This is a genomic window from Pseudoclavibacter sp. VKM Ac-2888, assembly GCF_015351285.1.
Classification (GTDB): Bacteria; Actinomycetota; Actinomycetes; order Actinomycetales; family Microbacteriaceae; genus Pseudoclavibacter.
Genome location: NZ_JADKSM010000003.1, coordinates 56368 through 170191 on the forward strand (window position 1 = coordinate 56368; position 113824 = coordinate 170191).

Below are 113824 nucleotides of genomic sequence, written 5' to 3' on the forward strand. Positions count from 1 at the left end.
GCGTGACGACCACCGCACCCGCTTCGGCGCCCGCATCCATCGAAACGGATGTGGGCGCCTCGGCGCGCTCAGCGGGGTCGGCAGCGTCGGCAGCGTCGGCAGCATCGGCAGATCTCGACACTCGCCGGGGCCCTGGGCGGCCTCGCACGGAGGAGCTCGACGGGCAGATCCTCGCCGCCACGCTTGCCATCATCGACGCCGACGAGGCCGTCACCGTGTCGAGGGTCGTGGAGCGGAGCGGCGTGAGCCGGGCCGCCCTCTACCGACGGTGGCCGTCGATGACGCTCCTGATCGCGGCTGCGCTCGACGTCGGGCGCACGATTCCCCCGACGCTGGGCAAGCCCGGCGACCTGCGGGCCGGCATCGTCGACTTCCTCATGGGCGCATCCGCCGACCTCGACGAGACCAGCTACCCCGACCAGCGGTTCCGGCAGCGCATCCGGCTCGTCATGAGCGACCGGGAGCTGCAGCAGGCGTACTGGGAGTCGCACGTCTCCGTGCGCCGCCGACCCATCGAAAATGCCCTCCGCGCCGGCATCGCCGAGGGGTCGCTGCGCGCAGACCTCGACGTCGAGGCGTGCTTCGACCTCATCGCCGGCATCTTCTACTATCAGCTCGTCGTCCGCGGCTGCCGCTTCGACGACCCCGCCGCGCGAGCGCGCTGCCGGGCCGGCCTCGAGGTGGCGTGGCGCGGGATGGAGGCGTAGCAAGCCTCCCCACTTGACCCCGCCCCAACGTCATAGTTTCTGCTTGACCGCATGAACCTTCTGCCGGTCACGTACCTCGCGTCGCATGTCCTCTCCCTGCTCGGCAACTCGATCGCCGGCATCGCCCTCCCGCTCATCGTGCTCTCGACGACGGGCAGCGCCCTCGGGGCCGGCACGGTCGCGGCGGCCACCGCCATCCCGGCGGTGCTCGCGGGCCTCTTCATGGGCGTCGTCATCGACCGCATCAACCGGCGCACCTCGTCCGTCGTCACCGATCTCATCTCGGCCGCCTCGATCGCCGCGCTCCCGATCATCGACCTCGTCTCCGGGCTCAACCTCGGCTGGTTCGTGCTCTTCGGCATCATCGGATCCCTCGGCGACGTGCCGGGCATGACCGCCCGCGAAGCGCTCCTCCCCGCCATCGTCCGCCACGGCGGCATCAGCACCGAACGCCTCATGGGCGTGCGCGAGAGCCTCAGCGCCGTCGCCATCTTCATCGGCCCAGCTGCGGCCGGCACCCTCATGGTGCTGTTCGACGGCTCCACCGTGCTGTGGATCACCGCCGCCACCTCCCTCCTCGCCGCCCTCATCACCCTGCTCATCCCGCGGGCGGTCGGCGTGATCGTCGCCGACGACGGATCGCGCGCATCCACCCCGACGGGCACCGGATGGACGCAGCTGCGCGACGGCTGGCGGGCCCTGTTCCGCAGCCCGTTCCTCGTCGCCACCACGGCGCTCAGCCTCGTGTCGGTGTTCGTGCTCGCCGGGCTGCAGGGACTCGTGCTGCCCGTCTACTTCACGCTGGTCGAGCAGCCGGGACTGCTCGGGTTCGTGCTCAGCGCGCTCGCCCTCGGCATGCTCGTCGGCGGCGGCACGTATGCGGTCGCCGGCACGCGCGGCCCACGCCGCGCCTGGTTCGTGGTCGGCATGATGGGCACGACCATAGGCATCGGCCTCATCAGCCTCCTCACCTCGGTCTGGGTCGTGTTCGCAGGCGCTTTCGTCATGGGCGCCGCGAGCGGCCTCTTCGGCAGCCTCATGGGCGCGCTCATGATCGAGCGCATCCCCGAGCAGCTGCGCGGCCGCATCATGGGCACCCAGAACGCCCTCACCACGGCGGCCCCGTCGCTCGGCATCATGCTCGCGGCCGTGCTCACCGAGTACACCAACGTCAACATCGCCGCACTGGCGCTGCTCGGGGCGTGGGGATGCGCGTTCCTCTACGGCCTCGTCGCCCGCCCGCTTCGTACACTGGAACCCCAGTCAACGAGCGCGAGCGCGGGTGGTGTGCGGTGAACAGCAGCGAGCTCGCCCGTCGCGCCGGGGTCACGGTGCGCGCCCTGCGGCACTACCACCAGGTCGGGGTCCTGGATGAGCCGCCTCGCTCCTCCAACGGGTACCGACAGTACGGGGTGCACCACCTGATCAGGGTGCTGCGCATCCGCCGCCTCTCCGCGCTCGGGATCGCGCTCGAGGATATGCCGCGTCTCCTCGACGAGCACGGCGCCGAGGCGCCAGCGGTGCTCGACCGTCTCGACGCCGAGCTCGCGGCCCAGATCGACCGCCTCACCGCGCAGCGCGCGCTCATCGCGCAGCTGCGACACCTTCCGACCACACCGGACCTGCCGCCGGAGCTCGCCGCGTACATGGGCACGCTCGCAGGCCACCTCTCCCCCGAGCTCGAGCAGATGGACCGCGACCAGACGGTGCTGCTCGCCCACCTCGTCGGCGAGGAGGGCATGCCGCACCTGGTCGGGTACTACGAGCAGCTCAGCGACCCCGCGCTGGTGCCGCAGATCGTGGCCATCACGGCTGACTTCCACGGGCTCGGTGAAGAGACGAGCGAGGCGGCATTCGACGACTTCGTCGAGCGATTCGTGGCGACCTTCGCGCAGGTCGTCGACTCGCTACGGACGGATGCGCCAGACCTCGACCTGTCGGACGCGGCCGGCCTCTTCGACGAGTACTCCGAGTCGGTGCTCAACGCGACGCAGCAGCGCGCGCTCGCGCTCGTCGGGGAGCGGCTGGACGGGTCAGATGCCGATGCCGAAGCCCGGGACCCCGCTTAGAACGCCTCACAGCTTCCCGTACGCCTTCATCGCGTCGGTCAGACCCCGCGCGAGGATGTCCTTGCCGAAGGCGTCGGAGTTCTCGTCGAACTCGCCCTCCAGCTCGAGGTCGGCGTTGAGCGTCAGCGTGAGGTCATCGAACCTGGCGACGTAGCGCCCCGATGCGCCGGCCTGGAAGAACACCTCGACCTCGACGCCGCTCACCTCGATGAGTTCCGAGAGCTCGTCGGCCTCGGTCGGCCCATCCACCCACAGCAGCAGCGTCGGCGCCGACTTCATGCCGTCGCGCCACTCGCAGTCAGGGTCGGGCGAGAGCGTCTGCCCTGACGACGGCGACACGAACCCCGCCGCCTCCAACGTCTCGTCGGAAATCGCCGTGCACGGGTCGATGTCCGCGTAGCCCGACTCGACGAGCGCCTCATCCGGGGTCACCTCGACGCCGTTGCGCGTATAGGTCACGTCGCTCACGCATCCCACGAACCCGCCGAGCGACACGGCGGATGCACTCAGCACGGCCAGCAGACGCGTCGCTCTCATGAACCCGAGCCTAGAGAACAGCCCTGCTGGCCACAATCATTCGATGCGCCCTGCAAGCAGCGTCACCCAGGTGCGCAGGCAAGGATGCCCCGGCAGCCGCGACGACCGGATGTGCCCCGAACGGGGGTCACCGCCAGTCGGCCATGGCGATCGCGAGGGCCTTGCGGGCCCGGGCGATCAAACCGCGGACGGTGCTCACGGGCAGCTCGAGCTCCTCGCCGATGTCCTGGTAGCTCATCGACTCCAGCTCGCGCATCACCCAGCACCGCCGCTGCTGCTCGGGAAGCCGCGACAGCGCGATGTGCAGGGCGGCGGAGAGCAGCGCAAGCTGAGCGTTGGTCGTCGGCGACTGCGTGTCCGACGCGGCATAGTCGCCGTCTTCGACGCTGTCGTGCTCGCGTCGGCGCCTGAGCACGTCGACACTTCGGGATGCGACGATGCGCAGCATCCAGGACCGCACTGCGGCCAGATCCTTGAGCGTCGAGATCTTGGTCCACGCGTCAGCGAGCGACTCCTGCACCACGTCGTCGGCTTCGGCGTCGGAGCCGAGGCGACGCCGCGCGCAGACGTACATGAGGGTCCGGTACCGCTGCACGAGCAGGTCGAAGGCGCGCGCGTCACCGAGCGAGGCGAGGCCAGCGAGGAACTCATCGCTGTCGTCGGCGTCCGCCACACTCCGGAACTGTGCGAGGGCCTGCGAGCGACCGCGGGTCTTCGTTCGGGATGCAGCGGATAGCTCCCGTGGAGAGTCAAGGGCAAGCATGGACACGGACCTCACCTCCGGCTGCCCGACGTGAGGTCAGACGCGCCACTCTTGGAGGGCTCCCCACTCCTTCGAGTGGCCCGCGGAACCCGGGCGCATCGCCGCGCCTGCCATCCATTCGGAGCGGACGAGAGATGGGATTGCGAGCCTTCGAGTGCTGATGCGTGACCGTGACCTCCGGTTGCGCTGGCCCAACTCAGATCGTCGTTTGGCTTGCTCCTCGGGATTAGTTAGTTAGACTAGCTATATGTCCGATACGAGCGTCGACCACGAAGTCGAGAACCGACAGGTAACCCCCGCCGACGGCTTCTGGGACGCCTACCAGCGCAGCACGATGCCACGAGAGGCCATCGCCATCTGCGGCGTGGTGGTCATCATCAGCACCGGAATCGCCACGGCGATCTCCACCTTCTTCTAGGCGCGACGGGACTCGCCGGAGCGACTGGCCAGAGGCGGAGCCTGAGCAAACGGCCGCCCCTCAGCGACGAGCCAGAGACGGATCTTGAGCAACCGGCCGAGCGGCGAGAGCCGAAACCTGAGACGGGGGTTAGACCGCCGTCGCGAACACGACGACGTTCTTGTCGTAGTGGCCCACGTCGCGGTCGAAGTAGCCGCCGCATGTGATGAGGCGTAGCTCGTCGCCCGGCACCGCGCCGAAGACGCGCGCCGTTGGGAACTCGGCCTTCTCGACCGTGACGACCTCGGTGACCTGATAGCTGGTGACGCCGCCTTCGACATCACTCACGCTCACCACATCGCCAGCGGCGAGCTCGTCGAGCCGGAAGAACGCGGCGGGGCCGGCGAGACCGTCGACGTGGGCCGCGATGACCGTCGGCCCCCGACCGCCAGGCTTGCCGCCACCCGTGAACCAGCCGATCTCGTCGAAGTCCACGGGCACCTCCATCTTGCCGTCGGCGGCGATGCCGAGGTCGATGAGCGTGTCCTCGACACCGATCGCCGGGATCGACACCGCCGTAGGGGCGACGCCTTCCTGGAGCACCTCGACGCCACCCGCTGGGGGCGCCGCCGGAGACTCGACCTGCGCCGGCGCGGTCGCCTCCGGAGCGGATTCGGGAGCGGACTCCGGAGCGGACTCGACCGCAGTCGTCGAAGGCTGGACGCCCTCGGGAGGCGAAGCGTCCCCGCTCGGGGCGGCCGCGCATCCGCTCACGAGGAGCGCGGCCGCAACGACGAGCACCGGGACGCGCAACGCGCGCCCCGGCGCCCGAGAAGAGTTCCTGGTCACTGACCCGCTGCGCGAGCCTTGCGCGCAACCGCGAGCCCGGCGACGCCGGCAACGGCGAGGCCACCGAGACCGAGGAAGCTGAGCGTCATCGCGTCGAGGCCACCAGCGGCTGCGGCTCCGCCGGCACCCGTGTCGACGCCGCCGACCGGAACCTGCACGAGCTGGCCGCGGACGACGCCGGCCTTGAAGTCAGCCGTGTGCGAGTCGCCCGTGAAGCCGGCCGGGTTCGCCTCGATCTGCTTGAGCGTGAAGCCCTCACCCGTGTCCGTGCCGGCGTCCGAGTTGAGGCCCGTCGTGAACGGGCCCTCGAGGCATCCGCTGCTCGTGCGCGTGCCATCACCGTTGTCGGTGGGGTTCGGGAAGGCGATGCGCGGCGGGCCGGCCTGGCCTTCGGCAGCCTCGTGGATGTGCGTGGCGGTCTTCGCGGGGCTCTCGTACTCGCCCGTCACTCCCGTGAGGGTGATGTCGTAGCAGATGATGTTCAGGTCCGAGTTGATGCGGAAATCGAACTGGCCCATCGCCCCCGGCTCACCCGGGGTCACAACACCGTCGTTGTTGATGACCGCATCCGGAGTCGCCATGACCGTGTAGGCGCTCGTGAACGAGTCCGGCTCGGCGACCTCCGTCTCAGCGGTGGCGGGAGCTGCGGCGACAAGGGCGATGGCGGCGGCAGCTGTGGCGCCGAGGGCGAGCGACTTCGCGAACGTGTGCTTGGGCATGAGGGGTGCCTTCCTGCTTCGCAGCTCCCCGATGGAGCCGTCGTACAAGGGCATACGGCGGCGACCCGTCCCGCGTTCATCGGACTTCGAACTTTTTCTGACGAAGATTTCGGGAAGCCCCTGAACGCTGGACCCGATCCGGCGGTACTCCCCTGTACCAACCCGAGTTGGGGTATACCAACCCGAGTTGAGTCACCGGAGGGAGCAGCCGTGAGCACTGCCGTTATCGTTGACCGCGCACGGTGGTCGACGACGAGAGGACACGCCCGTATGGCGGATGCGCCCCACTCGTTCGACCTGCACTCGGCGTTCCGCGACCACGGCAGCGTGCTCCTCGGCTTCACCGTCAACGCCCTCCGCGACCGGCCGCTCGCCGAGGACTGCGTGCAGGAGACCTTCCTCCGAGCCTGGCGCGCCCGAGACAGCTTCGACCCCACCAAGGGCGGCGAGCGGACCTGGCTCTTCGCGATCGCCCGCAACGTCATCTCCGACGCGCTGCGAGCCCGCGACCGGCTGCCGCGCAGCGCAGCCTCCGAAGCATCCACCGCTTCCGCGGACCTCCCCGCCGAGATCCCGGACCCGCTGACCGGGCTCGGCCTCACGGAAGCGCTCGCCCGCCTGCCGGACGAGCAGCGGGAGGCGATCGTCGCCATCCACCTGACCGGGTACAGCTACGCTGAGTTCTCCGCCCGCTGCGGGGTGCCCGTCGCCACTCTCCGCACCCGCGTCTTCTACGGCCTCCGCGCCGTCCGCGGCCACCTCGACGAACCTGGAGGAGCTCGTGACTGACCACAACGCAGACCGCCGCGGCGAGCTCATCGCCGCCGCCCTCGTCGGCGAACTCAGCGCAGTCGAAGCCGCCGAGTTCGAGCGGATGCGCGCTTCCGACCCCACCATCGACGCCGAGCTGGCCGAGCTGCGCGCCCTGACGGGACAGCTCTCCGACCATCCCGAGTGGCTGGATGCGACGCCCAGCGATGAGCTTCGTGACGCCGTGCTGGCCTTCGGGACTGTCGACGGCGGTGCCGATGGTCCTCAATCGGGTGACCGTGACCGTGACCGTGGCAGTGGCAGTGACCGTGACGCAGAAGCGCAGGCCGCGCCGGTCACGCCACTGCGTCGCCGGCGCTTCGGCGGCGCCCTGCTCGCCGGAGTCGCCGCCGTCGGCCTCCTGGTCGGCATCGTCGGCGGCTTCTTCCTCCCCCGCCCCGAGACGCCGCCGCCCGTCGGCGACCCAGGAACGCTCGGCGCCGTCGAACCCGTCGACTTCCAAGGCGAACCCGCCGGCGTCGAGATCGACGGCAGCGTCGTCGCGCACACCTGGGGCACCGAGACCCTCCTCACCGTCACCGGCCTGCCGAGCGGCGAGTTCTACTCGGTGGTCGTCGTGGATGCGACCGGAGACGACGTCGGATCAGGGACCTTCCTCGGCTCCGAGGTCGAGATCAACTGCGCCGTCAACGCTGCAGCGCTGCGCGAAGAGGTCACGAGCGTCGAGATCCGCGGGGAAAGCGGCGACGTCGTCGCCGCTGCCGCGCTCCCGCGAGTCGAGGGGTAGCTTCCGGGGCTGGCAATGCCGGGGCGAGCGCTTTCGGGGGCGAGCACTGCCGGAGCAGGTGCCTTCGGAGCTGGCACTTTCGGGGGTGGGCACTGCCGGGGCAGGCACCTTCGGGGCAGGCGCTGCCGGGGCAGGCACCTTCGGGGCAGGCGCTGCCGGGGCAGGCACCTTCGGGGCAGGCGCTGCCAGGGCAGACACCTTCGGGGCAGACACTTTCGGGGACGGGCACTGCCAGGGCAGACACCTTCGAGGGCAGGCGCTTTCGGGACGGGCATGTCCGGGACCGGAGGGGTCCGGCGCGAGTCGGGAGGAATCCAGGCCGGCTGTCTATCGCCAGACGTGCCTGGGATAAAGCTCGGGCCCACTGTCGGTGGCACGTGGTCTGCTGAGCCGAGAGGCGGGCCCGCGTGGCAGCCCGGGCGCTCCCTCCGGCGACGTGAGATGGAGCGCGTGCCGGTGGCACCGGGGCGTACCTGGTTAGAACCTCCACTTGTGCATTCGAAACTAAGGACTAATTTCTTGGGAAAAGTCCTGTTCAAATGTTGATTGAACCGGGCCAATTTGCTACACTCGAATCAATCTTGGGGGAGGTTATCGTGGCATCGCAGGCGGAGCAAGAATCGGGTCGACAGTCGTCGGCGCAGCCAGGACAGTCATCGGCGCGGTCGTCAATGGAGACGGCTGTCGTGGACGCGCTCCTCGAGGCGCGGTGCCAGCTGACAAGCCTTCCGGACGCGGAGATCGTCGTCGTGCTCCGCGAGCTCGCTGCTCGCCGACGCGTCCTGGACGCCGCGCTCGTTGAGGTAGCCGGTGAACTCTTGCGCCGCGAAGACGAGTCTCCGCGAGCGGAGACGGTCGCTCGGAAGTCCGGGTTCCGGAACCTCCCAGCCATGGTCGAGCAGGTGCTCGCGGTGAAGCCCTTCGAGGCGAAGACCCTCGTGCAGCTCGCAGAGGCGACGAGGGAGCGGATGAGCGCCACAGGCGAGCCGATCCTCCCGAGGTACGCGGAGGTGTCGAAGGCGGTGGGCTCCGGGGTTATGTCGGTGGCGCAGGCAGCCGCGATCACGAAGGGCCTCGACCGCACCGGCAACCGGGTGGACGTCGACGAGCTCGCCCGCGCCGAGGGTGAGCTGGTCGCGTCCGCGTGCGGCCTGAATCCAGAAGATGAACAGCCCGCGGTGCCGAAGGTGCTCGAGGTGCAGGCCGCGACCTGGGTTTCCTACCTCGATCCCGACGGCGACGAGCCGCGCGCCGACAAGATCGCCGAGCAGCGCGGCCTGTGGTTTACGCGGCGTACGGACGGTGCCGTCACCGGCAAGTTCGTCGCGACGCCCGCGCAAGGCGAGCAGCTGATCTCAGTCTTCGACGCCCTCCTCTCCCCGCGCCGAACCGTGGAGTTCCCGGCCGCGTCCGAGTGCGGGGAGCCACTCGCGCCAGCACTCGGTGCCGACGAGCTCCCATTGTCCGACGAACCTGATGACAGTCGAGACAGTGGTGACGCCGAGGTTCCGCTGATGGACCCGCGCTCGATCGAGCAGCAGCGCATCGACGCGCTCACGATGATCCTCCGCGCCTACGCCGAGTCACCCGACGCGCCCCGCACCGGCGGCGAGGCACCAACGGTCATCATCGTCACCACCACCGCCGGACAAGACGGCACAGCCACCCGACCCGAAGACCTGCCCCACCTCGAGCGCACCGGAGAGCCAATCCCACCGTCAGTCGCAGCCCAGATCATCTGCGACGGGCTCATCCGCATCGCGAGCACCGACACCAACGGCGAGATCCTCGACCTCGGCCGCAAACAACGCCTCTTCACCACCGCCCAACGCCGGGCGATCGCAACCCGCGACCGACACTGCCGCGCACCCGGATGCAGCGCACCAGTCCGCTGGTGCGAAGTGCACCACGCCCTCCCCTGGAGTCAGGGCGGACCAACCGACACGAAAGACGGCATCCTGCTGTGCTCCTTCCACCACCACGAAGTCCACCGCGAGAGACTCACCCTCACTCGCAGCAGCAACGGACGCTGGCACGTCGTACCCGCCATCGGACACCACATGCCACGCAGAACAGTCAGACGCCGCGGATACGCACCCAGCAACACCCAGGCCGCCCGCCCACAGGTCAACCGAAGACCTTGAAGCTCTTCAACCTTGAAGACCTGCGCCCCTGCAAGCACACAACCCCTCGGTGCCGCAGACCGCGGCCCAACGGGTCAACGAACCCACAAACTCACAAACCCTTCACGGGCTCACGGCCGACCTACCTCCGCACCCCTGGCCGCGGCAAGCACAACCTTGATCGTGGCCGCATCATCGGGAACCGTCGGGTCAAGACCTGCCACCGAGGCGAACTTCGCCAGCCGGTTCATGATCGTATTCCGGTGGCAGAACAGCACACCCGCGGCCTTCGACGCCGAACCGGAGGCCATGTACACCTCGACGGCTTCCACCAGAAGGTCCCGTTCCGATGAAGGCAGGAGCGCGAAATCGCGGAGCGCATCCGCAGCCAGGCTCGACGCCACCGGTCCAAGCCTCCGGACGACAAGACTCGGCCAGTGCTGCGCGAGCACGGCAGCACGCCCCGGAACAGCGAACTCAGCCAGCTCGGACGCCAGCTGCCACATCTCGCTCAGCGACGACAGCGTCGCCGCCGACTGGGAAACACCCACCTGCAGATCCGCGAGCGCCAGCTGCACCAACACACCCGACGAACCTGACCGACCTGACGAAGACGAACCGAACGGACCGGACGAACCGGACGAACCCGACGGACCCGACGGACCGGACGAACCGACCACACCGGCCACATCCGACGTCCCTGCGATCACCGCGAACTCGACACCATCCAGGCGCAGGCACACCGCCGCAGGGAAGACGTCCTGCACATCCGCGGCGAACCCGGCCGCCGCATCCTGATGCGCGACGGCGACCCAGTAAGGTCCAGTGAGCGGAATCTCGAGCGCCTCCGCCGCCTGCACGTGCAGCTGCGAGTCATCGACCCCACCCCGCAGCAGACGACGCAGCAGGAACGCCTGCTCCTGCTCAAGCTCCGCCTTCACCTGCCCAAGCTCGAGCATGTACCCCGACTGCACGCTCGTCGTGTGCGCCTCCACAACCTCCCAGATCGCGACCACGTCGTCGGACAGGCGGTCCGCCTCCCCAGGCAGACGGTCGTTGAGCGCCTGCCAGATGAACCGGAAATCCATGCGCACCGCCCGCAGCAACGACTCGAGCGGCACCCCCTGCCGGACCCGCTTCCGGCCGATGGCCCGCGAGTGCGCCCGCAGCTCATCCTCGAGCCGCTCCCCGCCCAGCTGGCGGAACATGAGGCCCAGCGTCGTGAATGCCGTGCTGTGCACGTCGCGCTCCGCGATGACCGACTCCACGTAGCCGGTCAGCGTGCGCACCTGGCTCACGTAGAGCGTCGTGATCTCATCGAGGTCGGCGAGGCACGACCGGATACCGCGCCGCAACGCTGGCGAAACAGTCACGTCATCCATTCGCCAAAACCCCGCTCAGATTGTGCATTCGCACATCTTAGCCGCGCATTCGAGTGGGCCTGGCGATTGCCCAACCCCGCCGATCCGGGGTTGCATAGGAACACCGACGTCACCGCAGACGTGCACGTTCACATGCAGGCCTTTCCCCAACATCGGAGCCACCATGTCCCACAACACCCAGACCCCCGCCTCGGGCGCAGCCTCGGGCCCACCCTCGGGCGCACCCGCCAGCGCGCCGAAGGTCAGCCTCAAAGACGCGCGGCGCATCGCCTTCGCCGCCTTCGTCGGCACCGCACTCGAGTGGTACGACTACTTCCTCTTCGGCACCGCCGCGGCCCTCGTCTTCAACCGCCTCTTCTTCACCGACCTCGACCCGGCCGGCGCCACCCTCGCCGCCTTCGCGACCTTCGGCGTCGGCTTCGCGGCCCGCCCGATCGGCGCCGTCGTCTTCGGCTGGATCGGCGACCGCTACGGCCGCCGCCCCGCCCTCCTCACCACCATCGTCATGATCGGATGCGCGACAGGACTCATCGGCGTCCTCCCCGACTACCTGGCAGTCGGCATCGCAGCCCCCATCATGCTCGCCGTCCTCCGCCTCGTTCAGGGCTTCGCCGTCGGCGGCGAATGGGGCGGCGCGACCACCATCGCCATCGAGCACTCCCCCGAGAAGATGCGCGGACGCTTCGCCGCCCTCGTGCAGATCGGCTCCCCCGTCGGCACCCTCGTCTCCTCCGGCGCCTTCGCCCTCGTGCTCATGATGCCGCCCGAGACCTTCGACGCGTGGGGTTGGCGCCTCCCCTTCCTCCTCGCGTTCCCGCTCCTCGGCATCGCCCTCTACATCCGCCTCAAGGTGGAGGAGTCCCCCGTCTTCAAGGAGCTCGCCGCGGCCGGCGAACAGGTCAAGGTCCCCGTCCTCGAGCTCTTCCGCAAGTCCGGGCTGCGCCTCCTCGTCGCCGTCGCAGCAGCCATGCTCGGCGTCGGAGGGTTCTACATGATGACCACCTTCGTCGTCTCCTACGGCACAAACGTGCTCGAAGTCGACCGGCAGGTGATGGTCAACGCGACCCTCATCGCCGCCGTCCTCCAGATCGGCGTCACCATCTTCGCCGGCCGCCTCGCCGAACGCTTCGGCCCAGGCCGCATGACCGTCGTCGGCGGGCTCACCACCGGCATCGCCGCCTTCCCGCTCTTCTGGCTCATCGACACCGAGAGCCCCATCGCTATCACGGCAGCCGTGAGCATCGGCATCGCCCTCATCACCCTGTCGTACGCCGTCACCGGGGCCCTCCTCGCGGAGCTCTTCCCGCCCCGACTCCGCTACAGCGGCGTCTCCCTCGGCTACAACCTCGCCGGCGCCATCAGCGGATTCCTGCCCCTCATCGCGACCGCACTCATCACCGTCGGCGACGGCTCATCCTGGCCCGCCGTGCTCGTCCTCATCGGCATCTGCCTCGTCACCGTCATCGGCGGCGCCTTCGGCGAGCGGATGCGCCTCCGCGACGACATCGTCGAGATCGACCACAACGCGTAACCGACACCGCCAGCTCACGGACCGCGTGCGCCCCACCGCGAGCGCCCCACACAACGACGAGCGCCCCCGCCCGACCGCGAGCGCCCCCAAACGAAAGCAGGACCAGAGCATGACCACACCGACCAGCAGCGACATCGACTCCAGCGCCACCCCCACCCCCGCCCCCACCACGACCACGACCCACGCCACCGCGACGGCCAGCCCCCTCAGCGACGAGCAGCGCCAGCGCATCCTCGACGCCGTCGACGCCGCCTTCGACCAGCAGGTCGCCTTCACGCAGGAGCTCGTCCGGCACCCGTCGCTTCGAGCCAACGAGTCGTCGGCGCAGGACCTCCTCTACGGCGCCATGGCCGGCCGCGGCCTCACCATGGACCGCTGGGAGCTCGACCCCGTCGAGCTCGCCGCCCACCCGGGAGCCGGAGCAGTCGAGATCTCCTACGAAGGCCTCGAGAACGTCGTCGGCACCTTCACCCCACCCCAGGAACGCGGAAGCTCGCTCATCCTGAACGGACACATCGACGTCGTCCCTGAAGGCCCCGAGAGCCAGTGGGCGCGGTCCCCGTGGGACGCGACCGTGCGAGACGGCTGGCTGTACGGCCGCGGCAGCGGCGACATGAAGGCAGGCCTCGTCGCCAACCTGTACGCCTTCGACGCCGTCCGGGCGGCGGGCCTCGCGCCGACGGGTCGCATCCACTTCGAGTCCGTCGTCGAGGAGGAATGCACCGGCAACGGCTCCCTCTCCGCGCACCTGCGCGGCTACACGGCCGACGCCGTCCTCATCCCAGAGCCCGAGGAGGACATGCTCGTGCGCGCCAACACGGGCGTCATCTGGCTGCGCCTCCGCGTCGACGGCAAGCCCACCCACCCCCGTGAGATGCAGACCGGCTTCAATGCCATCGACGCCGCCTACTACGTCATCGGCGAGCTCCGGAAGCTCGAGGCAGACTGGAACGCCAAGCAGGGCGAGCACCGCTACTTCGAGGACCTCGACCACCCCATCAACTTCAACGTCGGCAAGATCCAGGGCGGGGACTGGGGCTCCAGCGTGCCGGCCTGGTGCGAGGTCGACGTGCGTGTCGCCCTCTACCCCGGCATCACCGCAGACGCGGCCTGGGCCGAGATCACCGACGCCCTCGACGGCGTCACCGCAGACGGCAACGGCAACCCCATCGTCACGACCGCGACGAAGACCGGCTTCTACGCCGAGGGGTACGTCCTCGAGGAGGGCGGCGCCGCCGAGCGGGCGCTCGAACGCAGCCACAGCGCAGCGTTCGGGGGCGCCGAGCTCGAGTCGTTCGTCACCCCCGGCTACCTCGACGGGCGAGTCTTCGTGCAGTACGCCGACACCCCCGCGCTCGTCTACGGCCCCGTCTCCGAAGCCATCCACGGCTACGACGAGCGGGTGAACCTCGAATCGGTGCGCCGCATCACGAAGTCGATCGCGCTCTTCATCGCCGAATGGTGCGGGGTGGAGTAGCCAGCAGCGAGTAGCCAGCAGCCAACACGCGCCGCGCGCGGCCTCCACCTCGGGACCCACCGAGCAGTCGAGGTCGTGCGCGGTTTGTCACACCCCGAGGCGACGCGTCAGCTGAGCCTCGCCCCCTCGGCGATCGCGAACCCACCCTCGCCGTCCGATTCGACGAAGAGCAGCTCGTGAGAAGCGACGTGCCCAGCGAGCATCGGCACACCGGTCGCCGCGCACTCCTCGAGCAGAGCACGCCTCGTGGACTCCGCGACCTCCTTCATGGAGCAGAAGCTCGACGACAGACCGGGCTCAGCGACCTGCAGGACGTGGTGCAGCGCATCCCCGGAGATGATCGCGACCGTCGAACCCGACGCCGGGTCGAGCACCCGAACCACCATGTGCCCCGGAGTATCGCCGGGCGCGTGCTCCAGCACAACGGACGGCGACGCCCGATACGGAAGCTCGACCACGTCCGCCTGCCCCGCCAGGAAGACCGGCTCGATCGAGTCGGCCCAGAAGTCACCGTTGCGCTCGAACATGCCCCTGGCGCTCGGCCCCGTGATGAAGGCGCGATCGAGCTCGTTGAACAGGTAGCGCGCGTTGGGGAACGTCGGCGACCACCCGCCCGCCGCATCCGCCGCCGTGTTCCATCCGACGTGGTCGCAATGCAGGTGCGTGTTGACGACGACGTCGACCTCGGCAGGGTCGACGATCGTGGCGAGCTCCTCGAGCCACGTCGTGGCGAGCCCGTTCCACATGTCCCGGATGCGCGGCTTGCCGTTCCCGACCCCCGTGTCGACCACCGCGACGAAGCCGCGTGAGCGCACGACGTAGCTGCTCGACGCCATCACGAGGCGGTCGGTGCTCGCTTCGTAGTCGTCCGGCCCGAGGGCGGCGATCTGCGGACGGAGCGGGTCGGTATCGACGAACATCTCCTCGACGGGGAGCATCGCCGAACGCGACTCCTCGATGCGGTAGATCTGCGTGTCGCCTGCTGTCAGCAGCGGTCGCATGGTGCCCTCCTCGACGTGTTCGAGTCCCCGAGCGCCACTTCTGGCGCACGTGAGACCCCGGGCCAGGTGGCCTGCATCCACCCTGAGTGCACCATGTTGCCTGGAGGTTTCATTGCATGCAATGAGTGTTACCAGCGCGTAAAAAGCCGCCTATCTGGTCAAGATTGCATGCAGTTTGCGGCTAGCGTCCATCTCACCGGCTCAGAACATAGCCGAACCACCACCGCTTCACCGCCTCACCGCACCCTGCTTCTCACCGCACCCCAGCTCCTCCTCCCAGCTCCGCTCACCTCGTCGCTCCCGGAAAGGACGCGCATGCGTTCCCACAGACTTCGCGTCGGCACCGCCGTCGCCATGCTCGGCATCACCACCCTCGCCGTCACCGCCTGCTCCACCGGATCATCCTCGGCCTCGGAAGACGCCACCTTCGCGGTCAACATCGCCGCGCTCGAGGGCGCCCCCACCTTCGACCCCGCCGCCAACATGCGCGGCTCCGCCTTCAACTACGCTGCCGCCGCCTACGAGAGCCTCGTCACGAGCGACGCCGAAGGCGCCCTCCAGCCGGGCGTCGCCACGGCCTGGGAGTACACGAGCCCCACCGAGCTCACCATGGACTTCCGCCTCGACAGCGTCTTCGAAGACGGCTCCCCGATGACCGTCGAGCTCATCAAGGCCAACCTCGAGCGCTACCAGGAGACTCCGGGCACCTACCAGGCGCGCCTCAACTCGATCGACGCGATCGAGGTCGTCGACGAGGACACCCTGAAGTTCAGCCTCAACACCCCGGACCAGTCGCTGCCGGAGGCCTTCTCCCTCACCGTCGGCATGATGGTCAGCCAGGCCGCCCTCGACGACCCGACGCTGCTGCTCACCGACACCTACGGCTCCGGGCCGTGGATCCTCGACTCCTACACGGAGGACAGCGAGTACAGCTACATCCGCAACCCCGAGTACGCGGGCCCCATGGACGTGCAGGTCGACGAGCTCAACATGTTCGTCATCACCGACCTGACCGCCCAGCTCAATGCGCTCCTCGCCGGCGACGTCGACATCATCTCCGCCCAGTGGAGCCAACGCGACCAGGCGGAATCCCAGGGCTTCGCAGCCGCCTCCAACGAGTCCAACGTCGGCGGCCTCATGCTCTTCGACCGCGGCGGCGACGTCATCCCCGAGCTCGGCGACGTGCGCGTCCGACAGGCCATCAACTACGCCCTCGACCGCGACGCCATCGGCACCGCCCTCTGGAGCGACTACCAGCGAGGCACCTCCTCCGTCTTCGGCAAGTTCACCTCCGCCTACGACGAGTCGCTCGACGACTACTACGAGTACAACCCGGAGAAGGCGAAGCAGCTCCTCGCCGAGGCCGGCTACGCCGACGGGTTCGAGCTCCCCATCCTCAGCCGCACCATGTTCGGCGAGAACAAGCGCCTCGAGGCGACCATCCCCTACCTCGAAGCCGTCGGCATCACCGCCACCCTCTCCGACCGCACGAACGACTACTTCGACGCCATCACCAACAAGGAGTTCGGCGCATCCCAGGGACAGCAGAACGGCGGCATCGACTCCTACGTCAACAGCATGAACATGCTCGCCCCCAACGCGCAGCTCAACCCGTTCGGCACCGACGACCCCGAGCTGACGGCCCTCATCGCCGACGCCTCCAGCGAGCTCGACGCCGACGCGGCAGCCACGAAGTGGCAGGCGGTCAACAAGTGGGTCGTCGAGAACGCCTGGTTCGCACCGGTCGCCTTCTACCACACGCACACGGTGTGGGATGCGGAGAAGCTCGGCGGCGTCGAGCTCGCCGCCGGCCAGGTCTTCCCGCTCCCCTTCAGCTGGACCCCCGCCGAATAGGCACCCGGGCTCCCGCAGCAGCCGCAGCAGCCGCAGCACCGCGATACCCAGCACGCATCACGCATCACCGGATGCGCGGGGAGGCGCCCCTCCCCGCGCATCCGCCCAGCACCATCACCAAACTGAAAGGAGCACACGTGGCCCTCTACATCCTCCGGCGAGTCGGTATCACCGTGCTCATGGTCTTCCTCGTCGTCTCGGCCGCCTTCTTCCTCGTGGCCCTCATGCCGAACGACGTGACCCAGACCATCCTGGGCCCCGACGCCACCCCGGAGGCCCGCGCCCAGCTGCGTGACGAGATGGGCTTCAACGACCCGATCCTCGTGCGCTACCTCACCTTCCTCGGTGGCCTCCTGACCGGCGACCTCGGCGTCTCCTACCTCAGCCAGCAGTCGGTGACGATGCAGGTGCTCGAGCGGCTCCCCGTCACCCTCACCCTCTCGATGGGCGGCATCCTCCTCACGACCGTGCTCGGCATCGTGCTCGGCATCCTCGCCGCGAGCCGCGGCGGCTGGCTCGACACCATCATCCGCGGAGCCGCCGGCGTCATGCAGGCCATCCCGAGCTTCTGGCTCGCCGTGCTGCTGGTGCTCGTGTTCGCCGTGAACCTCAAGATGTTCCCCGCGTCCGGCTGGGAGCCCTTCACGGAGGACCCCGCCGAGTTCCTCCGCCGCATCACGCTGCCCCTCATCTCCATCGGCATCGCGGGCACCGCGGCGGTCGCCCGCCAGGCGAGGGTCGCGATGCTCGACGTGCAGGGCCGAGACTTCATGCAGACCCTGCGAGCGACGGGGCTCCCCGAGTGGCGCATCGTCTGGCTGCACGGGCTCCGCAACGCCGCCATCCCCGTCCTCACCGTCATCGGCCTCCAGTTCGTGGCCCTCTTCGGCAGCGCCGTGCTCATCGAGCAGGTCTTCGCGCTCCCCGGCGTCGGCAAGCTCGTCGTCGACTCCGTCAACCTCGGCGACATGCCCATCGTGCTCGGTGTCGTCGTCGCCCTCAGCGTCGTGATCCTCGTCATGAACCTCGTCATCGACATCCTCTACGGCATCATCAACCCGAAGGCGAGGCTCGCATGACCCGCGTCCGACGCACCGACACCGCCCTCTCCAGACTGCTCAGCAAGCCGGGAGCCGTCGTCGCCCTCGCCTTCCTCGTCCTCCTCGGCCTGTCGGTGATCTTCGCCGACCTCGTCGCCCCGCTCGACCCGCTCGCCCAGGACCTCGCTCTCGCGCGTCAGCTGCCGAGCACCGAGCACCTCCTCGGCACCGACGACCTCGGGCGCGACGTCTTCTCCCGCCTCATCCACGGCGGCGCAGCGACCCTCGGCGGAGCCGTCCTCGCGGCGGTCGTCGCGATGGGCATCGGCATCCCCCTCGGCATGATCGGCGGCTACTTCCGCGGCTTCACCGACACCCTCGTGTCGCGCTTCGCGGACTTCTTCCAGGCCCTGCCCACGATCGTCATCCTCATGGCCGTGATCGGCGCCTTCGGCAACAACACGACCGTCGCGATGGTGACCCTCGGCATCGCGATGAGCGACGGCTTCGTCCGCCTCGCCAGGGCCACGACGCTGCAGGTGCGGCGAGAGCTGTACGTGGATGCCGCGAACGTCGCCGGCATCGCACCCGGCCTCATCCTGTTCCGCCACGTGCTCCCCAACATCCGCGGACCGCTGCTCGTGCAGCTCTCCATCACGATGGGCGCCGCCCTCCTCATCCAGGCTGGCCTCGGCTTCCTCGGGCTCGGGACCCCACCCCCGGCGCCCAGCTGGGGCGGCATGATCAGCGAGGCCAGCGAGCTCATCTACCTGCACCCGTGGCTGCTCGTGCCGAGCGGCGTCATCATGATCCTCTCCATCCTCTCCTTCAACGTCGTCGGCGATGCGCTCGCCGGCAACCGCCCCGGGACCACCCTCGCCCGCTCCTTCTTCCGCAAGAAGCCAGCAGCCCAGGTCGCCACCAAGCCCGTTGCCGTCGACGACCCGCAGCCGGACGTGGACGACGCCATCGTCTCCGTGCGCGACCTCAGCGTCTCGTTCACCGACAGCACCGGCGAGTTCGCGGTCGTGCAGGGCGTCTCCTTCGACGTGCGCCGCGGCGAGGCCCTCGGCATGGTCGGCGAATCGGGATGCGGCAAGTCGGTGACCGCGAAGAGCCTGCTCGGCCTCGTCGCCCCAGGCGGCCGCGTCTCGAAGGGCGAGATCGTCATCGACGGCACCAACATCGTCGGGCAGAGCAACAAGCAGCTGCGCGCCGTGCGCGGCTCGAAGATCGCCCTCGTCTCGCAGGAGCCCATGACGGCCCTCGACCCGACGTTCACGATCGGAGCCCAGCTGCGCGAGGCCATCGCCCACCACACGGGCCGCAAGGCAGGCGAAGTGCAGGAGCGGGCGCTCGAGCTGCTCCGCCTCGTCGGCATGCCCGACCCGCAGCAGGCCGCCGCCAGCTACACGTTCCAGGTCTCCGGCGGCATGGCGCAGCGCGCCGCCATCGCCATGGCGCTGACGGGCGAACCCGAGGTGCTCGTCGCCGACGAGCCCACGACCGCCCTCGATGTGACCGTGCAGGCCGAGATCCTCGACCTGCTGCGGCGCCTCCGCGAAGAGCTCGGCCTCGCGGTCATCATCGTCACGCACGACCTCGGAGTCGTCGCGGACACGTGCGACCGCGCCGTCGTCATGTACGCCGGCCAGGTCATCGAGGAGGCCGACGTCGACACGCTCCTCACGGCCCCATCGCATCCCTACACCAGGGCCCTGCTCGCGGCGATGCCGGCCAACGCCGTCGCCGGAGTGCCGATGGATGCCATCAGCGGCGCCGTGCCAGCACCTCGCGACTGGCCGACCGGGTGCCGCTTCGCCGAGCGCTGCGCCTTCGCGACCGAGCGCTGCCGCACCTCCCCCGTCGCCCTCACCCTGCAGCGCCGCGGAAACGCAAACGCAAACGCAAACGCAAGCGGACTCGCAGATCAGCGCCCAGCCGTCGGCCAGCAGCGCTCCGGCATGGCCCGCTGCGTGCGGGTCGAGGAGGTCGCGAAGGCGGCCCGCACCGGCTCGGCCACCAAGAACTCCAGCGTGAAAGAGAGGAGCATCGCATGAGCGAAGAGCTGCTGAGCGTCGACCACCTCCAGATGCGGTTCAAGAACCCCCACAACCGCGCGCAGACCGTGCACGCCGTCGACGACGTGAGCTTCACCGTCGCCCCCGGCGAGATCCTCGGCGTCGTCGGGGAGTCCGGCTCGGGCAAGTCGACCATCGGGCGCTGCATCCTGGGCCTCGAGAAGCCGAGCGACGGCAGCATCCACTTCGGCGGTCGCGACCTCACGAAGCACTCGCTGCTCCGCAACCGTCGCGACATCGCCAAGCAGCTGCAGGTCGTCTTCCAGGACCCGTACAGCTCGCTCAACCCCTTCCGCACGATCGGACAGACCCTCGCGGAGCCGCTCCAGGCGGCCCTTCGCCTCTCCGACAAGCAGGCGGATGCGCGGGCTCGCGACATGCTCGAGACGGTCGGCCTCCCCCGAGCCGCGGCAGACCGCTTCCCCGGCCAGTTCTCCGGCGGTCAGCGGCAGCGCATCGGCATCGCGAGGGCCCTCATCATGCAGCCGCAGCTCGTCGTGCTCGACGAGGCGGTGAGCGCCCTCGACCTGTCGACGCAGGCGCAGATCCTCAACCTCCTCGCGCAGCTCGCGAAGGAACGCGGCCTCGCCTACATCTTCATCGCCCACGACCTCGACGTCGTCCGCTACATCTCGCACCGCACGCTTGTGCTCTACCGCGGACGCATCATGGAGCAGGGCCCGGCCGGTGACGTCCACAGCGCACCCCTGCACCCGTACACGGCGGCGCTCAACGCGGCAGCCCCCGTGACCGACCCGGTCGAGCAGCGCAGGCGGCGCACGGCGAGAGCGGCGGCGGCAACTGCAGCAACTGCGGCTGCAGCCGCGTCAGCCACCCCGCCCTCCCCTGCTTCCCCAGCCACCGGACAGCTCGGCTGCCCGTTCGCGGCCCGCTGCGCCTTCGCGCAGGAGGTGTGCCGCACGAAGCGACCGGCCGACACCCTCGTCGGCGAGCGAACCGTGGCATGCCACATGTACGACGCGACGAGCGGCCACACGCGCCTCGGCGCCGGCATGCCAGCGGCCGAGCTCATCGCGAGCTGAGCACCCCACCCCACCAGCTTCCACAATCCAGCCGCGGTGCCCCCGCACCGCGGCCACCCGAACACGAAGGAGCACGTCAATGCCAGACGTCACCGGATACCGCGCGAAGATCGGCGTCATCGTCCCATCGACCAACACGGTCGTCGAGCACGATGTCAACAAGCTCGCGCCCCACGGCATCACGTTCCACTGCGGTCGCATGTACGTCGAGCAGCAGGCCATGGGCGACCACACGAGCTTCATGGAGCTGCAGACGCAGATCCGAGGCTCCATGTCGGTGGCCCTGCGCGACGTCATGACGGCCCAGCCCGACCTCATGATGATGGGGATGTCGGCGCCCACCTTCAGCGGCGGCGTCGCCGGCAACGAGGCCTTCCAGACCGAGGTGAGCGAGCAGATCGGCGGCATGCCCGTCACCACCGGCGCATCCGCCTGCCGTGCCGCCCTCGAGACCCTCGGCGTGACGAAGATCTCCGTCTTCTCGCCATACCAGCCGGTCGCCGACAAATGGGTCGACCAGTACTTCACCGAGGCTGGCTTCGACGTCGTCAAGGTCACCGGCCTCCGCTGCCCCACCGCGACGTCGATCGCGAGCGTCACACCACGCGACCTCGTCACGGTGCTCGAGGAGATCGACACCCCCGAGACCGAGGCGATCGTGCAGGTCGGCACGAACCTGTCGTTCATCCGCATGGCCGACGAAGCCGAGACCTGGCTCGGGAAGCCCGTCGTCGCCATCAACACCGCCACCGTCTGGCACACCCTCAGGCAGGCCGGCTTCACCGACACCGTCGGTGGCTACGGCACCATCATCCGCGAATTCTGACCGCCACAGCGCACACAAAGGACCACACCATGACTGCTTCCCCCCAGTTCGATGTCATCGTCGTCGGCGGCGGCCCCGTCGGCACCACCACCGCCCTCAAGCTCGCGAAGCGCGGCATGACGGTCGCACTCTTCGAGAAGCGCGAGGCGAGCACGCTCGAGCACCGCGCATCCACCTTCCACCCGCCGACGCTCGAGATGCTCGAGGAGCTCGGGCTCACCCAGCCGCTCATCGACGCCGGCATCATCGCGCGCTCGTACCAGTTCCGGGATGCGACGATCGGCAAGATCGTCGAGCTCGACTTCGCGGTGCTCGACGACGACACGGCCTACCCGTACCGCGTCCAGGTCGAGCAGAGCCGCCTCACCGCGGCCGCCCAGCAGGTCATCTCCGGCGAGCCCAACGTCACGTCCACCCTCGGCGCCGAGGTCATCGCGATCCGTGAGAGCGACGACGGCTTCGAGGTGGACGTGCGCGGCGAGGACGGCGCCGTGAGCACCAGTACGAGCACCTACCTCGTCGCGGCGGACGGCTCGCGGTCCCTCGTGCGCGAGCACTACGACATCGACTTCTCGGGCCACACCTACCCGGAGCGCTACCTCGTCATCACGACGAGCCTGCCCCTGCACGAGATCCACGAGGACCTCGCCGTCGTCAACTACGTCGCCGACCCGGAGAACTGGCACGTCCTGCTGCGCAACCCCAGCGGCTGGCGCGTGCTCTTCCCCTGCGATCCCGCCCTCACGTCCGAGCAGCAGACCGACCCCGCCTACGTCGTGAGTCAGCTGCGGCGTGTGGTGCCCGAACTCGACGGCTACCCTGTTGTGCACGTCACCGTCTACGAAGTGCACCGCAAGGTCGCGCGGACGTTCCGCAAGGGCAACGTCTTCCTCGTGGGCGACGCGGCACACGTCAACAACCCGCTGGGAGGCATGGGCATGAACAGTGGAATCCACGACGGGCTCCTGCTCGCCGAGCTGCTGCCCGGCTACGCCAACGGCGAGGTCTCGAGCGAGGAGCTCGACGACTGGGCCGAGAAGCGCCGCGCCGTCGCCCGCCACTACGTCGGCGAGGAGACGGAGGGCAACTGGAACGCCCTCCGCGACACGAGCGAAGAGCGCCGCGCCGCGAAGCGCGCCGAGTGGGAAGCCCTCGGCCGCGACGAGACCGCCCGCCGACAGTTCCTCCTCACGTCCTCGATGCTCGCGAGCGTTCGATGATCGAGACCCCGACGCACGTGCTGCTGCCCGAGAGCCTCACGGGAGGCGACCTCGCCTACGCGGAGCTGCGCTCGCGCATCATGAGCGGCGAGTACGCGCCGCACACGGTGCTGCGCGCGCAGGCGCTCGCCGCCGAGTTCGGGCTCAGCAGGACCCCCATCCGCGAGGCGCTCCAGCGCCTCGCGGAGGCGGGGCTCGTGGCGTACATCCCCAACAAGGGCGCCACCGTCATCGGCTACACGACCGAGCAGATGGCCGAGACCTACTTCGTCCGCGCCTCGCTCGAGAGCCGCGCCGCCGGCCTCGCCGCCGACCGCATGACCGACGCCGACGCCGAGCTCCTCATCGACCGCATCGAGCGGATGGACCCCCTCGTCCACGCCAGCGACCAGGACGAGATCGTCGAGCTCGGCCGCCTCAACCGCGAATTCCACGAGCACATCGTGAAGGTCTCCGGCAGCCTGCAGCTGCAGACGCTCCTGCGCAGCGTCAGCCAGGTGCCCATGATGATCCGCAACTACCAGGCGTACGGCGACACGTTCCGCATCCGCTCGAACCACCATCACCGCGACATCCTGACCGCCCTGCAGACGGGCGACTCACTGTGGGCCGAGGTCGCGATGCGCTCGCACATCCTCGCTGCCCGCAACGCCGTGCTCCAGGGACCGGGCACCTCCACGACCGCTGGCGCTGCTCCCAACGAAGGCTGAGCCGTGTCGCGCACCACCGGGCCCACCACGGGGCCCGAGCAGCAGCATGCCCGGAATCCCCCGCTGGAAGGCGTTCGCGAGCCCAGTTCCGCGGCCCCCTCCACCCCCGCGGCCGACGCACCCACGCACGTCTGGCGAACCCGCCGCCCGGGCCGGACCGCAACCATCGCAGGCATCGGCACGACCGTCGTCACCGCGCTCCCCGTCTTCCTCGTCGGCGGCCTGTCCATGCAGCTGCGCGCCAGCACGGGGCTCACCGAATCGATGCTCGGCATCGTCGTCGCCGCCTACTGGGGTGCGTCGGCCCTCCTCTCCCCGCTGGCCGGCAGCCTCTCGACGAGGCACGGCTTCCGCTGGGGCATGGTCATGGCCTCCTCGATCGGCGGCCTCGCCCTCATCGGCATCGCCGCCTACACGCCGACGTGGCAGTGGCTGCTCGTCTGGCTCATCGTCGCCGGAGCGGGGAACTCGCTCGGGCATCCACCCTCGAACGCCCTCATGGGGGTCGGCGTCTCGACCCGACGGCGCGCCCTCGCGTTCGGCCTCAAGCAGGGAGCGGTCCCCCTCGCCACCTTCAGCGCCGGCCTCGCCGTCCCCGCCCTGGGACTCACGGTCGGCTGGCAGTGGACCTTCGCGATCGCAGGAGCGCTCGCCGCCGTCGCCGTCGCGTTCCTCGCCTGGCGGGTGCCGCGAACGCCGCGAACGCCACGCGCCACGCGCCGCACTCGAGAGCGGCTCCCCCGCGACCTGCGCGTCTTCCTCATCCTCGCCTCAGCCGCGAGCGGGCTCGGCGCCGCCCAATCGAGCGTCATCGGCGCCTTCACCGTCACGACCGCCATCGGCGTCGGCTACACGGCCGCCGTCGCGGGCCTCCTCCTCAGCCTCGGCTCGCTCGCGAACATCATCGCGAGACCCCTCGCGGGCTGGCTCGCCGACCGCGGCATCGGAGGGACCCTCACCACGGTCTCGCTCATGATGCTCTCCGGCGCCATCGGCCTCGGCGGCATGGCGCTCGCCCTCCCCTGGAGCTTCGCCACCGGCGTCGTCCTCGCCTTCGGACTCGGCTGGGGGTGGAGCGGACTGCTCCACTACGCCGTCTCCAACGCCGTGCCCCGCTTCGCAGCCCAAGCCACGGGGCTCGTGCAGTCGGGCGCCTATATCGGCAGCGCGGCCGGCCCCTTCGCGATGGGGTTCGTCTTCGAGTACTTCGGCCCGACCACCGGATGGCTCGCCGCCGCCGGCATCGCACTCATCGCCGCCACCACGGCCGCCATCGCCGCGCAGTTCCACCCCACGCGGCGCCGCGCGCGCGCCGAAGCCCGGGCGGGATCCCGCGAGGGATCCCGCAGCGAGGCCCGTATCGATGATCAGGCCGGGGCAGCCACGTGAACCCGCTGGCCTTCCGCTTCCAACTCCCGCACCCCCGCAACCACACGAAGGGCACCACCATGACCCCCACGACCACCGCGTCCACAACTGCACCTGCACCTGCATCCGCTGGCGTGTCCTCTGCCGACGCCACCGCCAACCTGGCCACCGACCTCTCCGCCGACAACGACTACGCGGCCGCGGGCTTCGGACAGCGCCTCGGCTTCGGACGGAGGCCCGCGCTCATCGTCATCGACTTCGTCGACGCCTACCTCGTCGAGTCGTCTCCCCTGTACGCGGGCGTCGAGGACGAGCTCGCCTCGGCCGCACGCGTGCTGCACTCGGCGCGGGCAGCCAGCATCCCGGTGCTCTACACGGTTGTCGAGCAGGACACGGGCCCCACGGGCGGCGGGGTCTTCGCCCGCAAGGCCGCCGGTCTCGCGACCCTCGCCACGGGGTCTCCCCTCGGCGCCATCGCGGCGCCCCTCACCCCGCAGCAGGGCGAGCCGATCCTCTCCAAGAAGTACGCGAGCTCGTTCTTCGGCACCTCCCTCGCCACCGACCTGACGGTGCTCGGGTGCGACAGTGTCATCCTCGTCGGGCTCTCGACGTCCGGATGCGTGCGGGCCACCGCCGTCGACGCCTGCCAGCACGGCTTCATCCCGCTTGTGGTGCGCGACGCAGTCGGCGACCGCCGCTCGGAGCCCCACGAGGCGGCCCTCTTCGACCTCGACGCCAAGTACGCCGACGTCGTCAGCGAGCAGGATGTCGTCACCTACCTGGCGGGCCTCGCAGCCAGCTTGGCGTAGGGCCACCCCCGGGCCCCGGCCGCACCACCACCGCGCCCGCCGCTGCTGCTGCCCCCGCTCCTGCCCCTGCCCCTGCCCCTGCCCCTGCCGAAAGTTGTGGCGAAGTGCCGCCGGGATCCCTCCCAACCGCACTTCGCCACAACTCTCAGCCCCGGGCACGATGCTCTGGATGCGAACGCCGGGGCGCGGGGCCCCGGCGCGGGCCCGAGGCTCCGCCGCACATCTCGCCACCAGCCAGCCCCAGAGACGCCGCCCACCACACTGCAACCCCTGCCCCTTCGCACGCGCCCCTGCAGCCCCAGCCCCTGCCCCTGCCCAAGGTTGTGGCAAAGTGCCGTCGGGATCCCTCCCGACCGCACTTCGCCACAACTCTCGGCGCCGGACACAGCCCCGGACGCAAGCCGCACGTCGCCCGCACCGGTCCGCGCACAACTAGCGCAGGGCCGACACTGGCCCCACCGTCACCGTCCGTCACCGGCACCTCTTCACAAGGTTGTGGCGAACTGCCGTCGGAATCCCTCCCGACCGCACTTCGCCACAACTCTCAGTACGGGGCGCGAGCCTCTGGAAGCGGAAGCGGAAGCGGAAGCGGAAGCCGGGGCGCGGGGCCCCGGCGCGAGCCCGGATCTCCGCCGCACATCTCGCCACCAGCCAGCCCCAAAGACGCCGCCCACGACACCGCTGCCCCTCCGCACGCGCCGCTGCTGCCCCTGCCCCTGCCCCTGCCCCTGCCCAAGGTTGTGGCGAAGTGCCGTCGGAATCCCTCCCGACCGCACTTTGCCACAACTCTCAGCGCCGGACGGGGGCGGGTGGCGCGGGCGCGGCTCAGCCTGCGACGACGTGCGGGGCGCTCGCTGCGGTGAACGCCTCCGCGTCCGGAAGCGCCGGATCCCACAGCTTCGCGATGACACGCGCCCCGGAGACGAGCGCGCTGTCGGGCGAGCACAGCCAGACGGCCGGCGCCGCCATGACGTCGGGGTCCAGCAGGTTGCCATCCGCCCCCTTCTTGTCGGGGCCCGAGGGCAGCAGCTCCGTGTCGGCGGCGCCACCCGGCAGCAGCAGGTTGACGGTCACCCCGCTGCCAGCCAGGTCGGTGGCCCACGAGCGTGTCATCGCCTCGAGCGCCGCCTTCGACGGGCCGTACGGTGCGTACCCGGGCCTGATCATGGTCTGCGCGCTCGTCGAGACGTTGACGATCCGCCCTTCCCGCTGCGCGAGGAAGAGCGGCATCACGGCCTGCGACATGACGAACGGACCGTTGACGTTGGTGTCGATGATCTGCGACCACGTCGCGGCAGGCACATCCCAGAAGTGCACCGGGTCGGTCGTGAAGGTTTCGCTGACGAGGCGCATGCCGCGTCCCGCGTTGTTGACGAGGGCGTGCACACCCCCGAATCGCTGGACGGTGGCGTCGACGACCTCCTGCGCTCGCTTCGGGTCGCTCACGTCCGCGACCATCGGCAGCAGCAGTTCAGCACCGCCCGGGAGCTCGGCGGCCTCCGCGACGACCTCGTCGAGGGCGGCGGATGCCCTGCTCGCGGTGATCGTGACGGCGTGGCCCGCCGCTCGCAGAGCGAGGGCCATGACGCGGCCGAGACCGCGGGACCCTCCAGTGACGATGGCGACTCTCGGAGAGGTGGTGTGTGCATCCATGCAGCTAGATTGCGTGCAATCATGACGCATTGGGTGCGATTAGCGGAATTTTTCACACGATTGCAACATGGATTGCATGCGATCTTCGCATCGGGCGTCGATCATGGACATCATGCATCTCGACTCCTTCATCAACGGCCGCCGAGTGGCCTCGCCCGCGTCGCTCGCAGTGGTCAGCCCCATCGACGGGCACACCGTCGTCGGTTCCGTCGCGAACGCGAGCCCCGAGCAGGTGCGGGATGCGCTTGCCGCAGCCCGGACCGCAGCTCCGCTCTGGGCGGCGGTCCCGGCAGCCGACCGCGCGCGACAGCTCTCGGACGCGATCGAGGACGCCGCGGCGAACCCCGACCACTCCGGGCACCTCATCGCGAGCGAGATGGGCAAGCCCGCACAGGACGCGCACGGCGAGTTCCAGTTCGCCCGGCGCCTCGCGAAGTTCTGCGCCGAGCACCTCGACGCGGTCTGCGCCGAGCAGCTCATCGACGATGCCGAGGGAACCCTGCTGCGCGTCGTCGAACCCATGGGCGTCGTCGCCGCCATCACCCCGTGGAACGCGCCCGTCATCCTCGCCGCGCTCAAGGTCATCCCGGCGCTCATGACCGGCAACACCATGGTGCTCAAGCCCTCACCGCTCGCGCCCCTCGCCGTCACCGCGTTCTACTCGGCGATCGCCGCCAGACTGCCCGCCGGTGTCCTGAACCTCGTCAACGGCGAAGGCGAGACGGGAAGCGCACTCGTCGAGAGCCCCGACGTCGACCTCATCTCCTTCACGGGCGGCCCCGCCGCGGCCCGAGCCATCGGAGCAGCCGCCGCCCGCACCATCCGCCCCACCGTCATGGAGCTCGGCGGCAACGACGCGGCGATCCTCCTCGACGACGCCGACTGGGGCCCGGAGCTCGCCGAGCGGGTCGTGTTCGGTGCCATGCTGACGAGCGGGCAGGTGTGCATGGCCATCAAGCGCGTCTACGTTCCCCGCGAGCGCCACGACGCCTTCGTCGCCGACCTCGTGGCCGCCGCCGAGCGAGTCCTTCGGGTCGGGGACCCAAGGGTCGAGGGCGTGACGATGGGCCCCGTCATCAGCGGCGACGCGCGCGCACGCCTCGAGGCCCTCCGCGAGCGGTCAGCGGATGCGGGCGGGACCGTCACCGAGATCGGCACGCTCGACGAGTCCATCACCCCCGGCGGCCATTGGGTTCGGCCCGCGCTCGTCACAGGCCTGCGCGACACGGACGAGCTCGTCCGCGAGGAGCAGTTCGGGCCGCTCCTCCCGATCCTCGCCTACGACACCGTCGACGAGGCCATCGAGCGAGCGAACGGGGTCGAGCACGGGCTTGCCTCGTCGGTGTGGAGCGTCGACATTCCGCGAGCGCAGGCCGTCGCGCGCCGACTCCGAGCGGGGTTCACGTTCATCAACTGCGCCAACCGTGCCGGAGTCTCCCTTCGAGCCCCGATGGGTGGGCGCGGGGTCAGCGGCCACGGGCGAGAGTTCGGGGAGCTCGGCCTCTCCGAGTACGTGCAGAGCCACAGCATCAACTATCCGGCGACGGCACGGGTCGGAGCGGCGATGGCCGCGAACCGGTACCCGGGGTCCTGAACGGCACGGGCCCGCGGGGAACGGCGCGTCCTCCTCGAGCGCGGCGCCGCCCTGCCGAGCACGATGCGGGTTCGCCGAGCACAGCGAGGAGGGGCCCCCGAAGCGTGCGGGGCGGTCGGTGCCGGTTAATCGGTGCCGCTCAGCGCGTGCCGGTCCCGCGCATCCAGTCGTCGCCGTTGCCGCTGAGCGACTCCTGCACCGCGGCCTCGGCGTCGCTGAGCGCACGCTCGGCGGCGTCGAGCTCGAGCTTCGTCGCGCGCTCCGCGTCGAGGCGCTCACGGTCGGCGGCCTGCCGCTCTGCGCGCTCCGAGAGCGACAAGGACAGGGAGTCGGGCAGCTGCAGGTCCTCGCTGCGGAGGGCTGCGAGCCGCGACCTCAACTCTCGCGTGCGGAGGTATGCCTCGCGGACACGAAGCATGCGCTCCGACTGCTGGCCTGCTTCGTTCGCGCTCGCATTCACAGCACCGAGCCTAGAGCGTCCCGCGGGGTCACACCGCCAGCGACGTCGCCCTGGCGGGTGCCGGCTCCTGGCAGATGCGCATCCCGGTCGGCGAGTTGGCGGAGGCGATGATGGCGCGCACCCAGTCATCGTTGATCGCGGGGAGGCGTCCGCCGATGAAACGGAACCGAAGGTCGGTCGTTGGGCTTATCCAGAGCGTCTCCCGACCGCTGCCCTGATTCGCGGGGCGCGACATGGAGAAGGCGACGCTGTGGCCCGCCCGGAGCATGCTGAGGAGTGCGACTTTGAGATGCAGGAGCGGGCGGTCGTCGATCTCCAGCTCGTGCCCTTGACTGCCGTAGTACATGAATCCCATGGGGTCACCTCTGGGTTGTGAGAAACCAAGGCGACGGATCCGTCTCGACCGCTCGGTGTGCGCCCCGAACAAGCGAAGGAGGGGCAGGGAGTACCGATTGTTCTTTGAGTGTTGCACGCGAGCGGCGCATTGCCTATGTGATCACCTGATCTCACAGCCTGCCGTTATCGGATGGGGGCACGGCCTGTCAATGCGGTTGCCCGGGGATCGCATCGGGAGTTGGGTGAGGGCCCACCCATTCCCGCATCAGCTCGTTCACCAAGAGGAGCCCATGGACTATCTCGTGCACATCAACGGCCGCGACTTCGTCGTCGGCGAGAACGCGATCGAGGGTCTGCGCTCGAGTCTGCTCGGCGCTGCCAGCGCCGGTGGCGGCTTCGTCGAGCTTCCCCACCCGACGGCGGCGGGCACGGCAGCGCTTGTGCTGCCCGAGTCGGCGGTGTGGATCGAGCCCGTCCCCGGGGAGGTCGTGGCTGACGAGGCCGGCTTCGTGCCGGACATTGCCTTCGTCGACGTGGAGGCGGCGCAGCGATAGCGGACGCATGCCGCGCTCCTCGTGGCCCGCACCTCGTACCGTGGGTGCATGAGCATCGCAGGAGAGCCCCGAGTCGCCCTCGTCACCGGCGTCGGCCGCCGCCGCTCCATCGGCGCCGCACTGGCGGTCGGCCTGGCTCGAGACGGCTGGCACCTCGCGCTCAACCACTGGCGGGCATACGACGACCGGATCGGTCTCGAGCGGTCCGGTGACGACCCGCGAGCCGTGGCGGAGGAATGCCGCGAGCTGGGCGCATCCGTGGAACTCGTCGAGGGCGACCTGAGCGACCCGGCGGTTCCGGCCATGCTCATCGGCAGGGCGCAGACCCTCGGCACGGTCTCGGGGCTCGTCATGTCGCACGCCGAATCCGTCGACAGCTCCATCCTCACGACGAGCCTCGACAGCTGGGATCGCCACTTCGCCGTCAACGCTCGAGCGACGTGGCTGCTCATCAAGTCCTTCGCCGAGCAGCTGCCCGCGACAGCCCCAACGGGCGATGCTCGTGCCAGCATCGTGGCCCTCACGAGCGACCACACCGTCGGGAACCTGCCGTACGGCGCCAGCAAGGGCGCCCTCGACCGCATCGTCACGGCGGCGGCCGCGGAGCTCGCCGACAGGGGTGTTCGCGCGAACGTCATCAACCCCGGACCGATCGACACGGGGTGGATGGACGACGCGACCCGCGCCTGGTGCCGGGAGGCGACGCCCGCCGGTCGCCTCGGGACGGCGGAGGACACCGCGAACATCGTGCGGTTCCTGCTCTCACCGCAGGGAGCCTGGATCAACGGGCAGGTGCTGTCCAGCAACGGCGGGTTCACGGTCGGATAGGTGCGGGCGGCTCGATCCGGTAGACATGACGCATGACTGCCGACCAGCGACGCCGACCGGTTCGCTTCTGGACGCTCCTGACCGTCATCATCCTGCTCGGAGTGGGGCTGGCGACGTGGCTGTTCCTCCCGGTCGCGCTGGAGGAGCACTGCGCCCAGCTCGTCGGCGCGCCGGAGACCTGCCTCGACCTGCGGCACTCGCCCGCCGGAATCCCCACCGCCTTCTCGCTCTGGTTCAACGCGCTCGGTGCGACTATCGGGGTGCCCATCATCGTCACCGTCGTCCTGCGCTTCGTTCGAGCGCAGCGTGCGACGCCACCGCCACCGCAACCCGGCTCAGCGATCGCACCCGAGGGGCGGGCCTCGTGACGCCGCCTTTCCTGCGCCCACCCTCCACGACCCGGATCTGGCTGTGGACGGCCGTGACCGCGATCCTCATCTCGCTCGCGCTGGCACCCGTGTACACGTCGACGACCTGCCTCGACGCCCTCGACCCGGCGCACACCTCCTGCGAGGTCTCGCAGCTCGGCTTCGCGGGCAACCAGACCAACGGATGGCTGTGGCTCGCCGCCGTGATCGCGACCATCGCCGTCGGGTGGATTCTCGCGCGACGCCGCAGATCTCAGCCACGTCGCTGAAGCACCGCCCGTGCCCCCAGATCTGCCCCCAGACCGGTCGCGCCCTCCCCTGCTAGCTTGAGCGCGTGGCCCCGCAGATCCCCCCGCAGCTCGCCGACCGGCACGCGCGTCACCTGCGCCGCCCTGCCACGGACACCACGCCCGAGTTCGACCTGGCCTACGCGCGAGGTGGACCGCGGGGGTCGACCCCGGTCGTCGTGATCCCGGGCGGGCCCGGCCTCGGCTCGCTGCTCCCATACCTCGGCTTCCGGAGGCGCGCCGCGCAGGGCGGCCTCGACGTCATCATGGTCGAGCACCGAGGCATCGGCTTCTCCCGCACCGACCTGGGCGGGCGCGACCTGCCGAGCTCCGCGATGAACATCATCGAGGTGATCGACGACATCGCGGCCGTGCTCGATCGGGAGGGCATCGCGCGGGCGCACATCGTCGGCGCCTCCTACGGCACATACCTCGCGTCGGCGTTCGGTGCCAGGCACCCGGACCGCGTCGCCGGCATGCTGCTCGACTCCGCCCTGCAGTCCGCCGAGTCCCTGAACCTGGAGCGGCACACGGTGCGCGAACTGTTCTGGCACGCCGACACCGCAGCCGCAGAGGCGACGCACGCGCTCATCGACAAGGGCGTCGACTCGCGCATCCTGCTCGACGTGGCCCGCGCCGCCTACGAGCTGGGCGGCGACGAGCTCCTCCTCCCCGTGCTCCGGCAGCGCGCGAACCACGCGCACACCGCAGCCTGGAGCGCCCTGCAGCTGTACGCGACCCGCGACCGGTCCATCGCCCGCTTCCCCGGCATCTACGAGTTCGACCTGTCCGGCGTCATCGGCTTCCGGGAGCTCGGCTACGGCGGCCACCCCGACGGGCTGCCGCTTGATCCCGCGCTCACCTACTCGGAGATCGCCGACCTCTTCCCCGCCTTCGCGGGCGAACCCTTCGACCTCGCCCAGGAGACGCCGAAGTTCCCCTGGCCGCTCGTGCTGCTCGTCGGCACGCGCGACCTGCGCACCCCGCCACCCATCGCGCGGGCGGTCGCCGCCACGGCTCAGGATGCGGTGCTCGTGCACATCGAGAACGGCCACTCGGCCCTCGAGTCCCACCCGCTGGTCCTGCTCAACGCCATCCGAGCACTCGTCCGCGGTCGCGAGCACTCGCTGCCCGCGGCATCCGCCGCGCTCGACCGACTCCCGCGCCGGGGGCTCGCCTCGCGCATCCCGGAGCTGCTCGGCGCCGCGACCCTCATCGAGAGCACCGTGAGGCCCTAGGACCCTGGGTTCCTAGGCCCTGGCACGTGCTGGTGCGCGGGGCCGGACTCGGCCCCGCGCAGGCAGCAGCTACTCGCTGATGATCGCGTCGACCTCGACCTCGAGCAGGAGGTCCTTCGCGACGAGGCCAGCGGTGCCGATGAACGCGCACGCCGGGCGGATCTCGCCGAAGACCTCGCCGTGCACGGCACCGACGGACTCGAAGTCGCGCTCGATATCGACGAGGAACACTCGAGTGCGCACGACGTCCGCCAGGCTGGCGCCGGCCTGCTCGAGCGCGGCGCCGATGCGCTCGAAGATCTCCCTCGCCTGCTCCTCAGCGTCGACACCCGGCGCCGTCGTGCCCGCCACGAAGACGTGGCTGCCGACCTTCACGGCCCGTGAGTAGCCGACCGTCGCCTCGTAGGGCGAACCGGAGGAGATGTTCGTGCGTTCGGTCATGAGAGGGCTCCTTCGTGAGGCAGGCGCTGAGTCCTGGCAGGGAATGTCAGCTCAGAGCATGCCACGACGGCGGAGACCTCGGAGGCCGTCGCGTCAGACGCCGACACGGTCCCGGTCGCCGTCGGCGCCGTGGCCCCCGGCGTGTGGCTCGGCGCCGCCCGACTCGAGCGCCTCGCGGGAAGCCGGCGCCTCGATCCGCGCCTGCTCCCCCGACTCGGCCTGCTCCCCCGACTCGGGGGACACCGTCGACGTCTCGCCGTCCGTCGACGCCTCCTCGCCCTTCACGACGTCGAGCATGCCCGTCGTCGCGTCCGTGTACCACTCGGTGAGCGCCGGGTCCTCGGAATCCAGCCAGGCGCCAGCCCCATGCTCCGCCTCGACGACGCTCGCCCCGAACACGAAGTCGTCCCCGTGCTCGGCGATACCGGCGCGCACACCCTCGTCGATCGCCTCCCTCGCGTAGCGGCGGCGCATCATGTACGGGTCCATGCGCAGGTCCTTCGCCCACGCCCACATGATGCCCATGACGACGAACGCGAACGGCAGCGCCGTGACGACCATGATCGCCTGCAGCCCGGAGAGCGCATCCCGTCCGCCGGCGAGCAGCAGCGACGCCGCGATGAGGCCGAGCATGAGGCCCCAGAAGATCGTGACCCACCGCGACGGGACCGGCTTGCCCTGCTGGCTCATCGACCCCATCACCATCGACGCCGAATCGGCCGACGTGACGAAGAAGATCACGATGGAGACGAGCGCGACGAGACTCGTGATGAGTCCGAACGGCAGCTCCTGCAAGAGCGCGAACAGCATGAGCTCCGGGGCGCCAGCCTCGCTGATCGGCACCCCCTGCGACTCCATCCACATGCTCGTGCCACCCACGACGCCGAACCACAGCATGCAGATGATCGACGGCACCACGATGACGACCGTCACGTACTGGCGGAGGGTGCGGCCGCGGGAGATCTTCGCGATGAACAGCCCCACGAACGGCGTCCACGACACCCACCAGGCCCAGTAGTAGGTCGTCCAGGCCTGCATGAACGCCTCGGTGTCCCCGTCCATCTCCGTGTTGCGCATGAGCATCGTGCCGAGCTCACCGAAGAACGCGACACCGGAGGCCGGGATGAGGTTCAGGAGCAGCAGCGTGGGTCCGGCGATGAAGATGAACACGCCGAGGAGGCCCGCGACCACCATGTTCACGTGCGACAACATGCGGATGCCTCGCTTGACGCCCGAGACGGCGGACAGGATGAAGAGGGCCGTGAGCACCGCGATCGTCGCGATGAGGAAGCCGTTGCCGAGCTCGCCGATGCCGGTGACGACTTGCACGCCCGACGCGATCTGCAGCGCCCCGATGCCCAGCGAGACGGCCGTGCCGAAGAGGGTCACGAGGATCGCGAACACGTCGATGATGGGCCCGAACCAGCCCTGCGTGCGCTGCGAGAACACCGACTCGAACAGCGCCGAGATGAGCGGCGCGCGGCCACGGCGGTAGGAGGCGTACGCGATGGCCCCGCCGACGAGCGCGTAGTACGCCCACGCCATGGGCCCCCAGTGCAGCACCGTCTGCGCGAGCGCCGTGTGCATCGCATCCACGGTACCCGACTCCGCGTCGAAGCCGTGCGGTGGTGCGAGGAAGTAGGTGAGCGGCTCCATGGGTCCGTAGAAGAGGAGGCCGATGCCGATGCCCGCCGAGAAGAGCATCGCGATCCACGACACCATCGAGAACTCGGGTTTCTCGTCGTCCGCGCCGAGCCTCACACCGCCCGTTCGCCCGTAGCCGACGACGAGCATGAAGACGGCGACGGCGATCGTGAGCACCGAGAACAGCCAGCCGAAGCTGCCCGTCACCCAGTCGAGCGAGGCCGTGCCGACCGCCGCGAGGCTGTCGGGCGAGACGAGCGCCCAGGCGATGACCGCGACGACGCCAGCGCCGGCGATGCCGAACACCGACCAGTTCGTGCGGAACGAGCGGCCGGTCTGCTCGACGCCGATGCCGGGAACGAGGGCCGGATGCACCGGATCCGGGTCGATCACCTCCCGGATGATGCGCGTCACCGGCTTGCGCTGCGGTCCGATCAAGGAGGGTGGTGTGTCCTGTGAGCTCATGGCGTTGGGATCATCCGTTTCTCTTGGGGGAAGGCAAACGGGGTGCAACGTTACCCGAACGGGGCGTCGGACCCACTTCCGCGAGGGGCCAGCGCAGCCGGAAGCGGCCCCGTTCGCCGAGGAATCTCGGAGACTGCTCGGACACACTTGGAGGCTGGTGCGCATCCGCCATCGCCCCCGAACGCGAAGGAATCTCCATGTCGCTCAACATCGCCGACCTCAAGATCACCAGCCCCGACTTCGAGGCTGGCACTCGCCTCGCCGACCAGTTCGCGGCCGATGGAGGCAATGCCGCCCCGCGCCTCGAGATCACCGGAGTGCCCGCGGAAGCCGTCGAGCTCGCCCTCATCGTCCACGACCCGGATGCACCGCTCCCCCTCGGCTTCACCCACTGGGTCGTCTACGGGCTCCCCGCCCAGGACGGCGTGATCGACGCGGGCGCCGACCATGCACGCGTCGCCGAGAACACCGCAGGGAAGGCCGAGTACATGGGGCCGAAGCCGCCAGCTGGCCACGGCGACCACCACTACTTCTTCACCGTCTACGCGCTCGACCACCACGTCGAGGGAACCCCCTCACGAGAGGAGTTCCTCGACGGCTACGCGCACGCCATCCTCGAGCAGAACCGAGTCGTGGGCCTCTACTCGAACTAGGGCACGGTCACGCGATCGGAGGGCGGGGCACATCGCTTCGCCCTCCAGCGCTTGGGCGCGGGCAGAGCATGTCGTCGCTACCAGTGAACTCGACTGCCCACGAAGAGCGTGATGTACTCAGCTCCGACCGAGTACTGAGCCGTGTACTCGCTCGATGACAGGATGACGTCCGGCAGCCCAGGCCGAGAACGGCTCTCAGAGCCCTCGGCCGTCCAGCCTTCCGCAGCCAACGCCGTCATCCAAGCCTGCACCTGCACCTGCCCAGCGACGGGGACTCGCATCGTCCACGAGCTGGTGGACGTCCCGACGCTGGAGTCGCTCGATTCGCCGAGCTCCTCCCGGAGGATGCAGTCCTCGAACTGCACATCGCTCGGGAATGGGAAGCCAACCCAGGTCTCGGACGGTGTTGTCCGTGTCGCCGTGACGGTACCGGGGCTCGTCTCCTCTTGGAGCATGAGTCGGTACCCGCCGGGCTCGAGAGGCTCCCAGCTCACGATCTTCGTCGCGTCGGCCGCGCTCGGGGCGTTCTGCATGCGCCCGTCTTCCGCGAACTCCCCATCCGCGTCCCAGATCGGCCCGTCACCGCCATTCGACTGCGCGTCCCCGGCTACGGCGAACTCAGCGAGGACGCTTTCGAGGTAGTCGGCAACGGTCTCGTCGGTGGCCGTGGGACTCCACGCGAGCACGTGCAGAAGCCGTCCATCGCAGGCGAACGCATTCTCGGCCCGGTCGAAGCGCAGGCCGTCTGGTACGGGAAGCGTCATCCCCGATGGCCAGTCGAACCCTGCCACGAAGCCGCCGAGTGACGAGGCCTCGGGCGTCGGCGGGGCTGACGGCAGTCCGCTCGCTCCCGTGGGCGTCGCCGATGTCGATGCTGCAGCCTCCGGTGCGGGTTCCTCCGCGACCGCACAGGCGGAGATGCCGATCACGAGGAGCAGGGCGACGGCCAGAGCGGCGCGGCGGGAGGCATGGCGGGACATGTCTCAGAAGCTACCGACGCGACTCCGAGTGCCGGTCCGATTCGCCGTTCAGAACTGTTCGAAAACGGGGCTCGAGGGGCGGCCGTCGCGTCGCCGAGGGGGCGGTGCCGCCGGACTCCAGCGGGTGTGAGCGCTCTCAGAGCTTGGTGACGAGGGGAAGATGCTCGCCAGAGAGACCGAACCGGCCGCGGAGGACCGCGAAGACACCGAGGGCAACGCACCCCGTGAGCAGCTTGTCCATGACCGAGGTGACGATGTTCGCCGAGAAGACCGCCGCCATGAAGGGAACGCTCATGGCTTCCAGCGAGAGCACGGACACCTTCGACGCGTGCCCACCCTCTGCGTCGAAGAGCGTCGCGACGACCGGGGCGGCGACGAGCGCGCAGGCAAGAGCCGCGATGAGGTTGAGGACAAGGAAGCGGACCAGCCCGGAGCCCATCCCGAATCGGCGAACCCCGTAGCCCCAGACGAGCGCCCCCACGATGTTCACCGGGAGGAACGAGAGCGTCTCAGGATCTCCGACCACGAACCCGAGCGAGCTGGAGGCAACCGCGACGATGACGCCGTGCCACGGCCCGAGGGCCAGGGCCGCCACGGCGGTGCCCACCATGTCGAGGTACGCGGAGAGCCTGAAGACGTTGGCAGTGATGAGGCCGAGCAGGTTGATCCCCACGCACACCAGGAGCAGCAGCACGACGGCCCACGTGGCCGGTGTGGAGCTCCCGACAGGGGCCATCGGCTCCCCAGCAGCTGGCGCAGGTCGCGCAGCGGGCGTGACTTCCCTCGACTGCTCCCGAAGGGCTTGGTCCTGTGCTGTCCGTCGCGCGTCACGGCATCGCCGCACCCACGAATCCGCCTCACGCTCGTCTGCGCCGAGCGCGGTCACGATGTCTCGGAGCAGCTCGGTGTCCAGCCTCGTTCGACCCGCCCGGAAAGCGTTGTAGACCGTCGATCGCGCAGGAATCGCCGCCGCCGCATGCACGCCTCTGCCCAACCGGAGGTCGGTGATTCGACGCACGAGCTCGGCATAGGAGACCGCCCCGGAGGCTTCCCGCAGCTCGCGAAGATCGAACGCGATCCTGTCGAAGGAATCGGGACCGAGCGAAGTCGGAGAGTTCGGCACCACCGCTCCTTCGTCTCCCCAGAGCTCAGCCCGCGCATTCAGGAGGAAGGGCTCTCTCACGTATCTCGCCGGTGCAAACCTACACGGAAGCCCGTTCGACTGTTCAGCCTTGTGCGAAAACGCCAGACCACGGCAGAACCGGTGAAGACGGCTCCTACCGTGAGAGGGAACGACACGCGCCGTCGCGCCTGTCTGCACCTCATCGGAAGGCGGAGGATCTCTTGGGCAAGCGCAATCGAATGGACACGGCGAGGGCGTTCGTGCTGGGGATGAGCGGGCTGCTCGTGCTCACCGGATGCGCGAGCACGAGCACGCCTGGCGGTCCGAGCTCCGCGCCGTCCGAGACCACGCAGGACCCGCCGGCGACATCGATGCCGATCACCACTCCGGCGCCCATCAGTCTCCCGACCTGCGACGACATGAACGCGACTGCCCTGCAGCAGTACCTCGACTACGGCCCCGAGGTCTTCAGCGTGCCAGCCGGTGAAACCGACCGCGCGACCTTCGACGAACTCGCTGGCACGAATGCGCAGGCGGCGATGGACGCGGCGGCGCAGACGCGGGGCTGCCAGTGGCCCGTGCACATGGAGGGCATGGTGACGCAGTACGTCTCAGAACTCGACGCCGCCCAGCAGGGTCCCCTCATCGACGCGCTCCGCGACGACCCGGACGCAACGGAGGCGTCCGTCGGCGACGCGGCCACGTTCACGTACGTCATCCAGGCGCCAAGCCTCGCGATGGCGAACACGCAGGCCACCCACATCTTCCTCGGGGACACCTGGACGGTGATCTTCGACCGCGCGGGCCAGCGAGACTACGTGCAGGCCGCCATCGACGGGCTCCTCCGAGCAAACCCGGCGCTCGCCGACAGCGCCCCGGAAGACGGCGATGCCGAAGCGTCCGATGCCGGTCAGTGCTCGGGACTGACGGGCAGCGCGGCTCTCGCCAAATGGGCGCCGGAGGCCGAAGGAAGCATGCCGTGGGACCTCACGGGGCAGTTCAGTGACACGAGTGGCTACGACGACTGCGCGGCCCTCTCCTGGGTGCAGTTGCGGCCGGAGTCCTGCTGCACGCGGTTCTCGGTGACACCACTGCTGCTCTTCCACGACGGCGTGTTCGTGCCGCCGACGACCGGTGACTACGCGGTCGAGTCCGTGCAGCGCATCTCCGACGGCGAGATCTCCGTGACCTACATGTGGCAGGGCGAGGACATCGCCGGGCCAGCGAAGACGGCAACCTCCGTGTACGCCTGGGACGAGGCGAGCGCGTCGATCACGCGGACCGGCGAGCTTCCGCCCATGTGACCGACCGGCCCTGCTCAGCTTCAGCCGCCCCGCCTAGAGTTGGTGCGGTGACCCACCCCCACGATGACGCCCAGGGAGTCAGAGGCGAGCTCGCCCAGGACACCACCATCGACAATCGCACCCCGAGGCCACCCCGGTCGAAGGCTGGACGCGCCGTCGAGCAGAGCGTTCGGGTCGTCGGCGACAAGGTCGGGCCCAACAGCGCACTCATCCTGCTGCTCGTGATCGGACTCGCGATCGTGGTCGGGCTCAGCGCCCTCGCGGCCGAGATCTACGAGAACGTGACCGACAGCGACGGCGTGGCTGGCCTCGATCAGCCCCTCCTCGACTACGCCATCACCCTGCGAGCGCCGCTCGCCGACATGCTCATCACGGCGTACACCGACATCGCCGGGCAGATCGGCATGCCCATCATCGCCGTCGCCGCGCTCCTCATCCTCTCCATCCGGCGCCGCTCCTGGACGCCCGTGATCCTCATCGTCGCCGCGGGCGGCGGGTCGCTGCTCATGACGGTCGCGGGGAAGAACCTCATCGGCCGGGTCCGCCCGGACCAAGCGGAAGCCGTGCCGCCGTACGAGCACTCGGCGTCGTTCCCCAGCGGGCACACCCTCAACGCGGTGGCAGTCGTCGGGGTCATCGCGTACCTGCTCATCCTGCGCAGACAGACCAAGCGCGCACGGGTGCTGATCGCGCTCGGCGCCGTGGTCTTCGCGATCACGGTCGGGATCTCGCGGGTGTATCTCGGGCACCACTGGTTCACGGATGTGCTCGCCGGCTGGGTGCTCGGCGCGGCCTGGCTCGCGTTCGTGATCTTCGCGCACCGCGTGTACCTGTCGATCCGCGAGCATCGTCACGAGCGGCGCGCGGCGCTCGACTCGGCGAACAACCCACAGTGACGACGTCTCCGCAACCCCTTCGCACGGGTGTCCCAGGATGACGGAGGCACCACTCAAGCCCCGTGCCTAGGGTCGGGACATGGTTCAATTCAAGAAGCGAGTGTCCACTGTCATCGCCGGTGCCGTCGTCGCGGGCGGCCTCATGTTCGGCGGGGCGACCGCCGCGCAGGCAGCCACCGCCAACATGAGCGTCGGGCCGTTCTCGACGGTGAGCGAGTGCGAGGCGGCCAAGATCACGTACATCTCCTCCTGGACGAAGATCAGCCAGGGATGCACGTACTACCCGCAGCAGGGTGGCTTCACCGACAACGGGTACTACTTCCACTACCGCGCGATCGCCTGAGCTGCGACTCCAGCAGATCTCGAACGACTCCGCCCCGCATCCACGATGGATGCGGGGCGGAGTCTCGTTCAACGGGGCTCAGCTGTGCTCAGCCGGGCTCGGCGGGGTTGAGCAGGGGTCCGGCGGTGCTCAGACGCGCTGCTCGTGCACGGCCTCGAGCGCGACGAGATCCTCGGGGAGCATCCCGTCGATCGGCTCCCCATTCCAGACGATGTCGTCGCCGAGCGCGGCGAGCAGCTCCTTGCGCTCACCGTGGGTGAGCTGCGCACCGTGCACGATCGTCGCGGGGCTCCACAGCATCGCGAGCTCGTCGTGCCAGCCCGCACCGATGTCGCGCACGTGCAGCAGGTCGTGGAGCGACTTCGGGAGGTGCTTGATGGGCTCGGCGAACGCATCCGCCAGCACCGCCAGCTTCACCTGACGTTCGACGCCAGGCGCCACGACGAACGGCTCGGAGTTCGTGCCCTGGAAGGCGGCCGAGACCTCGTCGGCTTCGAGCAGGATGACACCGCTGGTGGGGCGCGGGTTGCATTCGATCGCGAAGAGCCCGCCATCGTTGTCGACGAAGTCGAACGACAGCTGGCCCGTGTAGTTCGGGTCGAGGGTGTCGACGAGCCGCTGCGTGTAGTCGAGCGTCTCCGTGCTGTCAATCGCGAGGAACGAGATGCCCGTGCTGTGCGCCCACTGCTCGGGTGCGCGGTACGTGCAGTGCGCCGTGACACGGCCGTCGACGACGATGCTGTAGGTGCAGATCATGGGGCCGTCCACGAAGGGCTGCACGAGCCACGGCTGGTCGGGCGTCGGCGCGGCCTCGTCGACCGACATCTTGCCCGCGAGCGGACCCGTGTTGGTGAGGAGCCCGACGCCGCCACGCGAGAACGCGGCGCGAGCGAAGAACTTCGGGTACGCGTCGATGGCCGCGAGCAGCTCCTCGTGGCTCGTCGCGACGATCGTCTCGGGCACCGGCACGCCTGCCTCCTGCGCGAGCCGCTTGAAGCTGGCCTTGTCGTGCAGGCGCGCGAGCTGCTCGAATCCGCCCGTGAACACGCTCGTGCCGTCCGGGAGCTCGTGGCCGCGGGCTGCGAGGTAGAAGGCTTCCTCGAACGTCGGGATGACGACCTCGATGTGCTGCTCTGCCGCGATCTTCGCGACGTCGGCGATGAACTCGTCCGTCTTGGCGCGCGGCGAGTTCGTCACGAAATGCCCCGCGAGGTACCTCGAGTGGCTGCCGATGGCCCCCTCGTACGTGTCGCTCGCGAACACCGTGTGGCCCGTGCTGCCGAGCTTGCGGATGATGTCGAGCGCAAACGTGTTCCGGGAACTGGTGACAAGTACTCGCACGGTGGATCCTCTCGAAGGGGGAGATCGGGGTCACGCCAGCCTAGTGAAGTGCTCCTCGCCGCCTCGCCCCGGGGATTCGCGGGCAAACTCCCCGTCGAACTCCCCGTTTCGGCATCGCGGGCCGACGTGCCGGTCGCCACTCCCGGCGATGTCGGTGGCCGGTGCTGTACTGGGCGGATGGAGATTCAGGGGTGGGTTGCGCTGAGCTTTGTGCTCGGGGCGACGGTTGCAGTCATCATCGCGCTCGTGGTTCGGATGCGCGCGAACAGGCGCTGGCGGGCGACGCTCGACGAGCGGCAGAACGCCGCCGAGGTCGAGCGGCAGGCGCTCACCGCCGAGGCCGAGCGCGCCCACGCGGAGCTCCGGCAGCAGAAGCAGGAGCTGCAGGAAGATGCTGAGGCGCGCCTTGAGCGCCTCGCACTCCAGCACGAGGCCGCGTTCCAAGACCGGCGGATGCTCGTCGACTTCCTCAAGGAACGCGCCAGGCGTTCGATCGAGACAGAACTCGTGTCCCGGGAGGCGATCCTGCGGGCCAGCGAGACACTCGGGCTGAACGGCGTGCTCGCGACCCGCACGTTCATCCTCATCCAGGAGGGCATGAGCACCAACCGCCATGTCATCCAGCTCGACCACGTGCTGCTCACCGACGCGGGCGCCCTCCTCATCGACCACAGGACCTGGGACGGCGTCATCTTCGACGGGGTCCGGCCCAGCGAGGCGCAGCCGGCCTTCGGCAACCTCGTCGACGATGTGGCGCTGCGTCCACCGTTCGCCCTGCAGATCACGAGCGGCGCCGCCACCACCCCAGACAGCACCGCCCCGCACGGCGGCGCCGCGGAGAGCTCCCTCCGGGTGCTGACGCACCTCGGGCAGTCAGCACCGCGCAGCCAGGCGCTCGCCCATGCGACGCACCTCGCGGGTCTGAGCGAGCAGACCCTCGGCGAGTCCATCGCCGTCGACACCTGCGTCTTCTACTCGAACGCCACCGCGACCGTCTACACCGATGCCGCCACGCTCACGCCATCAGCCGACCGCACGGCCGTCGTCGCCGACGAGGCCCAGTTCCTCGACCTCCTCACGCGGCGCGAGCGCGCCAGGCGCCGCCCGCTCGAGGTCGAGCAGATCGAGCGGCTCACGGCGCTCCTCCACGAACAGGGCGCGAAGATCGACGCATTCGGCGACTACGCGCGCCTGATGCCCGCGGCCGAGCCGCTGGACGAGGCGGACGCGGATGCGCAAACAGGTGCGGGCGCAGGAGCAGGGGCAGGCGCGAGTGCGAGTGCCGATGCGGGCGCCGAGGCATTGGTGCCGGCCGGCAGCGTCTCGGGGTAGCGTCCGGGCGGCCGTGCTGCGCTGGGCTGGGCTGGGCTGCGCTTGCCGGCTGGGCTCTACCGCGTGGCTGAAGAGCTGCAGCGCGTGGCCGAAGACATACAGCGCGTGCCGAGGAGATACACGAAAGGCCCCGCTCAGCGGGGCCTTTTCGTCATGTTCACATCTGTGGTGTTCACATTTGCTGGGGTACCTGGACTCGAACCAAGAACAAAGGTACCAGAAACCTCCGTGTTGCCAATTACACCATACCCCACTGGCACCGAAGCGCCTCAGAGAGCATAGCGCACTCCCGGAGGCTGGACAAATCAGCGCGTCGAACGACCGGGTCGCGCCCGTCGCGCCCTCGACTCAGAGGCCCAGCAGGTCCCGGTCGACCGCCATGCCGGTCTGTGCCCCGTTGCCCGCGGCGACGATGAGCATCTGCGGCCCCGGGCCCGTCAGCTCGCCCGTCGCGTAGATGCCGGGCACGCTCGTGCGGCCCTGCGCATCCGCCGCCACGAGGCCGGAGCCGTCGAACTCGATGCCGAGCTCGCTCGCGAAGTCGAGCTTCGCGACGTAATCGGGCCGCACGAACACGGCCTCGGCCGTCACGACGTCGCCGTCGGCGAGCGCAACGCCCGTCACGCCACCCGGTCCGCCCTCGACGTCGACGACGTCACGCGTCTCGACGACCACGCCGCGTTCGACGAGGTCGAGCTCCTGCAGCTCGGCGAGCTGCCCCTCGGCCGCGAAGACCGTGAGCGCTCCGGTGAAGCGTGTGAGCTGCACCGCCCGCTCGTACAGGTCGGTGACGCCGGGTGCCGCGATGACCGAGACTCGGCGGTCGCGCTGCGTCCATCCGTCGCACTCGACGCAGCTGTGGATGCTCGTACCGTAGAACGCGCGCAGCATGGGCAGGGCGGGCAGCACCTCGGTGAGGCCCGTCGCGAAGACGACCGAGCGTGCGAACACGGCTCGTGCGGGCGTGCCGCGCACGCCCTTCGCCTCGACCGCGAAGCGGTACGGAACCCGCACGCCGTCGCGGCGACGCGACGCGATCTCACGTGGGTCGGCGGTCGTCGGCTGACCCCCAGCGCCCGCCACCCCACCGGCGACGAAGCCGAACGAGCCCTCGAATGCCGGCCCCTGCGACACCTCCGCGCCGACGACCTCCTCCTCGGTGAGCGCGCGGACGCGCGTGACCTGGGCGAACTGGATCTCGGCATCCTCGTAGGCCTCCACGTCTTCGCGGCCGAGCCTGCGCAGCTCGTTCGGAGGAGTGTGGTCGCGGGTCAGGAACCCGTGGGCTTCCAGCGTCGCCGAGTGGCGGGGTCGGTTGCCGTCGAGCACCAGGGTCGAGTAGCGGTGCCGCGCGAGGATCAGCGCGGCCTGCAGCCCGGCAGGGCCACCCCCGATGACGACGACGTCATAGTGCGTGCCCAACGCCTCGGTCATGCGGTCCTCCCGGAGTCTCGCGCCCACCAGCTCAGGACGGCGGGCATCCTCTTAGGTTAGCCTCACCCGTCGCGACGTGCGAGGGCGGCGCGAGTCGCCGAGCATCCCCGCGAGCGCCGCGTGCGTGCCAACTCCCCCGCGAGCGAGCCCACTCCCCCACAAACGAGTCTCGGGATGGGGAACGCGCTTCCGGATGGGAAAGAACCCATCCGGAAGCGCGCTCCCCATCCCGAGACGAAGCGCGGAGGCGCGGCCAGCGGTACGCGGGGGCGGAGCGGAGCCGCAACGCGGGCTACGCCACCAAGCGCGGCTCGACGCGGAGCCGTGCGTGCAAGCCCACTCCCCCACAAACGAGTCTCGGGATGGGTAACGCGCCTCGAGATGGGAAAGAACCCACCCGGAAGCGCGCTACCCATCCCGAAACGAGAGGCGGATGCTCGAGGCAGAGCCGAACGCACGGCGTGAGGCGAAAGACAGCCTGAACCGCTGCGTGGCCTACGCGAGCCCACTCCCCCCACAAACGAGTCTCGGGATGGGTAACGCGCTTCCGGATGGGAAAGAACCCATCCGGAAGCGCGTTACCCATCCCGAAACGAATAGCGGAGCCGAGGCAGAGCGCGGAGCGCCGAGCCGAGGCAGAGAGCCGAGCCGAGCGGCCGAGCGGCGGCGGCGCGGCGCGGACGCGGCGCGGCGCGGCTACGCGGCGAGGCGCGAGACGAGCGAGCGCATGCGGGCGAGCGACTGCTCGCGGCCCAGCAGCTCCAGCGACTCGAAGAGCGGCGGGGAGACCTTGCGGCCGGAGACGGCCACGCGGATCGGGCCGAACGCGACGCGCGGCTTGAGGCCGAGCCCCTCGATGAGGGCTCCACGGAGGGCGGCCTCGATGTTCTCGGTGGTCCATGCCTCTGGCGCCTCGAGCGCGTCGAGAGCAGCGATGGAGGCGTCGAGCACACCCGTCACGTCACCCTTGAGGGAGCCGACGGCCGTGTCCTCGACCACGAGGTCGGCGGCATCCACGAAGAGGAAACCGAGCATCTCGGGAGCCTCGCCGAGGAGCTGCATGCGCTCCTGGACGTGCGGCGCCGCACGCCCGAGGAGCGCGAGCTGCGCATCCGTCGGCTCGAGCGGGAGCACGCCGGCGAGCTGCAGCGGCGCGACGAGGCGGTGCGCGAAGTCGTCGGCACCCAGGAGCCGCATGTGCTCGCCGTTGATGGCCTCGGCCTTGGTGAGGTCGAAGCGCGCGGGGTTCGGGTTGACGTCCTCGACGTCGAACGCGACGACCATCTCGTCCATCGTGAACACGTCGCGGTCCGCGGCGATCGACCAGCCGAGCAGGGACAGGTAGTTGAGGAGCCCCTCCGGCAGGAATCCGCGGTCGCGGTGGTGGAAGAGGTTCGACTCAGGGTCGCGCTTGGAGAGCTTCTTGTTGCCCTCGCCCATGACGTACGGCAGGTGCCCGAAGCGCGGGATGAACTCGGCGACTCCCACGTCGATGAGCGCGTGGTAGAGCGCGATCTGGCGGGGCGTCGAGGAGAGCAGGTCCTCGCCGCGGAGCACGTGCGTGATGCCCATGAGGGCGTCGTCGACGGGGTTCACGAGCGTGTAGAGCGGCTTGCCGTTGGGTCGCACGAGCACGAAGTCGGGGAACGACCCGGCCTTGAAGGTGATCTCGCCGCGCACGAGGTCGTCGAACGAGAGGTCGGTGTCCGGCACTCGAAGGCGCAGCGCCGGCTCGCGGCCCTCAGCCTTGAGGCGAGCGATCTCGTCGGCCGACAGGTCGCGTTCGTAGTTGTCGTACCCCATCTTCGGGTCGCGACCGGCGGCCACGTTGCGCGCCTCGATCTCCTCACCCGTCGCGAACGACTCGTACAGGTGGCCGCCGTCGCGGAGCTTCTGGATGACGTCGAGGTAGATGTCGGTGCGCTGCGACTGACGGTACGGCTCGTGCGGCCCGCCGACGTTCACGCCCTCGTCCCAGCCGAGCCCGAGCCAGCCGAGCCCGTCGATGATCTGCTGGTAGCTCTCCTCGGAGTCGCGCTCAGCATCCGTGTCCTCGATGCGGAACACGAACGTGCCCCCGGTGTGCTTCGCGTAGGCCCAGTTGAAGAGGGCGGTGCGGATGAGCCCGACGTGCGGGGTCCCCGTCGGCGAAGGGCAGAAGCGGACACGGACATCGCTGCCCGTAGCGGTGGTCACAAGCGAAGAAGAGGATGCAGTCATGAGACCCCCAGCCTACCGGGGCGGCGCGGGTCACCGAGTGGGCGCGGCTCGACTCAGACGAGCACCTTCCGCCAGGCGCCCTCGCTGACGAAGGGCCGGAAGCCGAGCGCCTCGTTGACGTTCAGCATCGGGCGGTTCTCCTCGGCGTTGTACGTATAGACCCGCTCGACGTCGGGGTGCATCGCCCTCCAGGCGAGCAGGTTCTCCGCCTTCACGAGCATCCCGAGCCGGTTGCCGCGATGCTCGCGCAGCACGAGCGTGTCCTCCTGGTCGGCTCGCCTCGTGCCGTCGTCCATCCGCTGCAGCTCGCTGAAGGCCACCAGTTCCCCGGTCGGAATATGCTGGACGGCCCCCACGAGCACGCTATCGCGGCGGGCGATCGCCGTCGCCTCGAGCTCCTCGCGCACACGCCTCGCGTCCCACTCCTGCTCGTCTTCGACGAGGTCGCCCTGCGGGGCGTCCGTGCTCATGCGCGCCTTCAGCGCCGCGTAGCCGTCGATGAACTCGTCCGGCGTCGGGTACGACCACGACACGCAGCGATAGTCGGCGCCCGCGGCCTCCCTGGCGCCATCGCGCAGCGCGCGCAGGCCGGCGTCGTGCTCGGCGCCCAGCCCGAGCACGCTCATGCGCTCGACCTGACCGAGCTCGAACCCTCGTCGCAGCAGCATCTGCGCGGCCGGATCCAGCGCCGGGATGTCCCCGACACCGCTCGGCGATGGGATGCGCGGCCCAGCCACCTCCCGGTGCACCACCCACGTGCGGATCTCCGAGCGACCCGCATCTCGCACCGCCAGCTCCCCGACCTGGTACGCGGCCGCCCCGAGGCCGCGGCCCCGCGCATCCGGGTGGATCTCGAGCATCATCTTCGCCATCTCGACGTCTTCGGTGAGCGGGAAGTCGAAGAGCACACGCCCCACGAGCCGACCGTGCTCGCGGATGAGGCGCCCGTCCCGACGCTCGTACTCGCTCGGCTCGTACCCCGGCAGCAGCACCTCCGCGGGCAGCACGAAGTCGTCGTTGCGGTACGTGTCCCTCGTGACGGCGTTGCGCAGGGCCGTCATCTCGTGGAACGCCGCTGCCGCGACATCGTCGAGCGAAGACGGGATGCGCAGGGGCTCCGCGCTGAAGCCAGCCGGGGCGGCGGGGGTCGGCTTGGCGGAATCCGAGGCGGCGACATCTTGGGCAGCCGCAGCTTCGGGGCCGGCGGAGTCGGGAACGGTGGTGTCGGGCGACATCGAAGTGCTTCCTGTTGGTGCGATGAAGCTGCGGCGTCGCAGCCGACCAGGATATCGAGCGCGCCGCCGCCGCCTCAAGCCCCCGGCGTGGCGGCGGATGCGCGCGGCGGGTGCGGCAGATGAGCGTGCGCTACGCCTCGGCCAGGAACTCCCGCAGCTGCTCGACGACAAACGCATGGTCCTCGACCTGCGGCAGCCCCGAGATGCCGACCGCGCCGACGACACCGATCCCGTCGATGCGAACGGGGAACACGCCGCCGTTCGCGGCGACCTCGTCGGGGTCGAGTCGCGACTCCTGCTCGTAGACGCGTCCCAGCGAGCGGAACAGCGCACCGACGCCGAGCGATGACTGCTCGAAGTGCAGCACCGCGCGTGTCTTCCGCTCGAGCCACGCGTCGTTGTCCGGCACAGCGCCGTCGAGTGCGGCGTGGAAGACCCGCTGCTGTCCGACGACGATGCCGATGACCACGGGCAGCGAACGAGCCGCCGCCGCCTCGCGCATCCGGGAGCCGAGCCGCCACGCATCATCGCGCGAGAACCTGGTGAAGACGAGCTCGGCCTCTTCGGCACGGATGCGCGCGAGATCCGCGACCGCGGGGGCGACGGCGACGGCGACGGCCGCGGTGTCGCCCGCCTGCTCTTGCAACCGCTCCTGCGCTGGCGCGTCAGGCATCCGACGACGCCGTCCAGATGTTGATGCCGCCGTCGACGGCGTACGTGTCGATCTCTGCGAGCTCGGCGTCGGTGAACGGCGCCGCGTCGAGGCACCTGACGAGGTCGTCGAGCTGCGAGGTGCGGGACGCCCCGATGAGGGCGGACGTGATCCGCTCGTCGCGCAGCACCCAGGCGATCGCGAGCTGCGCGAGCGTCTGCCCGCGACGCTCCGCGATCGCGTTGAGGGCGCGCACCCGCTCGAGGTTCTCGTCGCTGAGCATCCCGTCGCGCAGCGTCTTGCCCTGCGTCGCCCGCGACCCCTCCGGCACTCCCCCGAGGTACTTGTTCGTCAGCAGCCCCTGGGCGAGGCCGGAGAACGCGATGACGCCAGCCCCGGCCGTCGCGTTGGCTTCGAGCACCGACGGCTCGCCGTCCTCGATCCAGCGGTTCAGGAGGGAGTACGACGGCTGCGAGATGAGCAGCGGCGTGCCGAGCTCGCGCAGGAGGCCGGCGACCTCCTCGGTGCGCTCCGCGGAGTAGGAGGAGACGCCGACGTAGCGGGCCTTCCCGCTGCGCACGATCGCATCGAGCGCGGCCGCCGTCTCCTCGAGGGGCGTCTCGGGGTCGAACCGGTGGCTGTAGAAGATGTCGACGTAGTCGGTGCCGAGCAGGCGAAGGCTGTTCTCGAGGCTCCCGAGCAGGTGCTTGCGGCCGCCGCCCGAGCCGTTCGGGCCTGGGAAAACGGGGTATCCGGCCTTCGTCGACAGCACGAGCTCGTCGCGCAGGCCCGCGAAGTCCTCGCGCAGGATCCGGCCGACGTTCGCCTCGGTCGAGCCGAAGGGCGGGCCGTAGCCGTTCGCGATGTCGAAGTGCATGATGCCGAGGTCGAATGCGTGCCGCAGCAGCTCACGCTGCTTCGCGAGGGGGGTGTCGTCGCCGAAGCCGTGCCAGGTGCCGAACGAGATCGCGGGCAGCTGCAGTCCGCTGCGGCCGACACGGCGATACTGCATCCGCTCGTAGCGGTCGGCTGCTGGGCTGTAGCGGGGGGTGAGCTGGGCGGTCATGGGAGCCCTTTCTGTCAGAGGAGGTTGTGGATGCGCGGCAGCGTCAGCGCGCGGGAGCGGATGCGCGGAGCGCGGAGAGGAGGGGCAGCTGCGCTTCGTCCTCGAGCGCACTGCCGACGGCGACGACGTCGGCTCCTGCCGAGAGGTACTCCCCCGCATTGGAAGCGTTGATGCCGCCCGTAGCGACAAGACGCATCTCGGGGAACGGCCCTCGCATGGCCGAGAACCAGTCGGCGCCGAGCACGCTGGCGGGGAACGCCTTGACCCAGGTCAGGCCGAGCGCCTTCGCGAGCTGGATGTCGGTCCCGCTGGCCACACCGGGCAGCGGGGCGAGGCCCGCGGCCTGGGCCGCCTCGATGACGGCGGGGTCGAGGCCGGGTGCGACGGTGAACGTGGCTCCGGCCTGCTTGGCCTGGTCGACGTGGTCGAGCGAGACGACGGTGCCGGCGCCGACCGCGTGTCCGCCGGGCTCGGCGGCGCGGACGACGGCGCGGAGCGCGTCGAGCGCCGCATCGTTCTGGATGGGCACCTCGACGCTCGAGATGCCGAGCGACCAGGCGAGGTTCGCGAGCTCGACGCTGCGCTCCGGGGTGTAGCCGCGCAGGATCGCCATGACGGGCGATCCGGCGAACATGGTGTCGAAGGTGTCAGTCATGTGGTCTCCAGCCGAGGTCGTGGGAGATGGCGAGGACGACGTCGTCGAGTCGCGGCTGCCATTCGGCGAGCGCGTCGAGGTCGGCACTCGCCTTGAGTGCGGTGATGGACACGGCCGCGACGACCGTGTCGCTCGAATCGCGGATGGGCATGGCGATGCAGTTGATGAAGTTCTCGTACTCGGCATCGTCGACGGCCCAGCCGCGTTCGCGGGTGCGTTCGAGCTCGGCGTCGAGGGCGGCGCGCGAGACGATCGTGTTGTCGGTGTATGGCGTGTACTCGTAGCCCTCGAGCATCCGGTCGGTCTTCTCAACGTCCTGCTGGGCGAGGATGGCCTTGCTGACGCCCGCCGTGTGCAGGAGCACCGGCTGCCCGATCTGGGAGTAGAGCCTGACCATCCCAGGCTGCTCGATCTTGTCGGCGTAGACGATGCGGTCACCCTCGAGGACGGCGAGGTGCACGGTGTGCGTGCAGTCCCTGCCGAGCTCCTGCAGCACGGGGCGGGCGATGTTGCGCAGGTCGAACTGGTCGCTGGCCGCCCGGGCGAGACCGCTCAGCCGGTATCCGACCCCATACCTGCTGTCCGCGTGACGGCGGGTGAGCCCGGTCTCGGTGAGCGTCTGCAGCATCCGCAGTGCCGTCGATCGGTGCACGCCGAGCTTGGCGGCGATCTCCGACTGGGTGCGCGGCGCGAGGCTCACGTACTCGAGGATCTCTGCTGCGCGGTGGATGCTCTGGGACATGGTGGGACTCCGATCAGGCCGGGACGAAGTCGTGTGTGCTGCCGAGGGTTCGGGCGGCGAGCCCGTGCCCTCGGTTCAAGCACGCATCGACGGGCTCGCCGCCAAGCATCGCACCGAGGTAGCCGGCGGTGAAGGCATCGCCCGCCCCGACGGCTTCGACGACGTCGACGGGATGCGCTGGCACGAACGCCGAGGACACGCTGCCGTCGACGACAGTGACCTCGGTTGCGCCGACGCTGCCGTCCTTCACGACGAGGCTGCCGGGCAGCCCGAGCCGCGAGTGGAGCGTCGCCGGGTGGCCCTCGCCCCACAGCGTCTCTGCCTCGTCACGGCCCACGAACACGAGGTCCGCGAGCGCTGCGAGCGCCGCGAGTCGCGGCCCCGCGGCTTCGATGCTCCAGAGCCCGGGCCGGTAGTTCACGTCGAACGACACGGTGATGGCGCGCCGCCGCGCCTCGAGCATGACGGCTTCGAGCATCGCCGAGCAGCTTGCCGAGAGGCCGGCGGTGATGCCCGTCACATGGAGGGCGGCGACGCCCTCCCAGTCGAGCTGGGCGAGCACGGTCGCATCCATCCGCGAAGCGGCCGAACCGGACCGGTAGTAGTAGACGGTGGTCTCCCCGTCGCCAGGATCCTTGAAGTAGACGCCGGTGGGCGCCCCCGGCACGAGCTGGACGCCTGCGACGTCGACGCCGCTCGCGCGCACCTCGTCGAGGAGGCGCCACCCGAGTGGGTCGTCGCCGAGCCAGCTCACCCAGCTGGAGGGGACGCCGGAGTCGGCGAGGTACATGGCGACCGTCGACTCCGCGCCCCCGGCCTTGACGGCGAAGCTCACGGCTTCCCTGAGCGGGGCGACGTGGGTCGGCGTGACCATGGCCATGGTCTCGCCCAGGCACAGCACGCGACCGGCGCGCGGGCCGTTCGCGAGCACGGCGCTACTTGAGAATGGGCTCTTCGGTGCGCTCACGCGTCGACCGTCCTTTCAGCAGGGCGCGGATGCGCGGGGCGAGAACGGCGAGGATGCTCAGGATGATGAGCGTCAGCGCGATGGGGCTCGTGAAGACCGCTCCGTAGCCGTCGATGAGGAGTGCACGCCGGAGGTTGCCTTCCGCGAGCGGCCCGAGGATGAGGCCGAGCACGAGGGGCCCCGGCGGGAAGCCGAAGCGTCGCATCGCGAGCCCGAGGAGCCCGAAGGCGAACATGAGCACGACGTCGAACACCGAGTTGGAGACGGCGAAGGTGCCGACCATGCAGAAGGTGACGATGACAACCGAGAGGTAGCGCTTCGGCATGGCGAGCAGCTTGACGACGCCGCGCATGCGCACGAGCGCGAGGGCCAGCGCCAGCACGGTGGCGATGAGCATGATCGCGGAGAGGCTGAAGACGAGATCGGGGCGGTTCGCGAACAGGCTCGGCCCCGGCTGGAGCCCCCACACGATCATGGAGCCGAGCATGACGGCCATGACCGAGTCGCCTGGCACGCCGAGCGACAGGGTCGTCGTGACCGATCCGCCCATCGTCGCGGTGCTCGAGCTGTCGGCGGCCGCGACTCCCTCGAGTGCGCCCTTCCCGAACTTCTCCGGGGTCTTGGAGGCGCGACGCGCCTGGTCCCAAGCGATGACGCCGGCGATGTCGCCGCCAGCCGCGGGGATGACGCCGACGACGGCGCCGATTCCCGTGCCGATGGCCGTCGGCTTGCGCAGCAGCTTGCGTTCCGCCTTGTTCGGCCACCATTTGCCGAGCTGCGTGATCGGCTGCGGCTCGGGCCCCCTCTTGGCGGAGATGACCTGGTTGAAGACCTCGGCGATGCCGAAGAGGCCGATGATGGCGGCGATGAACGGCACGCCGCTCGAGAGCTCCGGGATGCCGAACGTGAAGCGCTGGTCGCCCGAGATGGGGTCGTTGCCGATCGTCCCGAGCCACAGGCCGAACGCTCCGGCCGCGAGGCCCTTCATGACGCGGTCGCCGGAGACGCCGATCATCATGGTGAGCCCGAACACGACGAGCGCGAACATCTCGATCGGCCCGAAGCTCAGCGCGAAGCCCGAGATGGGCTGCGCGAGGAACAGCAGGATGAGGATCCCGGCGAAGGAGCCGACGGCAGAGACGAGCGCGGAGCTCGTCAGCGCGATGCCGGCCTTGCCCTGCTTCGCGAGGGGGTACCCGTCGAAGGTCGTCGCGATCGAGGCGGGGGTGCCAGGCGTGTTGATGAGGATCGACGGCACCCGATCGCCGAACTGCGCGGCGATGTAGATGGAGAGCAGCACCGCGAGACCCTGGAGGGGCTCGAGGGTGAGGGTGAAGCCGGCCGCGAGCGCGACGGCCATCGTGGCCGTGACGCCGGGGATGGCGCCCACGAGCGTGCCGAGGAGCACCCCGATGATGAGGCACAGCGCGATCGTGGGGTCGAGGAGCGCGCCGAGCCCTTCCGTGATGCCGTTCACAGCGGCACCCCCAGGAGGAGCCCGAAGACCCCGTAGAGCACAACCGTCACGATGACCGGGAACAGCAAGAGGTCACGCCAGCCGCGGCCGCCGAGCACGAACGTGAGTCCGGCGGCGAGGAGCAGCGTGACGATCACGAAGTGGAGGAAGTACCAGGCGACACCGTAGGCGGCGATGGCCGCGAGCATGAGGAGCACCCGCGAGATGCCGCGCTTCGTGGGGGCGTCCTCGCTCGGCGCATCCGGCTTGCGGATGGCGACCCCGATGAGCAGCGCCCCGAGGAGCACGATGGCCCCGCCGAGCACGGTCGGCCACCAGCGCGGGCCGAACGGGTCGCCGCCCGTCGCCGGGACGACGGCGACGGCCAGGGCGATGGATGCTCCGCCGACGGCGATCACACCCGCCGCGATGAGCATGTCCCGCCGCCGGCTGACGGGCCGGGACTCGGAGGTCTCCTCGTCGACGCCGAGCGCCACGTCGAGAGGGTTCGCCTCGACTGATCTGTCCATGACGGTCACGCCTCTACTCGCCGAACAGCTCTGCGAAGCGCTCGTTCTCGGCCTTCACGAAGTCGGTCGCCTCGTCGCCGGGGATGAACACGGGGATGTTGCCGCCCGATTCGATGAGCTCGACGTACTCGGAGCTGCCGGCCGCGGTCTCGAGCGCCGCCTGCAGCGACTCCTTGACCGCGGGGTCGAGCCCGGTCGGCGCGCCCACGGCGGCCCAGCTGCCGATGACGACGTCGTAGCCCTGCTCGCCCGCCGTCGGCACGTCCGGCAGCGCGGGGGCGCGTTCCTCGGTGAAGACGGCGAGCACGCGGAGTCGCCCGTCCTCGTCGGCGGGAGCGGTCTCGCCGATGCCGGCGACGACTGCGTCGACCTGGCCGCCGACAGCTGCCGTGACCGCGGGGGCGCCGCCGTCGAAGGGCACGCCCTGGAACTCGACACCGGCGACGTTGCCGAGCTCGGTCGCCCCGGCCTCCCAGATCGAGCCGGGGCCGGCGTTGGAGATCGTGACGCTGCCCGGGCTCGCCGCCGCGGCGGCGACGAGCTCCTCGAGCGTCTGGTAGGGGCTGTCCGCGGGGACCGCGATCGTGCCCGGCTGCTCGTTGACGATGCCGAGGAAGTCGTAGCTGGCCGGGTCGATGTCGTACCCCTGGTGGCCGAGCATGCTCACCTCGACGGGGAAGACCATGATCGAGTAGCCGTCAGCCGCGAGGCCGGCGACGTGCTGCATGCCGACGGAGCCAGCACCGCCGGGCCGGTTGTCGACGACGATCGACTGCCCCAGCTCGGACTCGAGCTGCGTCGCGAGGGTGCGGGCGGTGAGGTCGGTCGCACCTCCGGCCTGCGTCGGCGTGTAGAACGTGATGGCTTGCGAGGGAAACTCCTCGCCACCTGCGGTTCCGCCCGCGCGGTTCGCGCAGCCGGAGAGGGAGAGCACGGTCGCCGCGGCGGCGAGCAGCGCGAGGGGCGCCAGTTTCGAAGGACGTCGCTTCATCGGGGTTCCATCCACTTCGTTGGGAATGTGTTGCATATGTTGCAACGCAGTTGCACTAACTGCACACATCGTATGAAACCCGAAAGCAGCACGCAAGTGGGAGCCGAAGATCGTCTCCAGAACTGGACTCAGGGGTAAGGCAAGGCTTATCTTTGCTCAGTGAGTGCTTCCACTGCCGTTCAGACCCGCCCCGCCTACCGGCCATACTGCGCCGAGGTCAGAGCAGTGCAGCGCCTCGCTCCCGCTTTCACTCGGGTGACCTTCACATGCGACGACTTCGAGTACTTCGGCACGACCGGACTCGACCAGCGCATCAAGCTCATCCTCCCCATGGCGGACGGCACGACCAGCGACTTCGGGCAGCGCGACGAGGAGGTGCTCGACGCCGGCCTCTGGTACGAACGCTGGCGGACGACCCCCACGGAACGCCGCAGCCCCCTGCGCACCTACACGGTGCGCCGCGTCGACCCGGAAGCTCGCGAGATCGACGTCGACTTCGTCGTGCACCACGGCGCGGGTCCGGCGGGCGCATGGGCCGAGAACGCGAAGCCGGGCGACGACCTCGTCATCGTCGGCCCCGACCAGCGCAGCGAGCAGTCGCACCTCGGCGCTGACTGGCATCCCGGCACCGCCAAGCGCCTCCTGCTCGCGGGCGACGAGACAGCGGTTCCCGCGATCGGCTCGATCCTCGAATCGCTCAGCGACCGGTGCGAGGTGGATGCGCTCCTCGAGGTGCCCACGAGCGCCGACATCATCCACATCGACGTGCCCGCCAGCTTCCGCATCACCTGGCTGCCCCGCGACGGCGCCGCCCACGGCACCCGGCTGACGCAAGCCCTGCAGCAGTGGTGCCTCGACTCCCCCGAGGCGCTCGCACAGGCCGCGGCCCCCCGCCCGCAGCAGATCGCCGACATCGACGTGGACGTCGACCTCCTCTGGGACAGCCCAGAGGACGGCGAAGGCGAGTTCTACGCGTGGATGGCCGGCGAGGCCGCCACCATAAAGACCCTCCGCCGCCACCTGGTGACCACCAACGGCGTCGACCGCAAGCGCGTCGCCTTCATGGGGTACTGGCGACTCGGCCAGTCCGAGCACCAGGAATGATCGCGGGCGCACGCGCGCGCCGCGTCCGCCTCGTCGCCGTCGGGGCGGTCGCCCTGCTCCTGGTCGCCGTGATCGTGAGCCTCCTCGTGGGGGCCCGCACCGTCGCGCCATCCGTGGTCGTGGATGCCCTGCTCGCGCCGAACCCGGACCTGGCCGACCACACCGTGGTCAGGGACCAGCGCATCCCCCGCACCCTCATCGGCGTCCTGGCCGGCGCGGCGCTCGCCGTCGCCGGCACCCTCATGCAGGGGATCACGCGCAACCCCCTCGCCGACCCGGGGCTCCTCGGCATCAACGCGGGAGCCTCCGTCGCAGTGCTCGTCGCCATCACGTTCTTCAGCATCTCCGCACCCACCGGGTTCGTGTGGTTCGCCTTCGCTGGGGCTGCCGTCGCCGCAGTCGTCGTCGCCGTCATCGGCACACGCGGCCCCGACGGCGACAATCCGGCGAAGCTCGCGCTCACGGGTGCCGCCGTCACCGCCGGCCTCACCGCCGTGACGACCCTCATCCTCACCACCTCCATCGTGGCGCTCGACGTCTTCCGCTACTGGCAGGTCGGAGGCCTCACCTCGCGCGGCCTCGACACCGTCGCCGTCGTCGCGATCCCCCTGCTCATCGGCGGCATCATCGCCATCGCGAGCGCGCGCGGCCTCGACCTCATCGCCCTCGGCGCCGACACCGCGGCAGGCCTCGGCCAGAACGTCCCGCGCACGCGCGCGCTCGGCATCCTCGCGACCGTGCTGCTCTGCGGCGGGGCCACCTCGATCGCCGGGCCCATCGTCTTCATCGGGCTCCTCGTGCCGCACGCGCTGCGCGCGATGGTCGGCGACGACTACCGGCGCCTCCTCCTCATCGGGGCGCCCCTCGGCGGCGCGGTGCTGCTCATCGCCGACATCGTCGGCCGCGTCATCGCGCCGCCCGGGGAAGTCCAGGCCGGTGTCGTGGTCGCCTTCGTCGGGGCCCCGGTGCTCATCGCGCTGGTCCTCCGCCGCAAGCAGGTGGCCCTGTGACCGCCCGCGATGTCCTCCCGAAGAACACGGCAGCGCCCCTCCGCGGCTCCGAGTCGCCGCTCGAGGCGGTGCGAGCCCGCGTCCGACGGCGCCGCGGGTTCGTCGTCGGCGGCGTCACGGTGGCCCTGATCGCCGTCGTCCTCCTCGGCGTCACGACCGGCGACTACCCGCTCACCCTCGAGCAGCTCGCGCGCACCCTGCTCGGGGGAGGCGACCGCCTCGAGTCCTACGTGCTCTTCCAGGTTCGGCTCCCGCGCGTGCTCATGGGCGTCCTGGTCGGCGCCTGCCTCGGCGTCGCCGGCGCCCTCCTGCAGGGCGTGCTCCGGAACCCGCTCGCGAGCCCCGACCTCCTCGGCATCAGCGGCGGCAGCAGCGTCGCAGCCGTGTTCCTGCTCCTCGTCTTCGGCGTCACCGGGCCGATCCTCGCGGTCGCCGCCTTCGCCGGGGGGCTCGCGGTCGCCGCCATCCTGCTCCTCGCGGCAGGCAGGCGAGGCGAGGCCGGCTTCCGGCTCATCCTCGCCGGCATCGGCATCTCGTTCCTCACCGTCGCCATCATGAACTACCTCATGGTCCGCAGCCAGGTCGAGCTCGCTCAGGCCGCCCTGCTCTGGGTCACGGGCTCGCTCGCGTCCACCGCGTGGTGGCACCTCCTCGTGGTCGCCGCCGTCGCCGTCGCCGTCCTCCCCGCCGTGCTCATCTCCGCGCGCTGGCTGCCGATCACCCAGCTCGGCGCATCCACGGCCGCCGGGCTCGGCGTCACCACCAGCCGGGTGCGGATGATCGCCGTCGTCTCCGCCGTGCTGCTCACCGCCGTCACGTGCGCCTTCGCGGGGCCCATCTCGTTCATCGCGCTCTGCGCACCCGCCATCGCCAGGTCCCTGCTCGGCCACGGCTCCATCGGAGTCGGGACGAGCGCGATCACGGGCGCCGCCCTCCTCACGGGCGCCGACCTCGTCGCGCAGTTCGCGATCCCGGACACCTCACTGCCCGTCGGAGTCGTCACGGGGGCCGTCGGCGCCGTGTTCCTGCTCTGGCTCCTCGCCTCGACGAAAGGACGCCAGCTGTGACCGGCGACCACCAAGCACCCGCAGCCTGGGTCGACCCCACCGCCGCAACGCCAGCGGGGCCGCGCCTCTCCGCGCGCGGACTCTCGGCCGGCTACCCCGGCCGCACCGTCATCGAAGGACTCGACCTCGACATCACCCCGGGCCGCATCACGATGATCATCGGCGCCAACGCCTGCGGCAAGTCCACCCTCCTCGGCGTGCTCGCGCGCCTCACCTCGCCCCTCGCGGGCAGCGTGCAGCTCGACGACGTCGACGCCGCCAGCATCCCCAGGCGCCGGTTCGCGCAGACCGTCGGGATGCTCCCCCAGCATCCGACCGCCCCCGACGGACTCACGGTCGCCGAGCTCGTCTCGAGAGGCCGGCACCCGCACCGCGGACTCTTCGACCGCTGGGGAACCGCCGACACGACGCACGTCGACGAGGCCATGCGCCGCACCGGCGTCGCGGAGCTCGCCGATCGACCGGTCGGCGACCTGTCCGGCGGGCAGCGGCAGCGCGTCTGGATCGCCATGTCCCTGGCGCAGAACCCCAAGGTGCTCCTCCTCGACGAGCCCACGACGTTCCTCGACCTCAGCCACCAGCTCGAGGTCCTCGACCTGCTCGTGAGCCTCAACCGGCGCGAGGGCACCACCATCGTCGTCGTCCTGCACGAGCTGAACCTCGCGGCCCGCTACGCCGACGAGCTCATCGTGATGCGCGACGGTCGCATCGTCGCCAACGGCTCCCCCACCGAGGTGCTCACGAAGGAGGTCGTCGCCGACGCCTTCGCCCTCGACGCGCTTGTCATGCCGGACCCCCTCACCAGAACACCCCTCATCGTCCCCGTCCCGGGAGGCGCCCACACGGGCAGCGAGCCCGAGTAGCCCCTCTCCACCCCCAGCTCTTCACGCATCCGCACGAAAGGAACCACCCCATGAACCGCACCCTCCGACCGATCGCCGCCGCCGCGGTGGCGGTCACGGCGCTCGCACTCAGCGCCTGCGCCCCCGCCGCCACCGACACGAGCGACGCGGCCGCCGCACCGGGCGACGCCGCGAGCTTCCCCGTCACCTTCGAGCACATGTACGGCACCACCACGATCGAAGAGGCGCCGACGCGCGTCGCGACGTGGGGCTGGGGCGTCACCGACGCGGTCCTCGCGCTCGACATCGTCCCCGTCGCCATGGCATCGATGGACTACGGCGGAGGCGAGGACCGCATCGCGCCGTGGGTCTCCGACAAGATCGAGGAGCTCGGCGGCGAAGCCCCCGTCATCCTCGACAACGCCACCTACGAGCTCTCCGTGGAGGCGCTGCTCGCCACCGACCCCGACGTGTTCATCGCGTCCTACTCCGGGCTCACGCAGGAGGAGTACGACGCCGTCACCGCGGCCGGCGTGCCCGTCGTCGCCCCCGAGGAAGCGATCTGGTCGACGCCGTGGCGTGACGTCATCACCGACACCGGCAAGGCCCTCGGCCTCGAGGCGGACGCCAACGAGATCCTCGCCGACCTCGACCAGCAGGTCGCCGATCAGGCCGCCGAGCATCCCGAGTTCGAAGGCACGACGATCGCCTACGCGTCCGAGGATGTGGACACCTTCTACCTCCTCCTCGAGAACGACCCGCGCGTCGAGCTGCTCACCGACCTCGGCTTCACGAGCGCACCATCCGTCGCGGAACTCGCAACCGGGGAGTCGACGTTCTCGACGACCGTCTCCAGCGAGAACCTCGACAAGATCGACGCGGACGTCGTCTTCACCCAGACCGAGACCGAGGAGCAGCTGCAGACGTTCCTGACCTCGGACCGCACGAAGCTCATCCCCGCCGTCTCCAAGGGCGCCGTCGCAGCGCTCGTGGGCGAGGAGAACGGCGCGGCCATCTCGCCGACCGCCCTCTCCATCCCGTTCTTCCTCCCGATGCTCGTCGAGCAGCTCGCCACGGCGACCGCGGTCGCGAAGAGCTAGCGACGGGGGCCCACCCCCACGCAGAACGCTGCCAGTCCCCCACGCAGAACGCTGCCAGTCAGATGCGCCCTCTCGGAAGCCGAGGGGGCGCATCTGACTGGCAGCGGTGGTTCTGCCCGACCGAGCGCTTAGCGCGCGGTGACGGGGTTGGAGAGCGAGCCGATGCCCTCGATCGTGCAGGTCACCGTGTCGCCCTTCGCGAGCGGACCGACCCCCGCGGGCGTGCCCGTGAGGATGATGTCGCCCGGCAGCAGCGTGAACACGCTCGACGCGTACTCGACGAGCTTGGCGACCGACGTGATCATCTGCGAGAGGTCGCCCTCCTGGCGCAGCTCGCCGTTGACCTCAGCGGTGATGCGGCCCTTCGAGGGGTCGAAGTCGGTCTCGATGATCGGGCCGAGCGGGCAGAACGAGTCGAAGCCCTTCGCGCGAGCCCACTGGCCGTCGCTCTTCTGCAGGTCACGGGCCGTGACGTCGTTCGCGATCGTGTAGCCGAAGATGACCTGAGCCGCGTCGGCGGCCGGCACGTTGCGGGCGACCTGGCCGATGACGACGGCGAGCTCCGCCTCGTGGTCGACGCGCTCCGACTGGGGCGGCAGCACGATGGGGTGGCGAGGGCCGATGACCGAGGTGTTCGGCTTGAGGAACATCATGGGCACCTCGGCGGCCTCGTTGCCGAGCTCGTTCGCGTGCTCCGCGTAGTTGCGTCCGAAGCCGATCACCTTCGAGCGCGGCAGCACGGGCGACTGCAGCTGCACCTGGTCGATCGGGATGCGTTCGTCGAGCGTCTCGTAGCCGAGGTAGAGGGGGTCACCCGCCAGCTTGACGTAGACCTTCTCCTCCTCGTCGAGGATGCCGAAAGTGAGCTGACCCTGGTATTCGAAGCGCGCGATCTTCACCGTGCCAGCCTACAGCGGCGCGGCCGAGGCCGCGCCGAGCCGCGCTACTGCAGTGCCGGGGCAGGCTCCGCGTCGCCATCCGCGCCCGTCTTGATCGTCTCGCCGCGGAAGAACCCCGGGCTGCGGAGGTACTGCACCACCATGAGCACGACACCGAGCAGGAGCACGCCGACCCCGAGCACGAACACGAGACCGATGCCGTCCTGCGCGATGCCGTCGGCGTCGTAGCTCGTCGCGAAGACCGCGGAGCCCGAGCCGAACGACGGCGACAGCGACGCCCTGGCGGTCTCGAAGAAGAAGTAGAGCAGCGCGAGCCCGCCGAGCAGCGGGAAGAGGAACCGGAAGAACAGGTTCCGCGTCGAGGAGAACAGCGAGCGGCGGAAGTACCAGACGCACGCGAGCCCCGTGACGCCGTAGTAGAAGCACACCATGAGGCCGAGCGCCGCGATCGTGTCCCAGAGGGCGTTCTCGGAGAGCAGCCGCAGCACGATGTAGAAGACGATCGCGGCCGCCGCCGAGGCGATGGTCGCCACCGATGGCGACTTGAAGCGGGGACTCACGCTGGCATACGACTTGGGCAGCGCCCCGTAATGGCCCATGGCGAGGAGCGTGCGAGAGGGTGACACCATCGTCGACTGCAGCGAGGCCGCAGAGCTGAACATGACGGCGACCGTCATGAGCAGCGCGAACGGGCCCATGATCGGCTCCGCGAGGGAGGCGAGGATGCTCTCCTGGTTGTCCGGGTTGCCGGCGCCAAGGCCCTCCTCGCCGATGCCCGCGTAGGCGAGGACCGCGAGCGTCATCAGCACGTAGATCGCGACCATGACGAAGATCGTGAGCATGGAGGCACGGCCAGGGGTCTTCTCCGGGTCCTTCGCCTCCTCGTTCATCGTGATGACCGTGTCCCAGCCCCAGAACAGGAAGATCGACAGCGAGACGCCGGCGGAGATCGCGGCGAGCGAGCCCACCTCGAACGGGTTGAACCACGACAGCTCGATGGGGGTCGCGTCGAACGCGGTGCCGTTCCCGACGTGCACGAACGCCGCGATGATGAACCAGACGATGGCGATGAGCTGCACGACCACGAGGACGTACTGCACCTTCTTCGTCGACTCGACGCCGCGGTAGGAGATCCACGCGGCGAGGGCAGTGAAGATGACGGTCATCGGGATGTTGATCCAGAGCACGCGCGTCAGGTCCGCGAGCTCTGGGTTCTGGAAGATCTGCGCCAGCATGATGAAGAAGAAGTCGACGGCGACGGCCGCGAGGTTCGAGAGCACGAGGACGGTCGCGGCGATGAGCCCCCATCCGCCCATCCACCCGATCCACGGCCCGAACGCGCGGGTCGCCCACGTGAACGAGGTGCCGGAGTCCGGCATCGCCGTGTTGAGCTCCCGGTAGCCGAACACGACGAGCAGCATCGGGATGAACCCGACGAGCATGATGGCGGGCGTGTAGACGCCGACCTGCGCGATGGTGGGGCCGAGGCCGGACGTGACGGCGTAGGCGGGCGCGATGCAGGAGACGCCGATGACGGCCGCCCCGAGCACCCCGACCTTGCCGGCGGAGAGGCCCTTCGCGCTCAGTCCCCCACCATGCAGCTCCTCGTTGAGCTTCGCCGCCGCTGCGGTTTCCGATGTTGTCATTTGGTGATGATGGCCCATCCCCGGAGAACCGTCAATGGGCCGAAACGGCCCGGAAATATTGCGTGAATCGACAGAACGGCCGGGGCCTCCGGGGCGGCGCTCGGTTTGCATTGCGCCGCGCCTCGCGAGACATTGGCAGTTGTCAGATATCGCCCCTCCCTTGACCGACGGCGGGCATCGACCTCGAGCGAGAGGGACCATGAAGAGGCCCACAGATCCGCATCCCGTGATCGAGACCCTGCTCAACGGCGGCGGCGACGACGAGCCGCAGCCCAGAACCCGGTCCTCCAGGCGGACACCGGCGGTTGGACCTCGCCGCCCGATCACCGGCAGCGGGCGCCACGTCTCGCGGCACAGGCGCACGAGCTCGAAGTTCGTGCGACGCCGCCTCATGGTCGCCGCCGCGGCGGCCGTCTGCGTGACCATGGTCGCCGGCATCGGCTTCATCTCGGCGACCTACTTCCAGGTCGTGGGCAACCTCGCCGACAACGCCGTGGGTCGAGCGGACGGAACGGGCACCGAGATCTCCGGATGGGATGGCGCCGTTAACATCCTCATCATGGGCTCCGACTCCAGGGACGGGCAGTCGAGCGCCGACTACGGGGAGGCAGGCGGGGCGCGGTCCGACGTCATGATGCTGCTGCACGTGTCGGCCGATCGCGAGGACGCGACCCTCATCAGCATTCCCCGAGACACGATGCTGCCGACCCCGGAATGCACGACCCCGGACGGTGCCGTGGTGCCAGCGCAGGAGGCCGCGCAGATCAACGGGGCGCTCGAGAACGGGCCGTTCTGCTCGCTCGACACGATCCGCGATTTCACCGGCCTGGACATCGACCACTTCATCGTCGTCGGCTTCGACGGCGTCATCGGCATCACGGAGGCCATCGGCGGCGTCGACGTGTGCGTCGAGAACGACATCGCCGACGACTACTCGGGGCTGTACATGACCGCGGGCACCCACAGCCTCCAGGGCGAGGCGGCCCTCGCGTTCCTGCGCACGCGGCACGGCTTCGCCGACGGGAGCGACCTGGGGCGCATCCAGGCCCAGCAGGCGTTCCTCGCCTCCCTCGCTCGGAAGGTCGCGAGCGCCGGCACGCTCACCAACCCGGGGGCCCTCTACGGGCTCGCCGACTCCGCGTCGAAGGCCATGACCGTCGACGAGGCGCTCGCGCAGCCGAGCAGCCTCGTCGCGCTCGCGCAGACGCTCGCGAACGTCGACCTCGACCGCATCGTCATGCTGCAGCTGCCCGTCGCGCCCTATTGGGCGGACCCGAACCGAGTCGAGCCGATCACGGCGGAGACCGACGCCATCTTCGCGACCCTCCGCGCCGACCAGCCGCTGTCATTCCAGGATGACCAGGCAGCGGATGCACCCGCCGGGGATGCCCCCGATGGCGACGGCGAGCAGGAAGGCCCGGAACCGCCCGACGACGCGACGCAACCGGACGACGCGGCTGCCGCGCCCGGCGAGCCGCTGACCCTCTCCGACGACATCGTGGGCCGGACGGCAGAGGACACCACCTGCGCGAGCTGACCTCGCCCCGCGACCCCGAGCTGCAACGCCCCCTCCGCCGCATCCGCCGCAGATGGGACACTTTCACCCCGTATCAGCGCTCGATACGGGGTGAAAGTGCCCCATCTGCGGCGGATGCGGCGGGGCGGGTTGGGATGCGGGATACCGCGGGACAGCTAGTCCTTCAGCACCTCGATCGACTGCGTGTCGCGGTCGTTGCCGATCTGGATCGTCTCGCCGCGGAAGAACCCGGGGCTGCGGAAGTACTGCACGACCATGATGACCACGCCGAGCAGCAGCACTCCGATGCCGAGCACGAACACGAGACCGATGCCGTCCTGGGCGATGCCGTCCGCGTCGTAGCTCGTCGCGAAGACCGCCGAGCCTGATCCGAACGACGGCGACAGCGACGCGACGGCCGTCTCGTAGAAGAAGTACAGCAGCACGATGCCGCCGAGCAGCGGGAACAGGAACCGGAAGAAGAAGTTCCTGGCCGAGCTGAACAAGCTGTGCCTGAAGTACCAGACGCACGCGAGCCCCGTGACGCCGTAGTAGAAGCAGATCATGAGGCCGAGGGCCGCGATCGTGTCCCACAGCGCGTTCTCGGAGAGCAGCCGCATGACGACGTAGAACACGACAGCGGCGATGGCCGAGGCCAGGGTCGCGACCGACGGCGACTTGAAGCGCGGGCTGACGTCCGCGAAGCGCTTCGGCAGGGCGCCGTAGTGCCCCATGGCGAGGATCGTGCGCGATGGGGAGACCATCGTCGACTGCAGCGAGGCCGCCGACGACGACAGGATGGCGATCGACATCAGCAGCGCGAACGGCCCCATGACCGGCCCCGCGAGCGCCGCGAAGATGCTCTCCTGGTTGTCCGGGTTGCCGGCTCCGAGGCCCTCGGTGCCGATGCCCGCGAAGACGAGCACGGCGAGGGTCGTGAGCAGGTAGATCACCATGATGATGATGATCGTGAGCATGGCGGCGCGGCCCGGTGTCTTCTTCGGGTCCTTCGCCTCCTCGTTCATCGTGATGACCGTGTCCCAGCCCCAGAAGAGGAAGATCGACAGCGAGACGCCGGCGGCGACGACGGCCATGTCGCCCAGCTCGAACGGGTTGAACCAGGACAGCTCGATGGGGGTCGGGTCGAAGGCCGTGTTGTTGCTCAGGTGCATGAAGGCGGCGACGATGAACCAGGCCAGCGCGATGAGCTGGAACGCGACGAGCCCGACCTGGATCTTCTCGGTCGCCTCGACGCCCCGGTACGAGATCCACGCGGCGAGCGCCGTGAAGAGGATCGTGACGGGGATGTTGATCCACAGCACCGTCGTGAGGTCGGCGAGCTCCGGATTCTGGAACACCTGCGCGAGCAGGATGAACAGGAAGTCCACGGCAACGGCCGCGAGATTCGAGAGGACGAGGACGGTCGCGGCGATGAGCCCCCATCCGCCCATCCAGCCGATCCAGGGCCCGAACGCGCGGGACGCCCAGGTGAAGGTGGTGCCGGAGTCCGGCATCGCCGAGTTCAGCTCGCGGTAGCCGAAGACGACGAGCACCATCGGGATGAAGCCGATGAAGAGGATCGCCGGCGTCTGCAGGCCGACCTGCGAGATGGTCGGGCCGAGACCCGAGGTCAGCGTGTACGCCGGGGCGATGCACGAGATGCCGATGATGGTCGCGCCGATGACGCCGACCTTGCCTGCGGAGAGCCCCTTGGAGCTGAGTCCGCCCCGCTCCGTGCTGTCTTCTGTCCTGGTCATTGCCCTGTTCCTGTCGCTGGGGATTCGGGAGCGGACTTGGGCGCCTCGGCAGGCTGCGCGGCGCGCGGCACGACGATGATCGGCACGGTCAGCACGCGCAGCAGGCGCTGCGCGCGGGCGCCGAGGAAGATGCGCCCTCCCTGGGCGAGGCGGCTGGAGCCGACGAAGGCGACATCGCCCGGCTTCCAGTCGGCCCGCTCGAGTGCGGCCTCGAGGCTCTCGCCCTCGACCGTCTCGACGGTGGCCTTGCCCGACTCCAGCAGGGCCTCCGCACGGCCGGCGAGCACTGCCCCGCCGAACTCGCGCACGAACTCGTCGACCTCCTGCACCTGGCTGGGCGGGACCCGGTCGAGCTGCACGAGCGAGAGCAGGCGCAGCTGCACGTCGCGCTGCAGCGCGCTCTCGACGGAGGTGCCGATGAGCGCGGCGGCCCCCGAGCGGGTGCCGAACAGCGTGGTGATGCGGGTGACGGGCCCCTCTTCGGCGAACCCAGCCGGAGCGAGCGCGACGGGCAGCGGCGAGGCGTGCAGCAGTGTGGATGCGACCGTCCCGATGGTGAACTGCCGCAGCAGTGCGGTGGTGGCGGCGCCGATGACCAGCGCGGCAGCGCCGAATTCAGCGGCGATGTCCATGAGCCCCTGGGCCTCGCCCGTGGCGCTGCGGACCACGCCGCGCGCCGCGATGCCCTCCGGCACCTGGGCGAGCGCTTCGCTCATCCACGTGTCGATCTGCTTGCCGATGATGCTGTCGGCATCGTCGAGCGGCAGCGGATGCGTGCCGCTGTACGGCGACGTCTCCGGCGTGATCATCGCGACGATGATCTCCGTGTCGGTGCCCTTCGCGAGGAAGGAGGCGAGGGCGAGGGCGTCATGCCCTCGATCGCTCGCGATGTAGCCCACTACGAAACGCTGCGCCATGCTGCCTCTCCAATTCTTGGGGTGTCGTCCGATTTCGGGATGCCGTGGGCGCTCAGGACTGGAGGATGCGCTTCGCCGTAGCTTCGCCCATCCGCACCGCGCCGTCAACGTGCTGGTAGCCCTCTGCCGCGAGGTCGGAGCTCGACCAGAAGATCGGGCCGACCGGGTCGTGCTGGATGGCGCCCCAGCGGTGGAGTCCGCCGAGGTCGTAGCTCGTGGCGTAGGCGCCGCGAGTCCACTCCTCTGCGCCGAAGTCGGAGAGGTAGAAGACCTCGGGGTCGAGGGCCTTCGGCCCGAGGAACTCGGCGACGGAGCCGAGGACGGCGGCCTTGCGCTCCTCGTCGCCCAGCGCCCACATGGCCTCGGCCGCCTCATCGGTGATGAAGCCGACGAGAGTGCCGCGCTCGTCTTCGTGGTTGGTGTTGTCATAGACCTCCTGCACGATGTGGCCGGCTCCGAACGCGGTGCCACTGAGGCCCTCTTCACGCCAGAACGGGGTGGCGTAGGTGGCGTGCACCTTGATGACGAGGCCCATGGAGATGTGCTGGTGCACGATCATCTGCTGGCGCGGCAGGGCGGGCACGAAGGAGACTCGCGAGTAGAGGTTGGGCGGCACTGCCATGATGGCGTGCTGGGCCTTGACGGTGATGTGGTCGGCGACGGCGGTGACGGATGCCGCCTTGCCTGCTCCGTTGTCCTCCCAGTGGAGGAAGCGCACCGGGTTGTTCAGGAACACGTCGTCGCCGAGCTCCTGCGCCATCTGCTGGCTGACCGACTGCATGCCGCCGATGACGCGCTTGTCGAGGATGAAGCTCTCGTCGACGAGGTTCGAGAACGAGCCGGCGGATGCGGCCATGAGCACTGCCTGCAGCGCGGAGAACGCGAAGGACGGCTTGGTGAGCATGCCGCCGGCGACGAAGAGCCCGATGTTGTTGCAGGCCTCCTCGTCGTCGGACTGCTGGCGCAGCCAGTGGTGGAAGGAGATGGTGTCGAGCTCGCGTGCCTTGGCGTGCGCCCACGGCTCGACGGGGCCGATCTCGGCGGCGAGGCCGTCGAGGAGCTCGATCATGCGGTCCATCTCGGCGGCGGTGTGCTCGCTGACGGGGAACGTGTCGCCCTCGTAGACGGTGCGCTCGCCCTTGGGGCTGATGTAGACCGACTTGCCCTCGCGGTAGCGCGAGAAGGTACCCTTGCCGAGCTCTTCGAGGAGGGCGAGGAGCGCCGTCTGGTCTGGCGAGACCCACTGGCCGCCGATCTCGAAGAACTGGCCGTCGATGATGTTGCTCCAGGTGCGTCCGCCGACGCGGTCGCGCGCCTCGAGGACGGCGACGGTCTTGCCTGCCTGGGTGAGGCGGCGGGCCGCTGTGAGGCCGGAGGGGCCTGCTCCGATGATGACGACGTCGCGTTCGATGGTCTGCATTTCCGCTCTTTCCGTTGTGACAGCTCCAAGCGCCCTGGCTTCGCCGTCGAAGTGAGTGTGGTTGGCGGCCGGCTTCCTGGCGCCGCCTTCCAAATAAACAGGATTAATTTACGTTAGTCGAGACGGGCCCCTCGGACAAGCCGCATTTCCGAGGAGCTAGGGTCGAACAACGGGAGGGCCAGTGAGCACCAGCGAGCATGTGGAGTCTGACGGACAGCGGCGTGCTGGGCGACCCCGCACGCGCATCCTCACGCAGAAGCGCATCACCGACGCCGCCATGCGCGTCGCGACCCACGAGGGGTACGACGCCCTGACGATGGCGAAGCTCGCCAAGGCGCTCGGCGTCACCCCCGCGGCCCTCTACAACCACGCGCACTCGAAGCGGCAGATCCTGCGCTGGATCGAGGATCGCCTCATGGCCGCCGTCGACGCCTCGGCGTTCGAGACCGAGCCGTGGGACGCGGCCCTCGCGAGCTGGGCGCGCAGCTACCGCCTCGTCATGAAGGAGCACGACTCGCTCGTGGAGGCGATCGCGAAGATGCCCGTCGCCGGCGCGACCGACACGCTCGCGATGTACGAGGGGGTCGCCTCAGGCCTCCGACGGGCCGGCTGGCCGGACGCCAACATCATGCCGGCGATCGTGGCGATCGAGTCGTTCGTCTACGGCTCCGCGTACGACCTCAACGCGCCCCTCGATATCTTCGAGCTCGGCGATCAGGCGGATGCGGCACCCACGCTCGCGGCCTCCGTCGCGGCGCACACACCGCTGGGGCTGCGCGAGCAGGCCTTCGAGCGCGGGCTCGACGCGCTCATCCGCGGACTCGGGGCGGCAGCGGGAGTCTGACTCCGGAGACCGACGCAGCGCCGCGGTCACCGCCGAGACCGTGAAGTGCTGACTGCACGCCATCGAGGGGACCTCGGTTTTACACGAGCGTTACATTGCAGAAACCTCCCGCGAAGCGTGAAGTCATAACTTCAACGCATGACCGATCAACTGGCACAGACTGGCGCATCCGGCAGCACCCGCGGCCTGGGCACCGAAGGCGCGGCGCCCGACAACCTCGTCGAGGCGGCGGGCCACCCCGTCGGCGACGGCAACATGAAGCCCGGCTACGACCCGCGGCTCGCGAACGAGGACCTCGCTCCCCTGCGCAAGCAGCGCTGGGGCTCCTACAACATCTTCGCCTTCTGGATGTCCGACGTGCACAGCGTCGGCGGCTACGTCACGGCCGGCAGCCTTTTCGCGCTCGGCATCGCCAGCTGGCAGGTGCTCGTCGCCCTCATCGTCGGCATCCTCATCGTGCAGTTCTTCACGAACCTCGTCGCCAAGTCGAGCCAGAAGACGGGCGTGCCCTACCCCGTCGTGAACCGCGCGATCTTCGGCGTCAAGGGCGCCAACATCCCGGCGATCATCCGCGGCCTCATCGCCATCGCCTGGTACGGCGTGCAGACGTTCCTCGCCGCCGAGTCGCTCAACATCGTGTTCCTCAAGTTCATCCCCGCCAGCGAGGTGCTGCGCACCGACTACTCGTTCCTCGGCCTGTCGGCGCTCGGCTGGATCTCCTACGCGATCCTCTGGTTCGCGCAGGCAGCGCTGTTCTGGGGCGGGATGGAGTCCATCCGCCGCTTCATCGACTGGGCGGGGCCAGCGGTGTACGTCGTCATGATCGTGCTCGCCATCTACCTCGTCAGCCAGGCGGGCTGGGAGAACATCGACTTCAACCTCTCCGCGGGTGAGCCGCTCGACTTCTGGGCCTCCATCCCGGTCATGTTCACGGCCATCGCGATCGTCGTCTCCTACTTCTCCGGCCCCATGCTCAACTTCGGCGACTTCTCGAGGTACGCGAAGAGCTACAAGGCCGTGAAGCGGGGCAACTTCCTCGGGCTCCCGCTCAACTTCCTGTTCTTCTCCATCCTCACGGTGCTCACCGCGAGCGCCACCGTGCCCGTCTTCGGCGAGCTCATCACGGACCCGATCCACACGGTCGAGCGCATCGACACGCACTTCGCGATCCTCCTCGGCGGCCTCACGTTCGTGACGGCGACGGTCGGCATCAACATCGTGGCGAACTTCATCGCGCCGGCGTTCGACTTCTCGAATGTCGCCCCGCACAGGATCAGCTGGCGGATGGGCGGCATGATCGCCGCCGTCGGCTCCGTGCTGCTCACCCCGTGGAACTGGTACAACAACGACGCCGCGATCCAGAACACGCTCGGCGTGCTCGGTGCGCTCATCGGACCGCTCTTCGGCATCCTCATCGCCGGCTACTACGTGATCGGCAGGCAGCGCATCAAGGTCGACGAGATGTTCACGATGAGCGAGACGGGCGCCTACTGGTACCGCAAGGGGTTCAACCCGAACGCGGTGTGGGCCATGGTGCTCGCCGGCGCCCCGACGGTCGCGATCGCGGTGCTGACCCGGCCGCTCGCCGAGGCGGGCGTCCTGGACCTGAGCTACCTCGCCGACTTCAGCTGGTTCATCGGCTGCGGACTCGGATTCGCGCTGTTCGTCCTGTTCGAGCGCCGCCAGCCGCTCATGCCGACGTTCGAGGGCGAGACCGCCGGCATCTCCGACGGATCGATCGAGGAGGACTGACCCAGCATGCGCATCACACTCGTCAACCCGAACACCTCCGTCGCCATGACGCAGAAGGTCGCGGCAGCTGCCAGAGCCGTGGCCGGCCCCGGCGTCGAGATCGTCGCCGTGTGCCCGGCCCCCGGTGAGGGCCCGGAGGCCATCGAGAGCCACTTCGACGAGGTGCGGGCGGCCTCCGTCGTCGTCGAGCTCGTCGAGCGCGATCTCGCGGACGGCGGCAGCGACGGCTACGTCATCGCCTGCTTCGGCGACCCGGGGCTCGACGCGGCACGCGAGCTCGTCGACGTGCCCGTCATCGGCATCGCCGAGGCGGCCATGCACGTCGCGGCGCTCACGGGGCGCACGTTCGGCATCGTCACGACCCTCTCCCGCACGCTCGGCCGCGCCGACGACCTCGTGCAGCGGTACGGGTTCGAGCGGGCGTGCGTCGCGGCGTACGGCACCGGCATCCCCGTCCTCGCCCTCGAGGAGACCGGCTCGGCGGCGTTCGAGGACATCGCCGCGTGGTGCGAGCGAGTCGTCCGGGAGGACGGCGCCGACGCGGTGGTGCTCGGATGCGCGGGCATGGCCGACCTGTGCGCTCGCCTCTCCGAGCGGGTCGGCGTGCCGGTCGTCGACGGCGTCGCCGCGTCGGTCGGGCTCGTCGCTGCGATGTCGCGCATGGGCGTCGGCACGAGCAAGCGGGACGAGTACGCACGCCCCACCCGGGCGCAGGCCGCGCCGCAGGGGCAGCTGCGGGTTCCTTCGGCGGCGATCGCATGAGGATCTCCGCGCGACGCGTCTTCCTCGGCGGCGGATTCTCGCCGGCGACGGTGTCCGTCAGCGACGGCACCATCGCCGCCATCGCCCCGTTCGACGACGACGCCGACGTCGTCCTGCCGGACACCCAGGTGCTCCTGCCGGGGCTCGTGGACACGCACGTGCACCTCAACGAGCCGGGCCGCACGCACTGGGAGGGCTTCGCGACGGGCACGGCTGCCGCCGCCGCTGGCGGGGTCACGACGGTCGTCGACATGCCGCTCAACTCGCTGCCCGTCACGACGAGCGTCGAGGCGCTCGACGCGAAGCGCGCGGCGACCTCCGGCCAGCTGGCCGTCGACCTCGCCTACTGGGGCGGCGTCGTCCCGCAGAACCTCGGCTCCCTGCGTCCGCTGCTCGCGGCGGGCGCGGTCGGCGTCAAGTGCTTCCTCGCGCCGAGCGGCATCGACGAGTTCGATCACCTCTCGTTCCCCGAGCTCGAGCAGGCGCTCGAGGAGCTCGCCGAGGTCGATGGGCTCCTGATCGCGCACGCCGAGCTCGAAGCGCACCTGAGCGAGGCATCCGGCCCCGTCTTCTCCGACTTCGTCGCGTCGAGGCCGCCGGTCGCGGAGGTCGAGGCGATCCGCGCCGTCATCGCCGCGGCGAGGCGCACTGGCGCCAGGGCGCACATCGTGCACGTGTCGGCGGCAGAGGCCCTCGACCTGGTCCGCGCGGCGAAGGCCGACGGCGTGCGCATCACGATCGAGACCTGCCCGCACTACCTGAGCCTTCGGGCCGAGGAGGTGCCGGACGGCGACGGGCGCTTCAAGTGCTGCCCACCTATCCGCGACACCGCGAACCAGGACGCGCTCTGGGCCGGCGTGCTCGACGGCACGATCGACGCGATCGTCAGCGACCACTCCCCAGCGACGCTCGAGCTCAAGGCGGGGCCCGACCTCGGCACCGCGTGGGGTGGCATCGCCGGGGTGCAGACCGGGCTCACCGCGGTCTGGACCGAGGCCAGGCGGCGCGGCATCCCGCTGGAGGCGATCCTGCCCCTCTTCACCACGGGACCTGCCGCGCTCGTGCGCCTCGAGGACCGTGGCCTCATCACGGTCGGCGCCCCGGCCCACTTCGCGGTCTTCGAGCCAGACCTCGAGCACACGCTGGAGGAGAATACCCTCGAGTACCGCACCAAGATCAGTCCGTGGCACGGGGCGCGGATGCACGGGCTCGTCGACTCGACCTACCTGCACGGAGAGCTGATCTACACGCGGGCAGCCGGGCTCACGTCCCGCCTGGGCCGCGAGGTGCTCGCGGCGGCGAACCCCGCACGACTGGACCTCGACGAGGAGCAGGCAGCATGACCACGATTCCCACCGCAGCTCCCGCGGCTCCCGCGGCGAACCGCTACGGCGTCGGCGCGGCCACGCCGGCATTCGCCCCGCTCCCCATCCTGCAGCCGGGCACACGCCTGCCTGAGGGCGCGAGCTACCTGCCATCTGGAGCATCGACCTCGATCTGGGGCAGGCTCCCGAGCGCGCGCGACACCCCCGTGCTGACCGTGCGGCCCGGGGCGAGCGTCGTCATCGACACCGTCAGCCACGAGGGCCTGCTGCCCGACCAGGGACAGCACCCCGCCGCGTTCTTCGCGGCGCACGGCGTGCATCCGGATGCGGTGCTGCTCGACGCCATCGAGATCGCCGAGCACGCGCCCCGCGACCCGGCGAACGACGGCCCGCACGTCGTGACCGGCCCCATCGCCGTCGAGGGTGCCATGCCAGGCGACCTGCTGCGCATCACGGTCGAGAAGCTCGAGCCTCGCGTGCCGTACGGGGTCATCTCCAACCGGCACGGCAAGGGTGCGCTGCCCGGCGTGCTGCCGCGCAGCCGCGAGACCGTGAGCGTGTTCGCCGCGGTCGAGGAACGCGGCGGCGAGCTCGTCGGCACCATGCCACTCACCGAGGGCGGCGTTCGGAGCGTCGTGTTTCCCCTCGCCCCGTTCCTCGGCACCATGGGCGTCGCTCCCGCCGCAGGCGCACGCCCGCACTCCGTGCCGCCCGGCCCGCACGGCGGCAACATCGACATCAAGCTGCTCACCGAGGGCAGCGTGCTCTACCTGCCCGTGCAGGTCCCCGACGCACTCGCCTACGTCGGCGATCCGCACTTCGCGCAGGGCGACGGCGAGGTCGCCCTCACGGCGCTCGAGGCCTCGCTGCGCGCGACCCTCACCTTCGACGTCGTTCCGGCGGCGGATGCGCGGCGCGAGTTCGGCGACCTCACCGGCCCGCTCGTGCGCACGCCCGAGTACCTCGTGCCCACCGGCCTCGACCCCGACCTGAACGCGGCCATGCGCAAGTGCGTGCGCGCCGCCGTCGACCTGCTGCAGGCTCGGTGGGGCATGGACGAGCACCTCGCCTACGCGTACCTGTCGGCGGCCACCGACTTCGACATCTCGCAGGTCGTCGACGTCGTCTGCGGCGTGCACGCCCGCATCCGAGAGGCCGACTTCGCCGACGTGGCGGCTGGCACGGCACCGCAGAACGGAACAGGAGCACCCGCGTGACCTCAGTCGAGCAGAACGCCCCAGAGACGACGCGCGCGGACGGAGCCCCACCCGCCGCGCTGCTCGCCGCCTTCGAAGCCTACGAGCGGGCAGTGCAGAGCAACGACCTCGACGAGCTCGACGCCTGGTTCGCGCCAGGAGACGCGACCCTGCGCGGCGACGACAGCGGCCTGCTGGTCGGCCACGAGCAGATCAGCGAGTTCCGTGCCCAGCGCGGCGGCGTCGCGAAGCGCACCATCGAGCGCATCGAGTACCGGTCCCTGGCCGACGGCGTCGCGCTGCTCGTCTCCACCTCGCGCTTCGCCACCGGCGGGCTCGGACTGCAGACGCAGCTCTGGCAGCAGCTGCCGCAGGGCTGGCGCATCACGGCCGCGCACGTAACCCCGAGGCCCCGGGCCTTCGACCGCTCGATCTGGCGAACCGTCGGCGACCCGCTCTTCCAGGGCGCGTGGGAGGGCCCCCTCGAAGGGCTCAACGTCGCCGTGAAGGACCTCTTCGCGATCCGCGGCTACCGCATCGGCGCAGGCAACCCCAGCTACCTCGACTCCGCGAAGGCCGAGACGAGGACCGCGCCCGCCGTCAAGGACCTGCTGCGCGGCGGCGCCTCCCTGCGCGGCATCGCCCGCACCGACGAGTTCGCGTACTCGATCGCCGGCGACAACGCGCACTTCGGGACTCCCCCGAACGCCGCCGTCCCCGGTGCCCTTCCCGGCGGCTCCTCGAGCGGGCCAGCATCCGCCGTCGCCAACGGCCAGGCCGACATCGGCCTCGCGACCGACACCGCCGGATCGGTGCGCATCCCCGCCTCCTATCAGGGGCTGTGGGGCCTGCGCACGACACACGACCTCGTGCCACGTCAGGGCCTCCTGCCGCTCGCGCAGTCGTTCGACACCGTCGGGTGGCTCACGCGCGACGGCGAGACCCTGCAGCGGGTCGCCGACTGGTGCCTCTCCTACGACAGCTCCGAGTCCACCGCGAGCGCGGCGGGGCAGCGCGGCGAGGACCTCCCCGGCCGCCTCGTCGTGCCGGCCGAGGTGCTGGCGGCCGCCTCGCCAGAGACCGTGTCCGCCTTCGAGGCGTTCCTGCGCGAGCTGGAGGAGCGCGGAGCCGTGGCTGCGCCGGTCGAGCGGGCCTCGATCGGCGAGCTCGCGAGCTACCAGGAGCCGTTCCGGATCGTGCAGGGCGCTGAGGCCTGGCGCAACAACCGCCCATGGCTGGAAGCGCACCCCGGCGCCACGGGCCCCGCCGTCGCTGCCCGGTTCCTCGCCGCCTCGCAGATCACCGAGGCGCAGGAGCAGGCGGCCCGCGACGCCCTCGCTCCCCTCAGCGCCCGCCTCGAGCGACTCGTCCGCGATGCCGTGCTCCTCTTCCCCACCGCCCCTGGGGCAGCGCCGAGCCGAGCCGCGGATGCATCGAGCATCGACGCCATCCGCACCGCGACGCTGCGCATGACCACCCCAGCCGCCGTCGCCGGGCTGCCCGCGCTCTCCGCGCCGCTCCTCAGCGTGCCGACCACGAGCAGCGCGCAGGCCGCGCCCGTCGGCGTCTGCTTCGTGTCGCGAGCGGGCTCCGACCTGGCGCTCGTCCGACTCGGCCGCAGGCTCGCATCCGCCGCAGCCCCCACCCCGAGAGCCACCAGCCGCGCCGCGACGAGCGCGTGAGCACCGAGAGAATGAAGCAGATGACCGCGATCCTCCCCATCGAACCGCCAGCCCGCCTCCTCATGGGGCCCGGCCCCATCTCGGCGTACCCGAGTGTGCTCCGCGCCATGTCGAGCACCCTCGTCGGCCAGTACGACCCGTTCATGACGCAGGCCATGAACGAGACGCAGGAGCTGTACCGGCAGGTGTGGGCGACCGAGAACACCGCGACCGTGCTCGTCGACGGCACCTCCCGCTCCGGCATCGAGGCGGCGCTCGTCTCTCTCATCCGGCCAGGCGACCGTGTGCTCGTCCCCGTCTTCGGTCGGTTCGGCCACCTCCTCGCCGAGATCGCGGAGCGCGCCCTCGCCGAGGTGCACACCATCGAGGTGCCGTGGGGGCAGGTCGTCCCCGTCTCGCAGATCGAGGAGGCCATCGTCCGCGTCAAGCCGACCCTCCTCGCCCTCGTCCAGGGCGACACCTCCACCACCATGAACCAGCCCCTCGACGAGGTCGGCGCCATCTGCGCGAAGCACGGCGTGCTCTTCTACGCCGACGCGACGGCGTCCATCGGCGGCAACGAGTTCCTCGCCGACGCCTGGGGCCTCGACGCCGCGACCGCAGGCCTGCAGAAGTGTCTCGGCGGCCCGAGCGGCTCGGCACCCATCACCCTCTCCGAGCGTGCCGTCGAGGTCATCCGCTCCCGCAGCCGGGTCGAGGCTGGCATCCGCGAGACGGGCGACGAGTCCGCGAGCGACTTCATCCGCTCCAACTACTTCGACCTCGGCATGATCCTCGACTACTGGGGGCCGAGGCGCCTCAACCACCACACGGAAGCCACCTCCATGCTCTACGCGGCGCGGGAGTGCGCGGCCGTCCTGCTGCGCGAGGGCCGGGACGCCGTCATCGAACGCCACCGCGTCGCCGGTGCCGCGATGCTCGCCGGCGTCCAGGCGCTCGGGCTCGAGGTCTTCGGCGACGTCGCGCACAAGATGAACAACGTCGTCGCCGTCGTCATCCCGGGCGGCGTCCCCGGCGATACGGCAAGGCAGGACCTGCTCGACGACTTCGGCATCGAGATCGGCACCTCCTTCGGCCCGCTGCACGGCAAGGTGTGGCGCCTCGGCACGATGGGCTACAACGCCCGCAAGGACACCGTGCTCACGACCCTCGCGGCGCTCGAGGCCGTGCTCCGCCGATACGGCGCATCCGTGCCGACCGGCGGTGGAGTCGAGGCCGCAGCCGACGTCTTCCGCGCAGCCGACAGCCCCCGGGGAGCCGCCGAATGACGGCCGCGCGACTGGGCGCCCTCGATCCCACCCTCTTCGAGCTCGCCGCCCGCCGCGTCATGGCGCGCTGCGACGAGCTCGCCCGCATCACCTCCACCCCAGGCGCCATCACCCGCGTGCACCTCTCCCCCGAGCACGCGCGCGTCAACCGGCTGGCCGCCGAGTGGATGCGTGAGGCCGGCCTGCAGACCAGGCAGGACGCGGCGGGCAACCAGCTCGGCCTCCTCCCCGCGGCGGACCCGGAGGCGCCCGTGCTCATGCTCGGCTCGCACCTCGACACGGTCGTCGACGCCGGCCGCTACGACGGCATCGTCGGCGTGCTCATGGCCATCGAGGTCGTGCGCCTGCTCCAGCGCCACGACGACGACACGAGTGGGGTGGATGCCCCCGCCCGCTCTCCGTTCGACTTCGGGCTCGAGGTCGCCGCGTTCTCGGACGAGGAAGGCGCCCGCTTCGGCAAGGCGCTCCTCGGCTCCTCCGCCGTCGCCGGCACGTGGGACGACGACTGGTGGGAGCTCGAGGACCCAGACGGCACCACCCTGCGCGAAGCCGCCCTCGAGTTCGGCCTCGACCCCGGCCGCGTCTCGGAAGCCGCCCGCAGGCCGAGCGAGCTCGTCGGCTACCTCGAAGCGCACATCGAGCAGGGGCCCGAGCTGCACGCCCGCGGCGAACCGCTCGCCGTCGTCTCCTCCATCGCCTCCGCCCGTCGCTTCCAGCTCGTCGTCGAGGGCGAGGCCAGGCACGCCGGCGGCACCCCGTACGACATGCGCCGCGACGCGCTCCTCGGCGCGAGCGAGGCGGCCCTCGCCGTCGAGCGCATCTGCTCCACCCAGCACCACATCATCGGCACGGTCGGCCAGTTCGAGGCGTTCCCCGGCGCGATGAACATCGTTCCGGGCGAGGCGAGGTTCAGCCTCGACCTGCGCGGAGAATTCGACGGCGAACGCGACCGCGTGTGGGACCAGGTCTCCCGCGAGCTCGACGACATCATGGGCCGCAGGCGCCTGCGCTGGCACACCCGCGAAGTGCACAACGCCCCAGCCCTGTTCTGCGCGCCGCTGCTGCAGGACGTCGTCGGCGAAGGCATCCGCTCCACCCTCGTGCCGGGCATCGCCGCGGACGGGAGTATCCTCGGCTCGGGCCGGACCGAAGACCCGACGACCCTGTTCAGCCCAGCCGGACACGACGGCATGGCCATCGGCGCCATCACCGACGTGGGGATGCTCTTCATGCGCAACCCAGACGGCGTCAGCCACCACCCAGACGAAGCAGTATCGCTCGGCGACGTCGCCCTCGGCATCCGCGCCCTCGCGGAAGCCGTCGCCCACCTCGGCGCAGAACACCGCAGAACCTAGGAGCTCCATGACCACGCCCGCCACCACCAGGACCCGCCGCGACTGGATAGTGCTCATCTCGATCGGCCTCGCGGCAGGCTTCCTCTCCGGGTTCCTCGGCGTCGGCGGCGGCACCATCATCGTGCCCGCGCTGACGGCCATGCTCGCGTTCGACCAGCGCCTCGCCGCCGGCACGTCGCTGGCCGCGATCATCCCGCCTGCCATCGTCGGCGTCGTCGGCTACGTCCTGACCGGCTCCGTGAACTGGCTCGCGGGCCTGATCCTCATCGTCGGCGCCATCACCGGCGCCTGGATCGGATCGTGGCTCCTCAACAAGCTGCCGCTCATCGTGCTCCGGTGGATGTTCATCGTGTTCCTGCTCGGCGTCGCCGTCTCCCTGTTCCTCGCCGTGCCGAGCCGCGACGCCGAGGTCACCATGACGGCGCTCACGGCGCTCATGCTCGTCGCGCTCGGCCTCGTCACCGGCATCATCTCGGGGCTCATCGGCGTCGGCGGCGGTGTCATCCTCGTGCCTGCGCTCATGCTGCTGTTCGGCTCGAGCGACCTCGAGGCGAAGGGCACGAGCCTCCTCGTCATGATCCCCACCACCATCACGGGCACGATCGGCAACTCCCGGCGCCGCAACGTCGACCTGAAGGCGGCCGCCGCGATCGGGCTGACGGCCGCGCTCACGAGCCTCCTCGGCGTGTGGTGCGCCGTGCTCATCGACCCGATGGTCGGCAGCATCCTCTTCGGCGCGTACCTGCTGTTCATCGCCGGGCAGAACGCGTACAAGACCATCAAGGCGCAGCGCAAGGCGAAGCAGGCCCCCGCCGCCTGACCCGCCCGGCCCAGCCACCCGGCAGGCACTGACACCCGTCCCCGGCACAGACACGCGTCCCGACACAGACCTCGGGCAGATGCAGCTTCGTCTCGCGATGAAGCTGCATCTGCCCGAGGTCTGTGTTGTTGGGGGTCTGCGCCCGGGGCGCCAGGGCGGCGGCGAGGAGCTGCCTCCGGAAATACCTCGACGCCCCGGCGGCGCGGAATGTGCCGGGGCGTCGAGATTCTGTTGCCGGGGTCTCCCCCGGCGGCTTGATGCGCGCCCGAGACGGGCGCGGGCGTTCTACGCCTGAGCGCGGATAGCAGCCTCGAGCACGTCGAGGCCGTCGTTCAGCAGCTCGTCCGTGATGGTGAGCGGCGGGAGGAGGCGCACGACGTTGCCGTAGGTGCCGCAGGAGAGCAGCACGACGCCCTGGCCGAGCGCATCCGCGACGATCGCCTTGACGGCGGCCGGGTGGGGCTTCTTCGTGGTCGTCGCCGTGCCGGCCTCGACGAACTCGAACGCCAGCATGGCGCCGCGACCGCGGACCTCGCCGATGATCGTGTTCTCGCCGAGCTCGGCGCTGAGCGCCTCGAAGCGCGTCTTCACGATCGTCTCGATCTCGAGGGCGCGGGCAGCGAGCTGCTCGTCCTCCATGATGCTGATCGTCGCGAGCGCGGCGGCCGTGGCGACCGGGTTGCCCGTGTAGGTGCCGCCGAGCCCGCCGACGTGCACGCTGTCCATGATCTCGGCGCGGCCGACGACGGCCGACAGCGGCATGCCGCCCGCGACGCCCTTGGCGATCGTGACGAGGTCGGGCACGATCTCCTCGTGCTCCGACGCGAACCAGGCGCCGGTGCGGCACATGCCGGCCTGGACCTCGTCGGCGATGAAGACGACGCCGTTGGCCTTGGCCCACTCGACGAGCGCGGGGAGGAAGCCGTCGGCGGGGACGATGAAGCCGCCCTCACCCTGGATGGGCTCGATGATGATGGCCGCGACGTTCTTGCCGCCGACCTGCTTCTCGATGACGTCGATCGTGCGCGCTGCCGCCTCGGCGCCCGTGAGGCCGTCCCGGTAGGGGTAGCTCATGGGCGCGCGGTAGACCTCGGGCGCGAACGGGCCGAAGCCGTCCTTGTACGGGATGTTCTTCGCGGTGAGAGCCATCGTGAGGTTCGTGCGGCCGTGGAACGAGTGGTCGAACGCGATGACGGCGTTGCGGCCGGTCGAGTGGCGGGCGATCTTGACCGCGTTCTCGACGGCTTCCGCGCCGGAGTTGAGGAGCACGGCCTTCTTGGCGTGGTCGCCGGGCGTGATCTCGATGAGCTTCTCTGCGACGGCGACGTAGCCCTCGTACGGGGTGATGCCGAACGCGGTGTGCGTGAAGTGCGCTGCCGCCTCCTGCACGGCCGCGACGACGCGGGGGTGGGATGCGCCGACGTTCGTGACGGCGATGCCGGCACCGAAGTCGACGAACTGGTTGCCGTCCACGTCGCGGATGATGGCGCCGTCGACGTCAGCCGCGTACACGGGGACTGCGGGCACAAGCGATGCGGAGACGCTCGCCTCACGACGCGCAGTCAGGGCCTGCGACTTGGGGCCTGGAATGGCGCCTTCGAGCTTGCGCTCCTGGGCAATGCGGAACTCCGTCACGGTGCTTCCTTCCTCGGGGTTCGACCTCTTGGTATGGCTTGAAGGCTACGCGGTTCTGCACCGCGAGACGAATGGGCACGCGCACGACCGGTTCGACCACTTCTGTGCATCCGTCTAGGGCATGTCTAGAATCGGGGCATGCTCGCCACCGTCGACACGCTCCTCGCGAACCGTTCCCTGGGCCTCACCCTGCACACGGGCGAGCCGCAGGCGCTGCGCGCCGGCATCGAGTGGGTGGCGACGACGGAGCTGCTCAACCCGCAGCCGTTCCTCACGGGCGGACAGCTGGTGCTCACGACCGGGATGCGCCTGCGGGGCACACGCGCGTACCGCTCGTTCGTGGAGTCCCTCGTCGAGGCGGACACGGTCGCGCTCGGCGTCGGGACCGGCTTCACGCACGACACCGTGCCGGCCGCCCTCATAGCGGCGGCCGAGCAGGCCCGGCTCCCGCTCTTCGAGGTCGCCTACGAGACGCCGTTCGCGGCGCTCACGAAGGTCGTGACGCAGGCGAGCACCGACGAGCAGCACTCGCGCCTCGAGAGCGAGCACCGCCAGCAGCAGCAGCTGGTGACGTCGCTGCTCTCCGACGGCGGCATCACGGGGCTCGCCGCGAGGCTCGCCAGGCTGACGAGCTCGCACGTCGCCGTGACCCGCCTCGGCGAGCTGCTCGCCGGCAGCCTCGACGTGCACGACGAGGCCGTCACGGGGTGGGATGCGCTCCCCATCTCCACGGGCCAGTCGGCAGGCGCGACCCTCCACATCACCAACCCCCGCGTCAACGAGGGCCTCGTGAACTACGCGCGGTCGCTGCTCAGCCTGCAGCTCATCCAGGACACGCGTCGCGTTCGCGCCGCCCGCGACGCGTCTGGGCACGTGCTGCACGACCTCATCCGCGGCAAGTTCACGGTCGAGGACGCCGAGCGGCGCCTGACGGCGCTCGGCGTGGCCACGGGTCAGGCCGCACGCGTGCTGGTCGCCGAGACCGAGGAACGCCGCACCGCGGAGCTCACCGCGCTGCCGCTGCCCGCCGAGCTGCAGTCGTCGGTGTCCGCGGTCTTCGAGGGCCGTCTCCTCATCATCGCGCCGGAGCGCACGCGCATGCCGAACGCGGCCGAGGCGTTCATCGGCCTCGCCCGCTCCGCGGGCATCGCGGCGCGGGTCGGCATCGGCGACCTCTACCCGGCCTCCCTCGCCCTGCGCTGGAGCTACTTCGAGGCCCGGGATGCGCTGCGCAACGCGCCGAAGGACATCGACGTCGCCACCTCCGCACGCCTGTCCATCTCCTCGCTGCTGCTCGCGAGCCGCGACGTGCCCGTGCTGGAGCTCGCCGCCGAAGTGCTCGGGCCGCTCGAAGCCCACGACGCCGAGCACGGATCGATGCTGCTCGCCACCCTCGACGCCTACTTCGCCCACTCCGGCCAGATCGCGCAGGTCGCCGACGGGCTCGGCACCCACCGCAACACGGTGCGCTACCGCCTCGACCAGATCGCCGCCATCTCCGGCCTCGACCCGCGCATCATGTCGGAGGGCGTGCAGCTGTGGCTCGCCGGGGCGGCCAGGCGGCTGCGCGCCGGCGGCGCGTGACGCGCCGCGCGCATCCGCACCCCGCCGTTCTGGGAGACTGACGGCATGGCGAACACGTACACCCTCCCCAACGGCGTCGAGCTCGGCGACGACGGAGCCGTCGACATCACCGTCGACGTCCTCGACGTCGAGGACCTCGCGTTCGCCCACGTCTGCCGGTCGCTGCGCCAGCAGCTCGAACCCGGCCGCGGCCTCATCGTCACGATGCCAGCCGGCGACGACGTGCTCGGCTACGTGTACCGCGAGGAGCAGCGCGAGGACGGGCGGCGCGACGAGTTCGACGACACCGACTCGTTGTTCGTCGACATCCACGAGCTCACGTTCGAGTTCGACGCTCCCCGCGACACCCACATGGACGAGGACGGCGTTCGCGCGCTGCTCGCGAAGGCACGCCCGGACACCGAGCTGAAGATCGAGGGCATCGAGCTGCTCGAGCTGCGAGACGGACCGATGTCGCTCATCACCTGCCGGCCCCCGCGCGCCTGGACCTTCCGGCAGCTTGTCCTCGAGGTGCAGCTGCTGCGCGGGTCCTACATGGCGCTCCACTACAAGAGCTAGCGGCGACCCCGCGTCACCGCACGCCAGCGGACGGCGCGCGACGGCGCCACCGCGAACGTCAGGAACCAGCCTCCCGCGAACGCGAACAGCGCCAGCAGCCCCATGCCGGCGACCGGACTCGCGAATACCCCGAGCGCGAGCATCCCGAGCACCGCCGAGATCACCACCACCCGCCGCAGCCACGCCGAGACGTGCACGAGGAACCTCGTGGTCGCCCATCCCGCGAGCGTGGCGACCACGAGCACCACCGGCGCCAGCCAGAACTGCCCGGCCGTGAGGAACCCGGCGAACAGGCCCGCCAGGCCGAGCTCGAGCACCGCGAGCAGCACGAAGCCTCGCCTCGACGGCGCGGCCATCGCCTGCTCCTGGTAGTCAGCACCCTTGCGGGCAGCCCAGCCGTAGACCACGCGTCAGCCCGCCGTCCGTCCGGTCGTCGTGTTCTCCGCCTCGCCAGCCCCTCAGGCCAGGCGCTGCGTCCAGCCCATGAGGTCGGGCAGCTCGCCGTTCTGGATGCCCGTGAGCTCGGCGCGGATGCGCATGCTCACCGAATCCTGCGTGATGACCGGGTTCTCGATCGTGAACTCGGGCGACTTGACCTTGCCGATCGGCGAGATGACCGCCGCAGTGCCGCAGGCGAACGCCTCGACGATCGTGCCGTCGGCGACCCCCTCGCGCCACTCGTCGATCGTGATGCGGCGCTGCTCGATCTTCCGACCGGCCCGCTCGCACAGCTCGAGGACGCTGTCCCGCGTGATGCCGGGCAGGATGGAGTCGCTCAGCGGGGTGAGGATCGTGCCGTCCGACTTGATGAGCACGATGTTCATGCCGCCGAGCTCCTCGAGGTACGTGTTCTCCGCCGCGTCGAGGAACAGCACCTGCTCGCAGCCGTTCGCGTACGCCTCCTCCTGTGGGAGCAGCGACGATGCGTAGTTGCCGCCGCACTTCGCGGCTCCCGTGCCACCCGCGCCAGCGCGGGAGTACTCCTGCGAGAGCCAGATGTCGACGGGGCGCGTGGGGTCGGAGAAGTAGGAGCCGGCTGGGCAGGCGATGACCATGTAGCGCACCGTCTGCGCCGCGCGCACGCCGAGGAAGTTCTCGTACGCGATCATGAAGGGGCGCAGGTAGAGGGTCTTGCCCTCGCCAGCCGCCGGGACCCACTGCTCGTCGATCTGCACGAGCTGGCGCACCGACTCGACGAACAGCTCCTCGGGCAGCTCGGGCAGCGCGAGGCGCCGTGCGGAGCTCTGCAGGCGGCGGGCGTTGCGCTCCGGCCGGAACGCGAACACGTCTCCCCCGCCGTGCCGGTAGGCCTTGAGCCCCTCGAAGATCTCCTGGCCGTAGTGGAAGACAGCCGACGAGGGGTCCACCTGCAGCGGCCCGTACGGCACGACTCTGGCATCGTGCCAGCCCTCGGCGAGGGTCCAGTCGATGATCACCATGTGGTCCGTGAAGTGCTTGCCGAACCCGGGGTCGGCGAGCACCGCGTCCCTGACCTCGGCGGAAGCCGGAGCCGGGTTGCGTTCGATCGTGAACTCGAGGGAAGCTCCCTCGGCCACGGCGGCCTGCGTCGTCGTGCCGGGCTGGGTGCTGCTGGTGTCGCTCATGCGTGGGTTCCTTGCGCGGTCAGTCGGGAGATGATGGCGTCGCCGATCTCGGAGGTGCTCCTGGCCGTTCCACCTCGGGATGCGAGGTCAGCGCGGCAGGCGCTCTCGAGGGATGCGGCTGCGTCCGAGAGTCCGAAGTGCTCGAGCAGCAGAACGACGGAGAGGATCGCCGCCGTCGGGTCGGCTTTGCCGAGGCCCGCGATGTCTGGAGCCGAGCCGTGGACGGGCTCGAACATGCTGGGGAACTCGCCTTCGGGATTGATGTTCCCCGAGGCCGCCAGCCCGATGCCGCCGGTGATGGCTGCGGCAAGGTCGGTCACGATGTCGCCGAACAGGTTATCGGTGACGATCACGTCGAATCGCTGTGGGTTCGTGACGAAGAAAATCGTAGCAGCGTCGACGTGCAGGTACTCGACGGCAACGTCCGGGTAGTCGGCGGAGACCCGGTCGACGACACGCTGCCAGAGCACGCCGGCGTTGACAAGCACGTTCTTCTTGTGCACGAGCGTCAGGTGCTTGCGCGGACGCGACTGCGCCTTCTCGAACGCGTAGCGGACGGTGCGCTCCACGCCGTAGGCCGTGTTCACGGAGACCTCGGTCGCGATCTCGTGCGGCGTCCCGGCACGGACCACGCCGCCGTTGCCGACGTATGGCCCCTCGGTGCCCTCGCGGACGACGATGAAGTCGACCTCGCCTGGGTCGCTCAGCGGGGTCTTCACGCCGGGCGAGATCGCGCCAGGGCGCAGGTTGATGTAGTGATCGAACGCGAAGCGCAGCTTCAGCAGCAGACCGCGTTCGATGATGCCGCCCGCGAGGCGCTCGTCGGCGGGGTCTCCCCCGACCGCGCCGAGCAGGATGCCGTCGTGCTGGGCGAGCGCGTGCAGCTCCGCCTCGGAGATGATCTTGCCGGTCTCGAGGTAGTGCCCCGCTCCAAACGGATACTCGGTGAGGCTCAGCTCGACGCCTTCCGGGAGGGCGGCGCGGAGCGCTCGCTGCGCCTGGGCGACGACTTCCGGGCCGATACCGTCACCCGGGATGACGGCGATGTCGAGCTTCTGAGTCGCTGCACGTTCCGACACGAGGCGTCCTTTCCTGCCGACGGCGATCGCGGCTCTCCCAGTTTAGGCCGCGGCTGGGCTAGCGTCTGTCCCCATGACCACCGCCATCCTGCGCCGCAAGGACGACCTGCCTCGGGAGCGCGCCGCGAGCCGCCTCACGGCGTACGTGTACGGCAACATCATCGTGCTCGCGACGCTCCTCGGACTCGTGCACGCTGGCGAGAACCCCGGCGAGGGCGCGATCGTGGTCCTGGCCACGGGCGGCACGACCCTCCTCGCGCACCTCATCGCCGACGCCGTCGGCCACTCGACACGCGCCGCCGACCGCCCAGAGCGCACAGCGCACCTCAAATTCCTCCACGAGCTGCGGGACGCGGTCCCGATCGCCTCTGCCGCGTCCATCCCCGCGGCGATCCTCGGAGTCGCCGCGCTCGGTGTCATCGACGGCGAGACGGCGCAGATCGTCGCCGAGGTCGTCATCATCGTGCGTCTCGCCGGCATGGGCTTCACCATCCAGCGCATCCGCGGCGAGAAGCCCTCCTTCCGCACCTTCGCGGCCGGCATCGGCCTCGCCCTCGTCGGCGTCGGCATCTCCGTGCTCAAGGCGAACCTCGGGCACTGAGGACGCCCGCGGTTCAGAGCGGGAGAAGCTGGTTGCGCGCCAGTTCTCGGTAGAGCTCTGACGTCTGAATGAGCTCGTCATGGCGTCCCGAATCGACGATTCGTCCCGCGTCCAGCACGAGAATCCGGTCCGCAGAGCGCACCGTGGCGAGGCGATGGGCCACGACCAGCATCGCGTACCGTCCCGCCCTGCGTGCGATCGCCGCCTGCACGCGCTCTTCGTTCACCCCGTCGAGGTGCGACGTCGACTCGTCGAGCAGCAGGATGTCGGGTTTCAGGAGCAGCGCGCGCGCAATCGCCAGGCGCTGACGCTCACCGCCTGAAAGCAGCACGCCCCCCTCCCCCAGATCTGCGTCGAGGCCGAGTGGGGAGCGCTCGAGCACTCCCACGAGGTCCAGTTCGCTCAACAGCTCGCGAATGTCGGTGTCGGTGTGCGCCTGTGAGCCAAGTGTCACCGCGTCCCTCAGGGACCCCGCGGGCACGGGCGCCTCCTGCTCGACGTAGGCGATCCGGGACCGCACGGCCTCACGCGAGATGCCAGCGGTATCGACCCCGTTGAAGCGGATCGTCCCCCGATCCACATCGTAGAAGCGAGCGATGAGCTGCAGCAGCGTGCTCTTCCCTGCCCCGGATGGCCCGACGAGCGCGACGCGCTCGCCTCGCGGCACCTCGAAGCTGACCGCTGCGAGCGTCGCGAGATCCTCGGAATCCCGCTCGGGAGCGACTGGGTAGGAGAAAGCGACATCCTGGAACTCGAGGACATTGCCCTCATCGGTGGCAGGAGCGGTAACGGCTCCAGCTTCAGCATCCGCCTCCAGCGGCAGCTCCATGACCTCGCTGATGCGCACCATCCCGCCCACAGCCTCGCCGACAGCGCTGATCGTTCCGAAGATCTGCCCGAGCGGCATGATCATCAAAAACAGGAACAAGATGAAGGAGACCAGGTCGGAGACGGTCAGCACACCCGCCGCGACCTGGTAGCCGCCGAGTCCGAGGACCACAAGGAACGTGGCCTGCATGGCGGCGGACGAGACCGGCGCGAGCGTGGCGGTGATCCGCGCGACCCGCAGGCCGGCAGCCCAGCTGGCTTCCACATCCCCCTTCACACGCTCCGACTCCGCGCCTGTCATGTTCGCCGCCCGCACTGTGCGCACGGCGCGGATAGCCCGATCCAGCGAGGACGACAGGCGGCCGACCGCCTGTTGCACCCCCAAGCTGGCCTCCTCGATCCGTGACGTCATCATCACGACGAGGAAGACGGCAACGAGTGCGACGCCGAGTGAGACCATGAGCAGCAACGGATCTATCAACCACATCGCCACCAGCGCGCCGATCAAGGTCACGACACCGGCGATCGACTCCACGAATCCCTGCGTCAACATGCTGCGGATGACCGAGGTGTCCGCGTTCACGCGGGAGACCAGATCACCGACGCGGTGGCGATCGAGGGTCGCGATGGGAAGACGCAGGATGTGGTCGACGAGGCCCACCCGAGCTGATCGGATGGCGACCTCGGCCGTTCTCTGGATGAGGTACTGCAGGAAACCCGAGATCAGCCCGCCCACGACGAGAAGGCCGACGATCAGCCACGGAAGCACCCCAAGCGATTCGCTCGCGCCGACCCGGTCGATGATCTGGCCCACGAGCCACGGCTGCGCGAGCGCCGCTCCCGAGCCGCAGATGCTGAGGACCACGATCACGACGAGCGTGGGCTTCTGCACGAAGACGTGTCGGAACAGACCGGCGAGTGCCGCCGACCGCTTCTCCCGCGGAAGGCTCATGCGCGCACATCCCGTCGGCAGAACGCGAAGGCGGCGGAGCAGGCCAATGCCACGACCGTGAGGAGGAACACCGCGTATGCGCTCCCGGGTTCGAGCGCTGCCGCCGGATTCGCTGCGGTCACGGCGGCCGCATCGAACAGCTGCGCGCCGGCGATCGTCGGCAGGAACTTCGCCCATGGCGTCAGGAAGACCAGGACGAGCGAGATCTGCGAGACCGCGATGAGCACGAGCAATGGCACCAGGGCCTGGCGGACCAGCACCGCGAAGCTGAACCCGATCAGCGCGATTCCCGTCCAGTAGACGACGCCGCCCAGCCAGCGCACCAGGAGCGAGACAGGCACGCCCTCGCTGAGCACACTCAGCGATCCGAGACCGAGCTGACTGCAGATGCTGAGCAGCGGGATCGTGACCGCGCCGAGCAACGTCACGGTGACGGCGAGGACCGAGATCTTCGCGATGACGAACCTGAGCCGATTCGGCACCGCGACGAGCGAGGTCTGGATCTGGCCGCCGGAGAACTCACCGCTTCCCGCAAGCACCCCCACGATGATGACGCCGATCTGCCCGAGTGCGATCCATTCGAGACCGACGACCTCCGGCGTTGTCCCCGCTGCGAGCATCGGGTCGTCGACGCGCAGCCCCTCGCCAACGGAGGGGGCGGTGACTGCTGCCATCAGGACCGGAACGACGAGACTCACCGCCAGCGTGATGAGGACTGCTCTGAGGGTGAAGAGCTTCCAGGACTCTGACGCCAGTGCCATCTTCACGCGGCATCACCCGCAACATGCTCGGCGCGCCCTTGCGTCCAGGCGAAGTACGCGTGCTCGAGACTGTCGTACTCCGCGACGAGGCTCGCCGCTGCCCCCGCCCTGATGACCGTTCCGCGTGCCATCACGACGAGGTCATCAGCCATGGACTGCATCTCCCCCATGAGGTGCGACGAGATGAGCACCGTGCGTCCGGAACCCGCCAGCGAGCGAGCAAGATCTCGAATCCAGCGAATACCCTCCGGGTCGAGCCCGTTCATCGGTTCGTCCAGGATCACGACCTCCGGGTCGCCGAGGAGCGCGCCCGCGATGCCCAGACGCTGCCCCATGCCCAGAGAGAAGGTCCCGACGCGACGGTCAGCGACGTCCGACAGCCCGACGAGCTGCAGCGTTTCCGGGATGCGCGTGGGCGAGATCCCGTTGCTGGCCGCCATCCAGCGGAGGTGCGCTCTCGCCGTGCGTCCGCGATGGGCACCCGACCCGTCGAATTGCGCGCCAACGCGGGTCAGGGGACGCCGCAGACTTCGGTACTCGGAGCCGAGCACCAACGCGCGCCCGGACGTTGCTCGGTCGAGGCCGAGCAGAATCCGCATCGTCGTTGATTTGCCCGCTCCGTTCGGGCCGAGCAATCCCGTCACCCTGCCTGCTCTGGCTTCGAAGGACACGGACTCGATGGCAGTCCGCTTTCCGTAGTTCTTTGTCAGGTTCTCGACTTCGATCATGAACCCACCCCCTTTTCTGCGTGGTTGACGGCCCAGGAGCGGACCGAGAGAAATCCAGCGACGGCGAAGACGCCGATCCAGCTCAGCAGCACGAGGAGCCCGAGCATCGGCCCCAGGTCCCCGACAAGCGGAGCGTCCTGAAGAAGGAGTTGTGCGCCTGCCTGGTCGGGCAAGAACCTGGCGACCGAGGTGAACTCGAGCAGGTACGGCGAGATGGCGAGCGTGAGCGCGAGCATGGCGCAGAGCCCAACGATGCCGCTGCGGAACGCCGACGAGATCAGGAACGAGAGCAGGCTGATGAGCGACCAGTAGACGAGGTACCCCGCGAGCAGGCGCAGGTCTCCACCGGGGAGGCTCGTCAGGCTGTCGACCGCACGGCAGTCGAGGACAGCGCAGCGGACGGCATAGCTCCCGAGAACAGCAGGAAGGGCGACCGCGAAGCCGAAGGCGAGGGCGGAGAGCGCCTTCGCGAGGAAGAAGCTGCATCGGTTGGGAACAGCGAGAAGCGAGGATGCCACAACACCGTTGTCCCGCTCCTGCGCGAAGACACTCGCCCCCAGGAAGATCGCCCCGATCTGCCCGTAGTGCAACACCATGAGGAAAGCCGACTGAGGCTCGAGTCCGCCAGCAGCGCTGACATCTCCAGAGAGCATCGCCTGGTGCGTCAGCGCGGTGACGCCGTACGCGGCACCTGTCACGACCGCAACGGTTGCGAGACTCGCGTTCCGCGACGAACGCAGTGAGGTGAACTTGATGGCTTCCGCGTGGAGCGATTGGAGGAACATGGTCATGACGGCCTGTCCTCTTCGGTCGTGACGACTCTCCGGTAGCTGGCTACCTCGGGGGGTTCCGACACGGGCACGCCATCCGCTTCCACCCAGGCATGCGCGACGAACGGCCCCGTCCGGTAGCCGGAGCACCAGCTCGGCGCGTGGCCTTCGAAGCGGCAGAGAAGGACCGTCGCGATCGAGCGCTGCAGGCAGCCCTCTCCAGCGCAACGCTCACTCGCGCCGCACACCGCCGCGCGTGCGACTTCCGCCTCCTCGCGCGTCGATGGGCGGACCCCACGGCGCAGCTCGATGAGCAACCGTCTGATCTGCCGCGGCTTGGCGTACGTGATCAGATACGCGACCGAGACCGCGCACCGCACGGTCAGGGCGCGGCAGCCCCTCGTCGCGATGGAAGGCTGGGCGTTCAGCGGAAGGCTCATGCGTTGCGCTTCACGATGCGCGCTTTGATCAGGACGGCCAAGAGGCCTCGCACGTCATCTCGCACGCCTGCCGAGGGGCCGTGCTCGCGCTCCAACCGGTCAACGGCGTCCGCGCGCGTGCATCCCCGGACGGTGAGCTCAAGCACCAGCCTGGCGGTCGAGTTGCCGCGCCAGTACGTTCCTCCACCGGCATCGAAAACCACAACGCCTTCCCCCTCTTGCTCAAACGAGCATGTCGGCAACAAGGTATAGATATCGGCGTCGCTCAATCTGTAGCTCATTCGCCTTCCATTTCCCGAGCCCAGAGCTCAAGGGTCGCGAGCTGCTCGATTTCGAAGAGGTCGTGCGTCTTCAACACGGGCATCTCCAGTGCAGTGAGAATCGCGTCGGGATTCAATAGACCTTGATCGACAAGAAAACTCTCGCGAAACAGTGATTTCAGGCCACCGATTCTGGAAGCAAAGGCACTGAACAGATCTGCGCTGTACTCACCCTTGTCTTCACGACTGAATATCCACTCAGGCGCGAGACCCTTCATGCTCGCGGCCAGCAGGGGCTTCGAATGCCGCTGTCCTATAGCGATCGACGAGGAGAGCCCGAACATGAGCCGCAGGATCTCGTCATCGAGAAATGGCGCTTCCCAATGAACCCCCTCGTCGGCAAACGCCTCGTTGACCTGCCGCACGATTTCCCCTTGGAACATGACCGACTCGGCCATCTGGTGCCGGGCCCTATCGGGAAAGTGCGGCTCGATCCCGGCCGTTGCCTGACCGCGGATCTGCGCCTCGACTCTCGCCCGTGTCTGCGCGGAGGCGAAACGTGAGACCCCGAAGCCCGGGGCCCAGCCGAAGGCGTCAGCGTGCGGACTCGCGTCCGCGTGGACACGCGCCACCAATTCGTCACCAAGGGTGCGTGTGGAGCACACGGCTGCAAGAGTCCGCAGCACCGGCCACCGTTGCGCACGCGCCAGACGGGCAGCGGACCGCAGCCCCACAGCGACCGCGCCGGACTGCACCAACGACGACATGATCGCCGGTTGCAGGGCGAACAGCTCGTCACCACCTAACCCATTGATGTGCGTGCGAATATCTCGGGCGCGCTCCTGCTCGAACAGCATCTCCAGATGTGGCATGTTGGCTCGCCAGGCCGGCGGCCCGGAAACGCCGCGCCCTGTGCGTTCCCCGTTCCGTGCTGCCGTGGCGAATGCGTCAAGCGTCGATGTGAAGGACGGCAGCTCCACGAACTCGCCGCGCAGCTCAGCCGCGGCTCGCCGCGCATATCGCGAGTCCTGGTTCTGTGCATCCGCAGTTCCTGCATGGAAGTGAGCAACCTCGCCCCCGACCGCCTCAACCAGGTAGGCGAGCGACGTCGAGTCCATCCCCCCAGAGAGATCTGCCCCGAGGCGCTCGCCCGGGCAGAGGCGCCGCTCGACCGCGGTGCGGAGAGCGTGCCGCAATTGGTCCGCCGCCGCTTCGAACGTCGCATCTCGGTGCTCGCCCGCCTCCCACCAGCGTCGATCACCCCCTCGCCCCTCCGCGACAACCAGGTCGTGACCTGGGGCGACCACCCGGACATTCGCCCAGAACGGACGCAGACGGAAGATGCTCGGCAGGTTGGGGCAGGTCTCCAGCGAAAGTCGGTCGAGGTCCAGCGCAGCGAAGCCACGCAGGTCGAGCTGGGATGCACTGGTACGAACGACCCCGTCATCCATCGTCCAATAGCAGAGCGTGGACGTCGAGAAAGTCGACCGGATTTCATTGAGCGTTGAGATGCCCCTCACCACCTTTCTCCTTCGAGCCTGGAGGGGACGATGCACGCGATGAGCGCACCGCCCCCTCGTTCGAACGACGACCCCTAGCCGACCGTCACCTTGATGAATGCTCGCCCGCCGAAGATGTCGCGCCAGCGACCGAACCAGACCCCGTTCGTGACCTTTCGGTAGGATCCGACCTGCTCGATTTTCGGCGCAATGTAATTGGACATCTTTCCCCCTTGATAGTGACTTCGCGGCCTCCGTTCGACCGCCGTTCTAAACTAGAAAAGGTCGCTCTTCACGTCAAGCATTTACCATGAAGCATCATGCAAGTTTCCGATTTACAGCATTGCGCCGCGACAAGAGCATTCTCGGACCCCTTTCCCACACGACTCTTTCGGCAACGAGAATGCGGTTTGGGAAGGACACCGCCTCCGTACTGCTGACGTGCTTTTCTGTGCATGCGGCTAGCGTTGCATTCGCGCGGTCCGCGGACCATCCTTCGAAAGTTCGACCCTTGGACAATTCACCTGATTCCACGCACCAATGCGTGTTTCGCCCGAACATTGGACGACAAGCATCCCCACCACGGAGCCGCGCACTTCAGGTCCACCCCATCCCGAGCGCACAACAACGCTGCTTGTGTGCACAACCGCGGCGATCTGTGACGCCTCGGGTGTGAGGTCACGGGACATCGGTGACAGTTTTGCCAGCGAATGATCTGGAGCTGAACGGTGCCACCGGCGGCTGACTGATCGCGGGACCGACATGGGCATCAACAGGCTCATTCGACGACATGCCCCGGGTTGATCAGCACGCCCACCCAACCGATAAGCCCGAGAAGTGTCACTACCGGCCCCGCTCGAACTGTCACCGATGTCCCGCGACATGACGGATGCCAAAGAGGCCACTTGGCTGGCAGCGACGGGCGTCGCTCGCCTCGAGAGCGCCACTTGCCTGGCAGCGCTCGCGCCGCAGGGCGCGTGGACGCTCGCGCCAGCGCAGCGTCGTCCAACTTGCGTGATGGATGCGCGAGAACAGCCTCGCAAGGCCCCGCCGTCCCGCATCCATCCCGGAAGTTGGTCACGCCACGAGCCGGCCGCGGCGACAGACCAACCACCGCGACCGTCCACGCCCCGCCACCCGCTCCCACCGCGAGCCTCCATCGCTGCCCGGCGAGTCGCCCTCCAGCCGGGGCATCAGCGGGGCAATTGGCTGGCAGCGATCGCGCCCGCGGCGGGACGGGGCGGGACGGGACGGGACAGGACGGGACAGGACGGGACGGCTCTCCACCCGCCCGGGCGGGGCGGGGCGGGGCGGGGCGGCTCTCCACCCGCCCGGGCGTCGGCCAGCTTGCGTGACGGATGCACCGCAGCACGTCCACCGGGCCCCACCGGGCGGCATCCATCCCGCAAGCTGGCCACGACGGCCACTGACCGAAAACGCTGCCTGCGTCTTCACCCCCGGCGAGCTCTCGCAGGGGGTGAAGACGCAGGCAGCGTTCGCCGGGGCGGCAGGCCGCCGCTGGAAGTGCTAGCTCTCGATGATGTCGATCTCGTGCAGCTCGGAGGCGCCGATCGCGTCGCGCAGCTTCGCGAGCAGCTCGTCGCTCGCGGGCTCGTCGATCGTGAGCACGGAGAGGGCCTGGCCGCCCTCTTCGTCGCGTGCGATCTGCATGCCGGCGATGTTCACACCGGCGTCGCCGAGCGCGGCACCGTAGACGGCGACGACGCCGGGGCGGTCGCTGTAGACCATCACGAGGTGGTGGTTCGCGAGCGGCACTTCGATGCTGTATCCGTTGATGCCGACGAGCTTCTCGATCTGCTTCGGGCCGGTGAGCGTGCCGGACACGGAAACCGTCTTGCCGTCGCTGAGCGTCGCGCGGAGGGTAAGCACGTTGCGGTACTCGTCGCTGTCCTCATCCGCGTTCATGCGAACCTCGAGGCCGCGCTCCTCCGCGAGGAGCGGCGCGTTCACGTAGGAGACCTGCTCGGTAACCATGTTCGTGAAGAAGCCCTTGAGCGCGGCGAGACGCAGCGCCTTGATCTCGTAGCGTGCGAGCTCGCCGTGCACCTCGATGTCGAACGCCACCGGGGAGGCGCCGATGAGGCCCTGCAGGAACTGGCCGAGCTTCTCCATGAGCGGGATGCCGGGGCGCACGTACTCGTCGATGACGCCGCCGGCGACGTTCACCGCGTCGGGCACGAGCTCGCCGGCGAGCGCGAGGCGCACGGAGCGGGCAACCGAGACGCCGGCCTTCTCCTGGGCCTCGTCGGTGGATGCGCCCAGGTGCGGCGTGAGCTGCAGGTTCGGCTGGTCGAGGAGGTCGCGGTTCGACGGCGGCTCGGTGACGAACACGTCGAGGGCGGCGCCGGCGATCTTGCCTGATTCGAGGGCGTCGCGGAGCGCGTTCTCGTCGATGATGCCGCCGCGTGAGCAGTTCACGATGCGCAGCTCGGGCTTGGCGAGCGCGAACTCCGCGTCGCCGATGAGCCCCGTCGTCTCGGGGGTGCGCGGGATGTGGATGGTGATGAAGTCGGACTGCGCCATGAGCTCTTCGAGGCTGAGGAGCTGCACGCCCAGCTGGGAGGCGCGGGCGGGCGTCACGTAGGGGTCGTAGGCGACGAGCGTCACGCCGAAGCCCTTGAGGCGGTCGACGACGAGCGTGCCGATGCGGCCGAGGCCGACGATGCCGACGGTCTTCTCGAACAGCTCGACACCCGTGTACTTCGAGCGCTTCCAGTCGCCGGCCTTCATCGACGCGTTGGCGTTCGGGATGTGGCGAGCGAGCGAGATGATGTGGCCGACCGCGAGCTCGGCGGCCGACGTGATGTTCGAGGTGGGCGCGTTGACGACCATTACGCCGGCCTTCGTGGCGGCTGGCGTGTCGACGTTGTCGAGGCCGACGCCGGCGCGCGCGATGATCTTCAGGTTCGGGGCTGCGGCGATCGCCTCGGCGTCGACCTGGGTCGCGCTGCGCACCAGGATGGCGTTGGCCTCGGCGAGTGCCTCGAGGAGCGCGGCACGGTCGGTGCCGTCGACCTGGCGGACTTCGAAGTCGGGACCGAGCGCATCCACGGTTGCGGGGGAAAGCTGCTCGGCAAGCAGAACGACGGGCTTTGACACGTGAAGAATCCTCCAGTGGAGACAGGGAGTCTGCGGGCGCAGGCCGAACCGATCCTATCGCGGGGCGCGCCAGCGGCCCGCGCCGCCGTAACACGCGGCCCCTGGCATGCGCAGAAGGGCCGGCCCCGAGCGGATGCTCTGGGCCGGCCCCGTGCAGTTCAGGACTGCGGACGGCTGGTGACGCTTAGCGCGCGACCTGTCCGTCGACGTAGTCGCTGTCGGTCTGCTTCCAGGCGAAGAGCTTGCGCAGCTCCTGGCCGGTCTTCTCGATGGGGTGCGACTCACCCTTCTTGCGGAACTCGGCGAACTCGACGCCGCCGTTGTCCTGGTCGTCGATGAAGCGCTTCGCGAAGGCGCCGGACTGGATGTCGGCGAGAACGGCCTGCATGTTCTCCTTGACGCTCGGGTCGATGACGCGCGGGCCGGAGACGTAGTCGCCGAACTCCGCCGTGTCGGAGACCGACCAGCGCTGCTTGGCGATGCCGCCCTCCCAGATGAGGTCGACGATGAGCTTCAGCTCGTGGAGCACCTCGAAGTAGGCGATCTCGGGCTGGTAGCCAGCCTCGGTGAGCGTCTCGAAGCCGTACTGGATGAGCTGCGACGTGCCGCCGCAGAGCACAGCCTGCTCGCCGAAGAGGTCGGTCTCGGTCTCCTCCGTGAAGGTCGTCTTGATGACGCCGGCACGGGTTCCGCCGATGGCGGCTGCGTAGGAGAGCGCGGTCGCCCAGGCGGTGCCGGACGCGTCGTTCTCGACGGCGATGATGTCCGGGATGCCGCGGCCTGCGACGAACTCGCGGCGCACCGTGTGGCCGGGGGCCTTCGGGGCGACGAGGATCACGTCGACGCCCTCGGGGGCGTCGATGTAGCCGAAGCGGATGTTGAAGCCGTGGGCGAACGCGAGCGTCTTGCCCTCGGTGAGCTTGTCCTTGACGCTGTCCGTGTAGATGGAGCGCTGGTGCTGGTCGGGGGCGAGGATCATGATGACGTCGGCCCACTCGGCTGCATCCGCAACGTTGAGGACCTCGAAGCCATCTTCCTGGGCCTTGGGGGCCGACTTGGAGCCGTCCTTGAGGCCGATCTTGACCTCGACGCCGGAGTCGCGAAGGTTCTGCGCGTGGGCGTGGCCCTGCGAGCCGTAGCCGACGACGGCTACCTTCTTGCTCTGGATGATGCTCAGGTCTGCGTCGGTGTCATACAGGATTTCAGCCACTTGTGTGCTCCTTGATTGTTGGCGTTCTGGCGTTTGGGTGGTGCTGAGCGGATGCGCGCGACGCGGGGGTCAGCGCGCGACCCGCTCGGTCATGGATTTGGCGCCGCGCCCGACGGCCACGAGGCCCGACTGGACGATCTCGCGGATGCCGTACGGCTCGAGCACGCGCAGGAAGGCCTGCACCTTGCCCGTGTCGCCCGTGGTCTCGATGACGAGCGCATCCGTCGCCACGTCGACGACGCGGGCCCGGAACAGGTTGACGGCTTCGATGACCTGCGAGCGCGTCGTCGCGTCGACCTTGACCTTCACGAGGAGGTGCTCGCGCTGCACGGAGGCGTCGTATTCGAGCTCGACGATCTTGATGACGTTGATGAGCTTGTTGAGCTGCTTGGTCACCTGCTCGAGCGGGAACTCCTCGACGTCCACGACGACCGTGATGCGCGAGAGCCCTTCGACCTCGCTCGTGCCGACGGCGAGCGACTCGATGTTGAAGCCTCGGCGGGCGAACAGCCCGGCGACGCGCGTCAGGAGGCCCGGCTTGTCCTCGACGAGGAGGGAAAGTACGTGCTTCGACATGTTCTACTCCCCCTCGAAGGTCGGGCTGTGTTCCTTGGCGTACTGGACGAAGCTGTTCGAGACGCCCTGCGGCACCATCGGCCACACCATGGCGTCGGCGCTCACGACGAAGTCGATGACGACGCTGCGGTCGTTGGTCTCGAGTGCGAGCTTGATCGCGGCGTCGATCTCCTCCTCCTTCGTGACGCGGATGCCGAGCGCCCCGTAGGCGTCGGCGAGCTTCACGAAGTCGGGGATGCGGACCGTCTCGTGCCCCGTGTTGAGGTCGGTGTTCGAGTGGCGTCCGTCGTAGAAGAGCGTCTGCCACTGTCGCACCATGCCGAGCGACGAGTTGTTGATGATCGCGACCTTGATGGGGATGTCGTTGATCGCGCAGGTCGCGAGTTCCTGGTTGGTCATCTGGAAGCATCCGTCGCCGTCGATCGCCCACACCGTGCGGTGCGGTTCGGCGACCTTGGCGCCCATCGCAGCTGGGATGGCGTAGCCCATGGTGCCGGCGCCGCCGGAGTTGAGCCACGCGTTGGGACGCTCGTACTTGACGAACTGCGCCGCCCACATCTGGTGCTGGCCGACGCCCGCCGCGTAGATGGCTTCGGGCCCGGTGAGCTCGCTGATGCGCTGGATGATGCGCTGCGGCGAGAGGAGGCCGTCGCTCGGCTCGGTGAAGCCGAGCGGGAACTCCGCCTTGAGGCCGTTGAGGTAGGTCCACCACTCTTCGAGGCGCGAGGCCTCCGCGGGAGCGTGGTCGGTGACGGCGGCGAGGAGGTCGATGGCGACCTCGCGCGCGTCACCCACGATCGGCACGTCGGCCGTGCGGATCTTGGAGATCTCGGCGGGGTCGATGTCGACGTGGATGACCTTGGCGTTCGGCGCGAAGAGCGCCGACTTGCCGGTCACTCGGTCGTCGAAGCGGGCGCCGATCGTGATGAGCAGGTCGGCTTCCTGCAGCGAGAGCACCGCGGGTACCGTGCCGTGCATTCCGGGCATGCCGAGCATCTGCGGGTGCGAGTCGGGGAACGCGCCGCGTGCCATGAGCGTCGTGACGGCCGGCGCACCGGTCTTCTCGACGAGGCGCTGCACTTCGGCGGACGCACCGGAGCGGACGATGCCGCCGCCGAGGTAGAAGACGGGCTTCTTGGCCTGCGCGATGAGCTGCGCCGCGGCGAGGATCTGCTTGCCGTGCGCCTTCATGACCGGGCGGTAGCCGGGCAGGTCGAGCTTCACCGGCCAGACGTACGGTGCCTTCTTCTGCTGCGCGTCCTTCGTGATGTCGACGAGCACGGGCCCGGGACGACCGGTCGACGCGATGTGGTACGCCGCGGCGATGGCCGCCGGGATCTCCTCCGGCGTGCGGACGAGGATGCTGTGCTTCGTCACCGGCATGGTGATGCCGATGATGTCGGCCTCCTGGAAGGCGTCCGTTCCCATGAGGTGCGAGAACACCTGGCCGGTGATGGCCAGCAGCGGCACCGAGTCCATGTAGGCGTCGGCGATCGCGGTGACGAGGTTCGTTGCGCCTGGGCCGCTCGTCGCGATGCAGACGCCGGTGCGGCCACTCGCCGAGGCGTAGCCCTCGGCGGCATGGCCGGCGCCCTGCTCGTGGCGAACCAGGATGTGGCGGAGCTTGGTGCTGTCGAGGAGTGGGTCGTACACCTCGATGATGGCGCCACCCGGCAGTCCGAAGACGTCCGTGACCCCGAGGTTCTCGAGGGTGCGGACGACAGCCTGGGCTCCGGTCAGCATCTCGGGCTCGTGCCCAGCGGAGGGTGGTGACGCCGCGGCGATGCGGGCGGCAGTTTCCTGCGTCATGAGATCCGTTCTTCTTCGTACTCGATGAGTCGAGCGCGGTCGATGAGGGCCAGCACTGAGGGCTAGCCCGTGGTCGCGCCCTCGGACGCGCTGCGAACGAGCTTCGAGTATTTCGCAAGCACGCCGCGCGTGAACTTCGGAGGGAGCGGTTCCCAGCCTTCTCGGCGGGAGGCGAGCTCAGCTTCGTCGACGAGTAGGTCGATCGAGCGAGCCGCGATGTCGACCCGAATCAGATCTCCACTGCGGACGAAAGCGATAGGACCTTGGTCGACCGCTTCCGGTGCAATGTGGCCGATGCACAGGCCGGTTGTGCCGCCTGAGAATCGTCCGTCCGTCAAGAGTAGTACATCCTTGCCGAGACCTGCGCCCTTGATGGCCGCCGTGATAGCGAGCATCTCGCGCATGCCCGGTCCGCCCTTCGGGCCCTCGTAGCGGATGACGATGACGTCGCCCGCTTCGATCTCGCCGTTCGTGAGGGCATCCATCGCGCCGCGCTCGCGCTCGAAGACACGTGCTGGGCCCTCGAAGACGTCGGCGTCGAAGCCCGCCGTCTTGACGACCGCGCCCTCGGGAGCGAGGGAGCCGTGCAGCACCGTGATGCCGCCGGTCGCGTGGATGGGGTTGCTGACCGTGTGCACGACGTCGCCGTCGACGGGGTCGGGATTGAGGTCGCGGAGGTTCTCGGCGAGCGTCTTGCCCGTCACCGTGAGCGCGTCGCCGTGCATGAGGCCCTCGTCGAGGAGCGCCTTCATGACGACGGGGATGCCGCCGTGGCGGTCGACGTCGTTCATGACGTACTTGCCGAAGGGCTTCATGTCGGCGATGTGGGGAACCTTGTCGCCGATGCGGTTGAAGTCGTGCAGGGTGACGTCGACCTGCGCCTCGCGGGCGATCGCGAGGAGGTGGAGCACGACGTTGGTCGATCCGCCGAGTGCCATCGCGATCGCGATCGCGTTCTCGAAGGCCTCCTTCGTGAGGATGTCGCCCGTCGTGATGCCCTGGCGGAGCAGGTTGACCACTGCCTCGCCGGAGCGGTGGGCGAACGCGTCGCGACGGCGGTCGGCCGATGCGGGGGCCGCCGAGCCCGGCAGGCTGAGGCCGAGGGCCTCAGCGACGGAGGCCATCGTGTTGGCCGTGTACATGCCACCGCAGGCGCCCTCGCCTGGCGCGAAGGCGCATTCGATTCGCTTCAGGTCGGACTCGGACATCTTGCCGGCCTTCGTGGCGCCGACCGCCTCGAAGGAGTCGATGATCGTGATGTCCTTCTCGGTGCCGTCCGAGAGCTTCACCCAGCCCGGCGCGATGGACCCCGCGTAGAGGAACACGCTCGAGAGGTCGAGGCGTGCGGAAGCCATGAGCATTCCGGGGATCGACTTGTCGCATCCCGCGAGCAGGACCGTGCCGTCGAGGCGCTCGGCCATGACGACGGTCTCGACGGAGTCGGCGATGACCTCGCGCGAGACGAGCGAGAAGTGCATGCCCTCGTGGCCCATCGAGATGCCGTCGGAGACGGAGACGGTGCCGAACTGCAGCGGGTAGCCGCCGCCCGAGTGCACGCCCTCCTTCGCGCCCTGCGCGAGGCGGTTGAGGGAGAGGTTGCAGGGGGTGATCTCGTTCCACGAGGACGCGATGCCGATCTGCGGCTTGTCCCAGTCCTCGTCGCCCATGCCCACGGCGCGGAGCATGCCGCGCGACGTGGTGGCTTCGATGCCGTCGGTGACGACCCGACTGCGTGGCTTGATGTCGATTTCTGGCTCAGGCATGCCCGCCATTCTACGCCGCGGCGACGGCCGGGCAGTGCCGTGGCGACGGGCTACTTCTCGCCGTGCCCGAGGCCCTCGTGCTCGGGTGCCGGCTCTCGTTCCGGCTGGCCGGTCCGGACGGCGTGCGCCCGAGTCAGTTCGTCGTCCGTGCGGCGCTGCGCGCTCTCGACGGCGGCCGCGAGCTCGTCGGCGTACAGGGGCACGTTGTCGAACTGCCTGCTGCGGTAGCCGGCTCGCGCGAGCATCGTCGCACCCGCCGGGGTCGTCAGCATCTGGAAGAACATGATCGGAATGAGGAACAGGATCGTCGGCAGGTGCGTCTGCTGGACGGCGAGGCCGATGAGCAGGAACATGAGCCCGGCGATCTGCGGCTTCGTCTGCGCGTGCATGCGCATGAGCACGTCCGAGAAGCGCATGAGGCCGACGCCCGCGGCGAGCGACAGCAGCGCGCCGAGGCCAAGGCAGACGAGGGAGATGACGTCGAGGATCTCGAGCGGCCCCTCGGTGAGGAGCCCCCCGGATGCGAGAAGCGGGTCAGAAGCGCTCACTGGCGTTGGCCTCCTGCCTGGTGACGTGCCTGGCCACTGCGACCGAGGCGATGAACGCGGTCATCGCGAGTGCGAGGACCAGCGGGAGGGTGTCCGTGTGGCCGCGGATGATCATGTCGGCGACGAGCACGCAGATGAGGATCGTGAGGAGCGCGTCGGACGCGACCATGCGGTCGATGATGGAGGGGCCGCGGATGATGCGGATCACCGCGAGCAGCGCGGCGACCGCGAACATCGTGCCGAAGATCCAGACGAGCACGTCGACGACCATCACTTGTTCCCCTCCGGAGCCGTTGAGCGGCTGCCCGCCGCGCCCTCGATGAAGACGGGCATGTCGTGCGCGAACTGCTTGTCGCGGATGCCCTCGTGCTTCTTCTGCGCTGGCGACTGGCCGATGGGGCCGAGGCCGCGGCGCACCCGGTCTCGGTTGACTCGCCAGAGGTCGTCGCGTGTGCCCAGGGCGAGCGCGAGGCCCTCCTCGACGTCGAGCGCGAGCGCCTTGACGGACTCGACGGCCTCGTCGGTGGAGGCATCGAGCACGTGCAGGTACAGCACGGAGTGCATCCGGTCGACCTCGACCACCATGGAGCCGGGGATGAGCATGTTCACCTCGGCGGTGAGCGTGAGCACGAAGTCGCTGCGCGTGCGCAGCTGCACCGAGACCACGGAGCCGAGTGGCGGCTTCGCGGGCCGGAACGCCAGCCACGCGACGATGAGGGATGCGCTCACAAGGCGGTAGAGGAACTTCACGAAGAAGACGAGACTCCACCACAGGTTGAAGCGACCCGAGAGGTCGACCGCCGGCAGGTAGAAGACCTCGACGATGATGACCGAGAAGATGATCCCGGTGACGACGCTGATGACGTCGACGTGCCCCCACAGCACCAGCCAGAACGCGACGAGCGCGAGCAGCAGCGGCAGCTGGACGAGGATGGCGTGGCGCCTCGGCTTGCGGGCGCTGACGTCTTTCACCTTCATGGCTTGAGCACCTCCCCGTTGGAGACCGAGCTGATGTACTCGGCGGGTACCAGGTCGAACGCGGCCGTCTCGGACCATTCGTAGATGGGGCCGGCGAAGACCGTGATGGCGACGCTCACGGCGACCATGGTGGTCGTCGCGATCGTCATGAGGCGCGACGAGGACTTCGTCTCGGTCACGACGGCGGACTCGGGGGTGTCGGAGATGCGCTCTGTCATGGGCGACGAGAAGTCGACGACCTGCTCCTGCGTGCGCCAGAAGCCGAGGTTCCAGACGCGGATGAGGGCGTAGAGCGTCAGGAGGCTCGTCACGGCACCCGCGCCGATGAGCACGTAGCTGAGCACGCTGCCCTCCGCCGCGCCAGCGGTGAAGAGGCCGACCTTGCCGATGAAGCCCGAGAACGGCGGGATGCCGCCGAGGTTGAGCATCGGGATGAAGAACAGCACCGCCACGAACGGCGCGCGCTTGAGCATCCCGCCCAGGTGCGTGAGCGAGGACGAGCCCGCGATGCGCTCGATGAGGCCCGTGACGAGGAACAGGGCCGTCTGCACGATGATGTGGTGGACGATGTAGAACACCGTCGCGGCGTCACCGAGCTCCGTGCCGAGCGCGACGCCGAAGATCATGTAGCCGATGTGGCTGACGAGCGTGAACGACAGCATTCGACGGATGCCGGCCTGCGCCACGGCGCCGAGGATGCCGACGACCATCGTCAGCAGCGCTATGACCATGAGCAGCACGGAGATGTCGTTGTCCCAGAACAGCAGCGTCTCGGTGCGCAGGATGGCGTACACGCCCACCTTGGTGAGCAGGCCCGCGAACACGGCCGTCACCGGTGCTGGCGCCGACGGGTACGAGTCCGGCAGCCAGAAGGACAGTGGGAAGAGCGCCGCCTTGATGGCGAACGCGATGAGGAGCGGCATGTGCAGCATGAGCTGCACGTCCTGCGGCAGCTCGGCCATCCGCACGGCGATCTCCGCGAAGTTCACGGTGCCGACTGCGCCGTAGATGAGGGCGATCGAGCCGAGGAAGATGAACGAGGACACGAGGCTGACGACGATGTACGTCACGCCCGCCTTGATGCGCTCCGTCGTGCCGCCGAGCGTGATGAGCACGAAGCTCGACACGAGGAGGATCTCGAAGCCCACGAACATGTTGAAGAGGTCGCCGGCGATGAACGCGTTGTAGACGCCTGCCGCCAGCACGAGGTAGGTGGGGTAGAAGATGGAGACGGGTGTCTCGTCGTCGCCGTCCGCTGCGCCCTGTCCGATGGAGAACGCCATGACGGCGAGCAGCACGATGCTCGTGACGAGCACGAGCATCGCCGACAGCTGGTCGACGACCAGCGAGATGCCGAAGGGGGCGAGCCAGCCGCCGCCCTGCACGACGAGCGCCTCACCCGAGGTGTTGACGGCCACGAGCAGGCCGATGCTCACGACGAGTGCGAGCACGAGCGTTGCCTGGGCCAGGAAGATCTGGAGGCGAGCCGCGCGAGCCGCGGTCAGCGTGAGGGCCGCTCCGATGAGCGGCACGAGCACGATGAGGGGAACGAGCCAGGTCATGAGCGGTCCCCCTTCCCTGCGTCGTCGTGCGGTTCGGCGTGGTCGTCGGCGCCAGAGTCGAGTCCGACCTCGCGAGCACCGTCGGGCTGCGAGCCCTGCTCGGCTTCCGCATCCTGCTCACCAGCCCGGAACTCCTCCAGCTCCTCGTGCCGGTTGCTCGGCTCGGTGGCCTTGAGCGATGCCTCGGCGAAGCTGTCCTTGCCCGAGCCGGGTTTCGGCCCCCCGCCCATGTTGATGCGGGCGGTCGAGACCGCCGCTTCCGCGTACTCCCCGAACTCCGTGTCGCCCGAGTCGTCCTCGTCGAACTCCTCGTCGTCCTGAGACAGGTCGGCCGTGCGCATCGCGATGTCCTCTTCGTCGTCGCTCACGGTGTCGGCCTGCGCCAGGCGCCACGAGCGGTAGATGAGGGCGAGCATGAAGGCCGTCACGCCGAAGGTGATGACGATGGCCGTGAGGATGAACGCCTGTGGGATCGGGTCGGAGTAGTCCTCCGGCGCGACATCAGGGTCGTAGATGGGGGCGAGGCCGAAGCTGCCCGACATGAAGAAGAGCAGGATGTTCGTGGCGTTGCCGACGAGCAGGATCCCGAGGAGCATGCGCGTGAGGCTGCGCTCGAGGAGCAGGTAGACGCCGCACGTGTAGAGCGCGGCCATGCCGACGAGGAGCACGAGGGACAGGGTCATGAGCGGGTCACCTCCTCGGATTCGACGGGTTCGATGTCTGACTGAACGGCTTCGACCTCTTCGTTGACGCGGGCGAGCGCCCCCGTGTTGTAGCCCGTCTCGCCACCGTCCTGGGTGTCGCCCTGGAGGCCGTCGTGCTCGGCAGCCGAGTCGGAGTCGGGGGACGCATCCTGTTCGATCTGCAGGTCGATCTCCGAACCGAGGGAGCGCAGGATGTCGATGACCAGCGCGATGACGATGAGGTAGACGCCGATGTCGAAGACGGTCGACGTGACGAAGACGAACTGGCCGATGCCGGGGATGTCCTGGTCGATCCACGAGGAGGTGAAGGGCGCCTGGCCGAAGAAGATCGGCACGAGCGCCGTGAGCGTCGCGAGCAGGAACCCGATGCCGAGCAGCCGACCCGCATCCACCTTCACTGCCTCATCGAGCTCGGCCCTGCCGCCGGCCAGGTAGCGCGCGGCGAGCGCGAGGCTCGCGACGGCACCGCCCGCGAAACCGCCACCTGGGGTGTTGTGGCCGGTGAAGAGGAGGAAGAGGGACGCGATGAGCAGCGCGTGGAACACGAGCCGCACGACGACCTCGAGGATGATCGAGCGGTTGTTCGGGGCGAGCGACTTCCCGGCGATGAGCCAGACCTTGCGGCGCTCCCCCTGCAGCTTGTCTGCCTTGCCGAGCTTCTGGCCGGCGGCGCTCACGGCCGCGAGGTCGATGGGCTCGGTGACGGGGCGGGAGGCGCGCAGGAAGCGCGGGCCGCGGGCGGCGTCCACCCGCGAGCGGCCGCGGTTGTTGAGGTAGACGAGGCTCGCGACGCCCGTGGCGGCGGCGATGAGGACGGAGAGCTCCCCCATCGTGTCCCAGCCGCGGATGTCGACGAGCGTGACGTTGACGATGTTCGAGCCGTGCCCGCCCTTGAAAGCGAACTCGGGGAAGAACAGCGAGTCGGGGGAAGCCTGGCGGGAGGCGAGCGCGATCCAGGCGACGATGGCCATGACGATCCCGACGGAGCCGCCGATGAGCCAGCGCAGCCACGACGGCGGGTTCTTGAGCGCCTTGCCGTGGCGTGCCGGGAGTCGGCGCAGCACGAGGACGAACACGACGAGCGTGATGGTCTCGATGAGCGCCTGCGTGATCGCGAGGTCCGGGGCGCCGGAGAGCGCGAACAGCCCCGCCATGCCGTAGCCGGTGACGCCCACGAGGATGACGCCCTGGAAGCGCTTCTCCGAGCTCGTCACGAAGAACGCGGCGAGGATCATGATCAGGATGATCGCGATCTCCTGCCAGCGGATCTCGGTCTCGAACGCGGGCACCGGGGTGTCCATCGTGACGAGCGTGAAGACGGAGGCGACGACGAACATGATGAAGATCGACGCGAGGTAGAAGGGCAGCGAACCGCGCTGGGTGGTCGCGGTGGTGCGGGCGGCGATGACGTCGACGACGCGCATCGTGGTCCAGTAGCCGCGCGACGACTCGATGAGCGGCGGCACCTTCGCCTGGGCGCGGGCGACGGGCGCCCGCCAGAGGAAGAGCAGGCCACCGAGGATGAAGGTGCCGATCGTGATGAACAGCGCTGGCTCGAATCCGTGCCACAGGGCCAGGTAGTACGGCTTGGCGCCCGGCATCTCCGGCAGCGTGTCCGCGTACATCGCGAGCACGGGGTCGACGAGGCCGGAGGCGAAGCCGAGGCCGAGCGAGGCGGCGACGAGGATGAGCGGGGAGAACATGAAGTCGAGGTGCTCTGGCACGTAGCGGACGCGCTCGACCTCGGGCTTCGACGCGAAGGCGCCGTAGAGGAAGCGGGCCGAGTAGGCGACCGTGAACACGGTGCCGATGATGACGCCGACAAGTGCGACCCAGCCCCACATGTTGCCGGCCTCGCCCGCCTCGAGGAGGGCCGTGAGGATGGCCTCCTTGGCCACGAACGTGAACATCGGGGGCACGCCGGCCATGGCGGCGATCGCCAGCGCCGTCATCCAGAACAGCACGGGTGCGGCCTTCGCGAGGCCGGAGAGCTTGCGGATGTCGCGGGTTCCCGTGCGGTGGTCGATCATGCCGACGATGAGGAACAGCGCGGCCTTGAAGCACGCGTGGGCGATGACCATGGCGAGGCCCGCGAGCGCCGCGTCCCGCGTGCCGAAGGCGACGACGATGGTCATGAAGCCGAGCTGGCTGACGGTGCCGTAGGCGAGGATCAGCTTGAGGTCGTGCTGGCGCAGCGAACGCCACCCGCCGATGAGCATCGTCGCGATGCCGATCGTGACGAGCACCTCGCGCCAGCCGGGCATCTCCGCGTAGCCGGGTGCGAGGCGAGCGATGAGGTAGATACCGGCCTTCACCATGGCCGCGGCGTGCAGGTACGCGCTCACCGGGGTGGGCGCGGCCATCGCGGCGGGGAGCCAGAAGTGGAACGGCGCGAGGGCCGACTTCGTGACGGCACCCGCGAGCACGAGCATGATGGCCGTGATGGTGAAGCCGTCGAACTCGGGCGGGTTCGCGATGATCCCGGACAGCAGCGACGTGCCGGTCGAGGCGTGCAGCATGACGAGGCCGACGAGCATGGCGAGGCCGCCGAGCGTCGTGACGAGCAGCGCCTGCATCGCAGCACCGCGGCTCGCGCGCTTCGACGAGTAGTGCCCGATGAGCAGGAAGGAGAGCACGCTCGTCGCTTCCCAGAAGATGAAGAGGAGGTAGATGTCGTCGGCGAGCACGAGGCCGAACATGACGCCGGCGAAGGCGAGCAGCACCGCGGCGAAGCGGCCGATGTCGGGCTCGTCCGGCTTGAAGTAGCGGCCGCAGTAGACGAGCACCAGCGAGCCGATGCCCGTGACGATGAGCGTCATGACCCAGGCGAGCACGTCCATCCGCATGGCGATGGCGATGTCGATCTGCGGGATCCAGGGGATGCTCTCGACGAGCACCTCGCCACTCAGGATGCGCGGACCGAGCAGCGCGGTCCAGACGAAGGCGACGGCGGGGACGGCGGCGGCGACGAGGAACGTCACGTTCCGAAGCCACCTGTGGAGCACCGGAATGAGGATGCTCGCGCCGAGGAAGATAGCCAGGAACGCGATCATTCGGCCTCCTGGAGCTCATGCAGCGGTGTGGACAGATTTATTTTACCTGGCAGTTGACTGCGTGTGTGCCGAATGCCGTTCTCGGTAGCGTGTGTGCATGCAGCTCTCACCGCCAGGACTCCAGCCCACGGCGACTCAGGCGCGTGCTCTCGCGCCGGATGCGGCTCGAGGTTTCGCCCTCCTCTTCATCGCGATCGCGAACCTCACCGTGTACCTGTACGGCAGGGAACAGGGCATCCTGTTCCGCCCGCTGGACCCCGTCGTCGGCGACCGCATCGCCGATGTCCTCGGTGCGCTCTTCATCGACAACCGCAGCTTCCCTCTCTTCTCGCTGCTGTTCGCGTACGGCTTACATCAGCTCGTCACCCGCGAGGAGCGCAGGGGCACGCCGTGGCCGGTGGTGCGCGGGCTCCTCGCGAAGCGCAACACGTGGCTGTTCGTGTTCGGTGCACTCCACGGGCTCCTCCTCTTCATGGGCGACATCATGCACACGTACGCCCTCGCAGGCTTCGTCCTCATCCTGCTGATGCGCTCACCGAGCTGGGTACTCTGGCTCGTCTTCGGCATCACCGCCCCGCTCGCCATCGCGTTCGGCAGCGGCGACGGGGCTGCGGCGTCCGGGCTCAGCGAGATGGAGACGGGGGCTGTCGTCCAGATGCCGTCGGTCCTGAGCGAGACGTTCCTGGATGCGCAGGCCGCGCGGGTGGGCGAGTTCCTGCCGTTCCTGGCGTTCGCGCCGCTCACGGTGCTCGGAGTCCTCCCACCCATGATGCTCGGCCTCATCATGGCGAGGCACAAGCTCCTCGAACGCCCGTGGGAGCACGCTCGCACCGTGCGCCTCATCGCGACGGCCGGCATCGCGGCGGCCGTCATCGGCGGGATCCCGTTCGCCCTGGGGCTCGCGTTCGGCTTCGAGCCTGGCCCGGTGTGGTTCCTGGCCGGATCGCTGCACTCCGCCACCGGCATCCTGGCCGGGGCTGGCTACGCGGCGCTCTTCGCCCTCATCGTCGCCCGCAGCCAGCGGGCCGGGACCGCGCCCGGCCCCATCGTCGGGGCACTGACCGCCCTCGGGCGCCGCTCCATGTCCGGCTACCTGGCACAGTCCGTCATCTTCCTGCTCCTCATGCCCGCCTGGTCGCTCGGTCTGGGCGGCACGGTCGGCACCGGTGGCGCGTTCCTCATCGGGGCCGGCGCCTGGCTCGCGACGCTCCTCGGCGCCGTCCTGCTCGAGCGGGCTGGCAAGCCGGGACCGGCCGAGTGGGCCATCCGCAGACTCAGCTACGGCAAGCCTCCCGCGAGCGCCACACCGTCCCCGCACAGCTGACGCCAGCCGCGGTCGTACGATGAGCCGCATGCAGACGAAGAGGCTCTACCGCGAAGGAAAGCGAGTCGAAGGTGAGCATTCGCTGACGGCCCTCGCCGAGCACCGAGCATCCGCGAACTGCACCGCCTGGGTCGACCTGACGCTCGACGAGGAGGGTGCCCTCGACGAGCTGGCGACGCTCCTCGACCTGCACCAGCTCGCGGTCGAGGACGCACGGTCCCACCTCGAGCGGCCTCGGCTCGCCAGATTCGACTCGCACCTCCTGCTGACGCTCTCGGCGTCGGAGTGCGACGAGGAGGGCACCGTCGAGATCTCGCGGCTGACGGCCTTCATCCTGCCCGGCATCCTCATCACCGTGCACGAGGATCGCTTCCCCATCGACGCGGTCGCGAAGCGGCTCGACGACAACGAGGAGCTCTCCACCTACGGGGTCCCGTGGCTCGTGTGGGCGCTGCTCGACATCGTCGTCGACAGCCACACCGACTCGGTCGAGCGGCTCGACGAGGTCATCGAGGCGCTCAGCGACGGCCTCTTCAGCGAACGGCCCGACACCAGCGAGGTGCAGCGGCGCGCATTCACCCTGCGCCGCAGCGTCTCCAAGCTGCGCCACGCGACGCTCCCCCTCAAGGAGGTCATCACCCTCCTCATCCACCAGGGAGAGGAGAAGGTGGCGCCGGAGCTGCACCCCTACTTCGCCGACGTCGGAGACCATGCTGGCCTTGCCGCCGACTGGTCGGAGACACTCGCCGACCACATCTCGACGGCCATCGAGACCAGCATCGCCCTGCAGGGCAACAAGATGAACGAGATCATGAAGAAGGTCACGGGCTGGGCGGCGATCATCGCCGTCCCGACAGCCATCACGGGCTTCTTCGGCATGAACGTCGACTTCCCCGGCCACGACCAGGTCGAGGGCCTCATCGCGTCCGTCACCCTCGTCATCGGCTCCTCCGTCGTGCTCTACATCGTGTTCAAGAGGCGCGACTGGCTGTAGGCGCGACTGCGAGCAGACAGACCTGTGGGGTGTGCATCCGGTTCTTGCGAAACGGATGCACACCCCACAGGTCTGCGTGCGCGGGCCGCCCCAGCCGACCGCGCCGAGCGGCCTACGCGGTCGCACGCTCCTGGTCGATGACCTGTGCGCTCTTCGCGTCACGGGAGTGGTCGGTCGAGCCATGCACGTCCTCGTTCATGGTCGCCTCGTCGAAGGGGGCGCCTCCGCTGAGCACGAGGTCGACGCGCTGCTTGTCGATCTCCTTCGTCCACGTTCCGACGAGCACCGTCGCGACGGCGTTGCCCGTGAAGTTCGTGAGGGCACGGGCCTCCGACATGAAGCGGTCGATGCCGACGATCACGCCGACGCCATCCACGAGGTCGGGGCGGTGAGCCTGCAAGCCGCCTGCGAGCGTCGCGAGGCCAGCACCGGTCACACCGGCAGCGCCCTTCGAGGCGATCATCATGAAGACCAGCAGCGACACCTGCTCGCCGATCGAGAGCGGCGTGCCCATCGCGCTGGCGATGAACAGCGACGCCATCGTCAGGTAGATGGCCGTGCCGTCCAGGTTGAAGGAGTAACCGGTCGGGATCGTGATGCCGGCGACCGACTTCGAGACGCCGACGTGCTCCATCTTCGCGATGAGGCGGGGCAGCGCGACCTCGCTCGACGACGTCGACACGATGAGGAGGTACTCACGGCCGAGGAACTTCATGAGCTTGAAGATGTTGACGCGGGCCACGAGCCACAGCAGCGAACCGAGCACCACGACGATGAACAGCGCGCACGTGATGTAGAAGGCGATCATGAGCGTGCCGAGCGCGATGACCGCGTCGATGCCCGTCGCCCCCACGACCGCGGCGATGGCGCCGAACGCGCCGACCGGGGCAACCCACATGATCATGCCGAGCACGCGGAAGACGAGCGCCTGGATCTGCGCGATCGCGTCGATGATGGGCGCCGCCTTCGTGCCCATCTTCTGCAGGCCGAAGCCGAGCAGCAGTGCCACGAACAGCACCTGCAGGATGCTGCCGTCGGTCAGCGATGAGAACAGCGACGTCGGGATGATGCCGAGGAGGAAGTCGGCCGTTCCCTCGCTCTTCGCCGCATCCGCCTCGTACGACGCGCTGGCGATGTTGAGGCCCTCACCCGGGTGGATGAAGTTGCCGACGACCATGCCGATGCCGAGGGCGAAGGTCGACATCGTGATGAAGTAGAGGAGCGCGAGCCCACCCACCTTGCCGACCGTCGCGGCCTTCGCGATGGAGCCGACGCCGAGCACGATCGTGCAGAAGATGATCGGGGCGATCATCATCTTGATGAGGGCGACGAACGCCTCCCCGACGGGCTTGAGCGCCTTCCCGAACTCCGGGAGGACGAGACCGACCGTGATGCCCGCGAGCACCGCGATGATGACGGCGATGTAGAGCCAGTGCGTCTTGTCGATGCCGCGCTTGCGCGGAGCCTTCTGGTCCTGAGATGTGAGCGCCATTGCTGTCTTCTCTCCTTTGAGATCCGACGCGAGCTGCGTCGGGAACGATGGATCGAGCATCCGCTCCCCCACATGACCGCCGCGACTTGCGTTCATACTGTTCTCACCGCCGGCGGTGCAGTGCAGCGCCGGGAGAAGCGACGACCGTGAGGAGGAGCGCCATGCGATTCGCAAGCTGGAGCGTCGCGACGCGCCTCTTCGTGCTGCAGTTCGTCGCCATCCTCGTGCTCACCGGCATCGGCGTGGCGATCGTGTGGGCGGATGCCAGACGCGAAGCCGAAGACGACGCCGCGCTGCGCAGCCTCGCCGTCGCCGAGACCATCGCCCACGACCCGTTCGTCGTGGAGCAGCTCGAGACCGCCGCCCCGAGCAGCACCCTGCAGCCCTACGCGATCTCCATCTCCGACTCCACCGGCGTCGACTTCATCACGATCATGGACACGGACGGGGTGCGCATCACGCACCGCAACCCCGAGGAGATCGGCCGCCCGTTCCAGGGCAACATCGACGCTGCACTCGCCGGCTCCACCTTCACGGAGACCTACACGGGCACCCTCGGCCCCTCGGTGCGCGCCGTCGCCCCCATCTGGGACGACGGCGAGGTCGTCGCCCTCGTCTCTGCGGGCGTCACCGTGTCGAACGCGCACGTCGCGACCGGGTCCCGTATCGCGCTCATCCTCTGGTCCGCGCTCGGCGCGCTGCTCATTGGCGGCGCTGGCGCCTGGGCGCTCAGCCGCTACCTTCGCCGCGTGACCGACAATCGCGGCCCGGAGGACCTCGCGCGGATGTTCGCCTACTACGAGGGGGTACTGCGCTCCATCGACGAGGGCCTGGTTCTCATCGATACGAAGGGCAGGATCGCGCTCACGAACGTGAAGGCCGCCGAGTACCTCGGCCTGCCGCCCTTCGACGAGCACGCCGCGCCGGTCCCGGTGCGCGACCTGGAGGCACCCGAGATCCTCCGCGAGGTGATGCTGCGCGGCGAGGCCGTCGTCGACGAGATCGTGGTGACGGAGCGCCACGTGCTCGTCGTGAACGGCGAGGCGGTCGTGACGCGCGGCCCCGGCCACGACGCTCCCCGGTTCGCGGGCACCGTCGTCACGCTGCGCGACCATTCCCGCATCGAGGAGCTGAGCGGCGAGCTCGAGACCTCCCAGACCCTCGCCGCGGCGCTCCGCTCGCAGGCGCACGAGTTCGCGAATCGACTCCACACCATCATCGCCCTCATCGAGCTCGGGCAGCCGGAGGAGGCGATGCG

Annotated in this window: 105 protein-coding genes and 1 tRNA gene (2 of these 106 running past the window's edge); 51 read left to right on the forward strand and 55 right to left on the reverse strand. The window is 69.4% G+C overall.

What is annotated here, in order from left to right; translation table 11 throughout:
- The 4 genes in view from ITJ61_RS17620 to ITJ61_RS17635 are tightly spaced (at most 51 nt apart) and all read left to right on the forward strand, a layout consistent with a single transcriptional unit that may run on beyond the window.
- A protein-coding gene (locus tag ITJ61_RS17620) for a tyrosine-protein phosphatase (RefSeq protein WP_104298398.1) crosses the window boundary here: on the forward strand, nucleotides 1-6 show its 3' end. The gene continues 768 nt to the left of window position 1, outside the view; only the last 6 of its 774 coding nucleotides appear in the window; the start codon falls outside the window, past its left edge; it ends in the stop codon at nucleotides 4-6.
- The gene (locus ITJ61_RS20405; RefSeq protein ID WP_323744402.1) at nucleotides 3-707 is read left to right on the forward strand and encodes a TetR/AcrR family transcriptional regulator; all 705 of its coding nucleotides are present in this window, start codon (nucleotides 3-5) and stop codon (nucleotides 705-707) included. Before ITJ61_RS17620 ends, ITJ61_RS20405 begins: the two co-directional genes overlap by 4 nt.
- Nucleotides 708-758: 51 nt before the next feature.
- Nucleotides 759-2003: an MFS transporter gene (locus ITJ61_RS17630; protein WP_194686997.1), complete on the forward strand. Its 1245-nt coding sequence runs from the start codon at nucleotides 759-761 to the stop codon at nucleotides 2001-2003.
- Nucleotides 2000-2776 (forward strand): MerR family transcriptional regulator, encoded by a 777-nt coding sequence (locus tag ITJ61_RS17635; RefSeq protein WP_194686998.1) that lies wholly within the window; start codon nucleotides 2000-2002, stop codon nucleotides 2774-2776. Before ITJ61_RS17630 ends, ITJ61_RS17635 begins: the two co-directional genes overlap by 4 nt.
- Before the next feature lie 6 nt (nucleotides 2777-2782).
- Here ITJ61_RS17635 and ITJ61_RS17640 read toward each other — a convergent pair whose 3' ends face one another.
- Nucleotides 2783-3313, reverse strand: a complete 531-nt coding sequence (locus ITJ61_RS17640) for a hypothetical protein (protein WP_194686999.1) — start codon at nucleotides 3311-3313, stop codon at nucleotides 2783-2785.
- Between the two features lie 127 nt (nucleotides 3314-3440).
- Nucleotides 3441-3986 (reverse strand): RNA polymerase sigma factor, encoded by a 546-nt coding sequence (locus tag ITJ61_RS17645; protein WP_194687000.1) that lies wholly within the window; start codon nucleotides 3984-3986, stop codon nucleotides 3441-3443.
- Between the two features lie 337 nt (nucleotides 3987-4323).
- On the opposite strand from ITJ61_RS17645, the gene ITJ61_RS17650 reads away from it, so the two are divergent.
- Nucleotides 4324-4494 carry a hypothetical protein gene (locus tag ITJ61_RS17650; RefSeq protein ID WP_194687001.1) on the forward strand — a complete coding sequence of 57 codons (171 nt, stop codon included), beginning with the start codon at nucleotides 4324-4326 and terminating at the stop codon, nucleotides 4492-4494.
- Nucleotides 4495-4623: 129 nt separating this feature from the next.
- On the opposite strand, the gene ITJ61_RS17655 is transcribed toward ITJ61_RS17650, so the two are convergent.
- Together ITJ61_RS17655 and ITJ61_RS17660 are read right to left on the reverse strand one after the other, a co-directional pair.
- The gene (locus tag ITJ61_RS17655) at nucleotides 4624-5322 is read right to left on the reverse strand and encodes a class F sortase (RefSeq protein ID WP_258067493.1); all 699 of its coding nucleotides are present in this window, start codon (nucleotides 5320-5322) and stop codon (nucleotides 4624-4626) included.
- The gene (locus tag ITJ61_RS17660; RefSeq protein ID WP_104240657.1) at nucleotides 5319-6041 is read right to left on the reverse strand and encodes a CHRD domain-containing protein; all 723 of its coding nucleotides are present in this window, start codon (nucleotides 6039-6041) and stop codon (nucleotides 5319-5321) included. The genes ITJ61_RS17655 and ITJ61_RS17660 overlap by 4 nt, the downstream gene beginning before the upstream one ends.
- Before the next feature lie 210 nt (nucleotides 6042-6251).
- Here ITJ61_RS17660 and ITJ61_RS17665 point away from each other — a divergent pair, with 210 nt between their 5' ends.
- The 3 genes from ITJ61_RS17665 to ITJ61_RS17675 all read left to right on the forward strand — a co-directional run bounded on the left by ITJ61_RS17665 (nucleotide 6252) and on the right by ITJ61_RS17675 (nucleotide 9743).
- Nucleotides 6252-6830, forward strand: a complete 579-nt coding sequence (locus ITJ61_RS17665; RefSeq protein ID WP_323744403.1) for an RNA polymerase sigma factor — start codon at nucleotides 6252-6254, stop codon at nucleotides 6828-6830.
- The gene (locus ITJ61_RS17670) at nucleotides 6823-7599 is read left to right on the forward strand and encodes a hypothetical protein (protein ID WP_194687002.1); all 777 of its coding nucleotides are present in this window, start codon (nucleotides 6823-6825) and stop codon (nucleotides 7597-7599) included. The genes ITJ61_RS17665 and ITJ61_RS17670 overlap by 8 nt, the downstream gene beginning before the upstream one ends.
- A gap of 686 nt (nucleotides 7600-8285) precedes the next feature.
- Nucleotides 8286-9743, forward strand: a complete 1458-nt coding sequence (locus tag ITJ61_RS17675) for an HNH endonuclease signature motif containing protein (RefSeq protein ID WP_194687003.1) — start codon at nucleotides 8286-8288, stop codon at nucleotides 9741-9743.
- A gap of 110 nt (nucleotides 9744-9853) precedes the next feature.
- Here ITJ61_RS17675 and ITJ61_RS20410 read toward each other — a convergent pair whose 3' ends face one another.
- Nucleotides 9854-11095, reverse strand: coding sequence for a helix-turn-helix domain-containing protein (locus tag ITJ61_RS20410; RefSeq protein ID WP_194687004.1), 1242 nt, complete (start codon nucleotides 11093-11095; stop codon nucleotides 9854-9856).
- Nucleotides 11096-11267: 172 nt separating this feature from the next.
- Here ITJ61_RS20410 and ITJ61_RS17685 point away from each other — a divergent pair, with 172 nt between their 5' ends.
- Entirely contained in the window at nucleotides 11268-12635 is a 1368-nt protein-coding gene (locus tag ITJ61_RS17685) for an MFS transporter (protein ID WP_104240505.1), read from the forward strand.
- A 109-nt stretch (nucleotides 12636-12744) separates the two neighbouring features.
- Complete coding sequence (locus ITJ61_RS17690; RefSeq protein ID WP_194687005.1) at nucleotides 12745-14112, forward strand: ArgE/DapE family deacylase; 1368 nt, start codon at nucleotides 12745-12747, stop codon at nucleotides 14110-14112.
- Between the two features lie 107 nt (nucleotides 14113-14219).
- On the opposite strand, the gene ITJ61_RS17695 is transcribed toward ITJ61_RS17690, so the two are convergent.
- Nucleotides 14220-15113 (reverse strand): MBL fold metallo-hydrolase, encoded by an 894-nt coding sequence (locus ITJ61_RS17695; protein ID WP_194687006.1) that lies wholly within the window; start codon nucleotides 15111-15113, stop codon nucleotides 14220-14222.
- A 315-nt stretch (nucleotides 15114-15428) separates the two neighbouring features.
- Here ITJ61_RS17695 and ITJ61_RS17700 point away from each other — a divergent pair, with 315 nt between their 5' ends.
- The 9 genes from ITJ61_RS17700 (at nucleotide 15429) to ITJ61_RS17740 (ending at nucleotide 26064) form a co-directional block, all read left to right on the forward strand.
- Nucleotides 15429-16967 (forward strand): ABC transporter substrate-binding protein, encoded by a 1539-nt coding sequence (locus ITJ61_RS17700; protein WP_194687007.1) that lies wholly within the window; start codon nucleotides 15429-15431, stop codon nucleotides 16965-16967.
- A gap of 137 nt (nucleotides 16968-17104) precedes the next feature.
- Nucleotides 17105-18046 (forward strand): ABC transporter permease, encoded by a 942-nt coding sequence (locus tag ITJ61_RS17705; protein ID WP_194687008.1) that lies wholly within the window; start codon nucleotides 17105-17107, stop codon nucleotides 18044-18046.
- Nucleotides 18043-20067: a dipeptide/oligopeptide/nickel ABC transporter permease/ATP-binding protein gene (locus ITJ61_RS17710; RefSeq protein ID WP_194687009.1), complete on the forward strand. Its 2025-nt coding sequence runs from the start codon at nucleotides 18043-18045 to the stop codon at nucleotides 20065-20067. Before ITJ61_RS17705 ends, ITJ61_RS17710 begins: the two co-directional genes overlap by 4 nt.
- Nucleotides 20064-21131: an oligopeptide/dipeptide ABC transporter ATP-binding protein gene (locus ITJ61_RS17715; protein WP_194687010.1), complete on the forward strand. Its 1068-nt coding sequence runs from the start codon at nucleotides 20064-20066 to the stop codon at nucleotides 21129-21131. Before ITJ61_RS17710 ends, ITJ61_RS17715 begins: the two co-directional genes overlap by 4 nt.
- Nucleotides 21132-21210: 79 nt before the next feature.
- Nucleotides 21211-21957 (forward strand): arylmalonate decarboxylase, encoded by a 747-nt coding sequence (locus ITJ61_RS17720; RefSeq protein ID WP_104307870.1) that lies wholly within the window; start codon nucleotides 21211-21213, stop codon nucleotides 21955-21957.
- A gap of 29 nt (nucleotides 21958-21986) precedes the next feature.
- Nucleotides 21987-23177: an FAD-dependent oxidoreductase gene (locus tag ITJ61_RS17725; RefSeq protein WP_104329996.1), complete on the forward strand. Its 1191-nt coding sequence runs from the start codon at nucleotides 21987-21989 to the stop codon at nucleotides 23175-23177.
- Nucleotides 23174-23887: a GntR family transcriptional regulator gene (locus tag ITJ61_RS17730; RefSeq protein ID WP_104240496.1), complete on the forward strand. Its 714-nt coding sequence runs from the start codon at nucleotides 23174-23176 to the stop codon at nucleotides 23885-23887. Before ITJ61_RS17725 ends, ITJ61_RS17730 begins: the two co-directional genes overlap by 4 nt.
- 3 nt (nucleotides 23888-23890) lie before the next feature.
- A complete protein-coding gene (locus ITJ61_RS17735; protein WP_194687011.1) occupies nucleotides 23891-25276 on the forward strand; it encodes an MFS transporter in 1386 nt (461 codons plus the stop codon).
- A gap of 59 nt (nucleotides 25277-25335) precedes the next feature.
- A complete protein-coding gene (locus ITJ61_RS17740; protein ID WP_194687012.1) occupies nucleotides 25336-26064 on the forward strand; it encodes an isochorismatase family protein in 729 nt (242 codons plus the stop codon).
- 825 nt (nucleotides 26065-26889) lie between these two features.
- On the opposite strand, the gene ITJ61_RS17745 is transcribed toward ITJ61_RS17740, so the two are convergent.
- Nucleotides 26890-27717, reverse strand: coding sequence for an SDR family NAD(P)-dependent oxidoreductase (locus ITJ61_RS17745; protein ID WP_194687013.1), 828 nt, complete (start codon nucleotides 27715-27717; stop codon nucleotides 26890-26892).
- Nucleotides 27718-27793: 76 nt separating this feature from the next.
- Here ITJ61_RS17745 and ITJ61_RS17750 point away from each other — a divergent pair, with 76 nt between their 5' ends.
- On the forward strand, nucleotides 27794-29311 hold the full coding sequence (locus ITJ61_RS17750; RefSeq protein WP_194687014.1) for an aldehyde dehydrogenase family protein: 1518 nt from the start codon (nucleotides 27794-27796) through the stop codon (nucleotides 29309-29311).
- A gap of 139 nt (nucleotides 29312-29450) precedes the next feature.
- Here ITJ61_RS17750 and ITJ61_RS17755 read toward each other — a convergent pair whose 3' ends face one another.
- Together ITJ61_RS17755 and ITJ61_RS17760 are read right to left on the reverse strand one after the other, a co-directional pair.
- The gene (locus ITJ61_RS17755; protein ID WP_104298375.1) at nucleotides 29451-29771 is read right to left on the reverse strand and encodes a hypothetical protein; all 321 of its coding nucleotides are present in this window, start codon (nucleotides 29769-29771) and stop codon (nucleotides 29451-29453) included.
- Nucleotides 29772-29799: 28 nt separating this feature from the next.
- On the reverse strand, nucleotides 29800-30126 hold the full coding sequence (locus ITJ61_RS17760; protein WP_104240491.1) for an ATP-dependent DNA ligase: 327 nt from the start codon (nucleotides 30124-30126) through the stop codon (nucleotides 29800-29802).
- Nucleotides 30127-30397: 271 nt separating this feature from the next.
- On the opposite strand from ITJ61_RS17760, the gene ITJ61_RS17765 reads away from it, so the two are divergent.
- The 5 genes from ITJ61_RS17765 (at nucleotide 30398) to ITJ61_RS17785 (ending at nucleotide 33382) form a co-directional block, all read left to right on the forward strand.
- Nucleotides 30398-30661, forward strand: coding sequence for a hypothetical protein (locus ITJ61_RS17765; RefSeq protein ID WP_104240490.1), 264 nt, complete (start codon nucleotides 30398-30400; stop codon nucleotides 30659-30661).
- 48 nt (nucleotides 30662-30709) lie between these two features.
- Nucleotides 30710-31489: an SDR family oxidoreductase gene (locus ITJ61_RS17770; protein ID WP_194687015.1), complete on the forward strand. Its 780-nt coding sequence runs from the start codon at nucleotides 30710-30712 to the stop codon at nucleotides 31487-31489.
- 32 nt (nucleotides 31490-31521) lie between these two features.
- Complete coding sequence (locus ITJ61_RS17775) at nucleotides 31522-31857, forward strand: hypothetical protein (protein WP_194687016.1); 336 nt, start codon at nucleotides 31522-31524, stop codon at nucleotides 31855-31857.
- A complete protein-coding gene (locus ITJ61_RS17780; RefSeq protein ID WP_194687017.1) occupies nucleotides 31854-32126 on the forward strand; it encodes a hypothetical protein in 273 nt (90 codons plus the stop codon). The genes ITJ61_RS17775 and ITJ61_RS17780 overlap by 4 nt, the downstream gene beginning before the upstream one ends.
- A 65-nt stretch (nucleotides 32127-32191) precedes the next feature.
- On the forward strand, nucleotides 32192-33382 hold the full coding sequence (locus ITJ61_RS17785; RefSeq protein ID WP_323744404.1) for an alpha/beta hydrolase: 1191 nt from the start codon (nucleotides 32192-32194) through the stop codon (nucleotides 33380-33382).
- 69 nt (nucleotides 33383-33451) lie between these two features.
- Here the strand turns inward: ITJ61_RS17785 and ITJ61_RS17790 are convergent, their stop codons facing one another.
- The gene (locus ITJ61_RS17790; RefSeq protein WP_104240486.1) at nucleotides 33452-33823 is read right to left on the reverse strand and encodes a RidA family protein; all 372 of its coding nucleotides are present in this window, start codon (nucleotides 33821-33823) and stop codon (nucleotides 33452-33454) included.
- Between the two features lie 93 nt (nucleotides 33824-33916).
- A complete protein-coding gene (locus tag ITJ61_RS17795; RefSeq protein WP_194687018.1) occupies nucleotides 33917-35932 on the reverse strand; it encodes a BCCT family transporter in 2016 nt (671 codons plus the stop codon).
- 197 nt (nucleotides 35933-36129) lie between these two features.
- Between ITJ61_RS17795 and ITJ61_RS17800 the strand changes: the two genes are divergently transcribed.
- A complete protein-coding gene (locus tag ITJ61_RS17800) occupies nucleotides 36130-36585 on the forward strand; it encodes a YbhB/YbcL family Raf kinase inhibitor-like protein (RefSeq protein WP_104240484.1) in 456 nt (151 codons plus the stop codon).
- Nucleotides 36586-36662: 77 nt separating this feature from the next.
- Here ITJ61_RS17800 and ITJ61_RS17805 read toward each other — a convergent pair whose 3' ends face one another.
- Together ITJ61_RS17805 and ITJ61_RS17810 are read right to left on the reverse strand one after the other, a co-directional pair.
- Complete coding sequence (locus ITJ61_RS17805) at nucleotides 36663-37565, reverse strand: hypothetical protein (protein ID WP_194687019.1); 903 nt, start codon at nucleotides 37563-37565, stop codon at nucleotides 36663-36665.
- A 136-nt stretch (nucleotides 37566-37701) separates the two neighbouring features.
- Nucleotides 37702-38688: an ECF transporter S component gene (locus tag ITJ61_RS17810; RefSeq protein ID WP_194687020.1), complete on the reverse strand. Its 987-nt coding sequence runs from the start codon at nucleotides 38686-38688 to the stop codon at nucleotides 37702-37704.
- A gap of 239 nt (nucleotides 38689-38927) precedes the next feature.
- Between ITJ61_RS17810 and ITJ61_RS17815 the strand changes: the two genes are divergently transcribed.
- From ITJ61_RS17815 to ITJ61_RS17825, 3 genes are all read left to right on the forward strand, one after another.
- Complete coding sequence (locus ITJ61_RS17815; RefSeq protein ID WP_194687021.1) at nucleotides 38928-39992, forward strand: LppP/LprE family lipoprotein; 1065 nt, start codon at nucleotides 38928-38930, stop codon at nucleotides 39990-39992.
- Nucleotides 39993-40039: 47 nt separating this feature from the next.
- Entirely contained in the window at nucleotides 40040-40888 is an 849-nt protein-coding gene (locus ITJ61_RS20415) for a phosphatase PAP2 family protein (protein WP_194687022.1), read from the forward strand.
- Between the two features lie 79 nt (nucleotides 40889-40967).
- Nucleotides 40968-41231, forward strand: a complete 264-nt coding sequence (locus ITJ61_RS17825; RefSeq protein WP_194687023.1) for a hypothetical protein — start codon at nucleotides 40968-40970, stop codon at nucleotides 41229-41231.
- Nucleotides 41232-41360: 129 nt separating this feature from the next.
- Here ITJ61_RS17825 and ITJ61_RS17830 read toward each other — a convergent pair whose 3' ends face one another.
- The gene (locus tag ITJ61_RS17830; protein WP_194687024.1) at nucleotides 41361-42572 is read right to left on the reverse strand and encodes a carbamoyl-phosphate synthase large subunit; all 1212 of its coding nucleotides are present in this window, start codon (nucleotides 42570-42572) and stop codon (nucleotides 41361-41363) included.
- A 177-nt stretch (nucleotides 42573-42749) separates the two neighbouring features.
- On the opposite strand from ITJ61_RS17830, the gene ITJ61_RS17835 reads away from it, so the two are divergent.
- The gene (locus tag ITJ61_RS17835; RefSeq protein WP_194687025.1) at nucleotides 42750-43904 is read left to right on the forward strand and encodes a hypothetical protein; all 1155 of its coding nucleotides are present in this window, start codon (nucleotides 42750-42752) and stop codon (nucleotides 43902-43904) included.
- Between the two features lie 181 nt (nucleotides 43905-44085).
- On the opposite strand, the gene ITJ61_RS17840 is transcribed toward ITJ61_RS17835, so the two are convergent.
- The 12 genes from ITJ61_RS17840 to ITJ61_RS17895 form a co-directional block, all read right to left on the reverse strand.
- A tRNA-Gln gene (locus tag ITJ61_RS17840) sits at nucleotides 44086-44157 on the reverse strand.
- 95 nt (nucleotides 44158-44252) lie between these two features.
- On the reverse strand, nucleotides 44253-45338 hold the full coding sequence (locus tag ITJ61_RS17845) for an NAD(P)/FAD-dependent oxidoreductase (protein WP_104298363.1): 1086 nt from the start codon (nucleotides 45336-45338) through the stop codon (nucleotides 44253-44255).
- Between the two features lie 696 nt (nucleotides 45339-46034).
- A complete protein-coding gene (gene gltX / locus ITJ61_RS17850) occupies nucleotides 46035-47558 on the reverse strand; it encodes a glutamate--tRNA ligase (protein WP_194687026.1) in 1524 nt (507 codons plus the stop codon).
- Nucleotides 47559-47611: 53 nt separating this feature from the next.
- Nucleotides 47612-48793 carry a GNAT family N-acetyltransferase gene (locus ITJ61_RS17855; RefSeq protein ID WP_194687027.1) on the reverse strand — a complete coding sequence of 394 codons (1182 nt, stop codon included), beginning with the start codon at nucleotides 48791-48793 and terminating at the stop codon, nucleotides 47612-47614.
- Between the two features lie 130 nt (nucleotides 48794-48923).
- Nucleotides 48924-49466, reverse strand: coding sequence for a heme-degrading domain-containing protein (locus tag ITJ61_RS17860; protein WP_194687028.1), 543 nt, complete (start codon nucleotides 49464-49466; stop codon nucleotides 48924-48926).
- Complete coding sequence (gene mgrA, locus ITJ61_RS17865; RefSeq protein WP_194687029.1) at nucleotides 49459-50511, reverse strand: L-glyceraldehyde 3-phosphate reductase; 1053 nt, start codon at nucleotides 50509-50511, stop codon at nucleotides 49459-49461. The genes ITJ61_RS17860 and mgrA overlap by 8 nt, the downstream gene beginning before the upstream one ends.
- A 43-nt stretch (nucleotides 50512-50554) precedes the next feature.
- Nucleotides 50555-51166: a bifunctional 4-hydroxy-2-oxoglutarate aldolase/2-dehydro-3-deoxy-phosphogluconate aldolase gene (locus tag ITJ61_RS17870; RefSeq protein WP_194687030.1), complete on the reverse strand. Its 612-nt coding sequence runs from the start codon at nucleotides 51164-51166 to the stop codon at nucleotides 50555-50557.
- Nucleotides 51159-51908: an IclR family transcriptional regulator gene (locus ITJ61_RS17875; RefSeq protein ID WP_104240469.1), complete on the reverse strand. Its 750-nt coding sequence runs from the start codon at nucleotides 51906-51908 to the stop codon at nucleotides 51159-51161. Before ITJ61_RS17875 ends, ITJ61_RS17870 begins: the two co-directional genes overlap by 8 nt.
- A 13-nt stretch (nucleotides 51909-51921) precedes the next feature.
- A complete protein-coding gene (locus ITJ61_RS17880; protein ID WP_323744405.1) occupies nucleotides 51922-52875 on the reverse strand; it encodes a sugar kinase in 954 nt (317 codons plus the stop codon).
- Entirely contained in the window at nucleotides 52844-54352 is a 1509-nt protein-coding gene (locus ITJ61_RS17885) for a tripartite tricarboxylate transporter permease (RefSeq protein ID WP_194687031.1), read from the reverse strand. Before ITJ61_RS17885 ends, ITJ61_RS17880 begins: the two co-directional genes overlap by 32 nt.
- Nucleotides 54349-54861 (reverse strand): tripartite tricarboxylate transporter TctB family protein, encoded by a 513-nt coding sequence (locus ITJ61_RS17890; RefSeq protein ID WP_194687032.1) that lies wholly within the window; start codon nucleotides 54859-54861, stop codon nucleotides 54349-54351. The genes ITJ61_RS17885 and ITJ61_RS17890 overlap by 4 nt, the downstream gene beginning before the upstream one ends.
- A gap of 13 nt (nucleotides 54862-54874) precedes the next feature.
- On the reverse strand, nucleotides 54875-55852 hold the full coding sequence (locus ITJ61_RS17895) for a tripartite tricarboxylate transporter substrate binding protein (protein WP_104306103.1): 978 nt from the start codon (nucleotides 55850-55852) through the stop codon (nucleotides 54875-54877).
- Nucleotides 55853-56011: 159 nt separating this feature from the next.
- Between ITJ61_RS17895 and ITJ61_RS20420 the strand changes: the two genes are divergently transcribed.
- The 5 genes from ITJ61_RS20420 to ITJ61_RS17920 are packed head-to-tail and all read left to right on the forward strand — an operon-like array spanning nucleotide 56012 to nucleotide 60975.
- Entirely contained in the window at nucleotides 56012-56956 is a 945-nt protein-coding gene (locus ITJ61_RS20420) for a siderophore-interacting protein (RefSeq protein WP_194687033.1), read from the forward strand.
- Complete coding sequence (locus ITJ61_RS17905; RefSeq protein WP_104306101.1) at nucleotides 56953-57966, forward strand: FecCD family ABC transporter permease; 1014 nt, start codon at nucleotides 56953-56955, stop codon at nucleotides 57964-57966. Before ITJ61_RS20420 ends, ITJ61_RS17905 begins: the two co-directional genes overlap by 4 nt.
- The gene (locus tag ITJ61_RS17910; RefSeq protein WP_323744406.1) at nucleotides 57963-59033 is read left to right on the forward strand and encodes an iron ABC transporter permease; all 1071 of its coding nucleotides are present in this window, start codon (nucleotides 57963-57965) and stop codon (nucleotides 59031-59033) included. Before ITJ61_RS17905 ends, ITJ61_RS17910 begins: the two co-directional genes overlap by 4 nt.
- The gene (locus ITJ61_RS17915) at nucleotides 59030-59896 is read left to right on the forward strand and encodes an ABC transporter ATP-binding protein (RefSeq protein WP_194687034.1); all 867 of its coding nucleotides are present in this window, start codon (nucleotides 59030-59032) and stop codon (nucleotides 59894-59896) included. The genes ITJ61_RS17910 and ITJ61_RS17915 overlap by 4 nt, the downstream gene beginning before the upstream one ends.
- 50 nt (nucleotides 59897-59946) lie before the next feature.
- Nucleotides 59947-60975: an ABC transporter substrate-binding protein gene (locus ITJ61_RS17920; protein ID WP_104240462.1), complete on the forward strand. Its 1029-nt coding sequence runs from the start codon at nucleotides 59947-59949 to the stop codon at nucleotides 60973-60975.
- Between the two features lie 128 nt (nucleotides 60976-61103).
- Here ITJ61_RS17920 and ITJ61_RS17925 read toward each other — a convergent pair whose 3' ends face one another.
- Together ITJ61_RS17925 and ITJ61_RS17930 are read right to left on the reverse strand one after the other, a co-directional pair.
- Complete coding sequence (locus tag ITJ61_RS17925; RefSeq protein WP_104240461.1) at nucleotides 61104-61874, reverse strand: fumarylacetoacetate hydrolase family protein; 771 nt, start codon at nucleotides 61872-61874, stop codon at nucleotides 61104-61106.
- 44 nt (nucleotides 61875-61918) lie between these two features.
- Nucleotides 61919-63520, reverse strand: a complete 1602-nt coding sequence (locus tag ITJ61_RS17930; RefSeq protein ID WP_194687035.1) for an APC family permease — start codon at nucleotides 63518-63520, stop codon at nucleotides 61919-61921.
- Between the two features lie 199 nt (nucleotides 63521-63719).
- On the opposite strand from ITJ61_RS17930, the gene ITJ61_RS17935 reads away from it, so the two are divergent.
- Entirely contained in the window at nucleotides 63720-65057 is a 1338-nt protein-coding gene (locus tag ITJ61_RS17935; protein ID WP_194687036.1) for an LCP family protein, read from the forward strand.
- A 155-nt stretch (nucleotides 65058-65212) separates the two neighbouring features.
- On the opposite strand, the gene ITJ61_RS17940 is transcribed toward ITJ61_RS17935, so the two are convergent.
- From ITJ61_RS17940 to ITJ61_RS17950, 3 genes are read right to left on the reverse strand one after another with little or no spacing between them, the layout of a single operon-like run.
- Nucleotides 65213-66793: an APC family permease gene (locus tag ITJ61_RS17940; protein ID WP_104240456.1), complete on the reverse strand. Its 1581-nt coding sequence runs from the start codon at nucleotides 66791-66793 to the stop codon at nucleotides 65213-65215.
- Nucleotides 66790-67710 carry a universal stress protein gene (locus tag ITJ61_RS17945; protein WP_104298351.1) on the reverse strand — a complete coding sequence of 307 codons (921 nt, stop codon included), beginning with the start codon at nucleotides 67708-67710 and terminating at the stop codon, nucleotides 66790-66792. Before ITJ61_RS17945 ends, ITJ61_RS17940 begins: the two co-directional genes overlap by 4 nt.
- 52 nt (nucleotides 67711-67762) lie before the next feature.
- The gene (locus ITJ61_RS17950; RefSeq protein WP_194687037.1) at nucleotides 67763-69130 is read right to left on the reverse strand and encodes a flavin monoamine oxidase family protein; all 1368 of its coding nucleotides are present in this window, start codon (nucleotides 69128-69130) and stop codon (nucleotides 67763-67765) included.
- 181 nt (nucleotides 69131-69311) lie between these two features.
- Between ITJ61_RS17950 and ITJ61_RS20425 the strand changes: the two genes are divergently transcribed.
- The 9 genes from ITJ61_RS20425 to ITJ61_RS17995 all read left to right on the forward strand — a co-directional run bounded on the left by ITJ61_RS20425 (nucleotide 69312) and on the right by ITJ61_RS17995 (nucleotide 80134).
- Nucleotides 69312-69974 carry a TetR/AcrR family transcriptional regulator gene (locus ITJ61_RS20425; protein ID WP_258063027.1) on the forward strand — a complete coding sequence of 221 codons (663 nt, stop codon included), beginning with the start codon at nucleotides 69312-69314 and terminating at the stop codon, nucleotides 69972-69974.
- A 138-nt stretch (nucleotides 69975-70112) separates the two neighbouring features.
- Nucleotides 70113-71726 carry an NCS1 family nucleobase:cation symporter-1 gene (locus ITJ61_RS17960; RefSeq protein WP_194687038.1) on the forward strand — a complete coding sequence of 538 codons (1614 nt, stop codon included), beginning with the start codon at nucleotides 70113-70115 and terminating at the stop codon, nucleotides 71724-71726.
- Nucleotides 71727-71732: 6 nt separating this feature from the next.
- On the forward strand, nucleotides 71733-72488 hold the full coding sequence (locus tag ITJ61_RS17965; protein WP_194687039.1) for an aspartate/glutamate racemase family protein: 756 nt from the start codon (nucleotides 71733-71735) through the stop codon (nucleotides 72486-72488).
- Nucleotides 72485-73831, forward strand: coding sequence for an allantoinase AllB (allB, locus tag ITJ61_RS17970; RefSeq protein ID WP_194687040.1), 1347 nt, complete (start codon nucleotides 72485-72487; stop codon nucleotides 73829-73831). The genes ITJ61_RS17965 and allB overlap by 4 nt, the downstream gene beginning before the upstream one ends.
- Nucleotides 73828-75030 (forward strand): acetamidase/formamidase family protein, encoded by a 1203-nt coding sequence (locus tag ITJ61_RS17975; protein WP_104240450.1) that lies wholly within the window; start codon nucleotides 73828-73830, stop codon nucleotides 75028-75030. Before allB ends, ITJ61_RS17975 begins: the two co-directional genes overlap by 4 nt.
- Nucleotides 75027-76691 (forward strand): AtzH-like domain-containing protein, encoded by a 1665-nt coding sequence (locus tag ITJ61_RS17980; RefSeq protein WP_194687041.1) that lies wholly within the window; start codon nucleotides 75027-75029, stop codon nucleotides 76689-76691. Before ITJ61_RS17975 ends, ITJ61_RS17980 begins: the two co-directional genes overlap by 4 nt.
- Nucleotides 76692-76711: 20 nt before the next feature.
- Entirely contained in the window at nucleotides 76712-77959 is a 1248-nt protein-coding gene (locus ITJ61_RS17985) for a pyridoxal-phosphate-dependent aminotransferase family protein (protein WP_194687042.1), read from the forward strand.
- Nucleotides 77956-79314, forward strand: coding sequence for a Zn-dependent hydrolase (locus ITJ61_RS17990; protein ID WP_194687043.1), 1359 nt, complete (start codon nucleotides 77956-77958; stop codon nucleotides 79312-79314). Before ITJ61_RS17985 ends, ITJ61_RS17990 begins: the two co-directional genes overlap by 4 nt.
- A gap of 7 nt (nucleotides 79315-79321) precedes the next feature.
- Nucleotides 79322-80134, forward strand: a complete 813-nt coding sequence (locus ITJ61_RS17995) for a sulfite exporter TauE/SafE family protein (protein WP_194687044.1) — start codon at nucleotides 79322-79324, stop codon at nucleotides 80132-80134.
- A gap of 285 nt (nucleotides 80135-80419) precedes the next feature.
- On the opposite strand, the gene gabT is transcribed toward ITJ61_RS17995, so the two are convergent.
- Complete coding sequence (gabT, locus tag ITJ61_RS18000) at nucleotides 80420-81769, reverse strand: 4-aminobutyrate--2-oxoglutarate transaminase (RefSeq protein ID WP_104240446.1); 1350 nt, start codon at nucleotides 81767-81769, stop codon at nucleotides 80420-80422.
- Nucleotides 81770-81907: 138 nt separating this feature from the next.
- On the opposite strand from gabT, the gene ITJ61_RS18005 reads away from it, so the two are divergent.
- Together ITJ61_RS18005 and ITJ61_RS18010 are read left to right on the forward strand one after the other, a co-directional pair.
- Complete coding sequence (locus tag ITJ61_RS18005; protein ID WP_194687045.1) at nucleotides 81908-83353, forward strand: PucR family transcriptional regulator; 1446 nt, start codon at nucleotides 81908-81910, stop codon at nucleotides 83351-83353.
- Nucleotides 83354-83398: 45 nt separating this feature from the next.
- Entirely contained in the window at nucleotides 83399-83911 is a 513-nt protein-coding gene (locus ITJ61_RS18010) for a hypothetical protein (RefSeq protein WP_104342776.1), read from the forward strand.
- Here ITJ61_RS18010 and ITJ61_RS18015 read toward each other — a convergent pair.
- Genes ITJ61_RS18015 through ITJ61_RS18025 form a run of 3 tightly spaced genes read right to left on the reverse strand, consistent with a single transcriptional unit; the run spans nucleotide 83908 to nucleotide 86594 of the window.
- Nucleotides 83908-84318: a hypothetical protein gene (locus ITJ61_RS18015; protein ID WP_104342775.1), complete on the reverse strand. Its 411-nt coding sequence runs from the start codon at nucleotides 84316-84318 to the stop codon at nucleotides 83908-83910. The genes ITJ61_RS18010 and ITJ61_RS18015 overlap by 4 nt on opposite strands.
- 51 nt (nucleotides 84319-84369) lie before the next feature.
- The gene (locus ITJ61_RS18020; RefSeq protein WP_194687046.1) at nucleotides 84370-85515 is read right to left on the reverse strand and encodes a branched-chain amino acid aminotransferase; all 1146 of its coding nucleotides are present in this window, start codon (nucleotides 85513-85515) and stop codon (nucleotides 84370-84372) included.
- Nucleotides 85512-86594 (reverse strand): 3-isopropylmalate dehydrogenase, encoded by a 1083-nt coding sequence (locus ITJ61_RS18025; RefSeq protein WP_194687047.1) that lies wholly within the window; start codon nucleotides 86592-86594, stop codon nucleotides 85512-85514. The genes ITJ61_RS18020 and ITJ61_RS18025 overlap by 4 nt, the downstream gene beginning before the upstream one ends.
- A gap of 73 nt (nucleotides 86595-86667) precedes the next feature.
- Between ITJ61_RS18025 and ITJ61_RS18030 the strand changes: the two genes are divergently transcribed.
- Nucleotides 86668-87195 carry a hypothetical protein gene (locus ITJ61_RS18030; protein WP_104240440.1) on the forward strand — a complete coding sequence of 176 codons (528 nt, stop codon included), beginning with the start codon at nucleotides 86668-86670 and terminating at the stop codon, nucleotides 87193-87195.
- Nucleotides 87196-87208: 13 nt separating this feature from the next.
- On the opposite strand, the gene ITJ61_RS18035 is transcribed toward ITJ61_RS18030, so the two are convergent.
- The 19 genes from ITJ61_RS18035 to ITJ61_RS18125 all read right to left on the reverse strand — a co-directional run bounded on the left by ITJ61_RS18035 (nucleotide 87209) and on the right by ITJ61_RS18125 (nucleotide 108756).
- Nucleotides 87209-88975 carry an ABC transporter ATP-binding protein gene (locus ITJ61_RS18035; RefSeq protein ID WP_194687048.1) on the reverse strand — a complete coding sequence of 589 codons (1767 nt, stop codon included), beginning with the start codon at nucleotides 88973-88975 and terminating at the stop codon, nucleotides 87209-87211.
- On the reverse strand, nucleotides 88972-89742 hold the full coding sequence (locus ITJ61_RS18040; RefSeq protein WP_194687049.1) for a hypothetical protein: 771 nt from the start codon (nucleotides 89740-89742) through the stop codon (nucleotides 88972-88974). The genes ITJ61_RS18035 and ITJ61_RS18040 overlap by 4 nt, the downstream gene beginning before the upstream one ends.
- Entirely contained in the window at nucleotides 89739-90464 is a 726-nt protein-coding gene (locus tag ITJ61_RS18045) for an ABC transporter ATP-binding protein (RefSeq protein WP_194687050.1), read from the reverse strand. The genes ITJ61_RS18040 and ITJ61_RS18045 overlap by 4 nt, the downstream gene beginning before the upstream one ends.
- On the reverse strand, nucleotides 90461-91255 hold the full coding sequence (locus ITJ61_RS18050) for a hypothetical protein (RefSeq protein ID WP_194687051.1): 795 nt from the start codon (nucleotides 91253-91255) through the stop codon (nucleotides 90461-90463). Before ITJ61_RS18050 ends, ITJ61_RS18045 begins: the two co-directional genes overlap by 4 nt.
- On the reverse strand, nucleotides 91252-91674 hold the full coding sequence (locus ITJ61_RS18055) for a lasso peptide biosynthesis B2 protein (RefSeq protein ID WP_104240435.1): 423 nt from the start codon (nucleotides 91672-91674) through the stop codon (nucleotides 91252-91254). Before ITJ61_RS18055 ends, ITJ61_RS18050 begins: the two co-directional genes overlap by 4 nt.
- Complete coding sequence (locus tag ITJ61_RS18060; protein ID WP_194687052.1) at nucleotides 91671-91955, reverse strand: PqqD family protein; 285 nt, start codon at nucleotides 91953-91955, stop codon at nucleotides 91671-91673. The genes ITJ61_RS18055 and ITJ61_RS18060 overlap by 4 nt, the downstream gene beginning before the upstream one ends.
- Entirely contained in the window at nucleotides 91952-93454 is a 1503-nt protein-coding gene (locus tag ITJ61_RS18065) for an asparagine synthase-related protein (protein ID WP_104240433.1), read from the reverse strand. The genes ITJ61_RS18060 and ITJ61_RS18065 overlap by 4 nt, the downstream gene beginning before the upstream one ends.
- A 74-nt stretch (nucleotides 93455-93528) precedes the next feature.
- Nucleotides 93529-93657, reverse strand: a complete 129-nt coding sequence (locus ITJ61_RS18070) for a lasso RiPP family leader peptide-containing protein (RefSeq protein WP_104240432.1) — start codon at nucleotides 93655-93657, stop codon at nucleotides 93529-93531.
- Nucleotides 93658-94960: 1303 nt separating this feature from the next.
- Entirely contained in the window at nucleotides 94961-96553 is a 1593-nt protein-coding gene (gene serA, locus ITJ61_RS18075) for a phosphoglycerate dehydrogenase (protein WP_104240430.1), read from the reverse strand.
- 184 nt (nucleotides 96554-96737) lie between these two features.
- Nucleotides 96738-97763, reverse strand: a complete 1026-nt coding sequence (ilvC, locus tag ITJ61_RS18080; RefSeq protein ID WP_104240429.1) for a ketol-acid reductoisomerase — start codon at nucleotides 97761-97763, stop codon at nucleotides 96738-96740.
- Between the two features lie 69 nt (nucleotides 97764-97832).
- Complete coding sequence (gene ilvN / locus ITJ61_RS18085) at nucleotides 97833-98339, reverse strand: acetolactate synthase small subunit (protein WP_104240428.1); 507 nt, start codon at nucleotides 98337-98339, stop codon at nucleotides 97833-97835.
- A 3-nt stretch (nucleotides 98340-98342) separates the two neighbouring features.
- Nucleotides 98343-100148, reverse strand: a complete 1806-nt coding sequence (locus ITJ61_RS18090; RefSeq protein WP_104306086.1) for an acetolactate synthase large subunit — start codon at nucleotides 100146-100148, stop codon at nucleotides 98343-98345.
- 62 nt (nucleotides 100149-100210) lie between these two features.
- Nucleotides 100211-101911 carry a dihydroxy-acid dehydratase gene (ilvD, locus tag ITJ61_RS18095; protein WP_104240426.1) on the reverse strand — a complete coding sequence of 567 codons (1701 nt, stop codon included), beginning with the start codon at nucleotides 101909-101911 and terminating at the stop codon, nucleotides 100211-100213.
- A gap of 50 nt (nucleotides 101912-101961) precedes the next feature.
- Nucleotides 101962-102459 (reverse strand): monovalent cation/H(+) antiporter subunit G, encoded by a 498-nt coding sequence (gene mnhG / locus ITJ61_RS18100; protein ID WP_104298332.1) that lies wholly within the window; start codon nucleotides 102457-102459, stop codon nucleotides 101962-101964.
- A complete protein-coding gene (locus ITJ61_RS18105) occupies nucleotides 102446-102730 on the reverse strand; it encodes a monovalent cation/H+ antiporter complex subunit F (RefSeq protein ID WP_104240424.1) in 285 nt (94 codons plus the stop codon). The genes mnhG and ITJ61_RS18105 overlap by 14 nt, the downstream gene beginning before the upstream one ends.
- On the reverse strand, nucleotides 102730-103437 hold the full coding sequence (locus ITJ61_RS18110) for a Na+/H+ antiporter subunit E (protein WP_104306085.1): 708 nt from the start codon (nucleotides 103435-103437) through the stop codon (nucleotides 102730-102732). Before ITJ61_RS18110 ends, ITJ61_RS18105 begins: the two co-directional genes overlap by 1 nt.
- Nucleotides 103434-104999, reverse strand: a complete 1566-nt coding sequence (locus ITJ61_RS18115; RefSeq protein WP_104240422.1) for a Na+/H+ antiporter subunit D — start codon at nucleotides 104997-104999, stop codon at nucleotides 103434-103436. Before ITJ61_RS18115 ends, ITJ61_RS18110 begins: the two co-directional genes overlap by 4 nt.
- A complete protein-coding gene (locus tag ITJ61_RS18120; RefSeq protein WP_104306084.1) occupies nucleotides 104996-105682 on the reverse strand; it encodes a Na(+)/H(+) antiporter subunit C in 687 nt (228 codons plus the stop codon). The genes ITJ61_RS18115 and ITJ61_RS18120 overlap by 4 nt, the downstream gene beginning before the upstream one ends.
- Nucleotides 105679-108756, reverse strand: coding sequence for a Na+/H+ antiporter subunit A (locus ITJ61_RS18125; RefSeq protein WP_194687053.1), 3078 nt, complete (start codon nucleotides 108754-108756; stop codon nucleotides 105679-105681). Before ITJ61_RS18125 ends, ITJ61_RS18120 begins: the two co-directional genes overlap by 4 nt.
- A 97-nt stretch (nucleotides 108757-108853) precedes the next feature.
- On the opposite strand from ITJ61_RS18125, the gene ITJ61_RS18130 reads away from it, so the two are divergent.
- On the forward strand, nucleotides 108854-110080 hold the full coding sequence (locus ITJ61_RS18130) for a DUF418 domain-containing protein (RefSeq protein WP_194687054.1): 1227 nt from the start codon (nucleotides 108854-108856) through the stop codon (nucleotides 110078-110080).
- A 28-nt stretch (nucleotides 110081-110108) separates the two neighbouring features.
- On the forward strand, nucleotides 110109-111074 hold the full coding sequence (locus ITJ61_RS18135) for a magnesium transporter CorA family protein (RefSeq protein ID WP_194687055.1): 966 nt from the start codon (nucleotides 110109-110111) through the stop codon (nucleotides 111072-111074).
- A 112-nt stretch (nucleotides 111075-111186) separates the two neighbouring features.
- On the opposite strand, the gene ITJ61_RS18140 is transcribed toward ITJ61_RS18135, so the two are convergent.
- Entirely contained in the window at nucleotides 111187-112566 is a 1380-nt protein-coding gene (locus ITJ61_RS18140; protein ID WP_104240417.1) for a cation:dicarboxylate symporter family transporter, read from the reverse strand.
- A gap of 161 nt (nucleotides 112567-112727) precedes the next feature.
- On the opposite strand from ITJ61_RS18140, the gene ITJ61_RS18145 reads away from it, so the two are divergent.
- Nucleotides 112728-113824, forward strand: partial view of an ATP-binding protein gene (locus tag ITJ61_RS18145; protein WP_194687056.1) — the 5' portion only. The gene runs 601 nt beyond the window's last position; only the first 1097 of its 1698 coding nucleotides appear in the window; the start codon lies at nucleotides 112728-112730; the stop codon falls past the right edge of the window.

Excerpts from the sequence above, each read along its gene's own strand:
- ITJ61_RS17630 (WP_194686997.1), top strand. The coding sequence starts at position 759 with ATGAACCTTCTGCCGGTCACGTACCTCGCGTCGCATGTCCTCTCCCTG.
- ITJ61_RS17640 (WP_194686999.1), bottom strand. The coding sequence starts at position 3,313 with ATGAGAGCGACGCGTCTGCTGGCCGTGCTGAGTGCATCCGCCGTGTCG.
- ITJ61_RS17650 (WP_194687001.1), top strand. The coding sequence starts at position 4,324 with ATGTCCGATACGAGCGTCGACCACGAAGTCGAGAACCGACAGGTAACC.
- ITJ61_RS17660 (WP_104240657.1), bottom strand. The coding sequence starts at position 6,041 with ATGCCCAAGCACACGTTCGCGAAGTCGCTCGCCCTCGGCGCCACAGCT.
- ITJ61_RS17685 (WP_104240505.1), top strand. The coding sequence starts at position 11,268 with ATGTCCCACAACACCCAGACCCCCGCCTCGGGCGCAGCCTCGGGCCCA.
- ITJ61_RS17690 (WP_194687005.1), top strand. The coding sequence starts at position 12,745 with ATGACCACACCGACCAGCAGCGACATCGACTCCAGCGCCACCCCCACC.
- ITJ61_RS17695 (WP_194687006.1), bottom strand. The coding sequence starts at position 15,113 with ATGCGACCGCTGCTGACAGCAGGCGACACGCAGATCTACCGCATCGAG.
- ITJ61_RS17700 (WP_194687007.1), top strand. The coding sequence starts at position 15,429 with ATGCGTTCCCACAGACTTCGCGTCGGCACCGCCGTCGCCATGCTCGGC.
- ITJ61_RS17710 (WP_194687009.1), top strand. The coding sequence starts at position 18,043 with ATGACCCGCGTCCGACGCACCGACACCGCCCTCTCCAGACTGCTCAGC.
- ITJ61_RS17715 (WP_194687010.1), top strand. The coding sequence starts at position 20,064 with ATGAGCGAAGAGCTGCTGAGCGTCGACCACCTCCAGATGCGGTTCAAG.
- ITJ61_RS17720 (WP_104307870.1), top strand. The coding sequence starts at position 21,211 with ATGCCAGACGTCACCGGATACCGCGCGAAGATCGGCGTCATCGTCCCA.
- ITJ61_RS17725 (WP_104329996.1), top strand. The coding sequence starts at position 21,987 with ATGACTGCTTCCCCCCAGTTCGATGTCATCGTCGTCGGCGGCGGCCCC.
- ITJ61_RS17730 (WP_104240496.1), top strand. The coding sequence starts at position 23,174 with ATGATCGAGACCCCGACGCACGTGCTGCTGCCCGAGAGCCTCACGGGA.
- ITJ61_RS17740 (WP_194687012.1), top strand. The coding sequence starts at position 25,336 with ATGACCCCCACGACCACCGCGTCCACAACTGCACCTGCACCTGCATCC.
- ITJ61_RS17745 (WP_194687013.1), bottom strand. The coding sequence starts at position 27,717 with ATGGATGCACACACCACCTCTCCGAGAGTCGCCATCGTCACTGGAGGG.
- ITJ61_RS17750 (WP_194687014.1), top strand. The coding sequence starts at position 27,794 with ATGCGATCTTCGCATCGGGCGTCGATCATGGACATCATGCATCTCGAC.
- ITJ61_RS17760 (WP_104240491.1), bottom strand. The coding sequence starts at position 30,126 with ATGGGATTCATGTACTACGGCAGTCAAGGGCACGAGCTGGAGATCGAC.
- ITJ61_RS17765 (WP_104240490.1), top strand. The coding sequence starts at position 30,398 with ATGGACTATCTCGTGCACATCAACGGCCGCGACTTCGTCGTCGGCGAG.
- ITJ61_RS17770 (WP_194687015.1), top strand. The coding sequence starts at position 30,710 with ATGAGCATCGCAGGAGAGCCCCGAGTCGCCCTCGTCACCGGCGTCGGC.
- ITJ61_RS17775 (WP_194687016.1), top strand. The coding sequence starts at position 31,522 with ATGACTGCCGACCAGCGACGCCGACCGGTTCGCTTCTGGACGCTCCTG.
- ITJ61_RS17790 (WP_104240486.1), bottom strand. The coding sequence starts at position 33,823 with ATGACCGAACGCACGAACATCTCCTCCGGTTCGCCCTACGAGGCGACG.
- ITJ61_RS17795 (WP_194687018.1), bottom strand. The coding sequence starts at position 35,932 with ATGAGCTCACAGGACACACCACCCTCCTTGATCGGACCGCAGCGCAAG.
- ITJ61_RS17800 (WP_104240484.1), top strand. The coding sequence starts at position 36,130 with ATGTCGCTCAACATCGCCGACCTCAAGATCACCAGCCCCGACTTCGAG.
- ITJ61_RS17805 (WP_194687019.1), bottom strand. The coding sequence starts at position 37,565 with ATGTCCCGCCATGCCTCCCGCCGCGCCGCTCTGGCCGTCGCCCTGCTC.
- ITJ61_RS17815 (WP_194687021.1), top strand. The coding sequence starts at position 38,928 with ATGGACACGGCGAGGGCGTTCGTGCTGGGGATGAGCGGGCTGCTCGTG.
- ITJ61_RS17825 (WP_194687023.1), top strand. The coding sequence starts at position 40,968 with ATGGTTCAATTCAAGAAGCGAGTGTCCACTGTCATCGCCGGTGCCGTC.
- ITJ61_RS17835 (WP_194687025.1), top strand. The coding sequence starts at position 42,750 with ATGGAGATTCAGGGGTGGGTTGCGCTGAGCTTTGTGCTCGGGGCGACG.
- ITJ61_RS17845 (WP_104298363.1), bottom strand. The coding sequence starts at position 45,338 with ATGACCGAGGCGTTGGGCACGCACTATGACGTCGTCGTCATCGGGGGT.
- gltX (WP_194687026.1), bottom strand. The coding sequence starts at position 47,558 with ATGACTGCATCCTCTTCTTCGCTTGTGACCACCGCTACGGGCAGCGAT.
- ITJ61_RS17855 (WP_194687027.1), bottom strand. The coding sequence starts at position 48,793 with ATGTCGCCCGACACCACCGTTCCCGACTCCGCCGGCCCCGAAGCTGCG.
- ITJ61_RS17860 (WP_194687028.1), bottom strand. The coding sequence starts at position 49,466 with ATGCCTGACGCGCCAGCGCAGGAGCGGTTGCAAGAGCAGGCGGGCGAC.
- mgrA (WP_194687029.1), bottom strand. The coding sequence starts at position 50,511 with ATGACCGCCCAGCTCACCCCCCGCTACAGCCCAGCAGCCGACCGCTAC.
- ITJ61_RS17870 (WP_194687030.1), bottom strand. The coding sequence starts at position 51,166 with ATGACTGACACCTTCGACACCATGTTCGCCGGATCGCCCGTCATGGCG.
- ITJ61_RS17875 (WP_104240469.1), bottom strand. The coding sequence starts at position 51,908 with ATGTCCCAGAGCATCCACCGCGCAGCAGAGATCCTCGAGTACGTGAGC.
- ITJ61_RS17890 (WP_194687032.1), bottom strand. The coding sequence starts at position 54,861 with ATGGACAGATCAGTCGAGGCGAACCCTCTCGACGTGGCGCTCGGCGTC.
- ITJ61_RS17895 (WP_104306103.1), bottom strand. The coding sequence starts at position 55,852 with ATGAAGCGACGTCCTTCGAAACTGGCGCCCCTCGCGCTGCTCGCCGCC.
- ITJ61_RS17905 (WP_104306101.1), top strand. The coding sequence starts at position 56,953 with ATGATCGCGGGCGCACGCGCGCGCCGCGTCCGCCTCGTCGCCGTCGGG.
- ITJ61_RS17920 (WP_104240462.1), top strand. The coding sequence starts at position 59,947 with ATGAACCGCACCCTCCGACCGATCGCCGCCGCCGCGGTGGCGGTCACG.
- ITJ61_RS17930 (WP_194687035.1), bottom strand. The coding sequence starts at position 63,520 with ATGACAACATCGGAAACCGCAGCGGCGGCGAAGCTCAACGAGGAGCTG.
- ITJ61_RS17935 (WP_194687036.1), top strand. The coding sequence starts at position 63,720 with ATGAAGAGGCCCACAGATCCGCATCCCGTGATCGAGACCCTGCTCAAC.
- ITJ61_RS17940 (WP_104240456.1), bottom strand. The coding sequence starts at position 66,793 with ATGACCAGGACAGAAGACAGCACGGAGCGGGGCGGACTCAGCTCCAAG.
- ITJ61_RS17945 (WP_104298351.1), bottom strand. The coding sequence starts at position 67,710 with ATGGCGCAGCGTTTCGTAGTGGGCTACATCGCGAGCGATCGAGGGCAT.
- ITJ61_RS17950 (WP_194687037.1), bottom strand. The coding sequence starts at position 69,130 with ATGCAGACCATCGAACGCGACGTCGTCATCATCGGAGCAGGCCCCTCC.
- ITJ61_RS17960 (WP_194687038.1), top strand. The coding sequence starts at position 70,113 with ATGACCGATCAACTGGCACAGACTGGCGCATCCGGCAGCACCCGCGGC.
- ITJ61_RS17965 (WP_194687039.1), top strand. The coding sequence starts at position 71,733 with ATGCGCATCACACTCGTCAACCCGAACACCTCCGTCGCCATGACGCAG.
- allB (WP_194687040.1), top strand. The coding sequence starts at position 72,485 with ATGAGGATCTCCGCGCGACGCGTCTTCCTCGGCGGCGGATTCTCGCCG.
- ITJ61_RS17975 (WP_104240450.1), top strand. The coding sequence starts at position 73,828 with ATGACCACGATTCCCACCGCAGCTCCCGCGGCTCCCGCGGCGAACCGC.
- ITJ61_RS17985 (WP_194687042.1), top strand. The coding sequence starts at position 76,712 with ATGACCGCGATCCTCCCCATCGAACCGCCAGCCCGCCTCCTCATGGGG.
- ITJ61_RS17990 (WP_194687043.1), top strand. The coding sequence starts at position 77,956 with ATGACGGCCGCGCGACTGGGCGCCCTCGATCCCACCCTCTTCGAGCTC.
- ITJ61_RS17995 (WP_194687044.1), top strand. The coding sequence starts at position 79,322 with ATGACCACGCCCGCCACCACCAGGACCCGCCGCGACTGGATAGTGCTC.
- ITJ61_RS18005 (WP_194687045.1), top strand. The coding sequence starts at position 81,908 with ATGCTCGCCACCGTCGACACGCTCCTCGCGAACCGTTCCCTGGGCCTC.
- ITJ61_RS18010 (WP_104342776.1), top strand. The coding sequence starts at position 83,399 with ATGGCGAACACGTACACCCTCCCCAACGGCGTCGAGCTCGGCGACGAC.
- ITJ61_RS18020 (WP_194687046.1), bottom strand. The coding sequence starts at position 85,515 with ATGAGCGACACCAGCAGCACCCAGCCCGGCACGACGACGCAGGCCGCC.
- ITJ61_RS18030 (WP_104240440.1), top strand. The coding sequence starts at position 86,668 with ATGACCACCGCCATCCTGCGCCGCAAGGACGACCTGCCTCGGGAGCGC.
- ITJ61_RS18035 (WP_194687048.1), bottom strand. The coding sequence starts at position 88,975 with ATGAGCCTTCCGCGGGAGAAGCGGTCGGCGGCACTCGCCGGTCTGTTC.
- ITJ61_RS18045 (WP_194687050.1), bottom strand. The coding sequence starts at position 90,464 with ATGATCGAAGTCGAGAACCTGACAAAGAACTACGGAAAGCGGACTGCC.
- ITJ61_RS18050 (WP_194687051.1), bottom strand. The coding sequence starts at position 91,255 with ATGACCATGTTCCTCCAATCGCTCCACGCGGAAGCCATCAAGTTCACC.
- ITJ61_RS18055 (WP_104240435.1), bottom strand. The coding sequence starts at position 91,674 with ATGAGCCTTCCGCTGAACGCCCAGCCTTCCATCGCGACGAGGGGCTGC.
- ITJ61_RS18060 (WP_194687052.1), bottom strand. The coding sequence starts at position 91,955 with ATGAGCTACAGATTGAGCGACGCCGATATCTATACCTTGTTGCCGACA.
- ITJ61_RS18070 (WP_104240432.1), bottom strand. The coding sequence starts at position 93,657 with ATGTCCAATTACATTGCGCCGAAAATCGAGCAGGTCGGATCCTACCGA.
- ilvN (WP_104240428.1), bottom strand. The coding sequence starts at position 98,339 with ATGTCGAAGCACGTACTTTCCCTCCTCGTCGAGGACAAGCCGGGCCTC.
- ITJ61_RS18090 (WP_104306086.1), bottom strand. The coding sequence starts at position 100,148 with ATGACGCAGGAAACTGCCGCCCGCATCGCCGCGGCGTCACCACCCTCC.
- ilvD (WP_104240426.1), bottom strand. The coding sequence starts at position 101,911 with ATGCCTGAGCCAGAAATCGACATCAAGCCACGCAGTCGGGTCGTCACC.
- ITJ61_RS18105 (WP_104240424.1), bottom strand. The coding sequence starts at position 102,730 with ATGGTCGTCGACGTGCTCGTCTGGATCTTCGGCACGATGTTCGCGGTC.
- ITJ61_RS18110 (WP_104306085.1), bottom strand. The coding sequence starts at position 103,437 with ATGAAGGTGAAAGACGTCAGCGCCCGCAAGCCGAGGCGCCACGCCATC.
- ITJ61_RS18115 (WP_104240422.1), bottom strand. The coding sequence starts at position 104,999 with ATGACCTGGCTCGTTCCCCTCATCGTGCTCGTGCCGCTCATCGGAGCG.
- ITJ61_RS18120 (WP_104306084.1), bottom strand. The coding sequence starts at position 105,682 with ATGACCCTGTCCCTCGTGCTCCTCGTCGGCATGGCCGCGCTCTACACG.
- ITJ61_RS18125 (WP_194687053.1), bottom strand. The coding sequence starts at position 108,756 with ATGATCGCGTTCCTGGCTATCTTCCTCGGCGCGAGCATCCTCATTCCG.
- ITJ61_RS18130 (WP_194687054.1), top strand. The coding sequence starts at position 108,854 with ATGCAGCTCTCACCGCCAGGACTCCAGCCCACGGCGACTCAGGCGCGT.
- ITJ61_RS18135 (WP_194687055.1), top strand. The coding sequence starts at position 110,109 with ATGCAGACGAAGAGGCTCTACCGCGAAGGAAAGCGAGTCGAAGGTGAG.
- ITJ61_RS18140 (WP_104240417.1), bottom strand. The coding sequence starts at position 112,566 with ATGGCGCTCACATCTCAGGACCAGAAGGCTCCGCGCAAGCGCGGCATC.